The sequence below is a fragment of the Micromonospora sp. NPDC049559 genome (genome assembly GCF_040676675.1).
In the GTDB taxonomy this organism is placed as follows: Bacteria; Actinomycetota; Actinomycetes; order Mycobacteriales; family Micromonosporaceae; genus JBFAPK01.
Window position 1 is genome coordinate 1 of the sequence record NZ_JBFAPK010000010.1, and the last position, 114,532, is coordinate 114,532.

Here is a 114,532-nt window from a genome sequence, read left to right on the forward strand (position 1 = left end):
CGAGCCGGAGAAGATCTTGTCGGTGATCGACGCCCGGTCGATCGACAGCGAGATCGCCTGACGCAGCTTCGCGTTCTGGAAGCGCTTGTCGTAGAACGGGAAGGCGATCAGCGCGGTGGTCGGCACCGGGGTGTTCTTGGCCCGGTCGCCCAGGTCGGTCTTCCACTTGTCCCCGGCCAGCGCCGAGACCGGCACCTGCTTCATGAAGTCCAGGTTGCCCGAGACCAGGTCCTGGTAGGCGGCACCGTCGTCCTGGTAGATCTTGACGGTGGCGTCCTTGAACTTGACCTTGTCGTCCAGGGTGTAGTCGTCGAAGCGGGTCAGCTTGACCTCGACGTTGTCCTGCCACGACACGAACTTGACCGGGCCGTTGCCGATCGGGTGCTTGCCGAAGTCGTCCGGCTTCTGGGTGAAGAAGGCGTCCGGCAGCGGCATGAACGCGCTGTAGCCCAGCTTCACCGGGAAGATCGAGAACGGCGCGCCGAGGGTGACCTCGAAGGTCCAGTCGTCGATGACCTTCAGGCCGGACATCGTCTTCGACTTCGGCTCCGGGGCCTTCTGCGGGCCGTCCGGGCCGTCCGGGTCGGAGGTGTTGACGTCCGAGAAGCCCTGGATGTCGCTGAAGAAGCTCGCGCCCTGGACACCGTTCGGCGAGTACGCGTCGTAGTTCCAGGCGTCGACGAAGTTCTTGGCCTTCACGACCGTACCGTCGTGGAACTTCGTGTTCTGCTTGATCTTGATGGTGTAGACCTTGGAGTCGGCCGTGGTGATCGACTCGGCCAGGGCGTTCTTGGGAGCACCACCGTCGTTCGGGTAGCTGACCAGCCCGGTCCACAGGAAGTCGATGATCTGGCCGCCACCGGTCTCGGTGGTGTTGGCCGGGACGAGGCCGACCTCCGGCTGCGTGCCGTAGATGGTGATGGCGCCGTTGGTGTCGCCGCCGGACGACTCGTTGTCGCCGCCAGAGCTGCAGCCTGCCGCGACGAGCGCGCAGGCCGCGCCCAGCGCGACAGCGCTCGCACGCTTCGAGACTCTCATTACCGGGGGTCCTCCTCTTCCATGACCAGTCAAAGCCGTGCCGCCAACGCACCCGGCACCGCGCCGGCGTCCGCCGGTGCGGCGAGCCTGGACCGCGTGCTTGGGCATTGGATCGCCCCGCAGGGCAGCTCACGCGAGGGAGTGAGATGACTGCCACTGTGGCACCGACACGACCTTGAGGTGAAGGTGCCGTTATCAAGCCGTTAGAGCGTGTCGGGGTTGGTCAGTGTTGAACCCGGTTCGGGGCCCGAGCGGGCAGATTCGGCGAAGAAGCCGGTGATTACGGTGATCGTAGATATTTTTCGGCTTCGACGAGTTGGCGCGGAGCGTACGGAATGACCGAGCCGTCCGGCGGTCAGCGCCGGCCGCCGCGGCGCCGCAACGTCCGCTCGTAGTCCTGGAAGCGCGCCTTGGCGATCGTCGAGCGGTCCTCCGAGCGCAGCACGATCCCCTCCGCCGGACCGGGTTCGCCGTCGAGGGCGACCGTGGTGCGCGGCAGGCGCTCGCCGAGCAACGCGTGCATCTTCTCGATCTCGGTCGGCAGCTCCGCGGCCTCCAGTGTGGCCAGGCGTGGCACCCACTCCAGCCCGTGCACGGCCGCGGACTTCAGCAGGTCGTACTCGCCGAGGAAGCGCTGGCCGCCGCCGTCGCGCCAGGCCGAGATCCGCTCCGGTGGGGCCGCCAGCAGGTCGGCGTAGTCCTCGATCACCGCGACGTCGAAGAGGCGCCAGCCCACCCGCTGGCTGGCGGTGTAGTGCTTGGACGCGGCCGTGACCCGGCCACCGTACAGCTCGACGTAGTGCACCCGGATCACGTCCCGCCCGGCCGGCGCGAGCCGCTCGGCGACCGGCCGCAACGCCGCCACGATGCCGAGGGCCGGGTTGCCGATCAGGTCGCCCCGGGCGTACAGCAGTTCCTCCCGGCTGCCCAGCAGCCAGCTGCCGTCGGGCAGCGAGATGATCCGCGCGTTGGTGCCGTCGACCTTCTCGGTCAGGAAGACCCGACCCCGGAAGGGCACGCACTCGTCGAGCAGCCCGCCGTTGCGGGGGTCGAGCGCGTGGTAGGTCGGGATCGACGGGTACTTCGTCATCGAGTTGACGGCGCGCAGGTCGGCGGTACGGATGTCGAAGTCGCCCATGTCGTCCCTCCCGTGGGTGTCGGACCAGGATCCTGCCCGGCGGCCGATCCGGCGGGCAACCGGTATCCGAACGGTCCGGGTCGTCGATTCCCGTCGGTGGTAGTGTTCGGCGGACTTCGATCATCAGTCACCGCCGTCGCGCCCACCCGCCGGCCCGTACCGCCGTCGCCGGACCCCGGTCGCACCGGCCCGTGGCGCCCCGCCGACCGCCGTGCCGAGCAAGGAGCATCGATTGTCCCCCTCCCCGTCGCAGCTCTTCGCGGAGTTGACCACGTCCGAGCGGCCCGCCGCCGCCGAGGTCGTCATGGGACGGGCCGTGGTGCTCGGCGCCAGCATGGCTGGGCTGATGGCCGCCCGGGTGCTCAGCGACCACGCCGACGAGGTGCTCGTCGTCGAGCGCGACGAGTCCGAGGCGGACGGCGGGCCCCGGCCGGGCGTGCCGCAGGGGAGCCAGGTGCACGCGCTCCTCTCCGCCGGCCAGGTGCAGCTGGAACGCTGGTTTCCCGGCTTCGGCGAGCAGGCCGTCGCCGCGGGCGCCCCGGAGAAGCTGACCGCCCCGCCGAAGATGTTCATCAACGGGCAGCTGCGCACCGCCCCGCTGCTCCATCCGCCGAAGCCGGCGCTGATCACCACCCGGCCGTTCCTGGAGGCGCTGGTACGCCGGCTGACGCTGGCCCTGCCGAACGTACGGCTGGTGCACGGCCGCGCCGACGGGCTGGTCTTCGACGGCGACCGGGTCACCGGGGCCCGGTACGTCCCGACGGGCGGCGCGGAGCCGGTGACCGTACCGGCGGATCTGGTGGTCGACGGGATGGGCCGGTCCAGCCGGCTGAGCGACTGGCTGGAGGAGAACGGTTGGCCCCGACCGCCGATGCGGCGGATGCCGATCAAGCTGAACTACGCGACGGCGCTGTACGAGCGGGACGAGAACGTCAGCCGCGCCTCGGTGGTGATCTCGCAGGTCACGCCGGCGAAGGACCGGGTGGCCCGGATCGGCGGGATCAACTCGGTCGAGGACAACCGCTGGATCATGCTGGTCGCCGGGTACGACGACGACCGGCCGACCCGGGACGTCGAGGACTTCAAGGCCCGGTGCCGGGACCACTTCCCGACGGAGTTCGGGGAGATCGCGCAGCACGGCCGGATGATCGGGGACGTGGTCACGTACCACCAGGCCGACAGCCGGCGGCGCGACTTCGACCGGCTCGACCGGCTGCCCGCCGGGCTGGTCGCCGCCGGGGACGCGGTCGCGTCGTTCAACCCGATCTACGGGCAGGGGATGACCTCCGCGATGCTGCACGCGTCCTGCCTCTCGGCGTACCTGCGGTCCGGCCCGTCCCCACTGGACGGGCCGGCCTGGGCCTACTTCCGGCTGGTACGGGTGATCGTGGACGCCGCCTGGCAACTCTCCACCTTCGCCGACATCGCGCTGCCGCACGTCGACGGTCCCTACCCGCGCGGCTACCGGGTGACCAAGTGGTTCAGCGACCAGATGTTCCGGGCGTCGATGACGGACCCGGTGGTCAACCACGCGCTGAACCAGGTGGTCACCATGATCGAGCACCCGAGCAGCCTGGCCCGGCCCGGTCTGCTGCTGCGCGCCATCCGGCTCAACCTGTCCCGTCGAAACTGACCGACCCCGGTTCCCGTACGGCTCAGGCGTCCGCCGGCGGCGCGCCGGATCTCCCAGCCACGCCGGCGGCGCGCCGGATCTCCCAGCCACGCCGGCGGCGCGCCGGAGCGGCCCGACACCGCTACCGGGTCGCGGGCCGCATCCTGGCGTCGCCGGCTACCAGCCGCGAGCCCGCCACTCGGGCAGCGCCGGGCGCTCGGCGCCGAGCGTCGAGTCCTTCCCGTGGCCCGGGTAGAACCACGTCTCGTCCGGCAGCCGGTCGAAGAGCTTGTGCTCCACATCGTCGATCAACGAGGTGAACCGGAGCGGGTCCTTGTCGGTGTTGCCGACCCCGCCCGGGAAGAGGCTGTCGCCAGTCCAGAGGTGCGGCGCGCCGGACGGGTCGCGGTAGAGCAGGGCGATCGAACCGGGGGTGTGCCCGACGATGTGGATGACCTCCAGGGCGCAGTCGCCGACCCGTACCGTGTCGCCGTCGATCAGGGTTTCGGAGGCGACGGGCAGGCCGCCGGCGTCCGCCGTGTGCGCCAGGGACTGCGCGCCGGTGGCCGCGAGGACCTCCTCCAGCGCCACCCAGTGGTCCATGTGCTGGTGGGTGGTGACGACGGCGGTGAGCCCGCCGTCGCCGATCAGCTCCAGCAGCCGGGGTGCCTCGTTGGCCGCGTCGATGAGCAGCTGCTGGCCGGTGGAGCGGCAGCGCAGCAGGTAGGCGTTGTTCTCCATCGGCCCCACCGAGACCTTGGTGATGGTGAGGGCGGGCAGCTCCCGTACGTCGGGCGGGCCGCCGGTGGAGACGTCTCCGGTGTAGGTCACGTTCACCTCTAGATCCAGTTGGGAGGGATCGGCAGGGGCCCGTCCGGGGTCACGGCGAGGCCGTCGCCGTCACCGCGCCCGGTGAGCCAGCCGGCCAGCGCGTACGCCGGTCCGGTGACGGTGGGCGCGTCCGTGGCCGCGCCGAGGGTGAACCGGTGACCCGGCTCGGTGGCGACGACCACGACGGCCGGGCCGTCGGGGCGGCCGGCGAGGTCCGTGGCCACCTCGTGCAGGAGCCGGAGGCTGAAGGCGTCCGGCCAGTCCGCGACGCGGTAGCCGGCGGCGAGGTCGACGTGGTGCACCTCGATCTCGCGCAGCCGTCCCCAGACCAGCGTGGCGGCGAGCAGGTCTCGCGTGCGGCCGGTCACGGTGACCGCCCACGCCTCGGCCGGCATCATCGCCACGGCGTGGGCGAACCGCTCGGCCGCCGCGCGCAGGTCCGCGAGCTGCTCGCCGGGCGGGCGGGCCGCGCCCGCCTCGATGTCCGCCGCCCGGGCGGCCTCGCTGGGGTACGCCGGGATGGGCTCGCCGGTACGCGCCGCGGTCAGCAGGTTCACGTAGCTGTCGGCGTTGCGGGCCAGGTGGGCGAGCACGTGCCCACGGCTCCAGCCGGGCAGCAGCGACGGCTCGGCGAGCGCCGCCTCGTCCAGGCCGGCGGCGGTCCGCAACAGCCGGTCGGCGGCCCGTTCCAACTCCGGCATCAGGAGCAGGGGATCGACCGTCACGTTCTGCACCCTAACGGGCCGGAGCGGTCCGGGCGCGCCGGAAATCGCTTTCGGTGCGTCGGCGCGCCCCCTACCGTCGGTGTCGACGCGTCACCGGGTGCAGGACGGAGGTGGGGTTCATGCCGGTCGCCGTACTCGTGTTCACCAGTTCCGGTTCCTACTCCCGTCAGGGGTGACCAATGTTCGAGCAGACCGCCGGCGTCCAGACCAGCGCCGGCGCCCAGAGCCCCGCCCGTGCCGACCTCGTCGCGCTCGGCTGGGACGACACCTTCGCCGCCGAGGCGGCCCGGTGGCGTGATCCGACGCTCGTGGCGGCCCGGGTGCTCCGGGCCGACCGGGGCGTCTGCACGGTGCTCGCCGCCACCGGCACCGTACGGGCCAGCCTGGCCGGCGCCGTCCTCGCGGCCACCGGCGACCCGGTCAACCTGCCCTGCGCGGGCGACTGGGTACTCGTCCGGCGCTGGCCGGACGAGCGCAGCACCGTCGAGGTCGTCCTGCCCAGGCGTACCGCCATCGTCCGGCGTACCGCCGACAAGGACTCCTCGGGTCAGGTGCTGGCCGCCAACTGCGACACCGCCGCCGTGATCGAACCGATGCACCCGGCCCCGGACGTGGCCCGGATCGAACGGCTGCTGGCGCTCGCCTGGGAGTCCGGCGCCCGTCCGCTGGTCGTCCTCACCAAGTGCGACCTGGCGCCGGACCCGGCGGCCGTGGTGGCCCAGCTCGCCGAGGTGGCGCCCGGTGTCGAGGTACTGCCGGTGAGCGCGCAGCGCGGGGACGGGCTCGCGGCGCTGCGCCCCCGGGTCGGCCCGGGGCGGACCCTGGCGCTGCTCGGCCCCTCGGGCGCGGGCAAGTCGACCCTGGTCAACGCGCTGGCCGGGGCCACGGTGATGGCCACCCAGCAGATCCGCCGGGTGGACGGCAAGGGCCGGCACACCACCACCTACCGGGCGTTGGTCCCGATTCCGGGCGGTGGGGCGGTGCTGGACACCCCCGGGGTACGCGCCGTCGGGCTGCTGGACGCCGCCGCCGGTCTGGACCGGGCCTTCGCCGAGGTGACGGCGCTGGTCCGCCGGTGCCGCTTCGCCGACTGCGGGCACGCGGCCGAGCCGGGCTGCGCGGTACGGGCCGCGCTGGAGGACGGCACGCTGGCACCGCGACGCTGGGAGAGCTGGCAGCGGCTGCAACGCGAGGTCGCGGTGGAGACCGGGCGGCGGGACGCGCGGCTGGCGTCCGTCGACCGGCGGCACCTAGCGCGCCGATCTAGGGCAAATCGTCGTTAGTTGATCTCCGATCACGAAGATTTGCCCTAGATCGGCGTGCGGAGCTGTGGGAATGGCCGGGCGCGCGAAAGTGTCGTACCCCGGGGCTATCGTTGCCGGGGCGCTTCTCGTGTGCCGGATGCGACGGCCGAAGTGCGCCCGACAAGCGGACATACCCTTACTTTCTTCACCCGGGAGTGCACCCACAGTGGCCGACCGACTGATCATCCGCGGCGCGCGCGAGCACAACCTCCGCGACGTCAATCTCGACCTGCCGCGGGACGCGATGATCGTCTTCACCGGGCTCTCGGGTTCCGGCAAGTCCAGCCTCGCGTTCGACACGATCTTCGCAGAGGGGCAGCGGCGGTACGTCGAGTCGCTCTCCTCCTACGCCCGCCAGTTCCTGGGGCAGATGGACAAGCCCGACGTCGACTTCATCGAGGGGCTCAGCCCCGCCGTCTCGATCGACCAGAAGTCCACCTCCCGCAACCCGCGCTCGACCGTGGGGACGATCACGGAGGTCTACGACTACCTCCGGCTCCTCTTCGCCCGCGTCGGCGAGCCGCACTGCCCGGTCTGCGGCGAGCGGATCTCCAAGCAGAGCCCGCAGCAGATCGTCGACCGCGTCCTGGCGATGGAGGAGGGCATCCGCTTCATGGTGCTCGCCCCGGTCATCCGCGGCCGCAAGGGGGAGTACGTCGACCTCTTCGCCGAGCTGCAGTCCAAGGGTTACGCGCGGGCCCGGGTGGACGGGACGGTCCACCCGCTGACCGAGCCGCCGAAGCTCAAGAAGCAGGAGAAGCACACCATCGAGGTGGTGGTCGACCGGCTCACCGTGAAGCCGAGCAGCAAGCAGCGGCTCACCGACTCGGTCGAGTCCGCGCTGGCGCTCTCCGGCGGGCTGGTCCTGCTCGACTTCGTCGACCTGCCCGAGGACGACCCGAACCGCGAGCGGCGCTACTCCGAGAACCTGGCCTGCCCGAACGACCACCCGCTGGCGATCGAGGACCTGGAGCCGCGGGTCTTCTCCTTCAACGCCCCGTACGGCGCCTGCCCCGAGTGCACCGGCCTCGGCACCAAGAAGGAGGTCGACCCGGAACTGGTCGTACCGGACGTGGAGCGCACCCTGCGCGAGGGGGCGATCCAGCCCTGGTCCGGCGGCCACACGCTGGAGTACTTCCTGCGGCTGCTGGAGGCGCTGGGCGAGGCCGAGCACTTCGACCTGGACACGCCGTGGCGGGCGCTGCCCGCGCGGGCGCAGAAGACGATCCTGCACGGCTCCGGCGACCAGGTGCACGTGCGGTACCGCAACAAGTACGGCCGCGAGCGCTCCTACTACACCGGCTTCGAGGGCGTGGTGCAGTGGATCGAGCGGCGGCACAACGACACCGAGTCGGAGTGGTCCCGGGAGAAGTACGAGGGCTACATGCGGGACGTGCCCTGCGCGGCCTGCGGCGGCGCCCGGCTCAAGCCCGAGGTGCTGGCGGTGACGCTGGCCGGCCGCAGCATCGCCGAGGTCTGCGCCCTCTCCGTGGGCGAGTGCGCCGAGCTGCTCGGCTCGATGACGCTCACCGACCGGCAGAAGATGATCGCCGAGCGGGTACTCAAGGAGATCAACGCTCGGCTGCGGTTCCTGGTCGACGTCGGGCTGGACTACCTCTCGCTCGACCGGCCCGCCGGTACGCTCTCCGGCGGCGAGGCGCAGCGGATCCGGCTGGCCACCCAGATCGGCTCCGGCCTGGTCGGCGTCCTCTACGTGCTCGACGAGCCCTCGATCGGCCTGCACCAGCGGGACAACCACCGCCTGATCCAGACCCTGGTCCGGCTCCGGGGCCTGGGCAACACGCTGATCGTGGTCGAGCACGACGAGGACACCATCCGTACCGCCGACTGGATCGTCGACATCGGGCCGGGCGCGGGCGAGCACGGTGGCCGGATCGTGCACAGCGGCTCCGTGGCCGACCTGCTCGCCAACACCGAGTCGCTCACCGGGGACTACCTCGCCGGGCGCCGCTCGATCGTCACGCCCGCGCAGCGCCGGCCGCAGACGCCGGGCCGGGAACTGGTGGTCCAGGGCGCGCGGGAGCACAACCTGCGCAACCTGACCGTGAGCTTCCCGCTCGGCCAGCTCATCGCGGTCACCGGGGTCAGCGGCTCCGGCAAGTCGACCCTGGTCAATGACATCCTCTACACCGTGCTCGCGAACCAGATCAACGGCGCCCGGCTGGTGCCGGGGCGGCACACCCGGATCACCGGGCTGGAGCACGTGGACAAGGTGGTCGGCGTGGACCAGTCGCCGATCGGGCGTACCCCGCGGTCCAACCCCGCCACGTACACCGGCGTCTGGGACCACGTCCGCAAGCTCTTCGCCGAGACGACCGAGGCGAAGGTACGCGGGTACGGGCCGGGCCGGTTCTCGTTCAACGTCAAGGGCGGCCGGTGCGAGGCGTGCAGTGGCGACGGCACCATCAAGATCGAGATGAACTTCCTGCCGGACGTCTACGTCCCCTGCGAGGTCTGCAAGGGCGCCCGGTACAACCGGGAGACCCTTGAGGTGCACTACAAGGGCAAGACCGTCTCCGACGTGCTGGAGATGCCGATCGAGGAGGCGGCCGAGTTCTTCTCGGCCATCCCGGCGATCCACCGGCACCTCAAGACCCTGGTCGACGTGGGCCTCGGCTACGTACGGCTCGGGCAGCCGGCGCCGACGCTGAGCGGCGGCGAGGCGCAGCGCGTCAAGCTCGCCTCCGAGCTGCAGAAGCGCTCGACCGGCCGGACCGTGTACGTGCTCGACGAGCCGACCACCGGCCTGCATTTCGAGGACATCCGCAAGCTGATCGGCGTACTGTCCAACCTTGTCGACAAGGGCAACACGGTGATCGTGATCGAGCACAACCTCGACGTGATCAAGACCGCGGACTGGCTGATCGACATGGGCCCCGAGGGCGGGCACCGGGGCGGGACCGTGCTCGCCGCCGGTACGCCGGAGGAGCTGGCGGAGGTTCCGGAGAGCCACACCGGCCAGTACCTGCGACCCGTGCTCGGGCTCGAGGGCGAGGGGACGGGGGCGGCCGCCGCCACCGCCCGGGCGGCGAAGGCGAACGGCGGGAACGCCAAGGCGGGCGGCGCGAAGGCGTCGGCCACCGGGGGCCGGAGCCGGGCGACCCGGCGTACCCCGGCCAAGTCGGCCTGACCGCGGCCGGCCGCGTCGGGAAGCCGGCGGCGGCCGTGACCGGCCGCGCTGAACGCCTGTGGCGGCCGTGACCGGCCGCACGCTGGGCCGACCGGTGACGGCCGGCGCGGTGAACCGCGTGTCACAGTGATGCGTGTTTCTGGGTACGGCCGTCTCCGACCAGGCGAGCGGCACGCGATCAGGAAGGCTAGGGCATGAGTGACGATCAGGTGGTGACCGGGCTCGGTGGGCAGAGCCGCCGCGCGCTGCTGGCCGGCGCGGGTGCGGTGGGTGTCTCCGTCGTGCTGTCGGCGTGCGGTACCGACGGCTCCGGCGACGGCACCGCCGCCCCCGAGGGCGGCGACACCACCACCGGCGGCGCCCAGCCGGGCGGTGGGGACGTCCTCGCCAAGACGGCGGACATCCCGGTCGGCGGCGGCGCGATCTTCGCCGCCAAGGGCGTCGTGGTGACCCAGCCGACCGCCGGTGACTTCAAGGGCTTCAGCGCCATCTGCACCCACCAGGGCTGCCCCGTGGCGAGTGTCGACGGCGGCACGATCAACTGCACCTGCCATGGCAGCAAGTTCTCCATCGCCGACGGTTCGGTGAAGACCGGTCCGGCCACCAAGCCGCTGGCCGCCAAGAACGTCTCCGTCGAGGGCGACAACATCACGCTCGCCTGACCCACCCCTCCTCGTCGATCTAGGGCAAATCCGCGTTAGTTGATCTCCAATCACGCGGATTTGCCCTAGATCGCGGAGGGGCGCGGTGGGGCGCGCGGTGCGCGGCGCGGCGCGTGGCCGGGCGCGGCGGGCTGCGGGATCTTGACAGGGGTACGGACTAGGCTGGTTTTCGTGGCAGACCCCTCGACCTACCGTCCGGCACCCGGCACGATCCCGGACGCACCCGGGGTCTACCGCTTCCGGGATCCCACCGGCCGGGTGATCTACGTCGGCAAGGCGAAGAGCCTGCGCAGCCGCCTCAACTCCTACTTCGCCGACCCCTGGTCGCTGCACGAGCGCACCCGGCAGATGGTCACCACGGCCGCCTCGGTCGATTGGATCATCGTCGGCACCGAGGTCGAGGCGCTGCAGCAGGAATACACCTGGATCAAGCAGTACGACCCCCGCTTCAACGTCCGCTACCGGGACGACAAGTCGTACCCGTACCTCGCGGTCACCCTCGACGAGGAGTTCCCCCGGCTACAGGTGATGCGCGGCGCCAAGCGCAAGGGGGTGCGCTACTTCGGGCCGTACTCGCACGCCTGGGCGATCCGGGAGACGCTCGACCTGCTGCTGCGGGTCTTCCCGGCCCGGACCTGCTCCGCCGGGGTCTTCAAGCGTGCCGGCCAGGTCGGCCGGCCATGCCTGCTCGGCTACATCGGCAAGTGCTCGGCGCCCTGCGTCGGCAGCGTCTCGGCCGAGCGGCACCGCGAGATCGTCGACGGCTTCTGCGACTTCATGGCGGGCCGCACCGACACGATGGTGCGCAAGCTCGAACGGGAGATGACCGAGGCCAGCGAGCAGCTGGAGTTCGAGCGGGCGGCCCGGCTCCGGGACGACATCGCCGCGCTGCGCCGGGCCATGGAGAAGCAGACCGTCGTCTTCGGCGACGGTACCGACGCCGACGTGGTCGCATTCGCCGAGGACCCGCTGGAGGCGGCGGTCCAGGTCTTCCACGTCCGCGACGGACGGGTACGCGGCCAGCGGGGCTGGGTGGTGGAGAAGGTCGAGGACCTGACCACGGGCGACCTGGTGCACCACTTCTGCACCCAGGTCTACGGCGGTGAGCAGGGCGAGACCGACGTGCCCCGGGAACTGCTGGTGCCGGCTCTGCCGGCGGACGCCGACGCGCTCGCCGACTGGCTCTCGCAGCACCGCGGCGGGCGGGTCACCCTGCGGGTGCCGCAGCGCGGCGACAAGAAGGCACTGCTGGAGACGGTGGCGCGCAACGCCGCCGAGTCGCTGACCCGGCACAAGCTGCGCCGGGCGGGCGACCTGACCACCCGGGGCAAGGCGCTCGACGAGATCGCCGAGGCGCTCGGCATGCAGACCGCCCCGCTGCGCATCGAGTGCTACGACGTCTCGCAGATCCAGGGCACCGACGTGGTGGCGAGCATGGTCGTCTTCGAGGACGGGCTGCCGCGCAAGAGCGAGTACCGCCGCTTCGCCATCCGGGGCGCCACCGACGACCTATCCGCGCTCTCCGAGGTGCTGCGCCGCCGGTTCGCCCGCTACCTGGACGCGGCGGCGAACTCCCGGGGCGAGTTGGAGAGCCCGGGCGTGGCCGGCGACTACTTCACCACGGAGGCCGGCGGACTGGGCCAGGAGACGGTCGGGCTGGGCGAGCCGCCATCGGCCGACGTCGACGAGCCGGCGGGACTCGACGAGCCAACCGGACTGGGCGAGCCGGCGGGACTGGTCGGACCGGCGGGCCTGGGCGAGTTGGCGGACCCGGGCGGCAAGGCCGGCGGACCGGCGGCCGGGGCTGTCCCGCCGGACGACACCTCCCGTCCGGGCATCGACCCGACCACCGGCCGGCCGCGCCGGTTCGCGTACCCGCCGCAGCTCGTGGTCGTCGACGGCGGTCAGCCGCAGGTCGCCGCAGCGGCCGCCGTACTGGCCGACCTCGGCATCACCGACGTGGCGCTCTGCGGTCTGGCCAAGCGGCTGGAGGAGGTCTGGCTGCCGGACGACGAGTTCCCGGTGATCCTGCCGCGCGCCTCCGAGGGGCTCTACCTGTTGCAGCGGCTGCGCGACGAGGCCCACCGCTTCGCCATCACCTTCCACCGCCAGCGCCGCTCGAAGCGGATGACCGCCTCCGGGCTGGACTCGGTACCGGGGCTGGGGGAGGTGCGCCGCAAGGCGCTGCTGCGCCACTTCGGCTCGCTCAAGCGGCTCTCGTCGGCGAGCGCCGAGGAGATCATGGAGGTGCCCGGGGTGGGGCGCCGTACCGCCGAGGCGATCATCGCGGCGCTGCGCGGCGACGAGGCGACCGTCCCGGGGGTGGTGGCCGGTGACGACGCGGCGGCCCGGCCGGCGGACGAGCCACCGGCCGGGCCGTAGCGGACGCCGGGACCGCGGGGCCGTAGCGGGCGCCGGGATCGCCGGGCCGTAGCGGACGCCGGGCCCCGGCCGGGATCGCCCGGCCGGCCGGTCTCAGGCGGCGCCGTAGAGCACCGACGGGTCGAGCGCCAGAGCGCCCTTGAGCTGCTGGCCGCCCTCGTCCACGAGCACCTCCAACGCGCCCTGCTCGATGCCGTCGAACGCCCTGCGGGCCACCTCGGCCGGCGTGCTCTTCGGCTCGCTCCGGTGCGCGACCATCTCGGTGTCGGTCCAGCCCGGGTGCAGGCTGGTCACGCCGACGCCCCGCGGGGCCAGCTCCACGCGCAGCGAGTTGGTCAGCATCCAGGAGGCCGCGCGGGTCGCGGAGTACGAGCTGTAGTCCGGGAGCGCCAGCCAGGAGAGCACCGAGTTGACGTTGAGCAGGTGCCCCTTGTTCGCCACCAGGATCGGCGCGAACGCCCGGGTGACCTGGAGCGTCCCGAAGTAGTTGACCTCCATCTCGCGGCGGATCCTGTCCAGGTCGTCGGTCAGCACCTCGCCGCCGAGGTGGACGCCGGCGTTGTTGACCAGGATGTCCACGTCGCCGGCCCGGGCCGCCGCGGCGGCCACCGAGTCCGGATCCGTGATCTCCAGCGCCAGGGGCACGGCGCCCGGGACGCTGACGCTCTTCGGGTCGCGGGCGGCGGCGTACACCTTGCGGGCGCCGCGCGCCAGCGCCTCCTCGACCAGGGCCTTGCCGATGCCACGGTTGCCGCCGGTGACCAGCACGACGCTGTTTTCGATCTTCATTCGGGCACTCCAAAGGTTGGAAACCGATCGGTTTCCACACAGCGTAAACCGATCGGTTTCCGATGCCAAATGCCGGGGGTACGCTTCTCCGTATGACCACGATCGAGAAGGCCGGGCCACGGGAGCGGCTGCTCCGGGCGGCCGGCGAGCTCTTCTACCGGGAGGGCATCACCGCCACGGGCGTCGAACGGCTCTGCCAGGTGGCGGGCGTCTCGAAGCGGTCGATGTACCAGCTCTTCGAGACCAAGGACGAGCTGGTCGCGCAGGCCCTGGAGCGGTTCGGGCCGGTGACCCTCGCCGCCCACCTCCCGGACGAGGCGGCGCCGCTCACCCCGCGCGAGCGCATCCTGTACCTCTTCGAGCGGTGGGATGCCTCGGCCGGGGACCCGGAGTTCTACGGCTGCCCCTGCGTCAACACGGCGACCGAGCTGAAGGACGCCACCCACCCGGCGGCCCTGGTGGCCCGCCGGAACAAGCGGGAGCTGATCGACTTCTTCGCGCGACAGGCCACCCTCGGCGGCGCGCGCGATCCGGAGACGCTGGCGCAGCAGCTCACCGTCGTCTTCGACGGCGTGGCCGCCCGGACGCTGGTCGAGGGGGCCGGGGTCGCGGGGCTCGGCGTCGCCACCGCCGCCGCGCTGCTGGACGCCGGCGGGCTGCGGGCCGGGTAGGGCAAGCCGCCAGCCGGCCGGGCTCGGCGCCGCCGTCCCGACCGGCGGGGGCCGGATAGAGTACGACTCCGGCCGCGGCGCGTTCGACGGTTCGGTGCCCGACCTCGGCCGACGGGGGCGGGGGCGTCACAATTGGTCGGGCCGTCCGGGGGGACGGCGACCGATGTACGGGTGGCGGCGCGTGGGGGGAACGGGATGACCGAGCGGGGCGACGTGACAGCCGAGCGGGCCGAGCTGCCCGGGCCGGGTGTCACGACGACGGGACCGGGTGCCACGACGATCGGGCCGCGGGCCGGGGAGATCCGACCGGAGGCCGGGGAGGTCGGCGGCGGCGGGGTGCCGGCGGCTCCGGGTGGGCATGGCGAGGCGCCCCGGGAGGCCCTCGGGAGTGACCCGAGCCGGTCGGACACGACCCTGGTGGTGGTCACCGGGGTCTCCGGCGGCGGGCGCAGCACGGTGGCCCGGGCGCTGGAGAACGTCGGCTTCTACGTGGTGGACAACCTGCCCCAGGCGCTCATGCTGGACATGGCCGAGCTGGCCTTCAAGGCCGGCGGCGCGGCCCGGAACACGGCGATGGTGCTGGACGTGCGCAGCCGTGCCTTCTCCACCGACCTCGCCGGGGCGATCCGGGCGCTCAAGGAGCGGGGATTCCAGCCGCGGGTGGTCTTCGTCGACGCCGACGACGAGGTGCTGATCCGGCGGTTCGAGAGCGTACGGCGCTCGCACCCGCTGCAGGGCGACGGCCGGCTCGCCGACGGCATCGCGGTCGAACGCGGCCTGCTGGAGGAGGCGCGGGACCAGGCAGACGTGATCATCGACACCAGCCACCTGAACGTCAACCAGCTCCGCAGCCGGGTCGAGGAGCTCTTCGGCGGCGAGGACGCGCGGCGGCTACGGGTCACCGTGCTCTCGTTCGGCTTCAAGTATGGTTTACCGCCTGATGCTGATTTCGTGCTCGACGCCCGCTTCCTGCCCAACCCGTACTGGGTGCCTGAGCTGCGTGAACACACCGGCCGCGAAGAGGCGGTCAGCCGGTACGTGCTCGGTCAGGAGGGTGCGGTGACCTTCGTGGAGACGTACACCCGGCTGATCAACGCGACCTCGCCGGGCTTCGAGCGCGAGGGCAAGCGGTACCTGACCGTCGCGGTCGGCTGCACCGGCGGCAAGCACCGCAGCGTGGCCATCGCCGAGGAGTTGGCGAGCCGACTGCGCCAGGTGCGGCTCTCGGCGCACGCACAGCACCGCGACCTGGGGCGGGAATGACGCCGACGCGGGTGGTCGCCTTCGGCGGCGGACACGGCCTCTCCGCCTCCCTGCGGGCGCTGCGCCGCTGCGCACCCGAACTCGACCTGGAGATCACGGCCGTGGTCACCGTCGGGGACGACGGCGGATCCAGCGGCCGGCTGCGCGCCGAACGGGACGCGCTGCCCCCCGGCGACCTGCGCCAGGCGCTGGTGGCGCTGGCCGGTGACCACCCCGCCACCCGCCGCAGCGCGAAGCTCTTCCAGCACCGCTTCAGCGAGGTCGCCGCCGGCGCCGACGACGGCGGTGGGCTGGCCGGCCACGCGGTCGGCAACCTGGTGCTCTGCGGGCTGATGGAACTGCTCGGCGACCCGGTGGCCGCCCTCGACCACGCCGGGGCCATGCTCGGCGCGGTCGGTCGGGTGCTGCCGATGTCCTGCGAGCCGGTCGGGATCGAGGCGCAGGTCCGGGGCGTGGACCCGCGCCGCCCGGACGAGCTGCGGACGGTACGCGGCCAGCACCAGGTGGCGGTGACGCAGGGACGGGTGGAGTCGCTGCGACTCACCCCGGGCCGCCCACCGGCCTGCCCCGAGGCCGTGGCCGCGGTACGCGAGGCGGACTGGCTGATCTTCGGTCCGGGCAGCTGGTACACCAGCGTCATCCCGCACCTGCTCGTACCGGAGTTGGCCGACGCGATCGTCGCCAGCCCGGCCCGGCGACTGGTCACCCTGAACCTCGCCGCCGAGAAGGAGACGCTCGGCCTCTCGGTCGCCGACCACCTGGCGGCGCTCGCCTGGTACCTGCCGGAGCTGAAGGTGGATCTGGTCCTGGCCGACGGGAAGGCGGTAGGTGACCCCGAACCCGTCGCCCGTGCGGCAGAATCGCTGGGTGCGCGTCTCGTTCTCGCCCCGGTGGCCGTTGTGGACGGCACGCCCCGGCACGATCCGGCCGCGTTGGGAAGCGCGCTGGTGCCTGTCCTGGGCGCCGATCGTTAAGCACGTACGGATGAACAACGGCGACATGCCGGTACCGGCCGGTGAGGTGGCGACACAATGGCGATGACGGCTGCGGTCAAGGACGAGCTGAGCCGGGTTGACGTACCCAAGCCCTGCTGCCGTCGGGCGGAGATGGCCGCCCTGCTGCGCTTCGCGGGCGGGTTGCACATCGTCTCCGGCCGGGTGGTGGTCGAGGCGGAGCTGGACACCGGGGCGGTCGCCCGTCGGCTGCGCCGCGAGATCGCGGAGGTGTACGGCTACCCGAGCGAGATTCACGTGCTCGCCTCGGGCGGGCTGCGCAAGGGCAGCCACTACATCGTCCGGGTGGTCAAGGACGGCGAGGCGCTGGCCCGTCAGACCGGGCTGCTCGACGTACGTGGGCGCCCGGTGCGCGGCCTGCCGCCGCACGTCGTGGCCGCCAACGTCTGCTGCGCGGTCTCCGCCTGGCGCGGCGCCTTCATGGCGCACGGGTCGCTGACCGAGCCGGGCCGGTCCTGCGCCCTGGAGGTGACCTGTCCCGGACCGGAGTCGGCGCTGGCGCTGGTCGGCGCGGCCCGCCGGATCGGCATCACGGCCAAGTTCCGCGAGGTACGCGGCGTCGACCGGGTGGTGGTCAAGGACGGCGACGCGATCGCCGCGCTGCTCACCCGGATGGGCGCGCACTCCAGTGTGCTCGCCTGGGAGGAGCGGCGGGTACGCCGCGAGGTGCGCGCCACGGCCAACCGGCTGGCCAACTTCGACGACGCGAACCTGCGCCGCTCGGCGCGGGCGGCGGTGGCCGCGGCGGCCCGGGTCACCCGGGCGCTGGAGATCCTCGCCGACGACGCCCCGGGCCACCTGACCTCGGCCGGCCGGCTCCGGCTGGAACATCGGCAGGCGTCGCTGGAGGAGCTGGGTGCGCTGGCCGATCCGCCGCTGACCAAGGACGCCATCGCCGGCCGGATCCGGCGGCTGCTGGCCCTGGCCGACAAGCGCGCTCGCGACCTGGGCATTCCCGACACCGAGGCCGCGGTCACCCCGGACATGCTGGCCGTCTGACCGGTGACCGCCAGGTAAACCCCCGTACGGGATTGCGCCCCGCCGCACCGCGGCGCGGCCGGCTCGGATAAGGTCGCAGCGTACGGCGACGGGGCCGGCACGTCGGTTCTCCTCGCCGTGCATACCGCCTCGGGCGGTCGGTCCACGGACCGTGGCGGGGTGGCCGAGACCTATCAACGACCGGCTCCAACGGTCGGCGCCACATCAACGCCGGCCTCGGGCTGACGCCGGCGGACCAGAAGGCGAGGAGATGGGCCTGTGACCATCCGGGTTGGCATCAACGGCTTCGGCCGGATCGGCCGCAACTTCTTCCGAGCGGTGCTCGCGTCGGGCGCCGACATCGAACTGGTTGCCGCGAACGACCTGACCGACAACGCGACGCTGGCGCACCTGCTGCGGTACGACAGCATCCTCGGCCGCCTCCCGCAGGAGGCCAAGGCGACCGCGGACGAGGTCAGCGTCGGCGGGCAGACCTTCAAGGTGTTCAGCGAGAAGGACCCGGGCAAGCTGCCCTGGGGCGACCTCGGCGTGGACGTCGTGGTCGAGTCCACCGGCTTCTTCACCGACGGCACCAAGGCCCGCGCGCACCTCGACGCCGGGGCCAAGAAGGTCATCATCTCGGCGCCGGCCAAGAACGACGACGTCACCGTCGTGATGGGCGTCAACCACGACTCGTACGACCCGGCGAAGCACTCGATCATCTCGAACGCCTCGTGCACCACGAACTGCCTGGCCCCGCTGGCCAAGGTGCTGCACGACGCGTTCGGTGTCGAGCGGGGTCTGATGACCACCGTGCACGCCTACACGCAGGACCAGAACCTGCAGGACGGCCCGCACAAGGACCTGCGCCGGGCCCGCGCCGCCGCGATCAACGTGGTACCGACCTCGACCGGTGCGGCCAAGGCGATCGGCCTGGTCCTGCCGGAGCTCAACGGCAAGCTCGACGGCTACGCGCTGCGGGTGCCGATCCCGACCGGCTCGGCCACCGACCTCACCGTCGACCTGGCCCGGGAGGCCTCGATCGACGAGATCAACGCCGCCTACAAGGCTGCCGCGGACGGCCCGCTCAAGGGCATCCTGACCTACACCGAGGAGCCGATCGTCTCCTCCGACATCGTCACCGACCCGGCCTCCTGCATCTACGACGCGGGCCTGACCAAGGTCAACGGCAAGCAGGCCAAGGTCGTCGGCTGGTACGACAACGAGTGGGGTTACTCCAACCGCCTCGTCGACCTCGTCAAGCTGGTGGGTTCCTCGCTGTGAGCATCCGTACCCTCGACGATCTTCTCGCCGAGGGGGTTTCGGGTCGGCGCGTGCTGGTGCGCGCCGACCTGAACGTCCCCCTCGACAAGGAGACGGGTGCGATCACCGACGACGGTCGCATCCGCGCCGTGCTGCCGACGCTGGGCGCGCTCCGGGACGCCGGGGCCGCGCTGGTCGTCTGCTCCCACCTCGGTCGCCCGAAGGGCGCGCCGGACCCGAAGTACAGCCTGGCGCCGGTCGCCGCCCGGCTCGGCGAGCTGCTCGGCGCCCCGGTGACCTTCGCGGAGGACACGGTCGGCGACTCCGCCCGCGCCGCGGTCGACGCGGTCGCGCCGGGCGGGGTGGTGCTGCTGGAGAACCTGCGGTTCAACCCGGGCGAGACCAGCAAGGACGAGGCCGAGCGGGGCGAGTTCGCCGACCGGCTGGCCGCCTTCGGCGAGGCGTACGTGGACGACGCGTTCGGCGCCGTGCACCGCAAGCACGCCAGCGTCTACGACGTGGCGGCGCGCCTGCCCCGGTTCGCCGGCCGGCTGGTGCTGCGCGAGGTCGAGGTGCTCGCGAAGCTGCGGCACGAGCCGGAGCGCCCGTACGTGGTGGTGCTCGGTGGTTCCAAGGTCTCCGACAAGCTCGCCGTGATCGAGGCGCTGCTGCCGACCGTGGACCGGCTGCTGATCGGCGGCGGCATGTGCTTCACCTTCCTCAAGGCACAGGGCCACGAGGTCGGCAAGTCGCTGCTCGAAGAGGAGATGCTCGACACCTGCCGCGACCTGCTGGCGCGCTCGGCCGGCCGGATCGTGCTGCCGGTGGACGTGGTGGCGGCCACCGCCTTCGCCGCCGACGCCGACCATGAGACGGTCGCGGTGGACGCGATCCCGGCCGACCGGCTCGGCCTGGACGTCGGCCCGGCCACCGTCGCGGCGTTCGCGCAGGAGATCAGCGGCGCCCGTACCGTCTTCTGGAACGGTCCGATGGGCGTCTTCGAGCTGGCCCCGTTCGCCGCCGGTACGCGCGGCGTCGCCGAGGCGATCACCAAGGTCGACGGCTTCACGGTCGTCGGCGGCGGTGACTCGGCCGCGGCGGTACGGGCGCTCGGCCTCGACGAGTCGTCGTTCGGGCACATCTCCACCGGCGGGGGAGCCTCGCTGGAGTACCTGGAGGGCAAGGCCCTCCCCGGCGTCGTCGCCCTGGAGAACTGATGGCTGCCGCTCCCGCCCGCCGGCCGCTGATGGCCGGCAACTGGAAGATGAACCTCAACCACCTGGAAGCCATCGCGCTGGTCCAGAAGTTGGCGTTCAGCCTCAACGAGCAGCAGCTCACCGACGTCGAGACGGTGGTGCTGCCGCCCTTCACCGACCTGCGCAGCGTGCAGACGCTGATCGACGGCGACAAGCTGCTGATCGGGTACGGCGCGCAGGACCTCTCGCCGTACCAGTCGGGTGCCTACACCGGTGACATCTCCGGTGCGATGCTCGCGAAGCTGGGCTGCCAGTACGTGGTGGTCGGCCACTCCGAGCGGCGGGCCTACCACCACGAGGACGACGCGGTGGTCAACCTCAAGGTGGCCGCCGCGCTGGCCAACGAGATCACCCCGATTCTCTGCGTCGGCGAGGGCCTGGAGATCCGCGAGGAGGAGCGCCACGTACAGTTCTGCTGCGAGCAGCTGGACGCGGCACTGCGCGGCTTCACGGCGGAGCAGGTAACCAAGATCGTGATCGCGTACGAGCCGGTCTGGGCGATCGGCACCGGCAAGACCGCGACGCCGGAGAACGCCCAGGAGGTCTGCGGGGCGGTGCGCCGGCGCATCGCCGAGACGTACGACCAGGAGACGGCCGAACGCGTCCGGATCCTGTACGGCGGCTCGGTGAAGGCCGCGAACATCGCCTCGATCATGGCCCAGCCGGACGTGGACGGCGGGTTGGTCGGCGGGGCGAGCCTGGACGGCGAGGAGTTCGCGCAAATCTGCCGCTTCCCGGAGCACATCAGCCGCTGACGCTCGCTATCCTTGACGGGCCCGCCTGCCGGTCGGTGCCCGCCGCGTCATCGCAAGAGCGCGGGCGAGGATCGCAACGAGAGGAAAGACCCTTACCATGCCGATCGCGTTCGCGTACACGTTGATCGTGTTGCTGATCATCACCAGCGCGCTGCTCACCCTGCTGATCCTGCTCCACCGGGGCAAGGGCGGCGGTCTGTCGAGCATGTTCGGCGGCGGCGTCAGCTCCAGCCTCGCCGGTTCCTCCGTGGCGGAGAAGAACCTGGACCGCTACACGGTCCTGGTGGGGATCGTCTGGTTCGCCTGCATCGTCGGCCTGGGCCTCTGGCTCCGGCTGGGGCTCAACAGCGGATCCTGACAAACCGCCACAACCAGCACGAAAACCTGCGCGCGGTCCACTCCCGGACCGCGCGCAGCCGTGTACCCGGAGCCGATCGTCGTTCCCGACGATCCGTCTGTGATCGGCGCCCCTGGTCCACACGAATACAGAGAAAGAGTGGCCTCACTGACCCACGCCGCCCGCGAGGGCACTCTTTCTCCGAAATTGTGTGGATCAATAGGCCGGTCGGGTTCGGGGCGGCGGGCCGGCCGCCCCGAACCCCCGAGATCAGACCCCGTCCGCCCGAGGCTCCGTGAGCCCGCCGGCCGCGTCCCGGTCCAGCAGCCAGAGGGTACGGCGGGTGCCGTGCACCCGGGCCGCGGGCAGCCCCGAGGCGGTCCCGTCGGCCAGCGCCTTCCCGGCCGCCTCCGACTTGTCCGTGCCGGCGGCGACCAGCCAGACCTCGTGGGCCGTGTTGATGGTCGGCAGGGTCAGCGTGAGCCGCACGGGCGGCGGCTTCGGACTGTCCCGTACCGCGCTGACGGGGGCCGTCCAGTCCAGGGCCGGGTGCCCGGGGAAGAGCGAGGCGACGTGGCCGTCCTCGCCCACCCCGAGCATCAGCACGTCGAAGCGGGGCAGGCCGGTGCCGCCCGTGCCGGCGGCGGCGAGCGCGGCGGCGTACCGGCGGCCGGCCGCCTCCGGGTCGTCGCCGTCCGGGCCGTCCGAGGCCGGCATCGGGTGCACCCGGTCCGGGTCGAGCGGCAGCCGGTCCAGCAGCGCCTCCCGGACCTGGGTCTCGTTGCGGTCCGGGTGCCCGGCCGGCAGGAACCGCTCGTCGCCCCACCAGAGGTCGACCCGGGACCAGTCGACCGCGTCCCGGGCCGGCAGCTGCGCCACCGCCCGGTAGACGGCCGCCGCGACCCGGCCACCGGTGAGCACCAGCCGCGCCTGCCCGTGCTCGGCCTGCGCGTCGACCAGCCGGACCAGCAGCCGGGCGGCCACGGCCTCGATGAGCAGTGGCCGGTCCGGGTGTACGACCGTGAGCGCGCCGGTCATGCCGGGGTGGCGCTGGTGCCGGAGTGGGCGGTGACGCCCGCCTCGGCCCGCTGCGCGGTGGCCGGGTCCTTCCAGATGTGCACCCGCCGTCCGGGCCGTCCCTCCAGCCCGCGTACGCCGGTCACGGCGCTGAGCGCCTCGGCGTAGATCTGGTCGGCGTCGAGGCGGCGCAGCTCCTCGGCCAGCTCGTCGCCGAGCGGGCGGCGTACCAGCGGCAGCTGCCGGTCGGTCTGGCCGGAGCGCTCGAAGGTGGCCGTGCCGTTCTCCCGGGTCAGCACCAGCTCGTCGCCGTTGGCGCAGCTCAGCCGCACCGAGCGCAGCCGCGGGTACTCGGTGGTCTCCTCCCAGGCCGGCCTGATCCCCAGCCGGGCGCCCAGCCAGCCGCTCATCAGCGCGGCCGTCGGGTCGTGCCGGGGCGCCACGACCGTGGCCGCGGTGACCCGCGCCTCGGTCGTGTCGAAGGCCCCCGCCACGAGCGTGCGCCACGGGGTGATCCGGGTCCAGGCCAGGTCGGTGTCGCCCGGGGCGTAGTCGACCGCGCGCTGCCGCAGCGCGTCGACCGGGTTGGTCGACTGGGCGGCGTCGGTGATCCGCCGGTCGGCGACCACGCCGAGGAAATCGTTCGCGATCTGCTCCGGCGGCTCGCCGTGCCACCAGGTCACCACCGGCACGTCCGGTACCAGCAGCGGCATGACCACGGACTCGGCGTGCAGGGCGAGGCGGCCGTACATCCGCATCACCACCGCCTCGCACGGGCCGAGCCGGCCGCCGACGACGATCTCGGCGTCCAGCCGGTTCTGTTCGCGCTCGACGTCGGAGCGGACGACCACCAGCAGGCGGCAGGGGTGTGCCGCCGCGGCGATGGTCGCCGCCGCCTCCGCCTCACGGACCCGTTTCTCGTCGACCACCACGATGAGCGTGAGCGCCATGCCGCTGGCCACCCCGCCCGCGCTCCGCCTCTCGGCGGCCAGCGCCTTCACCACCTCGTTGCCGGTGGTGTCCCACAGCCCGATCACTGGAGCCTCCTGGTCCGTCCGCCGGCCGGGGTGCCGGTCCGGCGGCGATTGCGTTCCTGCTCGGCGCGGTACGGCCCGCCCGCCCGGGGACCGGCCGGGTCGGCGGTCGCGCCACCCATGCGCGCCGCCGCGACGGCGGGCGGGGCCGTCTCCGCCCCGCCCGCGCCGGTCGGCCGGGCGCCGCTCATGCCCGTCGCCATGCCCGCCCCTCGCGGGCGAGCATCTCGTCGGCCTCCCGCGGACCCCACTCGCCGGCCCGGTACGGCTTCGGCTTGGTGCCGCGCCACGCGGCCTCCAGCGGGTCCACCACCTGCCAGCTCTGCTCGACCTCGGCGGCGTCCGGGAAGAGCGTACGGTCGCCGATCAGCACGTCCAGCACGAGCCGCTCGTACGCCTCGGGGCTGGACTCGGTGAACGCCTCGCCGTACTGGAAGTCCATCGCGATGTCGCGGACCTCCATCGTGGTGCCCGGCACCTTGGAGCCGAACTTGAGCACCACGCCCTCGTCGGGCTGCACCCGGATGACGAGCTGGTTGTTGCCGAGCATCTCCATGTCGGCCTGGTTGAACGGCAGGTGCGGCGCCTTCTTGAACATGATGGCGACCTCGGTGACCCGCCGCGGCAGCCGCTTGCCGGCCCGGATGTAGAAGGGCACCCCGGCCCAGCGGCGGTTCTGGATGCCCAGCCGCACGGCCACGTACGTCTCGGTGGTGGAGTCCTGGGGGACGCCCTCCTCCTCGAGGTAGCCGACGGCCCGCTCGCCGCCGACCCAGCCGGGCAGGTACTGCCCGCGTACGGTCCCCTCGGCGACGTCCTGCGGGATGGTGATCGCCCGGAGCACCTTCAGCTTCTCCGCCCGGATCTCGCTGGCGTCGAAGCTGGTCGGCTCCTCCATGGCGACCAGGGCGAGCAGCTGTAGCAGGTGGTTCTGCAGCACGTCCCGGGCGGCCCCGGCGGCGTCGTAGAAGCCGGCCCGGGAGCCGATGCCGACGTCCTCCGCCATGGTGATCTGCACCGAGTCGACGTAGCGGGAGTTCCACAGCGGCTCGAACAGGTTGTTGGCGAAGCGCAGGGCCAGGATGTTCTGGACCGTCTCCTTGCCCAGGTAGTGGTCGATGCGGAAGACGTCGTCGCGGGTGAAGACGTCGTCGACCAGGTCGTTGAGGGCCTTGGCCGACTGCAGGTCCGAGCCGAACGGCTTCTCGACCACGACCCGCCGCCACCCGCCGGACTTCTCGTTGTCCGACATGCCGGTCCGGGAGAGCTGCTTGAGCACCACCGGGAAGGCCGCCGGGGGGATGGAGAAGTAGAAGGCGGCGTTGCCGGCGATGCCGTGCGACTCGCGCAGCTCGTCGAGGGTCTGGGCGAGGGTGTCGAAGGCGGCGTCGTCGTCGAACGACCCGCCGACGAACTTCATGTTGCCGGCGAGCCGGGCCCACACCTCCTCCCGCCACGGGGTACGCGCGTAGCGGCGCGCGGCGTCGTGCGCCAGGGACTCGAAGTCGCCGTCACCCCAGTCCCGGCGGGCGAAGCCGAGCACCACGAACCCCGGGGGGAGCAGGCCGCGGTTGGCCAGGTCGTAGACGGCCGGGATCAGTTTCTTGCGGGCCAGGTCGCCGGTGACCCCGAAGATCACCAGAGCGCAGGGCTCCGGGATCCGGGGCAGCCGGCGGTCCTGCGGGTCGCGCAGCGGGTTGACGGCGCTGCTTCCGTGCAGCGAATCATCCCCGCCGGGTCGCTCTGTCGTACGCTGACTCATCCTCAACTCCGCAGGTTACGAACCGTGTCGAGCAGCTGTGCCAGGCCGGCCGCGCGATCGGTGAGATGCAGGCGTACCACCGGACGCTCGCGCCCGGCCAGCGCCTGCCGGTCCCCGGCGGCCTGGGCCGCCTGGAGCTCCCCGAAGCTATACGGCTTGCCCGGCACCGGCAGGTCCTCGCGGACCGCGCCGGTGATCTGCAGGTACGAGCCGACCTGGGGGCCGCCCTTGTGGTACTGCCCGGTCGAGTGCAGGAACCGGGGTCCCCAGCCGAAGGTGACCGGCCGCCCGGAGGCCGCCGCGAACGCCGGGCGGACCTGCGCGGCGTCGGCGTCGGCGAAGCGGTCCAGGTACGCCATGACGGCCAGGTACCCGTCCGAGCCCAGCCCGTCGAGCAGCCAGCGCAGTACGCCGGCCAGGTCGCCCGGGGCGCCGGCCGGGGCGTAGACCTCGATCGCGCCGTCGGTGAACGCCGGCGCCTCGGCGGGCGGCCCCGAGGCCAGGATCCGGTTGGTGTTCTCCTTGGACTCGGTGACGTTCGGCTGGTTGAACGGGTCGATGCCGAGCACCGCCCCGGCCACCGCGGTCGCGTACTCCCAGGTCAGGAACTGCGCGCCGAGCGGGCCGTTGACGGCCAGGTCGGGCGCGGCACCGCCGCCGGGCACCGTACCGGCCGGCAGCGCGCCGCCGTAGGTGACCGAGAGCACGTCCGGCCCGGTCGCGCCGGGGCTGCCGGGCGCCTCCACGACGACGGGCAGGATGCCGATCCCGCTCTTGCCGGTCGACTCGGCGATGAGCTGCTCGGCCCAGTCGCCGAGACCGTCGATGCCGGTACCGTCGGAGATCAGCGCGACCTTGTCCCGGCCGGTGGTGGCGGCGGTGCCGAGCGCGGCGCCGAGCGCCAGGCCCGGGTTGTTCTCGTCGCGCGCCAGCGCGGCGGCGAGCTCCTCCGCCTCGTCCAGCAGGTTCGCCACCTCGACGCCGGCGAGCGCCGCCGGCACCAGCCCGAACGCGGTGAGCGCCGAGTAGCGCCCGCCCACGGCCGGGTCGGCGAGCACCACGAAGGCGCCCATCTCGTTGGCGGTCGCCTCCAGCGGCGAGCCCGGGTCGGTGACGATCACGAAGTGCCGGCCGGCCTCGGCCTCGGTCAGGCCGGCGTCGAGGAACGCCTGCAGGTAGGCGCGCCGGTGGCTGTCGGTCTCCACGGTGGAGCCGGACTTGCTGGAGACGACCACGACGGTGCGCTCCAGCCGGTCGCCGAGGGCCGCGCGGACCTGGCCGGGGTCGGTGGTGTCCAGCACGGTCAGCGGCCTGCCCAGCGTACGGGTGATCACCTCGGGGGCCAGCGACGAGCCGCCCATGCCGGCGAGCACGACGTGGTCGAGGTCGCCCAGCTCGGCCTTGAGCTCGGCGAGCTGGGGGAGGAGTTCGCGGCTGCGGCGGAAGGTGTCCACCCAGCCGAGCCGGATCTTCGCCTCCTCCTCGGCGTCCGGGCCCCACAGCGTGGGGTCCTTCTCGGCGAGGCGGGCCGGCAGCCCGTCGCTCACCAGCGCGGCGCGGGTCGAGGCCGGGGCCGAGCGGTCCACCGCGTCGGCGCCGTAGACGGCCAGCCCGGCCGCGGCGTCGCAGGGGCCGTCGAGCAGGTCGCTCATGCGTTGCCTCCCGCGCGCTGCGCGGCCTCGGCGTTGGCCCCGGCGGCCTGGTTGGGCCGGCCGGCACCGGCCGCCGCGGCCTCCAGCGACTTGCGTACGCCGTCGAGCAGCTCGGTCCAGCTCGCCTCGAACTTCTGCACGCCCTCGCGCTCCAGGGTCTCGATCACGTCGTCGAACTCGACGCCCTGGGCCGCCAGGCCGGCGAAGACCTGCCGCGCGTCGTCGTACGCGCCGGTGATCGTGTCGCCCGGGGTCTCGCCGTGGTCGGCGAAGGCGTTGATCACCGCCTCCGGCATGGTGTTGACCGTACCGGGGGCGATCAACTCCTCGACGTAGATCACGTCGCGGTAGTCGGGGTTCTTGGTCGAGGTCGACGCCCAGAGCGGGCGCTGCGGGTGGGCGCCGGCGTCGGCCAGGGCCTGCCAGCGCGCCGAGGAGAAGACCTCGGTGTACCGCTCGTACGCCAGCCGCGCGTTGGCGACAGCGGCCTTGCCGCGCAGCGCCTTCGCCTCGGTGGTGCCGATCTTCTCAAGCCGCTTGTCGACCTCGGTGTCGACCCGGGAGACGAAGAACGAGGCGACCGACCCGATCTTGCTCAGGTCGTGCCCGTTCGCCTTCGCCTGTTCCAGGCCGGCCAGGAACGCCTCCATCACCTGCGAGTACCGGTCCAGCCCGAAGATCAGGGTCACGTTGACGCTGATCCCCTCGGCCAGCGCCGCGGTGATGGCCGGCAGCCCGGCCTCGGTCGCCGGGATCTTGATGTAGAGGTTCGGCCGGTCGATCAGCCACCAGAGGGCCTTCGCCTCGGCCACCGTCTTCTCGGTCTCGTACGCCAGCCGCGGGTCGACCTCGATGGAGACCCGCCCGTCGACCCCGCCGCTCGCGTCGTACGCCGGGCGCATCACGTCGCAGGCCCAGCGCACGTCGTACGTGGTCGCCATGCGGACGGCCTCCTCCACGGTGACCCCGCGCAAGGCCAGGTCCCGCAGCTGCCAGTTGTACTCGTCCGCGTCGCTGAGCGCCTTCGCGAAGATGGTGGGGTTGGTGGTCACCCCGACCAGGTGCTTCTCCCGGCGGAGCTGGTCCAGCCCACCCGAGGTGAGCCGGGTCCGAGAAAGATCGTCGAGCCACACCGCCACGCCGGCGGCGCTGAGTTCACCCAACCTGTCTGTCATGTGCTGACCTTCCCTCAGTTGCCGGTGGTGGAACCAGTGATCTCGCCGACGCGGGCCAGCGACGCGTGCGCCGCCGCCACGATCCGGTCGGGCGTGAAACCGAACTGCTCGAAGAGCACGGTGTGCGGGGCGCTCGCCCCGTAGTGCTCCAGGCTGACGCACTCGCCGAGGTCGCCGACGAGGTCGCGCCAGGACATCGCGATGCCGGCCTCGACGCTGACCCGGGCCTTGACGTCGCGGGGCAGCACCGACTCCCGGTACGCCGCGTCCTGCTCCCGGAACCACTCCTGGCAGGGCATCGAGACGACCCGGGTGGGGGTGCCCTCGGCCTCCAGGCGCTCCCGGGCGCTCAGGCAGAGCTGCACCTCGGAGCCGGTACCGATGAGGATCACCTGCGGCTGGGCGGTGGACGCCTCGGCCAGCACGTACCCGCCCCGGGCCACCCCGTCGGCCGGGGCCAGAACGTCCCGGTCGAAGGTCGGCAGGGCCTGGCGGCTGAGCGCCAGCGCGGTCGGGCGGTTGGTGTGGGTGAGCGCCTGCCGCCACGCCCAGGCGGTCTCGTTGGCGTCGGCGGGGCGTACCACGTCGAGGCCGGGGATGGCCCGCAGCGCGGTGAGGTGCTCGACCGGCTGGTGGGTCGGGCCGTCCTCGCCGAGGCCGATCGAGTCGTGCGTCCAGACGTAGGTCACCGGCAGCTTCATCAGCGCGGCGAGCCGGACCGAGGGGCGCATGTAGTCGCTGAAGACCAGGAAGGTGCCGCCGTACGGGCGGGTGCCGCCGTGCAGGGCGATGCCGTTGAGGATCGCGCCCATGGCGTGCTCGCGGATGCCGAAGTGCAGGTTGCGGCCGTACTCGTGGCCCGGGAACGCCTTGGTGGCGTACTCGGACGGGATGAAGGACGGCTCGCCCTCCATCGTGGTGTTGTTGCTCTCGGCCAGGTCGGCCGAGCCGCCCCACAGCTCGGGCAGGACGGGCGCGAGGGCCTGCAGCACCTTGCCGGAGGCGGCCCGGGTGGCGATGCCCTTGGCGTCGGCGGGGAACTGCGGCAGTGCGTCGGTCCAGCCGGCCGGCAGCGTACGGGTGGCGAGCCGGTCGTGCAGCTCCTTGCGCTCCGGGTTGGCCTTCGCCCAGGCGTCGTACCGGGTCTGCCACTCGGCGTGCGCCGTCCGGCCGCGCTCCAGCACCTCACGGGCGTGCGCCAGGACCTTGTCGTCGACCGCGAAGCTCTGCCCGGGGTCGAAGCCGAGCAGCTCCTTGGTGGCGGCGACCTCGTCGGCGCCGAGCGCCGAGCCGTGGATCTTGCCGGTGTTCTTCTTGGTCGGCGCCGGCCAACCGATGATCGTGCGCAGCGCGATGAACGAGGGGCGGCCGGTCTCGGCCTTGGCGGCCAGCAGCGCGTCGTGCAGCGCCTGGACGTCCTCCTTGTAGTGACCCTCGTCGGCGTCGCCGGCGCGCCAGTCCACGGTCTGCACGTGCCAGCCGTAGGCGGCGTAGCGGGCGACCACGTCCTCGCTCTTGGCGATGCGGGTGTCGTCCTCGATCGAGATCTCGTTGTCGTCGTAGATCACCGTGAGGTTGCCGAGCCGCTGGTGGGCCGCGAGCGAACTCGCCTCGTGGCTGATCCCCTCCTCGATGTCGCCGTCGGAGGCGATGCACCAGACGTGGTGGTCGAAGACGGACTCACCCGCGGCGGCGTCCGGGTCCAGCAGGCCGCGCTCGCGCCGCGCCGCCATCGCCATGCCGACCGCGTTGCCCAGGCCCTGGCCGAGCGGGCCGGTGGTGGTCTCGACCCCGGCGGTGTGGCCGTGCTCGGGGTGGCCGGGGGTGAGCGAGTCCCACTGCCGCAGCGACTTCAGGTCGCTCAGGCCGAGCCCGTAACCGGAGAGGTAGAGCTGGATGTAGAGCGTCAGGCTGGAGTGGCCGGCGGAGAGGACGAAGCGGTCCCGGCCGGTCCAGTCCGGATCGGCCGGGTCGTGTCGCATGACCCGGTTGAAAAGCAGGTACGCGGCGGGGGCGAGGCTCATCGCGGTACCGGGATGGCCGTTGCCGGATTTCTCCACGGCGTCCATCGCCAGTACCCGGACGGTGTCGACGGCCCGGCGGTCGAGGTCGGACCAGGTCAGTGAGTCTTGCGTGGGTCGATTGTCTGCCACGATGGTTTGTGCTCCTCGCAGGTGGGCGGAACCCTCAGTGATGACCCTAGCGACCCGTTCTAAACGTCTGCCTGCGGATCGTGCACGCGGAGGTCCCCCGACTGCCCCGTACGTGTGACCACGGGCACCGTTGACGGGTCGCCCGGGCAGCGCATTTGACACCGCGTAGGCTGTCGGACGGCGCGCTGGCCCGAATTCGGTTGCCGGCCTTCGATCTCCTGCCCCATGGTGGAAGGTGGCACTACGTGAGCATGATCACCGAGCGTCCCGCCGCCTCTGCCACTGCGACGACGCCGGTGGTGGAGGCGGGTGCCGCGACGGCTGCCCGGCGTGACGTCGGGTCGGTGGTCCGGGCCTACGTGGCGCTGACCAAGCCGCGCATCGTCGAGCTGCTGCTGGTCACGACGGTACCGGCGATGATGCTCGCGGACCGCGGCCTGCCGTCGCTGTGGCTGATGGCCGTGGTGCTGGTCGGCGGCTCGCTCGCCGCCGGTGCCGCCAACGCCCTGAACTGCTACATCGACCGCGACATCGACCAGCTGATGCGCCGTACGAAGCGGCGCCCGCTGCCCACGCACACGGTGGCGCCGCGCTCGGCGCTGGTCTTCGGGCTGGCGCTGGCCGTGGTCTCCACCGCCCTGATGGCGGTCTTCACGAACTGGCTGGCGACCGCGCTGACCCTGGCGGCGATCGCCTACTACGACCTCGTCTACACCCTGTGGCTCAAGCGGACCACGCCGCAGAACACGTTCTGGGGCGGGGCCTGCGGCGCGGCGCCGGTGCTGATCGGCTGGGCCGCGGTGACCGGGTCGCTGGCCCCGGCGGCCTGGGCGCTCTTCGCGGTCGTCTTCTTCTGGCAGATGCCGCACTTCTACGCGCTGGCCATCAAGTACAAGGTCGACTACGCGCGGGCGAACATCCCGATGCTGCCGGTGGTGGCCTCGGTGCGCCGGGTCAACGCGGAGATCCTGCTCTTCTCCTGGCTGACCGTGCTCTCCTCGCTGGCGGCCTGGCCGCTGGTCGGGTCGATCTACGGGCTCACCGCGCTGGTGCTCGGGGTGCTCTTCCTCCGCGAGGCGCACCGGCTCTGCCGGCGGGCCGTCCGGGGCGAGCCGATGCAGCCGATGCGGCTCTTCCACTGGTCCACGACGTACCTGACCATCCTCTTCGCGGCGGTCGCGCTGGACGCGCTGGTCTGACGTTTTCGCCGGCTTCCTTCCCTGCTGTCCGCTTCGCCCTGAAAACGCCGATAATTCATAATCTGTCGGCACCTGGCTCTCCTGGCCGGCTCAGGAAGCATTTGTTCTGGTGTCATACGGGGATGGATCAGGACGATCTGGTGCAAACTTCCCGTCCTGCGGATTAAACGCGCAGGTAATGACCATCACAAATAGTCGACACATCGCGCTCACGTGAACCCAGTTCTGCTTACGCTTCGCGCTATGGCAGATGGTTCCGATACAACGCTGACGAGCGAAGAGACCGCGTCGAGCCCGGCCCCGAGCGGGCTGGTTTCGGGGATCAAGTCGTTTGCCGCCGGCCACGGCGGGGCGAAGGCGGTCATCGAGTACGTCGGCAAGCGGGGTGCGCGAATCGTTCTCGTCGGTGCGGACGGCGCCTGGGCCGACCAGTTCGCCGACGGTACCGACGTCGCGCGGCTGGCCTGTGCCAAAGCGGGGGTTGCCGTAGAAAACGAATGGGAGCGCGAGTTGATGGACCAGATGCGTCCGAACAACGACCTGTGGCGGTCGATGTCCCGACGCTCGCTGGCCCGATGAATTGATGACCGATAATCCGACCGCGGCCCGGGGGAAACCCCGGGTCGCTTTCGTCACCTGTGCGGAACTGCCCGACCTCGACCCCGACGACCGGCTGCTGCTGGCGCCCCTGGCCGCCCGCGGGGTCCGGGTGGATCCGCTGGCGTGGGACGCGCCGGACGTCGACTGGGCCGCCTACCGGCTGGCGGTGCTCCGCTCGCCGTGGGACTACGCGCCGCGCCGGGACGCCTTCGTCGCCTGGACCCGTACCGTGCCCCGGCTGGCCAACCCGGGCCCGGTGGTCGAGTGGAACACCGACAAGCGCTACCTGCGGGAGTTGGCCGGGGCGGGCGTGCCCGCCGTACCGACCGAGTGGGTGGCGCCGGGGGAGTCCTGGGCACCCCCGGCCGGCGGCGAGTACGTGGTCAAGCCGGCCGTGAGCGCCGGCAGCAAGGACACCGGCCGGTACGACCTGGCCGACTCCGGGCACCGCCGGCTCGCCGCCGAGCACGTCGCCCGGCTCCAGGCCGCCGGCCGGCTCGTCATGGTGCAGCCGTACCTGACGGCCGTGGACAGCGCCGGGGAGACCGCCCTGATCTTCCTGGCCGGGCCGGACGGGCTGGGGTACAGCCACGCGATCCGCAAGGGTCCGATGCTCACCGGGCCGGACACCGGCGAGGAGGGGCTCTACCGGATCGAAAAGATCACCGAGCGGGCGCCGACCCGGGCCGAACGCGACCTGGCCGAGCGGGCGCTCGCGGCGGTACCGGGCGGCACCGACCACCTGCTCTACGCCCGGGTGGACCTGCTGCCCGGCCCGCACGGCGCGCCGGTGCTGATCGAGCTGGAGCTGACCGAGCCGTCGCTCTTCCTCGGGTACGCCGAGGGGGCCGCCGAACGCCTCGCCGACGCGATCGTCTCGTCGATCTAGGGCAAATCGCGGTGATTGGAGATCAGCTAACGGGGATTTGCCCTAGATCGACGGGGGTCGGGGTGGCGGTGGCCGGGGCCGGGGCGGGCGGGGTGGCCTGGAGCGGGATGCGGGCGGGGCGGGTCCGGGCGAGGACCGCGAGGGTGGCGAGCCAGACCAGGCAGGCGCCGACCATGTGTGCCCCGACCAGGATCTCCGGCAGGTGGGTGAAGTACTGCACGAAGCCGATCAGCCCCTGGCCCAGCTCCACCGCGACCAGCACCGCCGCGGCGCGGGCCGCCGCGGTGGCGCCCACCGCGCGCAGCGCGAACCAGAGCGCCACCGAGAGGCCGATCAGCAGGAAGACGACGTCGGCGTGCACCTGGGCGATGGTCTCGGGGTCCAGGCCGTTGCGGTGGGCGTCCACGTCGCCGGCGTGCGGGCCGCTGCCGGTCACGAAGGTGCCGAGCACCAGGACCAGCGCGCTGACCGCCGTGGTGAGCCAGACGAGCGCCGGGAGCGGGGCCGGTACGAGCCCGGCGGGCTCCGGCGGGGCGGTCCGCCACCAGAAGGCGTACGCCGCGGCGATGACGCCCATCGAGGCGAGGAAGTGCAGCCCCACGACCCAGGGGTTCAGGTTCGTCAGCACGGTGATGCCGCCGATCACGGCCTGGGCGACGATGCCGAGGAACGGCGCGAGGGCGAGCACGATCAGTGAGCGCCGCAGGGGCCGGCGGCCCAGCGCCGCGACGAAGGCGGCCACCGCGATCAACCCGATCACGAAGAAGAGCATCCGGTTGCCGAACTCGATCGCCCCGTGGATGCCCATGGCCGAGTTTGTGACGTACGACTCGTCGGTGCAGCGGGGCCAGGTCGGGCAGCCGAGGCCGGAGTCGGTCAGCCGTACGGCGCCGCCGGTGCCGACGACCGCCACGTTGGCCACCACGGAGGCGAACGCCAGCCAGCGTAGTGGCAGTTTGCTGGGAATTTCGGCGATTCGGCGCACGTCGGCCATGGTACGCGGCAGGGTGATCATGATTACTGGGGGTACGTTTGCGGTCCCTGAGCGAAATACGTAACGTGGGCGTGGTGAAAAACATGGCGGTGCTCTCCGAGCCCCAGGCGGCGGCCGACCCGGCCGCCTGCGCCGCCATGTCCGCCGCCGGCGCGTCGGCCCCGGGCGCGGCCGGGACCTCGGCGGCCGGGGCCGCGGGGGGCGCGGACCGGGGGACCCGCGACCGGGTGACCCAGCTGCTGCTGGAGCGCGGCGCCGCCACGGCCGCCCAGCTCGGCGCGGAGTTGGGGCTCAGCCCGGCCGCCATCCGCCGGCACCTCGACGCGATGCTCGCCGAGGGCGACGTCGTGGCCCGCGACCAGGTCGTACGCGGCCACCGGCGGCGCGGACGCCCGGCCAAGGTCTTCGTGCTCACCGAGTCGGCCAAGCTCCGCTGCGGCACCCACACCTACGACGGCATGGCCACGGCCGCGCTGCGCTGGATCGCCCGGCACGGCGGCCCGCGGGCGGTGGGCGACTTCGCCGCCGAGCAGGTGGCGGCGCTGGAGGCGCGCTGCCGGGCCGCGATGGAGGGCGCCGGCGACGACCCGCTCGCCCGGGCGGAGGCGCTCGCCTCGGCGCTGACCAGCGAGGGTTACGCTGCCAACGCGTCCACGATCGCCTCCGGCGGCCAGCTGTGCCAGCACCACTGCCCGGTGGCGCAGGTGGCCGCGGAGTTTCCCCAGCTGTGCGAGGCCGAGACGGAGGTCATCTCCCGCCTGATCGGCACCCACGTGCAGCGCCTGGCCACCATCGCGCACGGCGATGGCGTCTGCACCACCCACATCCCCGCCCAGCAGGGACCCGCCGCGGTCGCGGCGGCCACGCCCGCCGGCGCGGCGAGACCCACGACCGGTAAGACAGTCAACCCTGTGAGGACAGATAGATGACCGAGCAGATCGTCCAGCCCACCACCCAGGAGGAGCACCTCGCCGCCCTGGGCCGCTACGAATACGGCTGGGCCGACTCCGACGTCGCCGGCGCGGCCGCGCAGCGTGGCCTCAACGAGGCGGTGGTGCGCGACATCTCCGCCAAGAAGAACGAGCCGGCCTGGATGCTCGACCTGCGCCTCAAGGGCCTGCGCCTGTTCGGCCGCAAGCCGATGCCGGCCTGGGGCGCCGACCTCAGCGGGATCGACTTCGACAACATCAAGTACTTCGTCCGCTCCACCGAGAAGCAGGCGGCGAGCTGGGACGAGCTGCCCGAGGACATCAAGAACACCTACGACAAGCTGGGCATCCCGGAGGCCGAGAAGCAGCGGCTGATCGCCGGTGTCGCCGCCCAGTACGAGTCCGAGGTGGTCTACCACAAGATCCGCGAGGACCTCGAGGAGCAGGGCGTCGTCTTCCTCGACACCGACACCGCGCTGAAGGAGCACGAGGAGCTCTTCAAGGAGTACTTCGGCACCGTCATCCCGGTCGGGGACAACAAGTTCGCCGCGCTCAACACGGCCGTCTGGTCCGGTGGCTCGTTCATCTACGTGCCGAAGGGCGTGCACGTGGAGATCCCGTTGCAGGCCTACTTCCGGATCAACACGGAGAACATGGGCCAGTTCGAGCGGACTCTGATCATCGTCGACGAGGGCGCGTACGTGCACTACGTCGAGGGCTGCACCGCGCCGATCTACTCCTCCGACTCGCTGCACAGCGCGGTCGTCGAGATCATCGTCAAGAAGAACGCGCGCTGCCGCTACACCACCATCCAGAACTGGTCCAACAACGTCTACAACCTGGTGACCAAGCGCGCCGTCTGCCACGAGGGCGCGACGATGGAGTGGATCGACGGCAACATCGGCTCCAAGGTGACCATGAAGTACCCGGCGGTCTACATGGTCGGCGAGCACGCCAAGGGCGAGGTGCTCTCGGTCGCCATGGCCGGCGAGGGCCAGCACCAGGACGCCGGCGCCAAGATGGTGCACGCGGCGCCGCACACCTCCAGCACGATCGTCTCCAAGTCGATCGCCCGGGGCGGTGGGCGTACCTCGTACCGGGGCCTGGTGCAGGTGCTGGAGGGCTCGCACCACAGCAAGTCGACGGTCAAGTGCGACGCGCTGCTGGTGGACACGATCTCCCGGTCGGACACCTACCCGTACGTCGACATCCGCGAGGACGACGTGGCGATGGGGCACGAGGCCACCGTCTCCAAGGTGAGCGAGGACCAGCTCTTCTACCTGATGAGCCGGGGCCTGAGCGAGGACGAGGCGATGGCGATGATCGTCCGGGGCTTCATCGAGCCGATCGCCAAGGAGCTCCCGATGGAGTACGCCCTGGAGCTCAACCGCCTGATCGAGCTGCAGATGGAGGGCGCGGTCGGCTGACGCAGCCGCCGCCGCGCTCCCGTCGTCGTTTCCCTCGCGAGACAAGACCAAGGAAGAGATGACTACCGAAGCCTTCGCGCCGTCCTCGGCGCCGAGCCTGACCAAGGCGCAGGCCCTGCGCTCGTACGACGCCGCCGACTTCCCGGCCCCGACCGGGCTGGAGGAGGAGTGGCGGTTCACGCCGCTCAAGCGCCTGCGGCCGCTGCTCGACGGCGCCGCGACCGACGAGTCGGCGCACTGGCCGGCGTGGGACGGCTCGCCGCTGCCCGACGGGGTGACCGTCGAGCGGATCCTCGGCGACGACGCCCGCAAGGGCTCGGTGCTGGTCCCGTTCGACCGGATCAGCGCCACCGCCCACGGCCGGTCCGAGGGCATGCTGCTGCTGCGGGTCGACCGCGGCGCGGCGGTGGCGGAGCCGGTCCGGCTCACCCTGCGCGGCGGGCCGGCCGACGTACCGGTCTACGGGCACACCTTCGTCGAGGTCGGTGAGCTGGCCGAGGCGGTGCTCGTACTGGAGCAGACCGGCACCGCGCTGCTGGCCGACAACGTCGAGGTGGCGGTCGGCGACGGCGCCCGGCTGACCCTGGTCACGGTGGCCGACTGGGCGCCCGACGCGGTGCAGGCCCAGCACGTCAAGTTCCGGCTGGGGCGCGACGCCCGGGTCGTGCACGTGCAGGTGGCGCTCGGCGGCGGGCTGGTGCGCCAGTTCACCAGCGTCGACTACACCGGGCGCGGCGGCGAGGCCGAGCTGTACGGGCTCTACTTCGCCGACGCCGGCCAGCACCTGGAGCACCGGCAGCTGGTCGACCACTCGGTGCCGGACTGCCGCAGCTACGTCGGCTACCGGGGGGCGCTCCAGGGCGCCGACGCGCACACGGTCTGGGTCGGCGACGTGCTGATCCGCGCCGAGGCGACCGGCACCGACACGTACGAGATCAACCGGAACCTGGTGCTGACCGACGGGGCGCGGGCGGACTCGGTACCGAACCTGGAGATCGAGACCGGCGAGGTGGCCGGGGCCGGGCACGCGAGCGCGACCGGCCGCTTCGACGACGAGCAGCTCTTCTACCTGATGGCCCGGGGTATCCCGGAGGCCGAGGCGCGCAAGCTGGTGGTCCGGGGCTTCTTCGCCGAGCTGCTGAACAAGATCCCGGTCGAGGAGCTGCGCGACCGCCTCGGCGAGGCGATCGAGGAGCGGCTGGCCCGGGGCGAGGCCGCGACGGTCGCCGACGAGGTGCCGGCGGCGCGGGTGGGCGCCTGATGATCAGAATCTGCTCCGCCGAGGAGGTGGCGAAGGGCACCGCCATCAGCGCCGAGGTCGACGGTACGCCCGTCGCCATCGTGCACGCCGAGGACGACAACTTCTACGCCGTGTACGACGAGTGCTCGCATGCCGAGGTCCCGCTCTCCGAGGGCGAGGTGGACGGCTGCACGCTGGAGTGCTGGTTGCACGGCTCCCGCTTCGACCTGCGTACCGGCGAGCCGACCGGCCTGCCCGCCACCGAACCCGTACCCGTCTACCCCGTCGAGATCCGCGACGGCGACATCTACCTGAGCCTGACGCCGAGTAATGGAGTTACCCCATCATGAGCACCCTGGAGATCCGCAACCTGCAGGTGTCGGTCAAGCTGCCCGAGGGACAGCTCAAGCCGATCCTCGCCGGGGTCGACCTGACCGTGAACTCGGGCGAGACCCACGCCATCATGGGGCCGAACGGGTCGGGCAAGTCGACGCTGGCGTACTCGATCGCCGGTCACCCGAAGTACGAGATCACCGGTGGGTCGGTGACGTTGGACGGCGAGGACGTGCTCTCCATGACCGTGGACGAGCGGGCCCGCGCCGGCCTCTTCCTGGCCATGCAGTACCCGGTCGAGGTGCCGGGCGTCTCGGTCGCCAACTTCCTGCGTACCGCCAAGACCGCCGTCGACGGCGAGGCGCCGAAGCTGCGTACCTGGGCCGGTGAGCTGCGCGGCGCGATGGAGCGGCTCCAGATGGACCCGTCGTTCGCCCAGCGCAACGTCAACGAGGGCTTCTCCGGCGGTGAGAAGAAGCGGCACGAGATCGTGCAGCTCGAACTGCTCAAGCCCAAGGTGGCGATCCTCGACGAGACCGACTCCGGCCTCGACATCGACGCGCTGCGGGTGGTGAGCGAGGGCGTCAACCGGGTCGCGGCCGAAGGCCAGACCGGGCTGCTGCTGATCACGCACTACACCCGCATCCTGCGCTACATCAAGCCGCACTTCGTGCACGTCTTCGTGGGCGGCCGGATCGTCGAGGAGGGCGGCCCGGAGCTGGCCGAGAAGCTCGAAGCCGAGGGCTACGAGCGGTACGTGGCCGCGGCGGCCGGCGCGACCGGCGCCTGATCCGAAGAGAAGAGGCGGCCAGAGATGACCACCATCGCGATTCCCGAGGGCATGCCGCAGTACGACGACGTGCCCCGCTTCGACGTGGCGAAGGTGCGCGCCGACTTCCCGATCCTGGACCGGGAGGTCAACGGCCACCCGCTGGTCTACCTGGACAGCGCCAACACCTCCCAGAAGCCGCGGCAGGTGCTCGACGTGCTGGTCGAGCACTACGAGCGGCACAACGCGAACGTGGCCCGCTCGGTGCACACGCTGGGCACCGAGTCGACCGAGGCGTACGAGGGCGCGCGGGCGAAGGTGGCCGCCTTCGTCAACGCGCCCAGCCCGGACGAGGTGGTCTTCACCAAGAACTCCACCGAGGCGATCAACCTGGTCGCGTACGCGTTCTCGAACGCCACCGCGATCGGCGGGGATCCGCGGTTCCGGCTCGGCCCGGGTGACGAGATCGTCATCTCCGAGATGGAGCACCACTCGAACGTGGTGCCCTGGCAGCTGCTCTGCCAGCGCACCGGGGCGACGCTGCGCTGGTTCAACGTCACCGACAACGGGCGGCTCGACGAGTCGAACCTGGAGGAGCTGGTCAACGAGCGCACCAAGCTCGTCTCGCTGGTGCACATGTCGAACATCCTCGGTACGGTCAACGCCACCTCGCGGATCACCGAGCGGGCGCGCCAGGTCGGCGCGCTGGTGCTCTGGGACTGCTCGCAGTCGGTGCCGCACCTGCCGGTGGACGTGGTCGACCTGGACGCCGACTTCATCGCCTTCACCGGGCACAAGATGTGCGGGCCGACCGGCATCGGGGTGCTCTGGGGCCGGGCCGAGCTGCTGGAGGCGATGCCGCCGGTGCTCGGCGGCGGGTCGATGATCGAGACGGTGACCATGCAGGGCTCGACGTTCGCGCCCCCGCCGGCCCGGTTCGAGGCGGGTACCCCGCCGATCGCCGAGGCGATCGCGCTCGGCGCGGCCGTGGACTACCTCACCGGCATCGGGATGCGGGCCATCCAGTGGCACGAGAAGGAGATCACCACGTACGCCCTGGAGGCGCTCGGTACGGTGCCGGGGCTGCGGATCTACGGTCCGCCGGTACCGGTCGGCCGGGGCGGGACGATCTCCTTCGGGCTCGACGGCGTGCACCCGCACGACGTGGGCCAGATCCTCGACTCGCTGGGCGTGCAGGTGCGCGTCGGCCACCACTGCGCGCGTCCGGTCTGCGTCCGCTTCGGCACGCCGGCGATGACCCGGGCCTCCTTCTACCTCTACACCACTACCGAAGAGGTCGACGCGCTCGTGCGCGGCCTCGACCAGGTGCGGAAGGTGTTCGGCTGATGCAGATCGACCAGCTCTACCAGGAGATCATCCTGGACCACTACAAGCACCCGCACGGGCGAGGGCTGCGCCCGGCCGACGACGACGGCCAGCGGGTCGCCGAGGCGCACCACGTCAACCCGACCTGCGGCGACGAGGTCACCGTGCGGGTCGCGGTGGACGAGGGCGTGCTCGCCGACATCTCGTACGACGGGATGGGGTGTTCGATCAGCCAGGCGTCGGCCAGCGTGCTGCACGAGCTGCTGCGCGGACGGGACGGCGAGTCGGCGTTCGCGGTGCACGAGGCGTTCGTCGAGCTGATGTCCGGGCGTGGCCAGGTCACCCCGGACGAGGACGTGCTGGGCGACGGGGTGGCGTTCGCCGGGGTGGCCCGGTACCCGGCCCGGGTGAAGTGTGCGCTGCTGCCGTGGATGGCGTTCAAGGACGCCGCGGTGCGCGCCGGTGTGGGCGTGAGCCCGGAGGTGAAGGCATCATGAGTACCGAAGAGACCGCGACCGCGCCGGCCGGCCCGAGCAAGGCCACCATCGCCGACATCGAGGAGGCGATGAAGGACGTCGTCGACCCGGAGCTGGGCATCAACGTCGTCGATCTCGGGCTGATCTACGGCGTGCACGTGGACGACGAGAACGTGGCGACCCTCGACATGACGCTGACCTCGGCGGCCTGCCCGCTGACCGACGTCATCGAGGACCAGGCCCGCACCGCCCTGACCACCGGTCCGGGCGGCGGCCTGGTCAACGACATCCGGATCAACTGGGTGTGGCTGCCGCCGTGGGGGCCCGACAAGATCACTGACGAGGGCCGCGACCAGCTCCGGTCGCTGGGCTTCAACGTCTGAGCGCGAGCTTCGACGTCTGAACGCGATCCGCTCCGGTCCGGTCGACCCGCGTCGGCCGGACCGGAGCTGGTGATCGTCCGCCGCCCGGGGCTCACCGGGCGTACAGCTCGAACTCCCAGAGCGAGAAGCCGTACGAGCTGCCCCTGGTCAGCCCCTGCATCCGGGCGTACCGGGCGGTGGTGACGGGGAAGTCCGCCACGTCCGTGCCGCCGTCGCCGGCCGTGGTCGACCAGACCGTACGCCAGCTCGCGCCGTCGTCCGAGACGTCGATCCGGTACGACCGCGCGTACGCCGTCTCCCAGGCCAGCACCGCCCGCCCGACGGGCCGTACCGAGCCGAGGTCCACGGTGATCGACTGGTTGTCCGACCAGGAGCTGGCCCACCGGGTGTCCCGGCGGCCGTCGACGGCCCGCGCCGCCTCGTTGCCGGACTGGTTGCTGGAGGCGCTCACCGGCCGCCCCGCCGCCAGGTTCGACACGTCGTCGCCGCGCCGGGCCGGGAACGAGACCACCTGCTGATAGGTGGGGCGGTTCTGCCAGGCGATGGTGGCGTGCCGGATCCCGCCGAGCGGGGACTGGACGATCGCGTCGGCGCACCACTGGTCCCCGGCCGCGCAGTTGTCGTCGCCGGGGTAGACCTGGGTGGCGGGCTGGGCCGTGGCGGCGCGCAGCGCGTCCAGCAGCAGTGCCCGGCAGGCAGCCAGGCTCCCCTCGCCGCAGTACGTGCGCCCGAGGCCGCCCGCCACCGGCTCGCCGAGCACCGCCCGCAGGTCCTTGTCGACCCAGCCCCACCAGCCGTACTGGAAGGACGAGCCCTTGTGCGACTGGGCCTCGTTCGCCGAGGTCGGCAGCGAGGAGAGGTCGCCGCGCTGGTGCCCGGAGGGCGACTCGTTGACCTGCAGCGTGTCGACCAGCGCCTGGTACAGCCCGTCGCCCAGCGGCGCCTTGAACTGGGCGCGGACCAGCAGCGGCCACCACGCGTCGAAGATGCGGATCGCCTCGGCGTGCTGGTACGTCCGGCTGCCGCTGGCGGTCTCCACCCGCAGCGCCCCGGCCTGCCGCCACGCCCGTAGCCTGCCGATGGCGTCGCGGAGCCCGGCGTCGGTGACCGGCTGGCTCTCCAGCACCCGCAGCAGCTCGTCGAGGACCTCGACGCCGCGCAGGTCGGTCAGCCCGGCCCGCTGCACGAGGCTGGTCAGCGTCGCCCGGTCGAGCTTCTGCCCGGCCTGCACGGCCGCCCGCAGCGGCTTGTCGAGCAGGTCGCCCCGGTGCACCGCGCCGAAGCTGAAGTTGCCGTCGGCCGCGCCGAAGTCCTTGGCCTGCTTGTTGTTCCAGCTGACGTAGTAGTCCTGGTTCACCGAGTTCGGGTGGGCGGCGGCCGGGGCGTACTCGGCCCGGTTGGTCTCCGGCTGGTAGCCCTGCCACTCGTACGCGGGCTCGGCCTTCGTCGGCAGGTTCGGGTTCGCCCCGGCCGGGCGGATCGGGTTGAGCCCGGAGTTGAAGTACGCGGACTCGGTGGAGTTGACGTAGAACCAGTTGAACGCGTACTCGACCTGGTTCGCGGCGTCGAGGAACGCGGCGGCGCTGCCCATCGCGGCCGGGTCGTTGAAGAGCTGGAAGCCGATGGCCGAGTCCGCCTCGTGTCGGTACGTCGAGCGGAGCTGCGCGAAGGCGTACGGCCGCCCGCCGACCGTGCCGCGCCAGGCGACCAGGCCCAGCCTGGTACGCCACGCGACGATCCGGTACGACCCGGCCGGCGTGCCGTCGGCGGTGGTCGGCTTCCAGGAGTTGACGTGGGACAGCTCCTCCATCGCCAGGCACTGCCCACGGTAGAGGTACCGGTTGCTGGCCAGGGTGGGTGCGCTGCCGTCGGTGGTGCAGAGCGGCAGCGCGTAGGTGTCGGTGATGTCGTGGGTGGAGGAGGTGGCGCTCCAGGCGTAGTCGCGTCCCCGCCCGAGCAGCACGTACAGGTTCACCCCGGCGAACGCCGCTCCGCGGGCGCTGATCCCCGGACCCTGCAACTCCTGCACCATCAGCAGCTGCGGGGCGAAGTAGCCGGTCTGCGGCCCGAAGACCGCGACCGGGTGCCCGGTGGCGGAGTGCGCGGCGGAGACGACGGCCGCGTTCGACATGCCCCGGTTGGCCGGCGTGATGGTCAGCCCGGCCAGCGCGGCGGCCAGCTCCGACCCGCCGCCAGCGGCGCCCGGCGCGGCCGGACCCGTGCCGCCGGCCGCCGCGGCGGTGCTGGCGGCCGAACCGGTCTGGTCGGTGACCACCGGCTCCACCCGGGCGCTGCCGGCGTCCGGCAGCACCACGCTCGGCGCGTCGGCGGCGGCCGAGCCGTACGGGAAGCTCTGCCCGTCGTGCAGGGTCAGCACCGCCTCGGGGTCGTTCTGGCCCCGGAACGCCGCCCAGATTCGGTCGCCCTCGACCGTGCCGTACCGCGCCCGGGCCGCGATGCGGACCAGCGCGGACTGCATCTCGTTGCCCCCGCCCCCGCCGAACAGCCCGCCGACCACCCCGGCGATGGCGATCAGGTCGGTCAGCTGGAACGGTTCCGGCCCGCCGGCGTTGGTGATCGCGTCGAGGTGGCCGGTGAGCACGTACTCGCCGGGGCAGTTGCGCCGGGCCATGCAGTCCCGGATGTACGCGTTGATGCCGGCGATGTACTCCTGCACGTCGGCGTAGAGCTGCTCGCCCCGCGCACCCCGCTGGCGCAGCGCCTGCACCTGGGCCTGAAGGTCCGACTCCAGGTACGGCGAGTTGCGCCAGACGCTCTGCTCCAGCGCCCGGTTGCCCGGGGCGCCGCCGGCGAAGGAGGTCAGCGTGCCGCGCCCGACGTGGCGCAGCAGGTCCATGGTGAAGAGCCGGTCCTCGGCGCCCACGTAGCCCGCGCCGTACATCGTGCCGCCCCGGGTGGTGCCGGTGACGTGCGGAATCCCGGTGGCCCGGTCGCGGACCACGGTGACGTCCGAGCGGGGGGAGTAGGTGCGCTCGGCCTGGCCCGGCGGCACGCCGAACGACGCGTCGTTGAAGAACGCGCCGATCTGGTCCTCGCGCAGCCCGGCGTAGCCGTAGACCAGGTTCGCGTACCGGCCGAGCTGGTCGCCCGAGTGCGCCGGCAGGACGCCCAGCGCCTGGTTGGCGAGGATCTCGACGAGGGTCGCGTTGCCGTTCTGCCCGGGCGGCAGGATGTCGGCGCACTCGCCGAGGCAGTAGTCCTCCGCGGCGAACGTACCGGCGGCGGAGGCGCCCGCCCGGACCGGCGGTGCGGGCCAGGCGACGAGGACGAGGGCCGCGGCGGTGACGGCGGCGGTCGCCCCGGCCGCGAGACGCCGGAGGCCGAGGGCGGGCCGGGACGGGAGCGCACCGCGCCGGAAGAGGCCACGCCGGGCGGGGACGGGTCGAGACATCTGCTCCTCCGGACGGTTGGGGGTGACCGGTACATGAGGAACTCTCGGTTAACGGATGGTAATTGCTCATCGACGAGCTTGAAAAGAGCCGCCGCCGCTGCGGCCGGTCCGGTTCGAGCGGCCCGCCGCGCCGCCGCCCCGCCGCGCCCCCGCCGCCGCCCCGCCGCGCTGGCCGGTACCGTCGGGCCATGAACAGCCGACCCGCGGCCGGCGGCGGCCGGTGGGTGGACGTCGACCCGACCCGCCTGACCCGCTGGATCGACAACTTCGCCACCCGGCACGGCGCGCCCCGGGTCGCCGTCGAGCCGTACGGGCCACTGCTCGTCGCCCCCGACGGCGCCACGGCCCAGCTGCACGCCCCGCCGGGCGCGCCCCCCGCCGACGACCTGCCCGCGTTCCTGGCCAACGCCGCCGCGTACCGCCGGATCGGCCTGCTGCTGGCGCGCAAGAACGCGGTCGCGGTCGGCATCGCCGAGGGCCCCGAACTGGTGACCTCCAAGGTGGAGACCAGCTACGTGCAGGGGCGTACGGCCGCCGGCGGCTGGTCGCAGCAGCGCTTCGCCCGCCGCCGCGAGAACCAGGCCAAGGCGGCGCTCTCCGACGCGGGGGAGCTGGTCGTCCGGCTGCTGCTGCCCGAGGCCGGCACGTTCGCGGCCGTGGTGACCGGCGGCGACCGGCGCGCGATCGACACGATCCTCGCCGACCGGCGGTTGGCCCCGCTGACCCGGCTGCGGGCCGAGCGCCTGCTGGACGTGCCCGAGCCGCGCCGGGCCGTACTGGTCGAGGCGGTCGCCGCCGCCCGCGCCGTGCGCGTCCTGGTCCGCGACCCGCTGCCCGCGGCGCCGTCCCCCGACGACCCCGCCGCGCCCGGCCGGTAGGCCGCCCGGCCCCTCGCGTGTTCACCGGCTCGGGTCCTGGGTGCTCGCCGGCCCGGCGATCCGGCCCTCCCTGGGATGCTCGCCGGCCCGGGTCCTCAGCCGCCCGGGCGCTCGATCCGCCCCGCCGCGCCGAGGGAGAGCGTCCGGAGGTGGTCGAGCACGGCGATCTCGCCGTGCCCGGAGGCGGCGTCGACGAAGGCCGGTACCGCCCGGCGCAGCTGCCCGTTGTCGGGCGCGAGCCGGTGTACCGGCGTCACCGCGACGACCGGCGGCGTCGTGCCCGCCTGCCCGTGGGCGGCCAGCTTGTGGTGCCCGTCGAGCAGGTACCCGACGAAGCCGCCGGGCGGGAAGAGCGCGACCACCGCGGGCCGGCGACCCCGGGCGATCAGGTCGCGGTAGTGCGCCACCCGGTCGCGGTCCCGGGGCGGCCACTCGTCCGTCGCCACCAGGGCGATCTCCTCGTCCGGCCCGCCCCAGTAGGGGTCGAAGTACCAGACGCGGTGGCCCGGCCGCCGGAACCCGACCGGGTACGCCCCGTGCGGCTCCCGCACGGTCAGCAGGTACCGCCCGGCGCGCAGCAGCCGCAGCAGCGGTCCGAGTACGGCCGGCAGTGCGGGGTCCGCGCCGCCGTGCCGTACCAGGTCGTCCAGCTCGGCCGAGCCGGTCCACTCCGCGAGCGCCTTCACCTCGGCGGAGCCCTGCGCGCCGGCCCGTACGAACAACCAGGAGTAGTTCGCCGGATCGCCGTCCAGCAGCACCGGCTCGCCGGCGAGCGAGAGCATGCCGGCGACGTCGTCGCCGACCAGCTCGATCATGCCGGCGCCGTCCGGCACGTCGACGGTGACGGCCGGCGGTTCAGGCCGTCGCCGGATCGGTCGTCTCCCGCCCACCACGCCTCCGCCCGCCCGGTCGCGGCGCCCGACGGTGGCCGGCCGCCCGTGCCCCGCCAGGCTACCGGCCGACCGCCTACCGCCCGCCCCGGCCGACCGCCCGGCTACCGCTCGGACCGGCCGGCTGTCGCCCGGCCCTCGACCGTCGGCCGGCTACCGCCCGACCGCGTCAGAGCGCGTTGCCGAAGGTGTCGCAGGACTTCGGGTCGCCGCTGTCGTAGCCGCGCCGGAACCACTGCTGCCGCTGCTCGGAGGTGCCGTGGGTGAACTGCGACTCGTCCACCCGGCCGCCGGACTTCTTCTGGATGGTGTCGTCCCCGATCGCCGCGGCGGTGTCCAGCCCCTCCTGGATGTCCCGGTCGGTGATGCTCTTGAAGATCTTCTGTCCCTTGGCGTCCGAGGTGCCGGTCGCGTTGCGGGCCCAGGCGCCCGCGTAGCAGTCGGCCTGCAGTTCGAGCCGGACGGAGAGCTGGTTGGCGTTGTCCGGGTCGCGCTGCTGCTGGCGGCGCATCTGCGCCTCGGTGCCGACCAGGTCCTGCACGTGGTGCCCGTACTCGTGCGCCAACACGTACGGCTGGGCGAACTCGCCGGGTGCGCCGAACTCGTCGGCGAGCTGCTGGTAGAAGGTCAGGTCGATGTAGACGTGGTCGTCCTCCGGGCAGTAGAACGGCCCCACCCCGGAGTCGGCCTGCCCGCAGCCGGTGCTGACCGCCTGGCTGAACAGCACGGTGTCCGCCTCCCGGTACGGCTTGCCGAAGTGCTGCGGCATCGCCTGCTGCCAGTACGCCTGGATGGAGTTGACGTAGAGGGTGTTGCGGCAGTCGAGCTTGCGCAGCGCGTCGTCGGCCGAGCACTCCCGCTCGATGGAGGTGTTGTCCCCCTGCTGGCCACCGCCGTCGCCACCGGTCATGGCGTTGAGGCCGAACCCGCCGCCGACCAGCGCCACCAGTACGGCGATGGCGAGCCCGACCAGGCCCCCGCCGCCGATCGGCAGACCGAATCCGCCGCCCCCACCGGACCCACGCCGGTCCTCCACCTGACTGGTGTCGATCTGCGCGTCCTCGTTGAGCTCCATCACGACCCCGATCGCCGATTCGTCCCTGTCTTGTCCCGTCTGTCGCCGGATGACGTCCGGACGGTGTTTCCGGTACCCCATGATCTTGATTGGTAATCCGGCTGACCGGGTGCCCGTATGCTCGGTACTATGGACGGCGTGAAGCTCTGCGAAGGCTGAACCGCCGCAGCCGACGGGAAGGTTCGACCCCGTCGGCTCGTTTTTGTGCCTGAGTCAGCCTTCGACCCCGAGAGCGAGTTCCCTTAGATGATCACCGCCACTGGCCTGGAATTGCGGGCGGGTGCCCGGATCCTGCTGTCCGACACCACGCTGCGGGTCCAGCCCGGCGACCGGATCGGCCTGGTCGGGCGCAACGGCGCCGGCAAGACCACGACGCTGAAGGTGCTGGCCGGCGAGGGCCAGCCCTACGCCGGCGAGATCGACCGGCGTAGCGCCATCGGCTACCTGCCGCAGGACCCGCGCACCGGCGACCTGGAGGTCACCGGGCGCGACCGGGTGCTCTCCGCGCGCGGCCTCGACGTGCTGATGGCGCAGATGAAGGAGCTGGAGGCCAAGCTGGCGGAGGGTGGCGACAACGAGCGCCTGGTCCGCCGGTACGGGGCGCTGGAGGACCAGTTCGCCTCGCTCGGCGGGTACGCCGCCGAGGCCGAGGCCGCCCGGATCTGCGCCAACCTCGGCCTGCCCGAGCGTGCCCTCGCGCAGACGATCGGCACCCTCTCCGGCGGCCAGCGCCGCCGGATCGAGCTGGCCCGGATCCTGTTCCGCGACGCCGGCGAGAACGGTGGCGGCATCCTGCTGCTCGACGAGCCGACCAACCACCTCGACGCCGACTCGATCACCTGGCTGCGGGGCTTCCTGGCGAACCACAAGGGCGGCCTGATCGTGATCTCCCACGACGCGTCGCTGTTGGAGGCCGTGGTCAACAAGGTCTGGTTCCTGGACGCCACCCGCTCGGTGGTGGACGTCTACAACCTGGGCTGGAAGGCGTACCTGGAGGCGCGGGAGACCGACGAGCGGCGTCGCCGCCGGGAGCGGGCCAACGCCGAGAAGAAGGCCGGCGCACTGATGGCGCAGGCGGACAAGATGCGGGCCAAGGCGACCAAGACCGTCGCCGCGCAGAACATGGCCCGCCGGGCCGAGAAGCTGCTCTCCGGCCTGGAGGAGGTGCGCGTCGCCGACCGGGTGGCGAAGGTGCGCTTCCCCACCCCGGCGCCGTGCGGCAAGACCCCGCTCACCGCCAGCGGCCTGTCCAAGTCGTACGGGTCCCTGGAGATCTTCGCCGACGTCGACGTGGCGGTGGACCGGGGCTCCCGGGTGGCGATCCTCGGGCTGAACGGCGCCGGCAAGACCACCCTGCTGCGGATCCTCGGCGGCCTGCTGCCCGCCGACACCGGCGAGGTACGCCCGGGTCACGGGCTGCGGCTCGGCTACTACGCCCAGGAGCACGAGACCCTCGAAGTGGACCGGACGATCCTGGAGCACATGCGCAGCGCGGCGCCGGATCAGACCGACACCGACCTTCGCAAGATCCTCGGCGCGTTCCTCTTCTCCGGCGAGGACGTCGACAAGCCCGCCGGGGTGCTCTCCGGTGGCGAGAAGACCCGGCTGGCGCTGGCCACCCTGGTCTGTTCGGGCGCGAACGTGCTGCTGCTCGACGAACCGACGAACAACCTCGACCCGGTCAGCCGCGAGCAGGTGCTCGACGCCATCGCCCGCTACCCGGGCGCCATCGTCCTGGTCACCCACGACCCGGGCGCGGTGCAGGCCCTCAAGCCCGACCGGGCCATCCTGCTGCCCGACGGCGACGAGGACGCCTGGAGCGACGACCTGCTCGAACTGGTCGAGCTGGCCTGAGCCGGGGCGCCGCCACGGCCCCGCAGCAACGGTCCGAGGAAGTCGCCGCGCCCGTGGGTCGTCGACCACCGTCGGCACCGGGAACCGCCCTCGGGCGGTCACCGGGGCGACGGCGGCCGGCCGGACCGGGTCGGTGCCGGGCGGGCGCGCCCCGACGAGGCTGGTCGCCACGGGACCGTACGCACCAGCGCACGTCGGCGCCGCCGTACCGGTGGCTACCCGCGGCGACAATCCGCCCCGGTCGCGGCGGTCCGGTCCGGGCGGAGATGAACGGCCCCGCCAGCGCGATGATGGCGTCGATTTCGGTACCGGCAAAGACGATTGCCGCTGCGACAACGTTGCCAAGCCGGCCCGGCTTCCGGGGCCCAGTACGCTGCGGTTCCGGACGGTTGGAAGTGTGGTCTACAGTGGGAGTTTTTCGCGCACCTTTGCGCAATCACCTATCGGGAAATTGACAATGCTGTGCGTGTCGGTTGGCGAAGAGTTGATATCTGGCGCATGATCGTTCGAGGCGGTCTAATAGGTGGGACCGTATCGAACCGCACAGCTGGGACGTGAGGAATCAACATGGCAGCCACCGGCACAGCCACCAGCACCGAGAAGGGTCGCCGGATCGTCGGAGCCGAGCGCCAGACGCTCGCGAAAGACCTGGTCAAGCGCTACACGTCCGGCGAGAGCATTCGTGCCCTGGCGGCCTCGACCGGCCGTTCCTACGGGTTCATCCACCGGGTGCTCACGGAGTCCGGCGTACAGCTGCGCCAGCGCGGCGGTGCGCGCCGCCGCAAGAAGGCGTGAGGGACTCATTCGCCACGGCCGTACCCGCCCGATACCGGGACTTCCGGTGACCACGGACGGCGGTGTGCGGCTGGATTGCACGGGGCCGGTGGCAACTGTCACGTTGTCCCGGCCCGACGTGCTCAATGCGCAGACGCCGGCGATGTGGCGGGCCTTGCGCGAGTTCTCCCGCGACCTGCCCGCGGAGGTGCGGGTCGTGGTGGTACGCGGCGCGGGACGGGCCTTCTCGGCCGGTCTGGACCGGTCGATCGCGACCGGGTCCGGCCCCGACACGTTCGGTGAGCTGACCGCGCTCGCGCCCGAGGAGGCCGCCGCGCGCATCGCGGAGTTCCAGGAGGCGTTCACCTGGCTGCACCGGCCGGACCTGATCTCGGTCGCGGCGGTGCAGGGGCACGCCATCGGGGCCGGCTTCCAACTCGCGCTCGCCTGCGACCTCCGGGTACTGGCCGAGGACGCCAGTCTCTCGATGGCCGAGGTGACACTGGGGCTGGTGCCCGACCTGGCCGGCACGAAGCGCCTCGTCGACCTGGTCGGCTACGCCCGCGCGCTGGAGATCTGCGTCACCGGGCGGCGCCTGGACGCCGCCGAGGCGCACCGGCTCGGGCTCGCCACGCTCGTCGTACCCCCAAACCAGCTCGACGACGCGGTGCGCGACCTGACCGGGGCAGTGCTCGCCGGGGACCGCAATGCCGTGATCGAGATCAAGGCGTTGCTGGCCGGCGCGGCCGGCCGGTCGGCGGCCGACCAGCAGCGGGCCGAGCGAGAGGCGCAGACCCGGCGGCTGCGCGACCTCGCGGGCGTCGGCGAATAGCCCCTCCCGGGGCGGTCGGACGGGTCCGGGCTGGCCGTCGACGCCGACCGGTAAGGAGCATTCGGGGAACAAGACAGTTACCTCGCGAGTTGTCGTAGGCGTCGGAGAGACTGGTCGTCGACCAGTGGTCCCGTGCGCCGCGGTGGCGGCGGATCGGTAGATCAGGTCCGAGCCCGCCGCGCGGCGGTGTAGACCGGACGAAAACGGCACGGAGGTGGCGGGTGACCAACCCGATGGCCGGCGGTATGGCCAGCTGGAGCATGCTGCGCTCGATGCGCAGCCGCGACGACGTCAAGGGTCGCCGGGTCAGCCGGGCCACGGCCAACCGCATCGTCGCGTTCGCCCGCCCGTATCGGCGCGACATCGTGGTCTTCCTGATCACCGTGGTCCTCTCGGCCGTGATCGGCGTCGCCACGCCGGTGCTCGCCGGTGACGTGGTCAACGCGATCAGCCGGGGCGGCAACTCGGCCGGGGCCGTCGTGGTCCGGCTGGCACTGCTGATCGCGGCGCTGGCGGTCGTCGACGCGCTCTTCTCGCTGGCCCAGCGGTGGTACTCGGCGCGGATCGGGGAGGGGATCATCCTCGACCTGCGGACCAGGGTCTACGACCACGTGCAGCGCATGCCGCTGCAGTTCTTCACCCGGACCCAGACCGGCGCGCTGGTGAGCCGCCTCAACAACGACGTGCTCGGCGCCCAGCGGGCCTTCACCTCCACCCTCTCCGGGGTGGTCAGCAACGTCATCCAGCTGGTCCTCACCGCGGCGGTGATGTTCAGCCTCTCCTGGCAGATCACCGTGCTGTCGCTGATCCTGCTGCCGATCTTCATCATCCCGGCCCGCCGCGTCGGGCGCCGGCTCGCCGAGATCACCCGTGAGTCGTACGACCTGGACGCGAAGATGAACGCGACCATGACCGAGCGGTTCAACGTGGCCGGGGCGCTGCTGGTCAAGCTCTTCGGCCGGCCCGACGTCGAGGCGCGGCGCTTCGGCGAGCGGGCCGAGCGGGTCCGCGACATCGGCATCCAGTCCGCGATGTTCTCGCGTACGTTCTTCGTGGCGATGCTGCTGGTCGCCTCCCTGGCCCAGGCGCTCACGTACGGGCTGGGCGGCTGGCTGGCCGTGCGCGGCGCCGTCAGCGCCGGTACCGTCGTCACCCTCGCGCTGCTGCTCACCCGCCTCTACGGGCCGCTCACCGCGCTCTCCAACGTCCGCGTCGACGTGATGAGCGCGCTGGTCTCCTTCGACCGGGTCTTCGAGGTGCTCGACCTCACCCCGTCCATCGCCGAGAAGCCGGACGCCGTACCGGTGCCGCGCGGCTCGGGCCGGCTGGAGTTCCGCGACGTGCGGTTCCGCTACCCGAGCGCGGCCGAGGTCTCGCTCGCCTCGCTGGAGGATGTGGCCACGCTGGACCGCACCGCCCCCGAGCCCGTGCTGCGCGGCGTCTCCTTCGCGGTCGAGCCCGGCCAGATGGTGGCGCTGGTCGGACCGTCCGGTGCCGGCAAGTCCACCACCTCGATGCTGATCTCCCGGATCTACGACGTCACCGACGGCGCCGTGCTGGTCGGCGGGGTGGACGTCCGCGACGCCACCCTCGACTCGCTGCGCGACGAGATCGGCGTGGTCACCCAGGACTCGCACTTGTTCCACGAGACCATCGCCGAGAACCTGCGCTACGCCAAGCCGGACGCCACCGACGACGAACTCTGGGCGGCCCTGCGCGGCGCCCAGGTGGCCGACCTCGTCGAGGCGCTGCCCGACGGGTTGCAGACCGTGGTCGGCGAGCGCGGCTACCGCTTCTCCGGCGGCGAGAAGCAGCGCATCGCCATCGCCCGGCTGCTGCTCAAGGCCCCGTCCATCGTGATCCTCGACGAGGCGACCGCGCACCTGGACTCCGAGTCCGAGGCCGCCGTGCAGCGGGCGCTCTCGGTCGCCCTCGCGGGGCGTACGGCCCTGGTCATCGCGCACCGCCTCTCCACCGTGCGGGACGCCGACCAGATCCTGGTGCTCGACGGCGGGCGGATCGTGGAGCGGGGACGGCACGAGGAACTCGTGGCGGTCGGTGGCCTCTACGCCGAGCTGTACCGCACCCAGTTCGCGGTCGCCGACTCGCCGGCCCCGTACGCCGACGCGACCGGCCCCGAGCCGGTGGTCACCACCCTGCCGCTGCGCGACTACGTCGCCGACGACGCCCTGCCGCCGGCCCCCGCCCCGAACTGAGCGGGTGCCCGAGCAGGCCCGCCAGCCTTCGCGGCGACACCCGCCGAGCCCGCCGGCGGCTCAGGGCGCGTCCGGTACCGCCGCCGCGGCCCGCAGCTCGGCGAAGGCCGCCGCCAGCGTGTCCGGCGTGTAGTGGGCGTTGAGGCCGCTCGGGTTCGGCAGCACCCACACCCGCGCGGGCCCGAGCCGCTCCGGCTGCCGGCCGAAGCCGGCCTTCGGCCGCGCGAACGCGATCCGGTACGCGGTCACCCCGACCACCGCCACCCAGCTCGGGCGGTACCGCTCGGCCTTCTCCGCCAGCACCCGCGCCCCGGCCACCAGCTCGGCCGCGGTGAGCTCGTCGGCCCGCGCGGTGGCCCGCTCGACCAGGTTGGTGATCCCCAGGCCGTACCGGAGCAGTTCCTCCTGCTCCTCCGGCGGCACCTGCCGGGGCGTGAAGCCGCCGCGGTGCAGCGCCGGCCAGAAGCGGTTGCCGGGGCGGGCGAAGTGCCGTCCGGTCGCGCCCGAGTAGAGGCCCGGGTTGATCCCACAGAAGAGCACCCGCAACCCCGGCGCGATCAGGTCCGGGATCGTCGTTCCGGCCGCCGCCGCCACCTGGTCCCGGGTCGGTCGCACGGTCCGACCCTACCCAGCCCTCGGCGTACGCCGGCACCGGCCGGCGCGCGCCCGCCTCCCTGGGCGGCGCGAGCGGGAGCGCCGAGCACGGGCGGGTCTGTCTTCGCGCGTGGCGCGAGCGGGCTCAGAGCGCGCGCAGCGCGCCGCCGTCGACCGGCAGGGTCAGGCCGGTCAGGTAGCTCGCGGCCGGCGAGAGGACGAACGCGGCGACCCGCCCGAACTCGGCCGGATCGCCCAGCCGCCCCAGCGGGATCAGCGCCTCGGCCTGGGCCCGGGCCCGCTCCGGGTCGCCCGAGGCGGCGAACAGCTCCCGGTTCCGGTCGGTGAGGATCCGGCCCGGCAGCAGCCCGACGAACCGTACGCCCCGCGGGCCGAACTCGTCGGACATGTCCTTGGCCACTCCGACCAGGCCGGGGCGCAGCCCGTTGGAGATGCCGAGCCCCGTCAGCGGGGAACGGGCCGAGGAGGAGAGCACCAGGGCGATCGCGCCGCCCTCCGGCAGCGCCGCGGCGACCGTACGGGCGAGCCGCACCGAGCCCAGGAAGACCGTCTCGAACGACTCGCGCCACTGCTCGTCGCTGACCTGCGCGGCGGTGCCCAGCGGCGGCCCGCCGACCGAGACGAGCGCGCCGTCGAGCCGCCCGAACCGGTCCCGGGCCAGGTCGACCAGGCGCTGGGCCGTCTCCGGCCGGGCCAGGTCGGCCGGTACGCCGATCGCCCGCTCCGGACCGCCGAGCCGCGCCGCGGCCGACTCGACCCGCTCCGCGTCGCGCGCGGAGAGCACCACCCGGGCGCCCTCGGCCACCAGCGCCTCGGCGGTGGCGAAACCCAGCCCGCGGGAGGCTCCGGTCAGGACGAAGACGCGATCGGCGAGTCCGAGATCCATGAGCAGAGATCTTGCCGTACCCGATGGTCGGCCGCTACCCGCGGTCGGCGCCGAGCAGCCACACCCGGCCGGCGACCTGGACCGCGTACGCCCGGCCCACCCGTCGTACGGCCGGCAGCCGGCGCGGGCGGGGCGGCCGGTTCCCGTCGTAACGCCAGCGGACCTCGCGGAGCGCGAGTTCCCGCGCGGCCGGCACCGGCAGCGGTCCGCGCGCCGCGAGCGACCGGGCCAGGTCCCACCCGTCGCGAAGCGAGCCCCCCGTCGGCCGGCGCGCGGCCCACTCGGCGAAGGTGCCGCCCCAGTCGGGGCCGAGGCCGGCGGCGAGCAGCGGCCAGTGCCGGGCCACGTCGCCGGCCCGCTTGCGCAGCAACGCCTGCCGGGCCGCGCCGACCAGCCGGTCGTCGAAGCCCTCCGGTACGGCGGCGCCGGCCACCAGCGCCGCCACCAGTTCCGCCTGTCGGCTCGCGTAGCTCATGTGATCGACGGGTGGCCGGCGGCGGTGGCGATGGCGTCCAGTTCGGCCCGGAGCGCCGCGGCGGGCGGGTAGTGGCCGTCGCGTTCGAGCAGGACCGACGGCGGGCGGTGCCGGGCGGAGAGCTCCCCAAGCAGGTCGAGCACCGCGGGCGGTACCGGGTCGGTGTGCGTGTCGTGGTAGAGGCCGCCGTGCTCGGCGCCGCCCGCAACGTGCACGTAGGCGATCCGCTCCAGCGGCAGCCGGTCCAGCAGGTCGAGCGGGTCGCCGCCACGGTTGCGGGCGTTGGCGAAGACGTTGGCGACGTCCAGGAGCAGCAGCGCCTCGCTGCGCTCCAGGATCTCGGTGAGGAACTGCGCCTCGTCCAGCTCGTCGTCCGGCCAGTCGAAGAGCGCCGCGATCGGTTCGAGCGCGATGGGCACGCCCAGCGCCGCCCGGGTACGGCCGACGTTGGCGACGACCGCGTCGACCGCCTCCCGGGTGCGCGGGATCGGCAGCAGGTGCCCGGCCTCCAGCCCGCCCGCCCGGACGAAGGCGATGTGCTCGCTGACCAGCGGCGCGTCGAGCGCCTCGGCCACCCGGGCGAGGTGGGCGACGCGTTCCGGCTCGACGGGATCGGCGCCGCCGAGGGAGAGCCGCACCCCGTGCGGTACGACCGCCACGCCGCGCCCGCGCAGCTCGGCGAGCGGCGCGGGTACCGGACCCTCGGCGGTCAGCGTCTCGGCGACGACCTCGACGAACCGTATGCCGGGCAGGTCGGCGACGAAGCCCGAGATCTCGGGGCGCCAACCGATGCCGACCCCGTAACCGGGAACCTCCGCCGGTGGTCGGGGTTCCGTACGCTCAGCCACCGCAGCCACCACCGCAGCCGCCGCCACCGCAGCCACCACCACCGCCGCCGCACGAGCTGCCGGCGCCGCAGCCGCCGCCGCTGGAACCGCCGCCGGAGCCGCCGGCCGCAACGGAACCGTAGACCATGCCGGTCGGCACCTCGGCCTCCTCCGCGAAGGCCGGGTCGAAGGCCCAGAGCACGGCACCGCCGAAGAGCGCGACGCCCATGGCGGCGGCCACCGGACCGTACGTCTGGTAGGCCGGGTTGACGGCGGGGGAGAGGTGCGGGTTCCGGTTGCGCAGGGTCCGGATCGCGGCGCGGGCCGCCCGGGTGTGTCGCGGCACCACCGCGAACAGGACCACGGCGAGCACCGAGTTGAGGATGATCAGGAAAATGAGGCCGACGACCGGCTTGTCGTTGGCGAGCCCGGCCGCGAGCCGCAGCAGCCCGAGCCCGTCGAGCGCGAACATGAGCAGCGGCAGGTACCGCGCCTGCCGGCGGTGTGCGGCGGTGGGGACGAGCCGGGCCCGCTCCAGCCCTTCGCGCAGCCGGGTGAGGGCGGCGGCCACCGACGGTTCCGAGGCCAGGGCGCCGGGCCGGACGCCGTTCCCGGCGGCGCCGTAGACCGCCCGGTCCAGCGGCGTCCCGTCCTCGGGGAGCGTTCCGGAGACGGCCAGGGTGCGGTCCGGGGAGACGGTCACGGCCCCGGCGCCGCGCAGCCCGCCGAGCGAGGTGTAGAGGGCCAGTCGCTCGCCGCCGTTGAGGTAGGCGACCTGTTGCGGACCCAGCTCCTCCGGCCGGCGCGAGCGGCCGGCGAAGAGGTACGCGCGGTGCGCCACCGCGGCCAGCAGCAGTACGCAGACGGCCGCGAAATAGAAGGCGAGGAAGGCGGGCCCCGAGATGCCCCAGGTGTCGTCCGCTGCCGCGATCACCATCATGGTTGGCTCCTGTCCACAGCACCGATGCGGGCGGACCTCATTGTGGGACAGCGACGCCAGTCACCGCCGCCCCGCCGCAAGCGGCGGCCGTCGGCGGCGACGGTCGGTTCGGGCCGTCAGCGGCGGTGGTCGGCCCGCGCCGTCAGGGGCGCCGGTCAGCGCTTGGCGGCGGGGCGGCGTACCGCCTCCTCGACCAGGTCGAGCACCGGACCGAGGTCGCCCGCCGGGCGGCCCATCGCCAGGTGCAGCACGAGGCCGTCGTAGGCCAGCTCCAGGAACTGGGCGAGCACGTCGATCGGTACGTCGTCGCGGAGCACCCCGGCGTCGCGCTGGCGGATCAGGCGTTCCCGGGTCGCCTCGGCGATGGCGGCCGAGCGTTGGGCCCACCGCTGGGCGAAGGCGGGATCGGTGCGCAGCCGCCGAGAGACCTCGAGCTGGCTGCCGAGCCAGCCGGCGGTGTCCGGCGACATCGCCCGGTCGAGCAGGTCCCGCATCACCTGGACCAGGCCGTTGCGGGCGACGGTCTCGACCATCGCCACGGCGTCGTCCTCGGCGACGGCGAGGAAGAGCGAGTCCTTGTCGCGGAAGTGGTGGAAGATGGCGCCCCGGGAGAGCCCGGTCGCCTGCTCCAGCCGCCGCACCGTGGCACCCTCGTAGCCGTGGCGGGCGAAGCAGGCCCGCGCCGCGCCGAGGATCTCCTGTCGGCGGGCTTCGAGCTGGTCCTGGCTTACTCTGGGCACTGATCAATCGTCCCAGGTACGGCCACGAGCTGCAAACCGTACGTACGGCTTGGTTCCGCACCGACCCGGCGGCCCGGTTTAGGATCACCCGGTGACGCAGCCCCCCGCCACCGCCCCGGACTCCCCGCTCACCGTCGCCGCCGTACAGGCCCGGCCGGTCCCCGGGGACGTCGCCGGTAACGCGGCCACCGGCGCCGGACTCGTCGGCCGGGCGACCGCCGCCGGCGCCACCCTCGTCGTGCTGCCGGAGCTGTTCCTCTCCGCGTACCACCCGCCGGCCCTGCGGGCCGATCCGGCCGGTACCGCCGTGGCCGCCGACGAGGCCGGCCGGGTCGACGACGCGCGGCTGGACCCGCTGCGCGCCGTCGCCCGCGAGCAGCGCGCCGTCGTGGTGCTCGGTGCGGCGGTACGCCATGCCGACGGCCGCCTGGCGTGCGGCGCGCTCGTGGTCGGGCGCACCGGCGAGGTGACCGCCGCCTACGACAAGCAGCACCTCTGGGGCCCGGACGAGAACGAGCTGTTCACGCCGGGCCGGCAGGGCGGCACGCTGGTGCTGGACGGCTGGCGGCTCGGCCTGGGCGTCTGCTACGACGGCTGCTTTCCGGAGCACGGGCGCGCCGCCGCCGTGGACGGGGCGCACGCGTACCTCTGCCCGAGCGGCTACCTGGCGGGCTCGGAGCACCGCCGCGACCTCTACTACCGCGCCCGTGCCCTGGACAACACCATGTACGTCGTCTTCGCCAACTCCGTCGACGGCGCGGACCCGTGGCGGTTCAACGGCGGCGCGGCGATCTGGGACCCGGAGGGTCGGACGCTGGAGCAGGCGCCCGACACCGGTACGGCCGTGGTGACGGCGGTGCTCGACCCGGCCGAGTTGACCCGGGTCCGCTCCGCGCACAGCATGCTCGCCGACCGGCGGGCCGACCAGGGCGGGCGGCGGTACGTGTCGGTGGCCGGGTAGCCGCGGGCGGCGGTACGTGTCGGTGGTGGGGTGGCCACGGGCGGCGATGGTGAACGACGCGTGAAATGTGACGGCCGCCAAGCGCGTCCGTGACAGCGCCCGGGAAGCTCGCTATTATTGCGATCGATGTTGTCGATAACGGGAACCACACCGTTTCGGCGAATATTAATCGGGATCGGCCGACCACGTCTCATTGTTTCATTTATGAACGATGGGGCGGCGTCGGCCGTTACGCGGGGAGGCGCGTTCGATGGCGGAAACTCCGGAAAAGTGGGAAGCGCCGGCTCGGGGGCAGAAGATACTTCTCCTGCTCTCCACGGACGCCGACACGGTGGAATGGTGCCGGATCGCGGAGGCCTACACCAAAACCCTCTTCTCCGACGTCCAGGCCGTCTACTGGGAGGTCGGGACCCCGTTCCCGGACGAGGTCGAGCAGTGGGAGGGTGACTGGATCCTCTCCTTCCGGGGCGACCTCATCGTGCCCGAACGGGTCTACTCCCGGGCCCGCAAGGGCGCGATCAACATCCACCCCTCCCCGCCCTGGTTCCGGGGCCTGGGCGGCCAGTACTACGCCATCTACGAGCGGCACGAGCGGTACGGCTCGACCTGCCACCACATGGCGAAGTCGGTCGACTCCGGCGACATCATCGACGTCCGGTACTTCCCCATCGCGCCGGGCGAGACCGTCACCTCGCTGCGCCACCACGTCGGGGCGGTCTCGCTCGTGCAGTACCTCGACCTCGTGGCGAACTACATCGCGCTGGACAAGCCGCTGCCCAAATCGGACGAGCAGTGGGGCGACAGGCTCTACACCTCCGCGCAACTGCGCACCTGGCTGGCCGAGAAGCGGGTCAGCGATCCGGAAAACAACTGCTTCAAATGACGGCATCGGGTGAATATGTGATCTTCGCGGCGAGTTTCGCGGCCTCGGCGGCGTCGCCGGGGCCGGAAATCGCCGCGATTCTCGGAAGGTCGCTGTCGAAAGGGCTGCGTGGCTGCGCGCCGCTCACCGTCGGCATCATCGTCGGAAAACTGACGATGCTGACCGCGGCCATCGTCGGGATCGCGGCCCTCGTCGCCACGCTCGGTCCGATTTTCACCGTGGTGCAGTACGTCGGCGCCGCGTACCTGCTCTATCTCGGAATACGGAAGTGGCGGCGCGCGAAGAACGCCGCGGCGGAGGGCGCCGTACCCGAGCGGGGCGGCGTCGGGACACAGATGGCCCTCGGGCTGGGGCTGACCCTGTCGAACCCCATCGCGATCGCGTTCTACCTCGCGCTGCTGCCCGGGGTCGTGGACGTCGCGCGCATCACCGTCGGCACGTACCTGATCCTGGTCGCCATCATCGTCGCGGTCATGCTCGTCACCGTGACCGTGTACGGCGTGATCGCCGAGGTCGCCCGCCGGATCTTCACGGGGAGCCGGGCCAAGGTCTGGATGGACCGGCTCTCCGGTTCGATGTTCGTCGCCGCCGGGCTCTGGGTGGCGCTGCGCCCGCTGCTGTGAGCGAGCCCGGCCGGGCGCACGTCCGGCCGGGCTTCGGATTCGAGCCCGGCCGGCGGATGCGTCCGGCCGGGCTCAGGCCCGTACGGAGGCCGGGAGGCAGGCGCGGACCACGTCGGCGAACCGGTCCACCATCTCGGCGATCTCCGACTCGGTGGCGATGAACGGCGGGGCGAACAGGACGTGGTTGCCCACCACCCCGTCCACCGTGCCCGAACCCGGGTAGATCAGCAGCCCGCGCCGCAGCGCCTCCCGCTTCAACGCGGCGGTGAGCTGGTCGCCGCCGGTGCTCGGCGCTCGCGTAGCCCGGTCGGTCACGAACTCCACGCCGACGAAGAGCCCCCGCCCCCGGATGTCGCCGACGACCTCCTCGCCGGCCAGCGCGGCGGCCAACTCCTCGCGGAGCTGCGCCCCCCGGGCCAGCACGTTGCCCAGCAGGTCGTCGTCGACGATGGTGCGCTGCACCTCCAGCGCTACGGCGCAGGCGAACGGGTGGTTGACGTGGGTCTGCCCGTTGCGCAGCACCCCGGAACCCCGTTCGAGCGCCGCGTGGATCTCATCCGAGACCACGATCGCCGAGATCGGCTGGTAACCGGCCGCCAGCCCCTTGCCGACCGCCACGATGTCCGGGACGATGCCGTCCTCCAGGTAGGCGTACGGCAGCCCGGTGCGGCCCATGCCCGCCATCACCTCGTCGAGGATCAGCAGTACGCCGTACCGGTCGCACACCTGTCTGACCTTGCGGAAGTAGCCCGGCACCGGCGGGACCGCCCCGCTGGTCGAGCCGACCACCGTCTCGGCGAGGAAGCCCGCGACGTTCTCCTTGCCGAGCAGCAGGATCCGTTCCTCCAACTCGGTGGCGAGCCGGTCGGCGTACTGCTCGGCGGACTCGTCGTCCCGCTGGTCCCGGTACGCGTAGCAGGGCGCGACGAACTCGGCCGGACCGAGCATCGGCTCGAAGATCGAGCGGCGCTGGGCGTTGCCGGAGACGGCCAGCGTGCCGAGGGTGCTGCCGTGGTAGTTCTGCCGCCGGGCGATGAAGGTCGATCGGCTGCCCTCGCCGCGTTCCCAGTGGTACTGGTACGCCACCTTGAGCGCCAGCTCGATCGCCTCGGAACCGCCCGAGAGGAACTGCGCCTTGCCCGCCCCGCCGTACGAGGCGACCAGCGTGTCCGCGAGCTCCTCGGCCGCGGCGGTGGTGTAGCTGCCCGCGTGCGCCCAGGCGAGCTGGCGTGCGTACCGCTCCATCGCCGCCACGATCCGGGGGTGGCAGTGGCCGAGGCTGGAGACGGCGACCCCGCCGCAGGTGTCCAGGTACCGGTTGCCGTCCTCGTCGATCAGCCAGACCCCTTCCCCGCCGGCCGCCCGGATCGGGTTCCTGCCGATGTTCTTGTAGATCACGTTGGACATGCGGACCTCTTTCGTCGTCGGTCAGGCTGGTCGGTGGCGCGGCGGGGCCGGCCACGCCCCGGTCAGGCCGGTCGATGGCCGCCGCGCGGGCCGGGTACGGCACCCAGGTCCCAGGCGGAGGCGGAGCGGTGGAACCGCCGGCCGAACCGGGACGACCCGGTCAGCCGCCGGAACCAGGAGACGGGCACCAGTACGGTGACGAACAGCAGTGCTGCGAGCAGCCTCATCGGACGCTCTCCCTCGAAGTGGTGGTCGCGGTACGTCGGGCGGCGGGCGGCCGCCGGGGCCGGTACGCGTCGCTCAGTCGAGCGGGATCTGCTCCCGCCAGTCGACGGCCTCGGCGTACTCGGGCTGGTCCTCCTTGCGCAGCACGAACGAGCCGAGTACCAGGACGTCCATGCCGGTGCGCATGAAGCAGCGGTACGCCTCCTCGGGTGTGCGCACGATCGGCTCGCCCCGGACGTTGAAGGACGTGTTGACCAGCACCGGGCAGCCCGTCCTGGCCTTGAAGCTGCGCAGCAGGCGCGCGAAGGCGGGATTGTCGTCCTCGGTCACGGTCTGCACCCGGGCCGACAGGTCGACGTGGGTGATCGCCGGAAGCTCCGAACGTACCTCGTTGATGCTGCCCAGGCCGGTGTTCGGCCCGCCGTGGCGGATCCCCTCGGCCCGGATGTGCTCGGCGACCTCCGAGACCACCAGCATGTACGGGCTCTGCGCGCCGAGGTCGAAGTAGTCGCCCGCGTCCTCGGCGAGCACGGCGGGCGCGAAGGGGCGGAAGGACTCGCGGAATTTGATCTTGAGGTTCATCCGTTTCTGCATCTCGGTGTCGCGCGGGTCGCCGAGGATCGAGCGCGCGCCGAGCGCCCGGGGACCGAACTCCATGCGTCCCTGGAACCAGCCGATGACCGCCCCGTCGGCCAGGTGCCGGCTCGTCTCGTCGAAGACCGCGTCCCCGTCGAAGCGCTTGAAGACGTACCCGTTCTCGACGAGGAACGTCTCGATCTCCTCGTCCGGGTAGCTCGGCCCGAGCAGCGCCCCGCGCATGGCGTCCCGGCCGGTGGCCAGGTGCGGCCGGCCCGCGACGCGTACCGAGTGGTCGAGCGCGGCGCCGAGCGAGCAGCCGGCGTCGCCCGCCGCCGGCTGGATCCAGAGCGCGTCGACCAGGCCGGAACGGCTCAGCACGCCGTTGGCGACGCAGTTGAGCGCCACCCCGCCGGCGAGGCAGAGCCGCCGCTCGCCGGTGCCGCGTACGGCCGCCCGGGCCAACCCCAGCACCGCCTCCTCGGTGACCTTCTGCACCGAGGCGGCGAGGTCGCACTGGCGTTGGGTCAGCGGGGTCTCCGGGCGGCGGATCGGCCCGCCGAAGAGCTCCTCGAACGCCCGGCCCACCATCCGGCGGCCCTTGACGTACTCGAAGTAGCGCAGGTCGAGCGTGAACGAGCCGTCGTCCCGCAGGTTGACGAGCTTCTCCCGGATGAGGTCCGCGTAGACCGGCCGCCCGTAGGGGGCGAGCCCCATCAGCTTGTACTCCCCGGAGTCCACCTTGAAGCCGCAGTAATAGGTGAAGGCGGAGTAGAGCATGCCCAGCGAGTGCGGGTACGAGATCGAGTCGACCAACTCCAGCGAGCTGCCGCGGCCGTGCCAGATGGTGGTGGTCTGCCACTCGCCGACACCGTCGATGGTGACCACGGCGGCGCTCTCGAAGGGCGAGGGGAAGAACGCCGACGCGGCGTGCGAGCGGTGGTGCCGCGACGCGGTCGCCGCCGGTGCCCGGCCGCGTCCGAGCGCGGCCAGCTCGTCGTCCACCCGGGTGAGCACGTCGCGCTTCCAGCGCAGCCACTCGGGCAGCACGGCCGAGAACGGGACGAGGCCGCCCGGTCCGGCGCTGGCGAAGGAGGAGAGGACCCGGCCGAACTTCAGCTTCGGGTCCTCGTAGTAGACCACGGCGTCGAGGTCGTCCAGCGCGATCCCGGCGGCGTCGAGGCAGTAGGCGACGGCCTGCCGGGGAAAGCCGGAGTCGTGCCGGATCCGGCTGAACCGCTCCTCCTGCGCGGCGGCGACGGGCGCCCCGTCGGCGACCAGCGCCGCCGCGCTGTCGTGGTAGTACGACGAGATTCCGAGCGTGTACGACGGCATCAGGACCCCAACTTCACTGGTACGTGATGGAACAGGGACTCGTCGCCGGTCCGCGGCCGGGCGGCGCGCCAGGGCGACGCGAACCGGTACCCGATCAGCCGCGCCCGCCGACCGGGCAGCGGCGCGAGCGACTCGTAGCCGATCCGCACCCGCCGCCAGACGTCCTCGCGCTCGCTTCCCGTGGAGCGCGCGACCACGCGGGACATGTGGCTGTCGATGGCGTCGGCGGCCCAGGCGGAGTGCCCGGTCGAGACGTTGTCGATGGTGTTGTGGATGTCGACGAACTGCGTGCTGAAGCCGTAGTGCTTGAGGAACCTGCGGGCCGTGCGGTAGCTGCCGCCGACGCCGGAGAGCTCCATGGCCAGGTTCATGCCGAGGATCTCCGGCAGGAACGTCAGCGGCAGCTTGCCGAGGCAGAGCCAGTACACGGGCCGGCGGAAGGAGGCGTCCTCGAAGCGGGGGTCGTACGCGAACTCGCGGCTGCCGGTCGGCGCCAGCTCGATCCCCATGTCCCGCAGCACGTCCCGGTAGATCTTCGGGTGGTTCAGCGGTACCTGGCCGTTGCCCAGCTCGTCCCAGTAGGTCTCGAAGAGCGGGGCGCCGACCTGCGACGAGGCGAGACTCAGCTCGGTGAAGCCCTGCAACCAGGCGCCGTCGATCAGCGTGAGCGGCGCGAGTTGCAGCGTGGAGTCGACGATCTCCTCGCGGCTGGGCAGCCGGTCCGGGTCGTCGTCCGCGAACTCGGCGCCGTGCCGGTCGTGCTGGTCCAGCAGCCACGGGCGCAGCCCCTCGCTGGGCCAGCGCGGCGGCAGCGAGCGGTCCGAGCGGTCCAGCGACAGCTCGGCCTGGGCCAGCCACTTCCGCACGTACCGGATCGCGAACCCGCGGGTCCGCGGGGCGAGCGCCCGCCCCTGCAGCACGAAGTACGCCTCGCGGACGCTCTCCGGCTCCACGCCCTCGGCGCTCGCCGCGTCGGCGGGCGGCGTACCCCCCTCGGGCGGGTCGATGCGCGGACCCCCGAGCGTCCCGGCTCCCCGCGCCGCCGCACCGTCCCCGCCGGCCTCGGGCGCCCCGGCGGGGGTGTGCCCGGCGGCCTCGGGCGCCCCGGACGGGGTGTCGTCGCCATCCCGGCCGGCCTCCGGCAGCCAGTCGATCCAGCGGCTGATGATGGCGACGTCCTCGGGGGAGAAGACCCGGAACATCGGGCCGCGCCAACCGAGCAGACCGTTCACCAGCGCGCTGCGCGCCGAGTTCCCGGGGCGGACCAGCCTGCTGCGCGCCAGCACCGCCAGCAGCGGTGCCGGGTCGTCGACGGCCTGCCTGAGCCAGGACGAGAGGTCCCGGCCGGCGAGCGAGAAGTGGTGGTGGTAGACCGAGCCCTCGCGGGCGCGGGCGCGCAGCAGGTTGGCCATGGCCCGGTCGGGCTCGAAGACCTCCCGGCACCCGTCCGCCAGCACGGCCGTCCACCGCCGCAGCGCCGCCGCCGTCCACGCGGCGCCCCGGACGACCCGCCGCCGGGTCTCGTCGCCGAGCGCGGCGTACTGTTCGGCGACCCAGCGGGAGACCTCCAGCGGCGGTTCGGCACCGGCCTCGGGCGCGGTGCTCAGGTCCAGCCGGTCCCAGTCGATGCCGGCGCGGTCCGCCGCCCGCAGCGCCGACCACCAGGGCAGGCAGCCGATGGAGCGCAGTACCAGGTCGATGCCGGCGATCTCCGGGCCGAGCGCGTCGCTGCGCCGGCTCGCCGCGTAGAGCGCCGCCGCCAGGCTGAACAGCTGGTCCGGTACGGCGCGCTCGCTCGACAACCCGTACGGCTCGACCGCGATCTCGGGTGCGCCGTGCCGCTTGGCCAGCGCGGTGAACTCGTCGTACCGCCAGAAGTGCGCCCGGCCGGCGCCGACGTCGGCGGCGAGCAGCGCCAGCACCCGCAGCTGGACCTCGTCCTCGAAGACGCCGGGTGCGCTGGCGCCCTGGTTCCAGCAGCCGAGGGCCGAGGCCATCGGTGCCGACCCCACGATCAGCGTACGCACCAGCAGGTCGGCGCGGCCGCGCTCACGCGCGGCGTCGAGGCGCTCGCCGAACCACCGGGCCTGTTCGGCCGACCAGGAGACCGCCGTTTCGACGACCGCGGTGAGTTCCGGTTGCGCCCCGGCCGGGTCGCCCGCGGGCGGGGCGAGCGCCGCCATGATGCGCTGCACGTCCCCGAGGGGGAGGAACAGCTCGGGGTTGGTCACATCCCTGAAAATCTTGCGCCACATCGATAGATCCTCTGCACGACCTGTCCTGCGCCGCGGCGGCGGCAGCTTCAGAACATGGGGTAGATGGACGAGTCGGGCTTCTTCTTCGGCCTGCGGCCGAAGATCCGCAGGATGAGGTTCTTGAGGAATTTCATGCTGGGCTCCGATCGGTCGGGCGGGTCAGACGACCTCGAGAAGCTTCCGGGCGACGAAGTCGTGACCGTCGTCGGTGAAGTGGATCCGGTCGACGAACAGCCACTGGTCGTCCCTGAGCGACTCGGACAGGATCGGGCTCATGTTGACGAAGCCGACGCCCATGGCCTTCGCCTGGTCCTCCAGCAACGTCGCGTACTCGGTGCAGATGTCGGGGTCGAGGATGTCGCCGTACTGCTCGCTGAACCGGCCGATCGCGTCGAGCTCGGCGAAGAGCGCCTCCTCCTCGACCGTGCCCCGGGGCCGTACCCACCCCGACAGCGGCTGCAGTACGAAGGTGAGCTTGGCGCCCCAGTCGGCGGCGAGTGCCCGCCATCCGTCGAGGTGCCGGATGGTCAGGTCCGCCGCGTAGCGGAGCTGCTCCGGCAGGCTCGGTACGACCGGCTCGACCCGTTCCGGCTCCCGCTTGCGCAGGATGCTGAGCAGCGGCTTGTTCGTACGGTCGGCGCCGTCGAACGCCTCGTGCCAGCGGGTGTACATGAAGAAGGTGCCGTGCTCCTCCTGCCGGCTCTCCGGCATCCGGGCCAGGCCGAGGTTGTTGAACCCGGAGAAGAGCACGATCTCGTCGACCCGGGGCAGCAGGTGCCGGTACAGGACGAGCAGCAGCAGTTCCTGGGTCGAGTTGAAGCTGCGCCCACCGAAGTTCATCCAGGGCTGTTCGCGTCGGTCGTGGGTGGACATGCGGGAGGCGAGCGTCCAGGCGTCGGAGCTCGCGCCGATGCCGAAGACCGTGGAGCTGCCGGCGATCAGCCGTACGGAGTCGATACCGGCGTGGTCGACCGGTGAGTAGCGGGTCGAGTCGCGATGTGAGTAGCGGAATCCGGCCGAATCGGTATTTACAACAGTCGATCGATATTTGGCCGGATGGAAGTAGATCAGGTTGGGGTGCCAACGGACCAGGCCGCTGTCGGCGAAGCGGTCGGCGTAGGCGGACATTTGCGGGGTCAGGTCAGACCGCGCGGACATGGTGGTTTCCTTTCGGCGCGGATTTTGGCCATTCTGGCCGGCGGTGGCCGGATCGGGGCGGGTGGGCGTGCGGCGCGGGGGTGTTCCGGCGCGGGCACCACGATGTGTCCGCCCGCGCGACCGTCGGCGCGATCGTCGCTCGGCCGGGGCGTTCCGGCCGAGGTGTCACGGCCGGCCGGTGCCAGTGATCTGCGCGGTGGAAATGGCTGGTCAGCTTGGTTGACGACGGTTCGCCTCGACGCCGCGGCGGAGGCTCCCGGTCGGACTGGCCGAACCGGCGGTCCCACCACGGTGTAGGGCGGCGCCGGGCTCGGAGGGTGCTGGTCTGGCGGGTGGACGGTCCGGACGTTGGATCGAAGGGAGTGCTCCATGGCGCATGCCGCACCGACCTGGAAATGAATCGGTAGAGGGTGTCCGGGATGCCGGATATTGGAGCACTGGTATTACGGTGACGGTCCGTAAAAATTGACTATAATGTTTCCCCCGTTTTAACAAGAAACATTTCAAGCTGACCTAAAGAGAGGCTAGCGGAGCTGGCGTCACAGGGTCAAGGTCCCTGATCTATTCGCCGTGATCAATTGCCTTTTGCCGGGTCGCTGCCGGTCCGGGTGACCGTGCCGGTCGGGCGGTACGGGGCCGACCCGCGCCGGCGGGGGCACACTCGTGAGAGCGACCGCGCCGGTCGGGCGGTGTCGGGCCGACCCGCGCGGGCGGGTGCACTCGGCCCGGTTGACCCCGGTCGGGTGGGGGCGCCCCACCGGCGCCGCGTGGCCGCCACCGGCAGGACGAGAGGGCCCTCGGTACGGCGTCCCCGCCGGTGCCGTGCCGTGGCGGTCCGCTCGGGACCGGCGTCCGGGCCCGACCAGCCGCGGCCGAGGTGGCGTGACGCCCGGGTGGCGTGGTTTGTTAACCGGCCGGGGCTGTTCCCAGGTGGTGGAAGTCACGTAGTGTGCGCGAGTGCCGCTGCTGCTCCTCGATCTGGACAACACCCTCCTGGACCGGGCCGGCGCCTTCCGCGCCTGGGCTCTGGAATTCCTGCGGGAGATCGGGGCGCCCGAACGCGACATCGACTGGCTCGTCTCCGTCGACGCCGACGGGCTCACCGACCGGTGGGACATCGCCGACGCCATCCGCGAACGCTACGAGCTGCGTATCCCCTCCATCGACATCGTCGAAGCGCTACACGAGGGGTTGGTCGAGCACACCAAGCTGGATCCGCTGGTCGCCTGCGCGCTGCGCATCGCCGACGACGCCGGCTGGGTACCGGTGGTGGTCAGCAACGGCACCGTACGGCAGGAGGACACCAAGATCAGGCGTACCGGGCTGGACCGGTACGTGGCCGACTGGGTGATCTCGGAGGAGGTCGGGGTCAGCAAACCCAACCCGCGGATATTCGCGCTCGCCGCCGAGCGGGCGCGGATGCGGCTTCGGGGCGCCTGGGTGGTGGGGGACAGCCCCGAGACCGACATCGGCGGTGCCGCCGCCGTCGGCCTGCCCAGCGTCTGGCTGCATCGCGGTCGGCGCTGGATGGAGTCGCGGTTCGCCCCGACCCGGACCGAGGACGGACTGCTCCCGGCGCTCGCCGCCGTACTCGGCGCCTGAGCCGCCCCGCCGGGCACGCCCGGCGCCCGACGGCACGCCCGCCCGCGGAGCCGTCGAGCCGTCACATCCGTTACAGCGCCACGGCCGATCACCGCGTCACGGCGGTCACGACCGTCGGCGCCGTCGCGGCGCGGGAACTGCGACGGGTAGCCGCGACGGGGGAGTGGCGACGGGTAGCCGTGACGCGGGAGCCGTGACGCGGGAGCCGTGACGGCGTAAATCGGTTGACGCGCGGGCGGGCCGGCGCGAGGCTTGCCCGGTCGTACGGAGTCCGGGTTCCACCCGGTCGAGGAGAGGAGGTCGCTGTGGCTGTCGTTGTCCGGCGCTTCGCCCTGCCCTCTTTCTCTTCGACCAAAGGACTTCCGCTGTGCGCGAGCACGACCAGGTACCACCGGCGCGTGGGCGCCGTTCCCGCCGTTTCGACGACGACGACCCGCAGTTCCTGAAGCGGTCGCGGCATGTGACGCCGCGCGCCTTCGACACCAACGCGGACCTCGACCAGCCCGAGACCGGTGACCGCTGGTCCAGCTGGGACCAGGCGGTGCACGGCCCCGAGCCGCGGCCCGACTGGCTGGTCACCGATCTGGCCGCCGTCGACACCGAACTCGGCGTGCTGAAGACCGGCAAGGAGGCCGACGTCCACCTGGTCCGCCGGGGCGTACCCGGGACGGATCGCACCTGCCTGCTCGCGGCGAAGCGCTATCGCGACGCCGACCACCGGCTGTTCCACCGGGACGCCGGTTACCTGGAGGGGCGGCGGGTCCGGCGGTCGCGGGAGAACCGGGCGATGGCGGCCCGGACGTCCTTCGGGCGGCAGGTGATCGCCGGGCAGTGGGCCAGCGCCGAGTTCGCCGCGCTGGCGCAGCTCTGGCAGCTCGGGGTCGAGCTGGGCAGCGTCGCCGTGCCGTATCCGGTGCAGCTGCTCGGGACCGAGCTGATGCTGGAGTTCGTCGGCGACCCGGACGAGGGGCAGGCCGCGCCCCGGCTGGCCCAGCTGCGGCCGGAGCCGGCCGAACTGCGGAACCTCTGGGACCAGCTCGTGGCCGCGCTCGTCGTACTGGCCCGGGCGGGGATGGCGCACGGCGACCTCTCGCCGTACAACCTGCTCGTGCACGGCGACCGCCTGGTCCTCATCGACCTGCCCCAGGTGGTGGACGTGGTGGCGAACCCGCAGGGCCGCGACTTCCTGGCCCGGGACGTGCGCGTGGTCTCAGCCTGGTTCGCCGCGCGCGGGCTATCGGCCGAACTGACCGACCCGACCGAGCTGACCACCCGGCTGCTCGCGGAGGCGGGGGTCCGCTGACCCGGGCGGGCGGCACGGCCGCCGGCGGGTTTCCCCCGCCGGCGGCCCGGTCGGTGGCTACTGGAGGTAGCCCTCCACCTCGCGCTTGCTCCGCACGTGGGCACCGCCCGGGTCGGCGCCGAACTCGCGCGCCGCGCGGCGCTGGCGCAGCAGGTCCCAGCACTGGTCCAGGGACTCCTCCAGCTCCCGCAGCCGGTTGTGCTCCTCGTCGGTGGATATCTCCTTGCTCTGTACCTGCGTACGCAGCTTGTGCTCTTCCTCGACCAGCTCGTTGATCTGAGCCAGGATCGTCTTGTCGTCCATGCCGACGAGCCTGACACACCCGGCCGCGAGCGACGAGTTCCCCGTCGATCTAGGGCAAATCGACGTGATTGGAGATCAACTCACCGGGATTTGCCCTAGATCGACGGGGCCGGTTACTGGAGATACCGCTCGACCTTGGCCGTGTCGCGCGCGCCCGCCGTCTCCGGGTCGCTGCCGGCCTGCCGGGCGGCGCGCCGCCGCCGGAGCAGATCCCAGCACTGGTCCAGGGACTCCTCCAGTTCCCGTAGCCGGCTCCGGTCGTCGTCCGACGAGCCCTGCGTCGACTGGGCCCGGGCCCGGAGCCGGTGCTCCTCGTCGACCAGCTCGGTGATCCGGCTCAGAATCGTGCTGTCGTCCATGTGCCGAGCCTGTCACAGCGCCCGGCCGGCCGGCGGGCCGTTGCCGCAACGGCGGCGCCGCGCCGAACCCTCCCGCCCGAGCGTCGCCCGACGGCGGCGGTCGGAGACGGTGCGGGCCGGACGTACGCGAGCCACGCCGACCGCCGGTCCCGGCCGGACTCCTAGGATCGGACGGAACCCCGCAAACGATCACCGACCGAGGAGACCGATGAGCCTGCGAGAGGAAGCCGCCGCGATCCAGGACGAGCTGGCCGCCCTGCGTCGGGAGCTGCACCAGATTCCCGAGATCGGGCTGTACCTGCCGCTGACCCAGCGCAGGGTGCTCGACGCGCTCGACGGGCTGCCGTTGGAGATCAGCACCGGTACCGGGCTCTCCTCGGTCACCGCGGTGCTCCGGGGCGGCCGTCCCGGGCCGGTGGTGCTGCTCCGGGGCGACATGGACGCCCTGCCGGTCACCGAGCGTACGGGCGCGGAGTTCAGCTCACGCCACGACGGAGTCATGCACGCCTGCGGCCACGACCTGCACACCGCCGGACTGGTCGGGGCCGCCCGACTGCTCGCGGCGCACCGCGAAGAACTCGCCGGGGACGTGGTCTTCATGTTCCAACCGGGCGAGGAGGGGCTCGACGGGGCCGGGCACATGATCGCCGAGGGGGTGCTCGCCGCCGCCGGACGGCCGGTCGACGCGGCGTACGGGCTGCACGTGCTCTCCTCGATGTTCGGCCGAGGCGTCTTCGCGTCCCGTCCGGGCCCGCTGATGGCCGCCTCCGACGGCCTCTTCGTCCGCGTCGTCGGGGCGGGCGGGCACGGCTCCCGGCCGCACACCTCGCTCGACCCGATCCCGGCCGCCTGCGAGATGGTCACCGCGTTGCAGACCATGGTGACCCGCCGGTTCGACGCCTTCGAGCCGGTCGTGCTCACCGTCGGCATGTTCCACGCCGGCACCCGGCGCAACATCATCCCCGACGACGCCTCGTTCGAGGCGACGGTACGCACGTTCTCGGCCGAGATCAGCGACCGCTTCGCGGTGGAGTCGGTACGGCTCTGCGAGGGGATCGCCGCGGCGCACGGCCTGACGGTCGAGGTGCGCTACGACCGGGAGTACCCGGCCACTGTCAACGACGCCGCCGAGCACGAGTTCGCCGCGGCGACGGTGCGGGAGGTCTTCGGCGAGGAGCGGTTCGCGCCGATGACGTACCCGATGACGGGGTCGGAGGACTTCTCCCGGGTACTTGAGCGGGTCCCTGGCGCGTACGTCTTCCTCGGCGCGTGCGCGGGCGACGACCCGGAGCGGGCTCCCTCCAACCACTCGCCCGAGGCCGCCTTCGACGACAGCGTCCTCGCCGACGGCGCCGCGCTGCTGGCCGAACTCGCCGTCCGGCGCCTGGCCCGCGGCTGACGGTGCCTGGCCTGCGGCTGACGGTGCCTGGCCCGCGGCTGACGCCGGGCGCCGGGAGTAGCCGGCGCCGGGGCCCGGCGCGGATGTCCGGAGGGGCCCCGCACCGCCGCTTGCCACGGTGGCGAGGAGCCCCTCCGGGTACGCCCTAGCGCAGCGGCAGGCGGTAGACCCCGCCGGCGCGGGTGCCCGCGAAGAGCCACCGGCCGTCCGGGCTGGCCGCCAGCGCCGTCACCGCCGGGTCGGGCAGGCCGGCGCCGATGTTCGCCCAGCTGCGACCCCCGTCGGTGCTGCGCAGCACGCCCCGGCCGCCCTGCACCAGTCCGGCCGCCGAGAACGTGTTGAGACCGGCGTAGAGGTCGTCACCGACCGCGACGATCTGGCTGACCCGGATCGGCAGCCCCTGCCGGCCGGTACCGAGCTGCCGCGCCTCGGTGAAGGTACGGCCGCCGTCGGTGCTGACCCGCAGCTCGGTGCCGCCCACCACGATCCGGTTCTGCTCGACCCGCAGCGCGGTCACCGGACCGTCGAGCACCTTGACCCGGGTGGCGCCGCCGTCGTCGGAGCGCCAGAGGCCGGCCTGGTCGCCCAGCCACAACCGCCGCGCGTCCCGGGGATCGCCGGCCACCGCCGCGTACCGCGTCTGGTGGTCGATCCGCTTCCAGCTCGCGCCCCCGTCCCGGCTCACCAGCAGCCCCGCGCCGGCCAGGTCGTAGTACGGGATGAAGAGCTGCCGGGCGTCGGCCGGGTGCACCGCCAGCCCCAGCGGGGTGGCGTCGTGCAGCAGCGCCTGGGTGAAGGTGGCCCCGCCGTCCGTGCTGCGCATCAGCCGGGTGCCGAACCAGCCGTTGAGGTAGAGCTTCCAGACGGTACGGGGATCGGACGGCGAGACCTCCAGCCCGCGTACCGACAGCCCGATCATGCCCTCACCGCCGGAGGTACCCCAGTCGAGCCGGTCCGGGTCGCCCGGCAGGGGCACCCGGAACAGGTCGCTCTCCGTACCGACGAGCAGGTTCCCGCCGGTGGTGGCGAGCCGGTTCACCTGCTGCCCCGGCACGCCCAGCCGGGTGAAGGTCTTCGCGTCCGAGGTGGCGTAGACGCCGACGCCCTCCATGCCGAGCAGCACCGTACGGTCGTCGCCGGGCCACTGCGCCAGGTCGTACGTGATCGCGTTGACCGGCTTGGCGACCGGGGTCCAGGTCCGGCCGCCGTCGCGGCTGAGCTGCGTCTGGTCGTACGCGTCGACGAGCAGCGCCCGCCCGGTACCGCTGAGCGCGAAGACGTTCTCCGTGCGCAGCGCCTCAGCCCAGCTCTTCCCGCCGTCGGTGCTGGTCCAGACGGTGCCGTCGCGCTGCCCGACGGCCACCGTGTCACCGGCCACCGCCACGTCCATCAGCCACTGGCCGTAGTCCTGGGCGGCCCGGACCACGCGCGGCGTGCCGCTCAGGCCGTCCCAGCGCCAGAGACCCTCGTCCGTGGACAGGTACAGGTCCTTGCCCGCGAAGGCGACCGCGCTGACGGTACCGGCGAAGGGGGCGGGGGTGGACGTCCACGATCCGCCGCCGTCCCGGCTGGTGTGGAGCTGGTCGCCGGCGACCGCGACCAGCACCCCGCCCGAGGAGTCCTGCGCGAACGCGTCGATGTGCCGGTCGGGGAAGGGCAGCACCCGCCAGCTCGCGCCGGCGTCGTCGCTGCGCAGCACCCGACCCTGGTACGTCGGGTCGGTGCCGCCGTTCACGGCCGCCCAGATCCGGTCGGCCCGCTTCGGGTCGACCGCCACCATCGGTTGCCCGTTGACGGCCGCCACCGGGGTGAGCCGGCGGTACGTCCAGCTGCGGGCGTGGTCGGTGCTGAGCCAGATCCCGGCGGTGTAGGACGGGGCGACCACCAGCCGGTCCGGGTCGGCGGGGGTGGTGCTCACCCTGCCGCCGGTGTCGGTCGGCCCGACGAGCTGCCAACCGCCGCCGGTGCGCGGCTCGGCCACCTCGAACGTGGTGCGCCCGACCAGGGTCGGTCCGGTGGCGGTGGGCACGTTCGCGGTCACCGCGTAGACGCCTGGCGCCGGGGCGGTGATCGGGGCCCGCCACCAGAGGTCGTGGTCGGACCGGAGCGTGACGCGGGTCTGCTCGCCGCGCGGCGAGCGGAGCGTGACCGTGGGGGCGGTCGAGACCGGCTCCACCGTGTGCACGAAGACCTCGCTGCTGCCGTCGCTGGGGTCCGGGGTCACATAGACCTCGGGGGTCCGCACCGCCAGCAGGTACGGCACCCGCAGGGCGGGGCCGCCGCCCGCGGCGGTGGCGGTCAGCCAGCCGGAGACGTCGCCGCTGCCCTGGTCCGGGGCGCCGGCGGTGACGCGTACCGTCACCGTGGCCCGGCCGCCGGCGGGCACGGCGACCCGGTCCGGGGTGATCCGGACGGTACCGGGGCTGCCGGGCGCCGGAGTGGCCGCCAGCCGCAGCCGGGCCGGCCGCCCGCCGTCGTTGCGCAGCGTGACCGTGCGGGTGCCGGTCGCCTCGCCGGTGGCGAGGTCGGCGAGCCCGAACGAGAGCGCGGTCGGCTCGGCGGTCAGCTCCGCGTCGGCCGCCGCGGCCACGTCGAGCCGGCCCGCGCCAGAGACGGTCGGCGCGGTCTCCGGCAGCGCCCGGGCCGATCCGACCAGCGCCGCCCCGACGCGCGGGGCCGTCGCCTCCGGCCGGAGCTGGCGCAGCAGCGCCGCGGCGCCGGCGACGTGCGGGGAGGCCATGCTGGTGCCGCTCATCCGGTACACGCCGGGCGCCCAGAGCGAGGTGGGTACCGAGGAGCGGATCTCCACGCCCGGCGCGACGATCTCGGGCTTGGCGTGCCAGCGCGGGTCGGGGCCGCGCGAGGAGAAGCTGGCGATCCGGTCGGTGGCGTCCTCGCCCGAGATGGTCACCCGCACCCGGCCCGCGTCGAGCCGGGCGCGCAGCTGCTGGTACTGGCCGGCGTCGGTGACGTCCAGGATGACCAGTCGGTCGAACCGCAGGTCGTCGCGGGCGCCGAGGCCCGTGACCGGCGCGGTGGTCAGCTCGTTCGGCGCCGCCGACGCGACCACGCCGGGGTTGTAGCCGACCGCGGCGAGGGCGCCGCGCCGCTCGGCCTCGATGAACGGGTCACCGTCGAGATCACCGCCGCCGTACGGCGTACCGGCGATGAGCAGCACCTTGCCGCGCACGTCACCGGCCCGCTGGAAGTCCTCCGGCGTACCGGCGCCGAGGTCGACCACGTCGCCGGTGACCGGGTTGGCCGGCGGGTTCGCCGAGCTGGCGTTCCGCGCCGCCTGGATCCGCTCCCTGCGCGGTCCGGCCAGGTCGGCGACCGGAACGCGCACGCCGCTGGTCGAGGCGCCGACGGCGATCACCCCGTCGGCGGCGGCCGGGCTGCCGACGGTCCGCTCGCCCGGCCCGCTGTTGCCGGCCGCGGCGACCACCACGACGCCGGACTGGGCCGCCCGGGTCGCGGCCTGGCCGACCGGGTCGGTGCCGTCGCCGTCCCCGCCGAGACTCATGTTGATGACGTCGGCCCGGTACGGGTTCTCCGGGTCCACCGCCGCCTCGATCCCGGCGACGATGTCCTCGGTGGTGCCGTAGCCGTCGGCGTCCAGCACCTTGTACGCGGTGAGCGTCGCGTCCGGGGCGACGCCGGTGACGGCCATCGCGCCGCCCGCGCCGGTACCGGCGATGATGCCCGCCACGTGGGTGCCGTGTCCGTGGTCGTCGGCCGGGTCGGTGTCCTGGTTGACGAAGTCGTACCCGCCGGCCACCTTCCGCCCCGGCCCGAAGCCGCCGCCGAGCGACGGGTGCCGGTAGTCGACGCCGGTGTCGATGACGGCCACCGTGACGCCGGTACCGCGCACCGGGCGCCCGGTCGGGTCCTTGCGCTGCCAGACCTGCGGCGCGCCGATCAGCGGTACGGCGTCCAGCGGCGCGCCGACGCCGGTACCGCCACCCGCACCGGTGTTCGCGGTCGGGACGCTCGCGACGGTGTTCCCGGTCGGGACGTTCGCGTCGCGGACCTGGAACCGCTCGACGTCGTGGACCGCCTTGACGCCCGGCAGCCGGCGCAGCGCGTCGACCTGCCCGGACGGCACCCGCACGGCCATGCCGGGCAGCAGGACGTGGTACGACCGCCGGTGGGTCAGCGCGATCCGGGCGCGCCTGGCCGCCTCGGTCACGCCCCGCTCGGCCCCGTCGACGGCCTCCCGAGCCTGTCGCACCCGGGTGCCGGACTGCGCGTCGACGGTGCCGCGCTCCGGCGCGGCGGCGATGGTCGGGACCGCGTCGAACTCGACGATCACGGTCTCGAGTGGACCGGAGGCGGGCGCGGCCGAGGCCGGCGCTCCGGTGGTCAGGGATGCGGCCAGCAGGGCGGTGCCGGCCGCCGAGGCTGCCCGGGCCCATCTGGAGCGCGTCGGAACGGCGCCCGGTGGGCTGGTCGGATACGACGAGAACATGCCTATGAAGGGAACTGGTCACCTCCGCTTCGGGCAATGGTTGCCAACGTCACGTTGGTGCCGTTGGCACCTCACGGCCAGAATCAGCCGTGGTTTTCGAGACGAACGCCCTGGCGGGTGCCGGTGTCGACGCCGAGGACGAACGGGTGTTGCGGGCGTTGCTGATCCGACCACAGGCGACCGCCGACGAGCTGGTGGCCGAGAGCGGCCAGGCGCTGGCAGCCGTCGCCGCCGCGCTCGACCGGCTCTCCCGGCGCGGCCTGGTGGCCCGCATCGCCGGGGAGCCGGCCCGCTTCACCGCCGCGGATCCGCGTACCGCGCTGGACGCGTTGATCCACCCGGCCGAACAGGCGCTGCGCCGGGCCCGCGACGCGGTCGCCGAGCTGACCGCGCTCTTCCACACCGCGCGGTGGGAACGACCGGCGGGCGGCCCGGTCGAGGTGGTGACGGGGCACGAGGTCGGCCGCGCCTTCGTACGCCTGCAGCAGAGCGCGGTACGGGACGTGCGCGCCTTCGACCGTCCGCCGTACGTGCTCGCCGCCGGCAACCCGGTCGAGCCCGGCATCCTGGCCCGGGGCGTACGCTGGCGCGCCGTCTATCACCCGGACGCGCTGGTCCTCCCGGGGGCGATCAACGAGATCCGTACCCTGGTCGGCCTCGGCGAGCAGGCCCGGGTGCTGGCCGACGTTCCGTTCAAGATGCACCTGGTGGACGAGCGGGTGGCGGTCATCCCGCTGGACCCGGACACGGCGACCGTGCAGGCCGCGCTGGTGCACCCGTCGGCGCTGCTGGACGCGTTGCTGATCGTGTTCGAGTCGTGCTGGGAGCGGGCCACCCCGCTGGACGCCGCGCCGGCCGAGGAACAGATCTCCGACGAGGACCGGCAACTGCTCGCGCTGCTGGCGGCCGGGGTCAAGGACGACGCGATCGGCCGCCAGCTGGGCCTCTCCGTGCGCACGATGCGCCGGCGGATCCGCCGGTTGCTCGACCTGCTCGGCGCGCAGACCCGGTTCCAGGCCGGCATGCAGGCGACGCGCCGCGGCTGGATCTGACCGGGAGCACGCCGCCGTCGCGCCGCGGCAGACCTTGACGAATGTCGATGGTTGACACGGGCGGGGCCGTCTGGTCCCATGGGGAGCAGGAGGAAAGCGCTTTCCCCCTCTCCCCACCCGTACCCCGCCAGCCGTCCCCGCCCGTAGCTCCCTGCCCACCGGCGCCGGTGGCGGCGCCGCGTCCCGGCGTGACCGCCGCACCGGTGGCAGACCCCGTTCCACGCCGAGCCCGCCCGGTCAGCCCGGGCCGACGGTCGGCGCCCACTCCTGGACGGCGCGGCGGAACCGCACCGAGAGGCCGAACCCATGTCCCGAACCACCACCGCGCGCGGCACCCGCGCGCCCCACCGGCACCGGTGGCGGCTGCTCGTCGCCGCCGGCCTCGCCGCCGCGACCGCCGTACCGGCCGGGCCGGCCGCCGGCACCCCGCGCTCCGCCGCGGATCCCGCCCCGGCCCGGGCGTCGGGGGCCGGGCCGGTCGCGGTACGCCCGCCCACCGCGCTGGCCGCGAACCAGCCGGACGGCTTTGCCAGCGTCAACGCGCTCGGCCAGAACGGCACCACCGGCGGCGTCGGCGGTCCGGTGGTGACCGCCACCAACGCCGACGACTTCCTGGAGTACATCGACACCGTCGGACCGCTGGTCATCCAGGTGTCGGGCGTGATCCGGATCAGCAGCAAGCAGGGCGTACGGCCGAACAAGACCATCATCGGCGTCGGCAACGCCGAGATCACCGGTGGCGGGCTGGACTTCTACCGGTCGTACAACGTGATCGTCCGCAACATCAACTTCACCGACGCGGAGGACGACGCCGTCAACGTCGGGCAGAACTCGCACCACCTCTGGATCGACCACAACCGCTTCAGCGGCGCGGTCGACGGTTCGGTCGACATCGTCCGTGGCGCCGACTACGTGACGGTCTCGTGGAACCACTTCGACCGTTCCGACAAGAGCATGGTGATCAGCCACTCCGACGGTGCGGGCTCCACCGACACCGGCCATCTGAAGGTCAGCATCCACCACAACTTCTTCGATCACAGCCGGCAGCGCCACCCCCGGGTACGCTTCGCCGACCCGGTGCACGTCTACAACAACTACTTCCTCGGCAACGAGCTCTACGCCGTCGCCTCGACCGAGAACGCGGGCGTACTGGTGGAGTCCAACTACTTCCAGGACGTGCCGTACCCGGTCTACTCCGCCAGCGGCTACGCCGACAGCGGCCCCGGCCGGGCCGTGCAGCGCGGCAACATCTTCGTCAACTCCGGCACCCCGGAGACCGCCGGTACGGTCGTCGAGCCGCGCACCTACTACGCGTACCAGCTGGACCCGGCCGCGAACGTGCCGTCCCTGGTGCGGGCCGGCGCGGGGGTGGGGCGGATGTAGCCGAGCCCGCGGGCCGTCACACCGCCAGGCCCGCTCGCTAACCTGTCGGCGTGACCGGGGAACTCGACGTCCAACCGTCCCATCCGCTCCCGCCGGTGCCGCTCGGCGCCGACCTGTCCGGCCCGTACGCCGAGTATGCCGCGCTGCGTCAGGCCGCGCCGGTGCACCGGGTGGTCCTGCCCGACGGCGCCACCGCCTGGGTGGTAACCCGCTACGCGGACGTGCGGGCCGCACTGGCCGACCCCCGGCTCTCGATGAACAAGGCGAACGGCAGCGGCGCCTGGAAGGGCTTCTCGCTGCCGGGGGCGCTCGACGCGAACCTGGCCAACATGGACCCGCCGGACCACACCCGGATCCGCCGGCTCGTCTCCCAGGCATTCACTCCGCAGCGGGTGGAGAAGCTGCGGCCCGCCGTGCAGGCCGTGGCGGACGAGCTGGTCGACCGGATGGCTCCGGCGGGTCGCGCCGACCTGGTCGCCGAGTACGCCGTGCCACTGCCGGTGGCCGTCATCTGCGACCTGCTCGGGGTGCCGCAGCGGGACCGGGCCGACCTGCGCGACTGGACCGAGGCGATGACCACGCCGCCGCCGGACGATCCCACGGCGGCGGTGCGGGCCGTGCGGGAACTGGCCGGGTTCATGGTCCGCCTGATCGCCGAGAAGCGCCGGGACCCCGGCGACGACCTGATCTCCGCGATGATCGCGGCCCGGGACGGCGTCGCGGACGACGCCGGTACGTCGGGCGGCACCGGTACGCCGGGCGACCCGGCCACCGCCGCCCGCCCCGCCGACCGGCTCGGCGAGGACGAGCTGACCTCGCTGGCGTTCGTGCTGCTCTTCGCCGGCTACGAGAACTCGGTGCACGCGATCGGCACCGGGCTGCTGGCGCTGCTGCGACACCCGGAGCAGCTCGCCGCGGCCCGTCGCCACGAGGAGCTGCCGGTTCCGGTCGTCGAGGAGCTGCTGCGGTACGAGCCGCCCGGGCCGCTCGCGCTGCGGCGCTTCCCCCTGGTCGACATGGCCATCGGCGGTGTCACCATCCCGGCCCGCGAGACGGTGCTGCTCGGCCTCGCCGCCGCCAACCGCGACCCGGACCGCTTCCCGGACGCCGAGGAGCTGGACGTGGCGCGCCCGGCGAACCCGCACCTGACCCTGGGGCACGGGATCCACTACTGCGTCGGGGCGCCGCTGGCCCGGATGGAACTCCAGATCGCCATCGGTACGCTGCTGCGCCGGTTCCCCGGTCTCGCGCTGGCCGTACCGGCCGAGGAGCTGACCTGGCGCCCGTCGTACCGGAGCCGCGCGCTGCGCGGCCTACCGGTCCGGTTCTAGGTGGGCGCCGGCCGGCCGGCGCCCACGCAGGAAAAACCCCTGCCACCGGGCGGCCGGTGGCAGGGGTCTTTTCCGTGGATCAGCTGTTGAGCATCTTGCGCAGGACGTACTGCAGGATGCCGCCGTGCCGGTAGTAGTCGGCCTCACCGGGGGTGTCGATGCGGACCACCGCGTCGAACTCCACGCCGGTGTCGGTGCCGACCTTCACGGTGCGCGGGATCTCGCCCTCGTTGAGCGCGGTCACCCCGCTGATCGTGAAGGTCTCGGTGCCGGTCAGCCCGAGCGTCTCGGCCGTGGTGTCGGCCGGGAACTGCAGCGGCAGCACCCCCATGCCGATCAGGTTCGACCGGTGGATCCGCTCGTACGACTCGGCGATGACCGCCCGTACGCCGAGCAGCATGGTGCCCTTGGCCGCCCAGTCGCGCGACGAGCCGGAGCCGTACTCCTTGCCGGCCAGGATCACCAGCGGGACGCCGGCGGACTGGTACGCCACGGACGCGTCGTAGATGGTGGTCTGCTCGCCGGTCAGGTGGTTGACCGTGAAGCCGCCCTCCACGCCCGGTACCAGCTGGTTGCGCAGCCGGATGTTGGCGAACGTGCCGCGGATCATCACCTCGTGGTTGCCGCGCCGCGAGCCGTACGAGTTGAACTCGTGCCGGGCCACGCCGTGCTCGGCCAGGTACCTGCCGGCGGGGGAGTCCGCCTTGATCGAGCCGGCCGGGGAGATGTGGTCGGTGGTGACCGAGTCGCCCAGCTTCGCCAGCACCCGTGCCCCGGCGATGTCGCCCACCGGCCGCGGGTCGTGGTCCATGCCCTCGAAGTACGGGGGCTTGCGCACGTACGTCGAGGAGTCCGACCAGGAGAACGTGTCGCCGGTCGGCGTGGGCAGCGACTGCCAGCGCTCGTCACCGGCGAAGACGTCGGCGTAGTCGCGGGTGAACATCTCGCTGGCGATGGCCCCGGCGATGACCTCCTCGATCTCGGCCGGGCTCGGCCAGATGTCGCGCAGGTAGACCGGCTGCCCGTCCGACCCGGTGTCGATCGGCTCGTTGGCCAGGTCGATGTCCATGGTCCCGGCCAGCGCGTACGCCACCACCAGCGGCGGCGACGCCAGGTAGTTCATCTTGACGTCCGGGTTGATCCGCCCCTCGAAGTTGCGGTTGCCGGAGAGGACCGAGACCACCGACAGGTCGTTCTCGTTCACGGCCGCGGAGATCGCCTCCGGCAGCGGGCCCGAGTTGCCGATGCAGGTGGTGCAGCCGTAGCCGACCAGGTGGAAGCCGAGCTTCTCCAGGTACGGCGTGAGGCCGGCCCGCTCGTAGTAGTCCATGACCACCTTCGAGCCGGGCGCCAGCGTGGTCTTCACCCACGGCTTGCGGGACAGCCCGCGCTCGACCGCGTTGCGGGCGAGCAGGGCCGCGCCGATCATGACCTGCGGGTTCGAGGTGTTGGTGCAGGAGGTGATCGCGGCGATCACCACGGCGCCGTGGTCGAGTTCGCACTCGACGCCGTCGTCGGTGGTGAAGCGGATCGGGTTGCTGGCCCGTCCCTTGGCGCCGGTGGCCGCCGAGACCAGCTCGTGCGGCTCGTCGGCCGGGTCGTTGATGTCGTTGGCCGGCGGGTCGCTGGCCGGGAAGGACTCCTCGCTCGCCTCGTCGGCCGGGCCGTGGTGCACCGGGTTGTCCGCCCCGACGTAGTCGATCAGCGCCGAGCGGAACATCGTCTTGGCGTTGCCGAGCGGCACGCGGTCCTGCGGGCGCTTCGGCCCGGCGAGCGACGGCTCGATGGTGGAGAGGTCCAGCTCCAGCCGCTCGGAGTAGTCCGGCTCGGCGTCCGGGTCGTGCCAGAGGCCCTGCTCCTTGGCGTACGCCTCGACGAGCGCGACCTGCTGCTCGGGGCGGCCGGTCAGCCGGAGGTAGCGGACGGTCTCGTCGTCGATGGGGAAGATGGCGACGGTGGAGCCGTACTCGGGCGACATGTTGCCGATGGTGGCCCGGTTGGCCAGCGGTACCGCGCTCACGCCGGGACCGTAGAACTCGACGAACTTGCCGACCACGCCGTGCTTGCGCAGCATCTCGGTGATGGTCAGCACCAGGTCCGTGGCGGTGGTGCCGGCCGGGGCCTCGCCGTGCAGCTTGAAGCCGACGACTCGGGGGATCAGCATGCTGACCGGCTGGCCGAGCATGGCCGCCTCGGCCTCGATGCCGCCGACGCCCCAGCCGAGCACGCCCAGGCCGTTCACCATCGTGGTGTGCGAGTCGGTGCCGACCACCGTGTCCGGGTACGCCTGGCCGTTGCGCTCCATGATCGTACGGGCCAGGTACTCGATGTTGACCTGGTGCACGATGCCGGTGCCGGGCGGGACGACCTTGAACTCGTTGAACGCGGTCTGGCCCCAGCGCAGGAACTGGTAGCGCTCCTTGTTGCGGTCGTACTCCAGCTCGACGTTGCGGACGAAGGCGTCCTCGCGGCCGAACAGGTCGGCGATGACCGAGTGGTCGATGACCAGCTCGGCGGGCGCGAGCGGGTTCACCTTGGTGGGGTCGCCGCCGAGGTCGCGGACCGCCTCGCGCATGGTGGCCAGGTCGACCACGCACGGCACGCCGGTGAAGTCCTGCATCAGGACCCGGGAGGGGGTGAACTGGATCTCCACGCTCGGGTCGGCCGTGGGCTCCCAGCCGCCGAGCGCCCGGATGTGGTCGGCGGTGATGTTGGCGCCGTCCTCGGTGCGGAGCAGGTTCTCCAGCAGGATCTTCAGGCTGTACGGCAGGCGTTCGTGCCCGGCCACCTTACTGATCTTGAAAATCTCGTAGCTCGCGTCTCCGACGCGCAGCTGGCTCTTCGCACCGAAGGTGTCGAGGCTCGCCACGTCGTACTCCTTCACGCTGTTTCTCGTCCCGGCCCGCGCGGTCCGGCCGGGAGGGCGACTGTGCGTAGTCCTGAGCAGTCTTTCGTACGGGTTACCGCACTGCTGACCTTAGGTAAGACTTACCGACTCGGGTCTCCTCTAAAACCGTACGTCCGTCTTGCTATTGGCGCAACTCCGTGCCACGCTCCCAGGCGGGAGGTGGGGACATGATCCATCACGTGCAACTCGCCTGCCCGCGCGGCTCCGAACGGACCCTCGGCGACTACTACGGCGGCCTGCTGGGGATGGCCGAGAAGGCCAAGCCGTCGGCGCTGGCGGGCCGTGGTGGCTGCTGGTTCGAGGCGTACGGGATCGAACTGCACCTCGGCGTCGAGGACGACTTCCGGCCGGCCCGCAAGGCGCACCCCGGCCTGCTCTGGCCGGACCTGGAAGGGCTCGCCGCGCGGCTGGCGGCGGCCGGATATCCGGTGCGCTGGGCCGACGACGAGCTGCCGGGGCTGCGTCGCTTCCACACCGACGACCCGCACGGAAACCGGATCCAGTTCCTGGCACCCCGGCGCTGACATCCCGCGCCCCGGTCCGGACCCGGGCCGCCGGCTCCGCCGGGACCGGCGACGCGCCGATGTTAGGGTGCCGCAGGTGACCGACGCAGACGTACACCTCGCCGCCCAGCCTCGCCTCGACACCGTGGCCACCGGCTTCTTCACCGACGCCCGGCGGCTGCGCACCGACTACGCCGGCATCGCCTGGATCGGCGACCAGCCCGACGGCGAGAGCGGCCTGATGGGCCCGGAGTACCGGCGCCGCACCGTCGACTCGCGACTGTTCCTGCCCGACACCCACTGGTACGACGTCGACGCGCTCGACGACGTCGAGGTCCAGGTCAGCTGCGCGCTGTTGCAGGTGCCGGCCACCTCGCAGAACACCCAGGGCCTGGTCGGCGCCATCGCCGAGCCGGTCGTCGAGTTCTACGAGCACCCGGAGGGCCGGCCGGGCGCCGGGCTCTGCCTGACCATACGCGGGACCATCTTCTCCAACCTCGGGCTCTCGTACCGGGTCACCGTGCTCTGCGCCCCGGAGGCGGTCGTCCAGCGCGGCGACGAGATCCAGGCCGCCGGGCCGGCCGACGAGGAGGCGGAGACCGAGGCGGCCTGAGCCGTCCGGGCTCAGCGACGACGACGAGGGGCCAGCTCGATGAGCTGGCCCCTCGCGAGGTACTGCTGTTCGGTCAGCTGGAGTAGCCGCGGGTGGCGATCCAGTTGGCCATGTCGATGGTGCTCATCCAGTAGGACGAGTTGTTCGGGTTGGCCGGGTCAGCGATCTTCACCGCACGACCGTCGTCGCGGTACCCGACCACGGCCAGGTAGTGGCCACCCTCGTACGAGTGGGTCACCCCGTCGGTGTCGGTCGCGGTGCCGATGATGTTGGCCACCACGGCGCGGTTGTTGTCGATCGCGTTCTTGACGTCAGCCTGGAGCTTGTCCATCTGCGCCGGCTTGGCGGAGCTGTCCGGGATGGCCGTGGTCTTGTAGGCGTGACCGCCGGTCACCTCGTTCAGCACGCGGGTGGTGTCCTCGGCGGAGTTGGTGCCCGCCTCGGTGGTACCCAGCTTCTTCGCCACGTCGTCCTGGCTCAGCTCGTGCCCGTCCGCCGTCAGGGCGATCCGGGTCGACGCCGGGCCACAGTAGTAGAAGTTGGGCTGCGCCTGGTACCTGATGCCCAGCTCCTTGGCCGACGGCTTGCTGTCGTGCCGCTTGTCGTCCTCGTGCTTCTTGTCGTCGTGCTTCTTGCCGTCATCGTGCCGGTCCTGCATGACCACCGACTGGGTGGCCGGGGTGGCCGGAGCGGCCTGCGCGGCCACGGCGGGGCCGGCGACGGCGCCGCCGACGAAGGCCAGACCGGCGAGGCCCAGCGCGCTGCGACGGATGACGGGAGCCTGCGTGATGGCCGGTAGCCACCGACTGAACGTAGTCATGATGGTTGCCTTCCATTCGGGGGTGTCCCGCACCTCTGCACGAGGCGTCCGGGAAATGGATGACGCCCGGCGTGGTGCTGCTCGGGGCGTCGGGGGGATGTAACCGATCCGGTCCGGCCGTCATTCCGGGCTGCGGCCCGGGGCCGGGAGACCGTGCGCCCCGCGTGGGGGTGCTGCGGTGTACCGGGGGATGTAACCAACCCGGCCCGGCCGGCATTCCGCCGGGGGCGGGTCGTGGGAGGTGCCCTCGTCGGGGTCCTCGGTCGTACGCGGCTTACAACGACGGCCGGCCGCCCAGGATTCCGCGATCCGGCCTCGCCAGCCAGTCGATCAAGCCAATTTTCCGGACACCGGCCAACAACCGGGACGGCCCGCCCGGCTCGCGCCGGCAGTCGCCGCCCGCCGAACCGGACACCCCGCCCAGACGGCCACGCCCGGGACACTCGTCGATCTAGGGCAAATCACCGTGAGATGATCTCCAATCATGACGATTTGCCCTAGATCGACGGAGGGATCGCCTCCGCGTACCGTTCGCGCAGGCGTGCCCGGACCTGCTCCGGCGTGTAAGCCCGCCGCCGCCGCTCCGCCCGGGCGATGACCACCCCGGTCGCCGCCACGCCGACGAAGCTCGCCACGCCTATTACCTTCCACCAGCGCATCCGCCTAGGGTAGTGCCCGTGGCGGAGACGAGCATCAGCCTCGATGAGGCCATCGAGCTGACCCGTACCGGTGATGTGTGGGTCTTCCGGGGGCGGAGCATGCCGGACCGGGCGATCCAGTTCACCACGAACAGTCCGGTCAACCACGTCGGCATGTCCGTCGTCCTGGACGACCTGCCGCCGTTGATGTGGCACGCGGAGTTGGGCCGGTCGTTGCCGGACATGTGGTCCGGTACGCACCAGCGCGGCGTGCAGCTGCACGACCTGCGCGACGCCGTGACGGTCTGGGCGCAGCGGTACGGCCAGCGCGCCTGGCTGCGCCAGCTCGAACCGCCGGCGGATCGGGAGATGGAGGACGCGGTGCTGCGTACCGTCGCCCGGTTGGACGGTACGCCGTTTCCGTCCACCGCCCGGCTCGCCTGGCGCTGGTTGCGCGGCCGTACGCCGGACGTGCGCTCCGTGCTCGGTGAGCGGTTCGGCCGGCGCCTCCGGTTCGGCCCCCGCGAGCTGCCCTCGTCCCTCGCGCCGCCCGCTCCACGGCACGCGCCCTCCGACGCGGTTGTGCCCTCCGAGCGGGCTCCGCTCTCCGACGGCGCCGCGTCCTCCGACGGCGCCGCGTCCCCCGACGCGGCTGTGCCCGGCGGTGCGCGGAACGTGCCCGCCGGCGCGACCGCGCAGGACCGCCGACTGGAGACCGCCTACTGCGCCGAGGTCGTCGCCGTCACGTACGAGGCGATGGGGTTGCTGCCCGCCGGCCGCCGGCCGAACTGGTACGACCCGGGCCGCTTCTGGAGCGGCGACGACCTGCCGCTGCTCGCCGGCGCGCGGCTGGGCACCGAGATCGCGGTCCGGCTCCCGTCCCGCTGACCCCCGACGGGCCGGGCCGCGGGAACCCGCCGCCCGGCCCGCACCCCGCGCGGGCCGTCGGCACCGCCCGGCACTCACCCCGGGCGGGCCGTCGTCACCGCCCGGCCCGCTCAGTCGCGAATCAGTCGCGAAGCGGTGCCCGGCTCACTTGGCCGCGAAGCCGTGCAGCAGGCCGTCGACCAGCGTGGAGATCTCGGCGGCGTCCGGTAGCGGGGTGTCGGTGGCCATCCGGATGGCGATGACCCCGGAGAGCAGGTCGGCGAAGACGGCGACGTCCGTGTCGGCCGACAGTTCGCCCCGTTCGACGCTCCGCGCCAGCAGCCGGGTGATCAGCTCCAGGCGGCGGTCCAGGTTGGCCCGGAGCACGTCGGTGAAGAGCGGGTCCCGGCACGCCTCGCCGAGGCACTGGCGGAACAGCACCCGCATCCCCGGGGCGTCGAAGACCCGCATGATCTGCGTCAGGCCGGCGGTGAGGTCGCCGCGCAGCGAGCCCGTGTCGGGCAGGGTGATCTGCCCGACCGTCACCTGCCCGACCGCGTCCAGCAGCAGCTCGCGCTTGGTCGGGTAGCGCCGGAAGACCGTCGTGCGGCCCACGCCGGCGCGCGCGGCGACGTCGTCGAACGTCATGTCGAAGCCGCGTTCGAAGAGCAGCTCGACGAGCGCCTCGCGTACGGCCGTGTCGACGGCCGGGTCCGGCCTGCGGCCGCCGCGGTTGGTACCCATGCCCCTCCTCCGATCGGCGTTGACATTATCAGGTACCCCGAGTACCAATACTCGTAGTACCGGAACTCGAAGTACCGATACTCCGAGTTCCCTTTCGGGCCCGCACCTGCGGGACCCGCAACAACGGCGGGTCGCGCCTGCGGGACCCGCACCAACCGCGGGGAGGCCGTCATGAGTGTTGTCGTCGTCGGAGCCGGGCCCACCGGGCTGATGCTCGCCGGGGACCTGGCCGAGGCCGGGGTGCCCGTCACGATCCTGGAGCGGCGTACCGAGGAGTCCAACCTGACCCGCGCGTTCGCGGTACACGCGCGGACGCTGGAACTGCTCGACCTGCGCGGGCTCGCCGACGAACTCGTGGCGCAGGGCGTGCGGGTGCCCGAGGTGCGCCCGCACCTCAAGGGCACCGAGCTGGTGGTGGACCTGCGCCACCCGGAGAGCCGCTTCCCGTACGTGCTGATGGTCGCCCAGGCCCGCACCGAGGCGCTGCTGGCCCGGCGGGTACGGCGGCTGGGCGTGGAGATCGTCCACGGTGCCGAGGTGACGGGGCTGACCCAGGACGCCGGGGGCGTCACGCTGTCCACCCGGGACGGACGCACCGTACGGGCCGACCACGTGGTCGGGTGCGACGGCGCGCACAGCGCCGTGCGGCGCCTGCTCGGGGTCGGGTTCAGCGGGCGCAGCTACGACACGACCATCCTGCTCGCCGACGTACGCCTGGGCCGCGACCTGCCGCTCGCCATCAACCCCTTCGTCGGCGACGAGGGTACGGCGCTGCTGACCCCGTACGGCGACGGCTGGTACCGGGCGACCGTCTGGGACCGCACCCGGCGGGACGTACCGCTGGACGAGCCGCTCGGCATCGAGGAGGTCCGGGACTCGCTCCGGCGGATCGCGGGGAAGGGCCTGGACGTGGTCGAGCTGCGCTGGTCCACCCGCTTCCTCAGCGAGCGGCGGCAGGCCGACCGGTACCGCGTCGGCCGGGTCTTCCTCGCCGGGGACGCCGCCCACGTCCACTCCCCGCTCGGCGCCATGGGGATGAGCACCGGCATCCAGGACGCCGCGAACCTCTCCTGGAAACTCGCGGCGGCGCACGACGGCTGGGCGCCCCGATGGCTGCTCGACTCCTTCCAGGAGGAGCGGCACCCGGTCGGGCGCGGCACGCTGCGCATCACCGATCTCATGCTGCGCCTGGCGGTGCCGCCCGCGCCGCTGCGGCTGATCCGACCGTACCTCGCGCCGGCGCTGCTGGGCCGCCCGGCGATCGCGCGGACCGTCCGGCTCACCCTCTCCGGGCTCGGCATCGCCTACCCCGTACCCGACGGGACGTCCGGCTCGGCGCTGGCCGGTCGGCGCGTACCGGACCTGGAGCTGACGGTGGACGGCCACCGGCGGCGACTCTACGAGCTGGCCCGGGGCGGCAGGTTCCTGCTGCTGGACCTCTCGACGGACGGTGCCGCCGCGGCGGCCGGCGAGCCGTGGCGGGAGCGGATCGCGGTGGTCCGCGCCGAGGGGACGGCGCCGGAGGGCGCGACCGCGCTGCTGGTCCGCCCCGACGGGTACGTGGCCTTCGGCGCCGACCGCCCCGACACCGCCCAGGTCCGCACCGCCCTGGAGCAGTGGTGCGGCGCCGCCCCGTCGGTCGCGGTCTGACCGCCGGCTCCGCCGCCCGCCGTGCCGCTACCGACGTACGGCGCGCAGCACGGCGTCGCGGATCGTCACCGGTCGCCCCTCGGGGTCCACCGCCCGGCGCTCGGGCGCGCCGGTGGAGATCTCCCACTCGCGCGGATCCAGCACCGCCGCGACCCGCTCGGCCGTGAACATGAGGTCGGGCAGGTTCGGGCGGCCGATCGTGGTCTCCAGGTCCGACGGGTGGTGCCCCACGACCAGCAGCGTCCCGCCCGGCCGTACGGCCGAGGCCAGCCGCCGGTGCAGGGACTCGAGCTCCGGCCGGGGCAGGTGGATGAAGTGCGCCGTCACCAGGTCGAATCCCCGCGGCTGCGGGGTCCAGGTGAGCACGTCGGCGCGCTCCCAGGTGATCCGCTCCGCGATCTCCGTACCGGCCTCGGCGGCGTGTCCGGCCGCGCGCCGCAGCGCGACCCCGGAGACGTCCATCCCGGTGACCCGCCAGCCCCGGCCGGCCAGCCAGATCGCGTCGGCGCCCTCGCCGCAGCCGACGTCGAGCGCGTCGCCGGGCACGAGGTCGCCGGCGGTGGTGACGAGGTGCGGGTTCGGGTTGCCGCTCCAGATCCGGTCCGCGGAACTGTAGCGTTCGTCCCAGAACTCCTCGGTGAACAGCTCGGCGACGTCGATCGCGGGGCCGTGCCCGGGTGCGTGGCTGTGCTCGGTCATGGTGACCACCTCCGCGACCACCCTGCGACCCCGGCGCCGGGTCCGCAAACTTCCTTGCCGAACCGGCAAAAGCCGCCCGCGCCGATCGCCGTCCCGGAGTGTCGCCACCCATCGATACGGTGTGCCGATGGTCGCCAAGCTGCCGCTCGACAGTCCGCACTGGGCCGAACTCTCCGCCTGCTACTCCCGCGAGCGCGCGGTCGAACTGCTCCGGCAGATCGTGGCGAGCGGGCGGCTCGGCGAGCCGTGGCGGGAACTCCAGGACGAGATCCTGCACCAGGGTACCGTCTACGGCACCACCTCGGCGGCGCTGCCGCACCTCGTCGACCTCGCCGCCGGCCTGCCCCCGGAGACGCTGGCGGACTTCTGGGTCGAGGTCGGCTTCCTCGTCACGGCCGGCGCGGGCGACTTCCCGGAGCCGCCGCCCGTACCGGGCCTGCAGGAGGGGCTGACCGAGGCCCTGCGCACCGCCGAGACGCTGGCGCTGCGCGCCTTCCTCGCGCCGCCGCCCGCTTCCGGCGCCGCCGGACCGGTACCGACCGCCGATGCCGCCGGCTCGAGCTACCACGCGTTGGCCTGCGTCGCGCTGGCCGGCCACCGTACCGGCGGCGCCCTGTGGAGCTTCCTGTCGCCGACCGGGGGGTACGTCGGGGTCGCCTGCCCGGGCTGCGAGCAGGACCACGAGGTCGACGGCTTCGCCGATCCGCTGCGGCCACCGGTACCGTTCCCGCCGTTGCCGGAGCCCGTCGGCGCCGCGCGGGACATGCCGGGGTGGGCCGACGTGGCGGCGGCGGTCGAGGCGGCGCGCCGCGCCGAGGTGCTCGGGCCGGGCTGGGACGGGCTGTTCCGGGTGGCCGGGGCGGTCGCGACCGCGGGCGTACCGGCCGGCACGCCCACTCCCGCGGTCTGGTGCCTGGTCGCCGCGATGGTGGCGGTCCGGGGCGCGGCGCCCTGGGCCCGTACGCTGGCGCGCCTCGCCGGTCACTTCCGCTGCGGCGAGTGCGACCGGACGTGGCCGCTGGGCGACCTCGTCGGCGAGGACCTCGACGCGTCCCCGGTCGACGCGAACCGCCTCGACCCGGCGACCGTCGCCGACGACTCCGGCTTCAGACCGGCGCCGGTCGGCCCGCCGGCCACCGCGCCGGCGCCGGGCGTACGACCCTCGTGGCGCGCGCCCCGTGCCGCCGGCCCGGTCGACGCGCTGGCCGCGCTGACGCTGCCCGACGGCCGGCACGTGCTCGCCGCCGCCGGCCCCGACGGGGTGCTGTGGCGCTGGGACCTGGCCGACGGCACCCCGCTGGGCGAGCAGCCGGCCGGCGGGATCGGCCCGGTCTCGGGCCTGGTCCCGGTCCCGCTCCCGGACGGGTCCGTGCTGCTCGCCGGGGCCGACGGCTCGGGCGCTCCCCGCTGGTGGGACGCCGCGACGGGCCGCCCGCTGGCCGCCCCGGCCACCGGCGACGGGGTGCCCGTGCTGTCGGTCGCCGCGGTACCGATGCCGCCCGAGCGCGGCGGTGCCGGCGACACCTGGCTCGGGCGGCTCCGCGACGGCCGTACGGTGCTGGTCACCGGCGACGCGGCGGGCGCGGTGCGGCTGTGGGATCCGGCCACCCGCCGCGAGCTGGGCGAGCTGTTCCGCCGCCCCGGCCAGCCCGTGGTGGGCATGGCGGTGATCGACGTCAGCGACCGGCCCCCGTGGAGCGGCGGGGAGGTGGTCACCGTCCACGGCGACCGCACCGTGGACGTCTGGAGTTCGGCGGCGGTCACCGGCGAGCGCACCGGCATGGCCCCCGACGAGCGGCGGCTCGCCGCCCTCGGTCACGAGCATCTGGTGGCCGCCGCCTGGCCGAGGGGCCTGGCGGGCTACCGCGAGCCGGTGCTGTTGGCGGACCGGAACGGCACCGTCTCGCTCTGGGAGAGCTTCGGGGTACGCCTCGGCGACCCGCTGCCGGCCGATCCCGCGCACGCCGACGTGCGGGCCGTGGCGGCGCTGGCCCGGCCCGGCGGCGGTCTCGTGGTGGCGACGGTGAGCGGCGCGGACCGGAACCTGCGCCTCTGGGAGCCGGCCACCGGCGGCGTACGCCTCGTCCCGCTGGAGGAGGCACCCCGATGCCTGCTCGGGATCGACTCCACCCTGGTCGTCGGCCACGACGCCGGCCTGCTCACCCTCACCCTGGACGACCCGGAGAGCTGACCCGTAGCGCCGGAGTCCGGCGGCGCCGACGCCGCGACCGGCGCCGCGACGCCCGGCGTCCGACAGGGACACTGCCGTGTCCGGACCCGGCACCGACGGTCGGTGGGGCCCGCCGTGCCCGGCGAAGACATCAAGCGTGACGGGCTGAGCCGGGCATGGCGGCCCCCACCCCCACGGCGACCGGCGCGCGAACCGGACCGCAACCAGCGACGGCGCCGCGTTGCGCAACGACCTGCTGTCCGCAGAGCGTCAGTTGCAAGGTCTTGCAGAGGATTTCCGCAAACGCTACCGTGCGGGCCAGTCAGCGACCGAAGGAAGGCCGTCGATGAAGCAGCCCTCGTCCCGCCCGCGCGGCCTCCGCCCCGGCCTCGCCGCACTGCTCGCGTTCGCCCTCGCGGGCGCACCGGTCGTGGCGCCCCGACCCGCCGTGGCCGCCCCGTCCGCCAGCGGCGCCCCGTCCGCAGGCGCCGGCCAGTCCGCCAGCGCCGGCCAGCCCGGCGACACCCTCGCCGAGGCGCTCGGTGCGACACGGTGGAGCCGGACTCCCTCGGCCGCCGCGCTGGCCTCGGCCGGTGCCGACCGCCGCTCCCGGGCCGAGCAGTTCTACTTCGTACTGCCGGACCGGTTCGCCAACGGCGACCCGCGCAACGACCGTGGCCGGCTCCCGGGCGACCGCCTGAGCACCGGGTACGACCCGACGGACAAGGGCTTCTACCACGGCGGCGACATCCAGGGCGTGATCGACCGGCTCGACTACATCCAGGGGCTCGGCACCACCGCGATCTGGCTCGCGCCGCTGTTCAAGAACCGGCCGGTGCAGGGCAGCGGCGCCGACGTCTCCGCCGGCTACCACGGCTACTGGATCACCGACTTCACCGAGATCGACCCGCACTTCGGTACGAAGGAGGACCTGAGGCGCCTGGTCGAGCTGGCCCACCGGCGGGGCATCAAGATTTACTTCGACGTGATCGTGAACCACACGGCCGACGTGATCCGGTACGCCGAGAACCGGTACGACTACGTCGACAAGCAGACCGAGCCGTACCGGGACGCCCAGGGGCGCCCGTTCGAGGACCGCAACTACGCCGACGGCAGCCGGCCGTTCCCGCCGGTCGACGCGAACTCGTTCCCGTACACGCCGGTCTTCCCGACCCAGGCGGACGCGGGCGTCAAGGTGCCGGCCTGGCTCAACGACCCCACCATGTACCACAATCGGGGCGACTCGACCTTCAGCGGTGAGAACAGCGAGTACGGCGACTTCTTCGGCCTCGACGACCTCTGGACCGAACGCCCCGAGGTGGTGCGCGGCATGACCGACATCTACGCCGACTGGGTCACCTCGACCGGCGTCGACGGGTTCCGCATCGACACCGTCAAGCACGCCAACCTGGAGTTCTGGCCCCGCTTCAGCCAGGGCGTCGAGCGCGCCGCCGCGCGCGCCGGCAAGCCCGACTTCTTCATGTTCGGCGAGGTCTACAGCGCCGACCCCGAGTTCGCCTCCACCTACGTGCGCCGCGGCGGGCTGCCCGCGACCCTCGACTTCGCCTTTCAGGAGGCGGCCCGCGGCTACACCGCCGCCGGCGGGTCGGCCCGCGCCCTGGCCGACGTGTACGCCCACGACGACGCGTACGCCGCCCGGGACACCGACGCCGGCCGGCTTCCCACCTTCCTCGGCAACCACGACATGGGGCGGATCGGCTCGTTCATCGCGGGCGGGGGCAGCGACCCGGCCACCCACCTGCGCCGCGACCAGCTCGCCCACGAGCTGATGTTCCTCACCCGGGGCCAGCCGGTGATCTACTCGGGCGACGAGCAGGGCTTCACCGGCCCGGGCGGGGACAAGGACGCCCGGCAGGACATGTTCGCCTCCCGGGTGCCGGACTACCTCGACGACGACCTGCTCGGCACCGACCGTACCCACGCCAGCGACCAGTACGATCCGGCCCACCCGGTCTACCGGACCATCGCCGCCCTCGGCGAGCTGCGCAAGACGCACCCGGCCCTGCGCGACGGGGTGCAGGTGACCCGGTACGCGGACGATGGCCCGGGCGTCTTCGCCTTCTCCCGGATCGACCCGGCCGAGCGGGTCGAGTACGTGGTCGCGGTCAACAACGCCACCACCGCCCGGTCCGTCACCGTCGACACCTGGTCGCCGGGGGCCACCTTCCGGGGCGTCTACGGCACCTCGGGGCGCCCCGCCACGGGTGCCGGCGGTGCGCTCGCGCTGACCGTGCCGCCGCTGGGCGCCGTCGTCTACCGCGCCGACCGGCCGATCCCGGTGCCGTCCGCCGCGCCGGCCATACGCGTCACCGCGCCCGCGCCCGGGGCCCCGGTCGCCACCCAGGCCACCGTCACCGCCCAGGTCACCGGCGACCCGCTGGCCCGGGTCACCGTCGCGGCCCGGGTCGGCGGCGGCAAGTGGACCCTGCTCGGGTCGGCCGACCGGGCGCCGTACCAGGTCCGGCACGACCTGGCCGGGCTCGCCGCGAACACCCCGATCGAGTACCGGGCGGTGGTGCGCGACGGCCGGGGCCGTACCGCCGTCGCCACCTCGACGGCCCGGGTCGGCACGCCACCGCCGACCGGCTCCCCGGACTGGGCGGTGGTGCACTACCAGCGCCCGGCCGGCGGCTACGACGACTGGCACCTCTACGCCTGGGGCGACCTCGACCCGGCGTACCAGACCCCGTGGCCGACCGGGCAGCCCTTCGCCGGCGAGGACTCCTACGGGCGCTTCGCCTGGGTACGGCTGCGGCCGGGGGCGAAATCCGTCGGGTTCCTCGTGGTCGACGGCGCCGGCAACAAGGACGTGGCGGTCGACCGGAGCATCGACGTGACCCGTACCGGCGAGGTCTGGATCAAGCAGGGCGACCCGGCGGTCTACCCGAGCCGGCAGGCCGCCACCGGCGAACCGGACCCGCCGGTGGACGAGAACACCGCGATCCTGCACTACCGGCGGGCCGACGGCGACTACGACGGCTGGGGCCTGCACGTCTGGGACGGCGCGGCCGACCCGACCGAGTGGGCCGACCCGCTGGAGCCCGCCGGACGGGACGCCTTCGGGGTCACCTTCCGGGTCCCGCTGGCGCCCGGCGCCACCGGCCTGAACTACATCGTCCACTCCGGAGACACCAAGGACCTCCCCGACGACCAGCGGCTCGATTTCACCACCGCCGGCCGGGAAGCCTGGCTGCTCGCCGGGGTGCCGAGCCGGTTGCTGCCGGCGACCACCACCGCCGGGGCCGACCTGGACCTCACCAGGCAGCGGGCGCACTGGATCGACCGCGGCACGGTGGCCTGGCTGACCGGGCCCACCGACGGGAAGCGGTACGACCTGGTCAGCGCCCCGGACGGCGGGCTGCGCGTCGTCGACGGCGAGCTGGTCGGCGGGTACGCCGCACTGCCGCTGCGGGCGGGGCGCAACGGGCTCACCGAGGCCCAGCGGGCGCGCTTCCCGCACCTGTGGCGGTACGGGACGTTCGCCCTGGACCCGCGCGACCTGGCCCGGGTGCCCGCCGCCGTACGCGGCCAGCTCGTGGTCACCGAACGCGACCACGAGGGGAAGCTGCTCGCGGCGACCGGGGTGCAGATCCCCGGCGTGCTCGACGACCTGTACCCGGGCGCGACCGCCGCCCGGCTCGGCGCCACCTTCGACCGCGGCCGGCCGAGCCTGGCGGTCTGGGCGCCCACCGCGCACCAGGTCGACCTGGAGCTCTACGACACGCCGGCGGCGACCCCGACCCGTACCGTCGCGATGCGTCGCGACGACGCCACCGGCGTCTGGTCGGTGCGGGGCGAACCGGGCTGGACCGGGCGCTGGTACCGGTACCGGGTGCGGGCGTGGCAGCCGGCCGCGCAGCGCCTGGTCACCGCCTCCGTCACCGACCCGTACTCGGTGGCGCTGGCCCCGGACTCGACGCACAGCCAGCTCGTCGACCTGGCCGACCCGGGGCTGGCCCCGCCCGGCTGGGCCGGGCTGCGCAAACCGGCCGCCGTACCGGCCGGCCGCGCTCAGATCCAGGAGCTGTCGGTGCGGGACTTCTCCGTCGCGGACGCCAGCGTCCCGCCCGAGCGGCGCGGCACGTACCTGGCCTTCACCGACCCGGCGAGCACCGGGATGCGGCACCTGCGCTCGCTCGCCGAGGCCGGGGTCACCCACCTGCACCTGCTGCCGGCCTTCGACTTCGCCACCATCCCGGAGCACCGTGCCGACCAGGCGCGACCCGCCTGCGACCTGGGCGCGCTGCCGCCGGACTCGGACCGGCAGCAGGCCTGCGTCGCGGCCGTCGCGGACCGGGACGGCTACAACTGGGGGTACGACCCGCTGCACTACACGGTGCCGGAGGGCGGGTACGCGGTCGAGCCGGCCGGCGCCGCCCGCACCGGCGAGTTCCGGCGGATGGTGGCCGGGATCAACGGCGCCGGCCTGCGGGTGGTGCTGGACGTGGTCTACAACCACACCTCGGCGTCGGGTGCCGACCCGAGGTCGGTGCTGGACCAGATCGTGCCCGGCTACTACCACCGGCTGCTGGAGGACGGGACCGTCGCCGACTCCACCTGCTGCGCGAACACCGCCCCGGAGCACGCGATGATGGGCAAGCTGGTGGTCGACTCGGTCGTCACCTGGGCGCGGGCGTACAAGGTGGACGGCTTCCGGTTCGACCTGATGGGGCACCACCCGAAGGCGAACATCCTCGCCGTACGGGCGGCGCTGGACCGACTCACGTTCGCCCGCGACGGCGTCGACGGCAAGTCGATCATGATCTACGGGGAGGGCTGGGACTTCGGCGAGGTGGCCGGCGGCGCCCGGTTCGAGCAGGCCACCCAGGCCAACCTGGCCGGCACCGGGATCGGTACCTTCAACGACCGGCTGCGCGACGGCGTACGCGGCGGCGGCCCCTTCGACGCGAACCCCCGGGTGCAGGGCTTCGCCTCCGGCCTCTACACCGACCCCAACGGCGACCCGGTCAACGGCTCGGCCGAGCAGCAGCGCGCCCGGCTGCTGCACCAGCAGGACCTGATCAAGGTGGGGCTCGCCGGCAACCTGGCCGGCTACCGCTTCGTGGCCTCGTCGGGCGAGACGGTGACCGGCGCCGGCGTCGACTACAACGGCGCGCCGGCGGGCTACACCGCCGCGCCGGGGGAGGCGGTGACCTACGTCGACGCGCACGACAACGAGATCCTGTACGACGCGCTGGCGTACAAGCTGCCGGCCGGTACCGCCGCCGCCGACCGGTCCCGGATGCAGGTGCTCGCGCTCGCCACGGTGGTGCTCGGGCAGGGCACCGGCTTCGTGACGGCCGGAACCGAGCGGCTGCGCTCCAAGTCGCTGGACCGTAACTCGTTCAACAGCGGAGACCACTTCAACCAGATCCGCTGGGACTGCGCGGACGGCAACGGCTTCGGCGTCGGGCTGCCGCCCGCCGCGGACAACCAGGACAAGTGGCCGTACGCCCGGCCGCTGCTCGCCGACCCGGCCCTCGTACCGGACTGCGCCACGATCGACCGCACCACCGCCCGGTACGCCGAACTGCTGCGGATCCGCAACTCCTCGCCGCTCTTCGGGCTCGCCACCGCCGACGAAGTGCAGCGCCGGGTGTCGTTCCCGCTCTCCGGCCGCGACGAGACGCCCGGCGTGATCACGATGCGGCTGGACGGGACCGGGCTGGACCCGCGCTGGTCCGCGGTGACCGTGGTCTTCAACGCCACCCCGGCGACCGCCCGGCAGACGGTACCGGGACTGCGCGGCGCCAGGGCCGAGCCGCACCCGGTGCCGCGGACCTCGGCCGACCCGGCACTGCGGGCCGCCTCGTTCGAACCCGGCTCGGGCACCTTCTCGGTACCGGCCCGCAGCGTGGCGGTCTTCGTCCAGCCCCGCTGAGCCGTGGACGCAGCCCCGCTGAGGCGGCCCGGACGGGGCCGCCTCAGCAGGTGCCGGGCGGCGTCGCACCGGGCGGGTGGAACTCCAGGCGCAGCGCGTCGGTGCGGGGGATGACGAACGCGCCTCCCCGCTCGCGGGTCCACCGCTCGGGCAGGAAGACGTACTGGTCACCGGATTGCAGTACGAGCTTCAGCCCGTCGTACCGGTACCGGTAGGCCGCTTCGGGATCGGCGCAGCGCAGCTCCCGCACACCGGGCCCGTCCAGCCGCAGGCTGCGCTGGCTGTAGAGCACGACGGTGGGCTGGCGGGACAACTCCTCGGCGTACCGTCGGGCCTGTGACCTGCCCACCGCCGACGAGTAGTCGGTGGCGGCCCAGAAGAGGCTCAGGGCCACGAGGACGAAGATGCCGGCCCACTCGGTGACCGCCACCCACTCCTGCCGCTGCGGGTGCACGGCGACGTCCCGTGCCGGCCGGCTATCGCGCCAGAGCTGTACCGAATAGCGCACCAGCAGGACGCCCCCGGCGAGGCAGAGCGGCGCGAGCGTCACCGCCCGGTCGAGCACCGTCGGCGTGAAGACGGTCAGCAGGCCGCTCAGGGCGAGGAGCAGCCCGAGGGCCCCGAGCGCCGCGGCGAGCCGGCGTACCAGGTGAGGGTGGGCACCACCGGCGAGGCGAGAGCTGAGTGCGGCGTGCGTCCAGGCCGCCGCCAACGCGACGCAGGCGAGCACGGTCATCGGTACGAAGAGCGCGTCCACGCTGCGCAGGAGGTAGTCGACGGTGTCGAAGCCGAGCAGCGTCGCGTGCACTCCGAAGTAGTCGAAGAACCAGAAGAGCTGCATCCAACCGAAGTAGAACAGCAGCGCGGTCACGAGCGTCGTCGGCGCCACGACCGCGGCCAGAACGCGGGCCAACCGTGGTAGCCCGGGCACACCACCCTCGGTCGGCTCCGCGGGGTCCGTCCCGCTCCCGCTCATCGGAGGCGCCGTCAGGACGTGCCGGTCGGCTGCGGTTCGGTGCTGGCCGCGCTGTCGTCGCCGGTGGTGGCCGTCGCGCAGGGAAGCGTCCCGGTCAGAATCGTCACCGTGCCGCCGCGCTCGACCCGCGACCCGGGTGCCGGGTCGGTGTCGTCGAACTGGCAGGTGGAGAGGATGTCGTTGTCGCCCTGCCGCACCCTGACGCGTACGCAGAGCGTCCCGCCGCACTGCTTCCTGAGGTCGGCCTCCAACCTCTTGCGGACCTCCGTCACGGGCTGACCCTGGCTCTGGGTGATGCGCGGGATGTCCAGCGGAGAGTTGCGCGCCTCGTTCTCGTCGTTCCGGTTGAGCGGGCCGTCGGGCGCCTCGGGCGTCGCCCGGCCGCCGCCCGTCTCCCCGGTCGAGCGGTCCCCGCACCCCGCGCCGCCGATGGCGAGCGTGGCGACCAGCGCGAGCGGAGCGGCCCATCGGATCGTGTCCATACTTGCCTCCCTGGGTGCGCCCAGTGTCGCCCCTCGGTGCGCGATGGCAAGGCGCCCGTCACAATGACGACCGATGGGCCGGGGTCCAGCCGTCCCGCCGGACAGCCGGCCGTCACAAGGGCGCTACGGGCAGGCTGCTCAGTCGTCGAACTCGAACCCGTCCGCCTCCGCCGACGTGATCAGCCGCCGCATGCGCTCGGGGTCGGTCGCCACCGGCTGCATCCGGGTGGACAACTCTTCGAGCGCCGCCCGGTCCGTACCGTGCGCGCAGAACATGCCGCCCTCCGAGTCGTACGAGAACCGCCCGTCGAGCGCCGGCGCCTCCGTACGGACCAGCCACTGGGCGACGCCCTCCCAGAAGTACCCGTTGGGCTCGTGGCCGAGTTCGTCGACCACGTCGTCGACCTCGGTGGAGCCGGCGTTCAGCAGCAGGGAGTACGCGCCCGAGGGGAACTCGTGCAGCCGCAGCGGATTCATGGCACGGAGCCTGGCAGCCGTCGATCCCGGTGGCAAGCACGGAGGCCGCGACTACTCTTGCCGCGTGGTTCCACCGGAACTCGCCCACGCCCTCGATCCGGGCCGGTCGAGACTACGACCGCTGCCCGCCGCGATCGGTGAGCTGTTGGTGTCGCTGCGCGCTCCGGCTCGGCTGGCCGCGCACCTGCGTGCCGTGCACGACGTCGCCTGGCAACTGACCGAGCTGCTCGCCGCCCGCTGTCCGGCTCTCGCCTTCGACCGCGATGCCGTGCGGTACGGCGCCGCCAGCCACGACATCGGCAAGGTCGTCCACGTGCACGAGTTGACCGGCCCGGGGTCCGAACACGAGCTGGCCGGGGAGGCACTGCTGCTCTCACACGGCGTACCGGCGCGGCTGGCCCGTTTCGCGCGCACCCACGCCGTTTGGACCGCTCGGGACACGACGACCGACGACCACCTGGTCAGCCTCGCCGACAAGATCTGGAAGGGGAAACGGGTACCCGACCTCGAAGACCTCGTCGTCGCCGAACTCGCCGCCGCCGGCGCCGTCGAGCGCTGGGAGGCCTTCGCCGAGCTCGACGAGATCCTCGACGAACTCGCCGCCGACGCCGACTACCGGCTCGCCTACCAGGCCCGACATCCCGTCCACCCGCGATCGAGCCGTCCCTCGACCGACCGGTGACGCGCGGCTTCCGAAGATCCTGATCGGTGACGGCATGCTGGACGCGTACGCCGCCATCGGGCTGGGCGAGGTGGCCCCGCAGGCGGTCATCGCGCACGAGTACGGGCACCTCATCCAGGCCGCCGGAAACCTCTTCGGGTCCGACCTGCCCGGACCGGAGGCCAGCCGGCGGCTCGAAATGATGGCGGACAGGTTTCCGCGTATTTCCTGGGCCACGCCCGAGGCGCGGCGCTGACCGGTGGCGGCTGCAGCAGGCCACCCGGGTCTTCTCCAACCTGGGTGACTGCGTCACCACGAGCCCGGCGCACCACGGCACGCCGGAGCAGCGGGCGCGGGCGGCCGGGTGGGGCTACCACCTGGCGCGGGACCTCCACCAGCGGGGACAGGTCCTGCCCAGTCTCGAATTCGCCCGGCTCTTCGACCAGAAGCTGCCCGAGCTGGTCGCCGCGGACCTCGCCTGACCCTCGGCGGCCCGGCCCCGTTCGCGCGGCGGGCGGACCGCCCGCCGCGTCCATGGTGACCATCGACCGAGCGGCCCCCGCTCCGGATGCCGGAGCGGGGGCCGCGACGTCACCGGGGGGACGCGGAGACCCGATCCGTCCCGGTCGTGGTCCGATCGGCTCAGAACTCCGAGCGACCGTCCCTCGTCCGCCGGATGGGCAGCGACCAGATGCCGCGACCGTGGGTCGCGACGTAGAGCTTGTCGTCCGGGCCGACCTTCACCTGAAGCACGGCCGTGCTCGGCAGGTTACGACCGAGTACCGCCCAGTCGCGGTGACCCGGCGCCCGGTAGAGCAGCCCGAGGTCGGTACCGAGCACGAGCCCGCCGCCGGCGAGCAGCTTCACCGAGTTGGCCGGCACGTCCGGCAGGTTCGCCGAGATGTCGGTCCAGTGCGTGCCGCCGTCGCGGGACTCGAAGACGTGCCCGATCCCGGCGCCGGGGCCCTCGGTGAACTTGCGGGAGAACCCGTTGACCGCCACGTAGACGTGCTGGGCGTTCGCCGGGTCGACGTCGAATCCGGCCACGTACCGGTTCGGCACCGTACCGTCGACGGGCAGGTTCAGCTCGTGCCAGCCGGTACCGTCGGCCTTGCCGACCGCGATGCCGCGCGCGAAGCCCTGGTTGTTGCAGGGGCCGCACCAACCGGCGTAGATGGTCCCGCCGGAGGCCGCGACCGCCGTGGCCGTGCGCTCCTCGCCCAGGTCGTAGGCGCTGGTCCACTCGTCACCGGAGCGGATCGCGAAGCCGTGGGTCTGCACCCAGACGTGCCGTCCACCGGCGACCCAGGTGTCGGGGCGCGTGGCGTCGACGGTGAGCGGGGCGATGAAGCGGGCCTCGCCGGTGTCGGCGTCCGGCGGCGCCACGTCGTAGGTGCTCACCCTGCTCGGGTCGGTGGTCCAGGAACCGTCGTTGACCGCGCAGTTGTTGGTGACCGACACGGCGAGGTAGACGTACTCGGCGGCGATGTCGCAGCCGTTGTCGGGGTCGGCGATGGTGTCGCCGCCGTCGCCGCCGAAGTTGGACCCCATCGCCCGGTCGCCGGGGCGCAGGATCGACTGCCCGTTGTCCTGGAGGCCGCCGGTGACCGCCACGCCGTGCCGGCCGTCCCGGCCGACGCCGACCGAGTAGTACTGGAGCGTGTCGATGGTGCCGTCGTTGAGGCTGGTCCAGTCCTTGGCGTGCCCGTCGGCGTCGGCGACCCCGTCGACCGGGCGCCGGTAGATGCCGCCGTCGTTGCCGACGTACACCGACGTCTTGCCGTGGTAGGTCCCGATGGCGACCGAGTGCTGGTCGGAGTGGGTGGTGGGGTTGCAGTCACCCGTCTGCCTGGCCGGGTCGATGTCCCAGCAGGGGAAGCTGAAGTTCCAGTACGGGCCCGGCGTGGTCCAGTGGGCGCCGCCGTCCTTCGTCTCGTACACCTCTTCGAGGCCGGCGTAGACGTGCTCGGGGTTGGCCGGGTCGACCTGGAGGAACTGGTTGTACCAGGCCTGGATGCCCGGCATGTAGCCCGGATCGGTCAGCGCGGAGCCCGACGCGGCGAGCTGGTGGTAGTCCGCGATCTGCGTCCACGGGCCGAACGGCGAGCCGGAGCGCGACACGTAGAAGCCCTGCAACGCGCTGTCCGGGTTGGTGTTGAGCTGGGTGGGGGACTGGTCGATCGCGTAGTACCGGGATCCGTCGGCGGAGCGGGCGAAGGTCACGTTACCGACGTCCGCCGCGTCGCTGGGAAGGTCGCCGAGGTCGGTGACCCGGATCCACCGGCCGCCCGTCTTGGCGTAGAAGCCGTTGTACGCGTCGCCGCTGCGCCAGCCGACCGCGAGCAGGACCCGGCTCGGGTCCTTCGGGTCGATCGCGATGTCGTTGGTGATGTTCTTGTACGGCGCGTCCGGGTCGTCGGCCTCGGTACCGCCGGGCAGGAAGTCGGGGTTCGGGGCGAATTCCAGCTTCCACGGTCCGGCCCGGGTCACGATCGAGTGGGTGAAGACGCCGCGGTTCGTGGCCGCCCAGACCGTGTCGCCGGCGAAGCGCAGCGCGTTGATGGTGGTCGACTCCAGCTCGGTACCGCCGACGCGGTCGCCCGGCGAGAACGTCCCGTGCGCCGGGTCGGTCAGCAGGTACACGCCGGTACCGACGAACGAGGTGGCGCCGGTGTTGGCCTCGCCGGTGGCGTACCAGAGCCGGCCCTTGGCGTCGAGCTGCAGGTCGCCGCTGGAGAGGGTGGGCAGACCGTCGGCGATCGACTCCCATCGGCCGCCCCCGGTACGCGAGCGGAACACACCGCCGTCCGCACCGCCGGCGTACACGTTCCCGGCGTCGTCGGCGGCGATCGCGGTGATCCGGCCGGTGACGTAGCCCGAGCCACCCGACGAGTTGGAGCTGATGTCGCGGTACCGCGGGTCGTCCGAGTCGTACGGCAACCCGGTCACGTGGGTGAGGTCGCCCCCGACCCGCGGCAGCGACCGGAACTGCGCCCAGGCCGCCGAGTACGCGCCCGGCGCGACGATGCCCGGGGCCAGCCGCGCCTCGGCGTACTGCTGGGCCGACTCCATCGAGTTCTCGGCCTCGTCCTCCTCGTCCTCGCCGGGCTCGCCCGGTTCGGCGAAGGTGCGCAGCCGCCCGGAGCCGAGCCGGTTGACCCGGTCCCGGCCGGCCTGCACCAGCAGGTTGTAGTGCGACGGTCGCGGCTTGGCGTTCGGCGCCGCGACGGCCTGCGCGCCGCTCACCCCCAACGCGACGATCGACAGGACGCTGACGGCGAGCGATCGCCGTCTGGTATGCCTCATCTGGCTCCTCCGACGTGGAACGGAACCGCGCACCCGGAGCGGCGCGCGGGTGGACCGTTGATCATTCTGATCCCGATCGCCCTGATCGGACAGTCCAGCCAGGTGAGGAAGCGCCCGCGCGGGGCCCGACGTCACCGGTCGCGGGCGCGCGGTGCGACGGCGGTACGACGGGGGCGTGACGAGGGTGCGACGGCGGTGCGGTGCCGCCCGGGAGTCGCTCCGGGAGCGCGACCGCGAGGTCGTACCGGCGGGTGGGCCCGGCGTGCCGGTGCGGGGCCGGCACGCTCAGGCGACGGGGCGCCCAGACGCCCAGACGCCCGGGCGCTCGAGCGGTCGAGCGGTCAGGCGGTCCGGGGGTGCCCCCGGTAGGTGCCGAACGACCAGTGGTTGCCCTCCGGGTCGCGGACGATGAACTCGCGGGAGCCGTAGTCGGTGTCCTGCGGCTCCTGGACGACCTGGGCGCCGGCCGCGACGGCGCGGGCGTAGAGCGCGTCCGGGTCGTCGGTCACCGCGTACGCGCCGAAGGTGCCCGGCCGGAGCGGAAACCGGCGGGCCGGATCGTCGCGCTCGCTGCCGAGCATGATCCCGCCGCCGGCCGGCCAGGCCAGCTCGGCGTGGTCGACCCGGTCGCCCTCGCCGTGCACGGCCGTCTCGGTGAACCCGAAGGCCGCGACGAGGAACCGGATCAGCGCCCGGGCGTCGCGGGCGCGCAGGGCGGGCCATACCTGTGGTGCTGGTGTCGAATCGGTCATGGCCCCGAGTCTGGCAACGCCGGGGCGGGCCCGGCTTGGACGTACCGGAACTCCTCCCACAGCCAGCGGCTCGGCGGGCAGCCGGCGAGGGACCGGAACTCGCGGGCCAGGTGGGCCTGGTCGTAGTAGCCGCAGCCGGCCGCGAGATCGGCCAGCGCGAGATCGGGTCCGGTGCCGGCACGCCGTTGCAGCCGGCGGCGGGCGCGGTCGAAGCGGACCACCCGGGCCACCGCCTTCGGGCTCAGGCCGATCTCGACGTCGAAGCGCCGGCCCAGGTACCGCGGGCTCCAACCGACCTCGCGGGCCAGTTCGGCGACCGGAGCGGCACCGCCGCCGGCCAGCAGCCGCCGCCAGGCGTGCGCCACCTCGGGCCGGGGTGGTGTGGCCGCCGCCGCCCGGGGCGCGAGGAACCGGTCCAGCAGCGCGAAGCGCTCCGGCCAACCGCCGGCGGCGAGCAGCCGCTCGTGCAGCTCCCGCCCGGACGCCCCGAACACCTCGGCGGCGTCCACGTCGAGGCCGGCGAGTTCCCCGGCGGGCAGGCCGAGCAGCGCCCGCGCGCCCAGCGGCGAGAGGGCGAGCTGGATGCCGGACTGCCGCCCCGGATGGGTGATCAGCGCGGGTGCCGTGTGCAGCCCGCCGACGAGGGTCGCGTACCGCCCCGGCGGCGTGCGGGGGTCGGGGTGGGCGGCCACCTCCAGCGGCTCGTCCAGCGTGAAGATCAACGTCAGGTACGGCGAGGGCAGGCCCCGGTGCCGCCCGGGCGCGAGCCCGACCTGCCGGTACCCGGTGTACCGCGCCACCAGGGGCCGCAGCGGCGGCGCCGGGCGGTGCTCGACGAACTCCGAGACTGACACTTCGGTCACGCCAGCGCCTCAGCCGGCCGCTGTCCGGGGTCCGACGGCCCGCGCGCACAACCGGGCAACGTGCTCCGAAAACCCACCCCGACACGGTAACCGCCCGACTCCCCGCTGGGCGCCGCGGAAAGTGCCCAGGTCACCCCGCGCACCGATCCCCGTCCGGGTTCGCCGGGCGTATCGGAGTCACCCCGGTGCAAGAGAAGGTGGGGCCACCGTACCCCGCGCGGACCTCAAGCCTGACGGGCCGCGCGGGGTACGGTGGCCCCCACCCAGGGAGCGGGTACGGGCCCGAGACAGCAACCAGCGACTCAGCCAGGCAGGCGCGCACCGGCCGACCGCTGCGCCGCCAACCACGACTCCACGTCGTCGGCGGTCCGGGGCAGCCCCGCCGACAGGTTGACCGCGCCGGTCGCGGTGACCAGCACGTCGTCCTCGATCCGGATGCCGATGCCGCGCAGCTCCTCCGGTACGAGGTCGTCCTCGGGCTGGAAGTAGAGCCCCGGCTCGACGGTGAGCACGTACCCCTCGCCGAGCGTGCCGTCGCGGTACTTCTCCTTGCGGGCGCGGGCGCAGTCGTGCACGTCGAGGCCGAGCATGTGCCCGAAGCCGTGCAGCGTCCAGCGGCGGTAGACGGTCGACTCCGGGTCCATCGCCTCGTCCACGCTGACCGGCAGGAGGCCCAGCTCCGACAGGCCCTCGGCGAGCACCCGCATGCAGGTCAGGTGTACGTCCCGGAAGGCGACGCCCGGCTTGATGAAGTCGATGCCGGCCTGCTGCGAGGCGTGGACGATGTCGTAGACCTGCCGCTGGAGCGGGCTGAACGTGCCCGAGACCGGCAGCACCCGGGTGACGTCGGCGGTGTAGAGCTGCCGCCCCTCCACGCCCATGTCCATCAGCAGCAGCTCGCCCGGGCGGGTGGTGCCGTTGTTGTGGATCCAGTGCAGGATCGTGGCGTGCTCGCCGGCGCCGACGATCGAGCTGTAACCGACGTCGTTGCCGTCGTGCCGGGCCCGCAGCCCGAAGACGCCCTCCAGCAGCCGCTCGGAGACCGGCCGGTCGGCCGGCAGGATCCGTGCGACGTCCTCGAAGCCCCGGACCGTGGCGTCGATCGCCTCCTGGAGCTGGGCGATCTCCCACTCGTCCTTGACCAGCTTCAGCTCGCTGATCGTCTCGGCCAGCTCCCGGTCCCGGACGCCCGAGCGCTCCGGGTCGTACGGCCGCACCGAGAGGTCGACCAGCTCGTCGAAGCCGCGCAGCACCCGGGTGCGCCCCGGCGCGAGGTCCGCCAGCGCGGCCGGCAGGTCGTCCAGCGGAGCGGTCTCCACGCCCAACTCGGTCGCCTTCTCGGTGAGCGTGTGCCGGCGCCCCACCCACAGCTCGCCGTGGCGGCTGCGGAAGAACTCGTCGCTCTCCCGGGACGACCGGGGCCGCATGTAGAGCACGGCGTCGTGGCCGGACCCGCTCGGCCGCAGCACCAGCACGCTGTCCGGATCGTGGTCGCCGGTCAGGTACACGAAGTCACTACCGGGACGGAAGCGGTAGGCGGTGTCGTTGGCGCGTACCCGCTCGGGCCCGGTGGGGATCACCAGCGTCTCGCCCGGGAAGGCCGCGGAGAGCGCGGCCCGGCGCTTGGCGTGGTTCGGCACCTCCGGGCGGGGGCCCACGGGCAGGGTGCTGTCCCGCCAGCCCTCCCGCATGAAGGCCAGGAATTTCTCCGGGAAGTCGGGGTCGTGCGACTCGGTCCCCTTGTCCTGGACCGCCGTCTCGTCCGGTTTCTCACCCATGATCCGCTCCTCCCGCGCGTCCCGTCATCGTCGCCGACCGTACCGCGCTGCCTGGCCCGGACGTAGCAGCGGTGCCGGCACGTGCCGACGGCGCGCGTGGAAAGATGACGGCCATGTGCGGAATCCTGGCCTTCTTCAGTGCGCGCGGCGACGCCGGCGCGTACCGCGAGGCGATCGCTGGCGCGTTGGAAAGCCTGCACCACCGGGGGCCGGACGAGACAGGGGTCGAGCTGATCACCGACGCCTCGGGCCGGTACGCGGACGGCGTTTTCGGGCACAAGCGCCTTTCGATCATCGACGTGGCGCACAGCCACGAACCCCTTTCGTACGCCGACGGCCGGTACCTGTTGACCTTCAACGGCGAGATCTACAACTACATCGAGCTGCGCGAGGAGCTGATCCGGGACTTCGGCGCCCAGTTCGCCACCCAGGGGGACGGCGAGGTCATCGTCGCCGGCTTCCACTACTGGGGCGAGCAGGTGCTCAACCGGCTGCGCGGCATGTTCGCCTTCGTCATCTGGGACCGGCAGGAGCGGCGGGCCTTCGGCGCCCGGGACTACTTCGGCATCAAGCCGCTGCACTACCTGGAGACCCCCGACGGGGTCTACCTCTCCTCGGAGAAGAAGGCGCTGCTGCCGTTCGCGCCGGCCGCCCACGCGGGCGACGCCGGGGTGAACACGGCCAGCCTGTCGCACTACCTGACGCTGCAGTACGTGCCCGAGCCGGGCACCCTGCACCAGGGGATCAACCGGGTCGGCTCGGGTGAGTACCTCACCTGGAGCCCGGGCGGCCGGATCGAGGTGCGCCGCTGGTACCGGCCGGTGTTCCGGCCCACCCCGGCGGACGACCCGCAGAAGCTGTACGACCGGATCCGCGAGACGCTGCGCGAGAGCGTACGGATGCACATGCGCTCCGACGTCCCGGTCGGCTCGTTCCTCTCCAGCGGGATCGACTCCACCGCCGTGGTGGCCCTGGCCCGCGAGTTCAACCCGAACATCCTGACCTTCACGGTCGGGTACGACGTGCCGGGCTACTCGGAGATCGACGTGGCCCAGGAGTCGGCGCGGCACCTCCAGGTGACCACGATCCCCACGAAGATCACGCCGCAGGACATGATGCAGGCGCTGCCAAAGATCGTCTGGCACCTGGACGACCCGGTCGCCGACCCGGCCCTGGTGCCGCTCTACTTCGTCGCCAAGAAGGCCGCCGAGCACGTCACGGTGGTCCTCTCCGGCGAGGGCGCGGACGAGTTCTTCGGCGGGTACACGATCTACCGCGAGCCGCTGTCGCTGGAGTCGGTGAACAGCCTGCCGGAGACCATGCAGCGGGGCCTGCGGGCGGTGTCGCGGGCGATCCCCCAGGGGGTCAAGGGCAAGAGCTTCCTGGAGCGCGGCACCACCCCGATCGAGCAGCGCTACTACGGCAACGCCCGGATGTTCACCGAGGAGGAGAAGCAGCACCTGCTGCGCCGGTACGACCCCTCGGTGCGCTACACCGACGTGACCGCGCCGATCTACGCCGAGTGCACCGAGCTGGACGACGTCACCAAGATGCAGTACGTCGACCTCTACACCTGGCTGCGCGGCGACATCCTGGTCAAGGCCGACCGGATCTCCATGGCGCACTCGCTGGAGGTGCGGGTGCCGTTCCTCGACCGCGAGGTCTTCGACGTGGCGTCGATCGTGCCGGTGGACCTGAAGCTCCCGCCGCGCTCCGACGCGACCAAGTTCGCGATGCGCCAGGCGCTCCAGGGCGTCGTACCGCCGGCCATCGTCAACCGGCGCAAGCTCGGCTTCCCCACCCCGACCCGGGTCTGGCTGCGCGGCGACATGTACGAGTGGGCCCGGCACATCTTCGCCACCAGCGGGGCGGGCGAGCTGCTCGACCTGTCGTACGCGATGCGCCTGCTCGACGAGCACAAGCGCGAGGAGGCCGACCACTCGCGCAAGGTCTGGACCGTGCTCGTCTTCTGCATCTGGCACGCGATCTTCGTGGAGCGCTCGCTCGACCCGGGGATCGAGCGCAACCAGTCCGCGCTGCTCACCAAGCCGGTGGTCGGCTCGATGGTGCGCTGACCGGCACGCCGACGGGGCCCCTCGCCGCGCCCGCCCGGGCGACGGTGAGGGGCCCCTTCCACACCGGTCAACCAGCGGTCACGGGCTGGTGCAGGCCACCGTCGGAGCGGTGTTCGTACCGGTCGTGCTCGCGTTGAAGCCGAACGTCGTGCTGCCGTTCGGCGCCAACGTACCGTTGTAGCTCGCGCTGCGGACCGTCACGCTCGATCCGCTCTGGGTGTACGAGCCGTTCCAGAGCGTGCCGATGCTCTGCCCGCTCGGCCAGGTCCAGCTGGCGGTCCACCCGTTGATCGACGCGCTGCCCCGGTTCGTGATCGTCACCTCGCCCTGGAAACCGCCGGACCAGGAGTTGACCACCCGGTAGCTGGCCGCGCAGCCGGTGGTGCCCGGCGGCGTGGTCGGCGGGTTGCCCGGCGGGGTCGTCGGCGGGTTGCCGGGCGGGGTGGTCGGCGGCGTGGTGGGCGGGTTGCCGCCGGAACCGATGCCGGTCACCTCGCCGTTGCCGCCGTCGAAGACCACGTCCGAGCAGCCGAAGAAGTTCTCCTGGCTGTCCGAGCGGACCCAGCGCGAGTAGATGATGTGCCGGCCGCTCTTGCCGGTGGGCAGCCGACCGCTGAAGTAGTAGTGGCCCTCGTTGGTGCCGACCGCGCCCTGCTGCGGCGGGTTGGTCACCGTGAGGAACGGCTCCTCCAGGTCGCTCCAGGCCAGCGCGCGGGTCGGGCTCCAGCTGTCCTTCGTCACGTAGAAGTAGAAGGTGCCGGGGTGGTGGGCCCAGTTGCTGTACCAGAACTCCATGCTGGCACCGGCCGTGAGGTGGGTCAGCGGCCAGTCGTTACGGGCCAGGTTGTAGCCGCTGAAGCTGGGGTTGCCCCCGCTGCACAGCTGCCCGTCGGGGATGAAGCCGGTGGTCCGGCCGCCCGCGTCCGAGCGCAGCACGCTGAACCAGTTGTAGAGCGAGTTCGCCCCGCTCTGGCCGACGGCGGCCGAGCAGGCCGGGTTGTTGGGGCGGATCTCACCGGTCGCGCTGAGCCCGTCCTTCCAGCACAGATAGGTGCGGCTGCCCGGCTTCATCGCGGCACCGTGGGCCAGTGCCTGCTCCGAGGTCGTCACCGCCAACGCGCCGGCGGCCAGCGCGGCCACGGCACCGAGCACCGCGACCCTGCGTAGAAGTTTCACCGAAATCTCCTCACTGGAGCTGTCGCGGCGCCGGCGCGGGAGGCCGGTTCCGCGGATGACGAGCGGATCCGCGCCCGGGTCCGGTACCGGCGTGCCGGTCCGGCGAGCGGGGCGGTGGATGGGTACCTCGGCCGCCGCGGGCGTCGTCGGGGTACCGGCGGATCGACGATCGGAGGCGCCGGCCGGTCGGAGCCCGCCCGCCGGGTACCCGTCGATCGGGGCATCGCGGGAAACGGATGCGGTCGATCGGGGGCTCGGGGTGCGGCGAACTGCGACGTCTGGTACTCGGACGTCCGATGCTCGGACGCGCGGTGCTCCGGCGTTCGATGCTCGGACGTGCGATGCTCCGACGTCTCGTGCTCCGGCGTGCGGTGCTCCGGCGTCTCGTGATCCCTACGGCCGGCGCCGCGCGGCGTGCGGTCGTACCCGGGCGTGTGCCCTCGCGTGGCTCCCTGGCGGCACCCGGCACAGCGCGTCAGCCCCCGCGCTGAACTCGATAGGCGTATCGCACCACGGAACCGAGCGCGGCGCAATAGGGAAAGGTCGATACGGTGACATGTGATCGGGCAGCTGGGCGCGCCGCGTCAGTCGAGGCCGGATCGGGTAGCCGGGTGCGCCGCGTCAGTCGCGGCCGGTGAGTTCGGCGTACCCCCGGCGCACGGCGGGCAACGCGGTCTCCGGTCCGAACGGAGCGCGGGCGGCCACCCGCTCCGGCGGCGCCCCGTCGGCGTGCCCCTCGCGGATCAACCAGGCCAGCGAGGTGAGCTGTTCGTGCTGGGCCCGCGCCTGCGCCTCGTCCATCACGGCGCCGTGACCGGGTACGACCGCGGTGGCCGGAGTGGCCAGCCGCAGCAGCTCGGCCACGGTCTCGGGCCACTCCACCGGGTAGCCGTCGTCGAACGACGGCGGGGCGCCCTGCTCCAGCAGGTCGCCGGCGACCAGCACGTCCGCGTCCGGTACGTGCACCACCAGGTCGCCCTCGGTGTGGCCCCGCCCGAAGTGGCGCAGCGCGACCGACCGGCCACCGAGATCCAGGGTGGTCTCCAGGCGCACCACGTGGGTGGGCGCCAGGATCGTGGTACGCGCCAGCTCGGCGGCGAGTTCGCGGTCCCGGGGCAGCATCTCGTCGTGCGCCAGCCGGCGCACGTCCCCCGGGCGCTCCCGCAGCAGCGACGCGGTCGTCTCGTGGGCGTAGATCGGGTACGCCGGGTCGGTGGCGAGCGCGGCGTTGCCGAAGCAGTGGTCGAAGTGGTGATGGGTGTTCACGATCGCCCACGGCCGGGAGGTGATGCCCCGTACGGCCGCGCCCAGCTCGGTGGCCTGCCCTGCCGTGGAGAGCGTGTCCACCAGCAACGCGGCGGCGTCGCCGACGATCAGGGTCACGTTGACGTCGAGCACCGGGTGGCGCAGCACGTGTACCCGGTCGGCGACCTCCGTGAAGGCGGCAGTCGTCACGGCTGGCAGCCTACGGCAGCTCGCCGGCGCCCAGGCCGGAACCGGTCGGCCGGACCCGAACCGGTCGGCCGGGCGACGCCGGACCGACCGACCGGGCGACGCCTACCGGTGGACCGGGCGACGCCTAACCGGCCTGCGCGGCCCGGGCCACGAACCGCTGCCGGTCGACCAGGACGCGCTCCACCCGGCCCTCGGCGATCGTCGTGGCGCCGTCGTTGACGGTGGTCTCGAAGACCAGCCGCCGCCCCTCGACCTTGGCCAGCCGCGCCTCGGCGACGACCGTACCGCCGACCGGGGTCGGGGCGGTGTGCTCCAGCTCGACGCGTACGCCGACGGTGGTCATGCCGGCCGGTACCGCGGTCGCGGTGGCCGCGACGGTGGCCGCCTCGGCCAGGGCGAGCACGCGGGGGGTGCCCAGTACGGGTACGTCGCCCGAGCCGACGGCCTGGGCGGTGTCGGAGTCGGTGACGGTCAGCTCCACCCGGGCGGTCAGCCCCGGCACGAGCGGCGGAGTCGGCTGCGTGCTCATCGGGGATGAGCCTAGAGCCGATCCCGCCCGGGCTCGCCGTGATCGCCGCGACACCGCCGCCCGGCGTCCGCCGAGCCGGGCGCACCCCACGCCCGTCCCCCACAGCGCGCCTCACGCCCGCCCCCGCCCGCCCCGCGCCCGCTCCCGCTCTCGGCGGCGCGCCGGCGGGTGCGCCGTTCGTTGCGCGTTGGTGGGTAGTTAACCTGGACGACAATGGCCGTCACCGTAACCGAGCCCGTGCCCGCCACGCCCCCGGAGCCGCCGCCACCGGGCGACCGGCGCCGCCGACTCCTCGCCGTCACCGTCTGGGCGGTGGCGTTCGTCGCCGGCTGGCTGGTCATCGGCCTCCCCACCGACCCGCTGTACGCGTTCGCCTGGCTCTGGACGGCGACCATCGCCTGGCACAGCGACCGTCCCTGGCGCAGCCACCTGCGCTTCGCCCGCGACTGGCTGCCGGTCGTGCTGCTGCTGACCGCGTACAACCTGTCCCGGGGGTTCGCCGACAACGGCGCCACCCCGCACGCGCTGGAACTGGTCGCCGCCGACCACTGGATGTTCGGGTGGGCCACCGGCGGACAGGTACCGACGGTCTGGCTCCAGCAGCACCTCTACGACCCGGTCGCCGTGCACTGGTGGGACGTGCTGGCGAGCTGGGTCTACTTCTCGCACTTCGTGGTGAGCCTGGCCGCCGCCGTGGTGCTCTGGCTGCGCGACCGGGCCCGCTGGGCGGCGTTCATGCGCCGGTGGGCGTTCCTCTCCGCGGCCGGGCTCGTGACGTACTTCCTCTATCCGGCGGCGCCGCCGTGGTGGGCGGCGCAGAACGGTCTGATCGAGGACGTGGTCCGGATCTCGACCCGGGGTTGGAAGGAGTTCGGCATGCACGGCGCCGGCAACCTGCTCAACGCCGGGCAGATCGCCTCGAACCCGGTCGCCGCGATGCCGTCCCTGCACACCGCGTTCGCCCTCTTCGTGGTGCTCTTCTTCCTCGGCTCGACCCGCCGGCGCTGGTGGCCGCTGCTGCTCGCGTACCCGCTGGCGATGACGTTCACGCTGGTCTACTCCGGCGAGCACTACATGATCGACGTGCTGGTCGGCTGGGCGTACGTCGGGCTCACCTACCTGGTGGTCGGCTTGGCCGAGCGCTGGTGGGCGCGGCGGCGGGCCGGTGGCGGTACGGACCCGCTCGACGGGCCCCGGGCCGGTTCGGACGGCGCCGCCGCGCCGACCACCCTGCCGCCGGTGCCCACCGGGCCGGTGCCCCCGGTCAGCGAGCGAGCCGGGCGGCGCGCGCCCGCGCGGTGAGTTCGGCCGCCAGCTCCCACGCCTCGGCCAGGTCGCGGTCCACCGCCGCCGCGCCCGGCGAACCGGCCGTGTCGGCGTGCACGGTGGCCAGCCGCAGCCGCCGCTGGATCGGCCCCTGCACCACCCGTACGCTCTGGATCCGGGCGTACGGCACCACGGAGACCTGCCGGGCGAGCAGCCCGGACCGCACCGCGAAGACCTCCGGGGTGAGCCCCGCGCCGAGCACCGCCCGGGCGAGCGGATGCTTCCAGCGGGCCCGGCGCGGCGGCGCGCCGAACGGCAGCGCCGCGAGATCCACCCCGGGCAGCACCTCCAGCACCACCGCGCGCGCCGTCGACAGGTCCCCGACCGGCAGCAGCCGGTCCGGGCGGTTGCGCCCCTCCTGCTCGGGCCCGCCCGAGTAGCCGGCCACGTCCAGCCGCAGCCGCAGCCAGCCCCGTACCCGCCAGAGCAGCGGCCAGACGGCGGTGACCGCCTGCACCCGGTCCAGCGGTACCGTCTGCGCCCGGGTCTCCAGCAGCCCGTGCCGGGCGCGCAGCGCGGCGGCGTCGCGGGCCAGCCGGAAGTTCCAGTCCTCCAGTACCCGGCGGGCCGGCTGGAGGATCACGCCGGCCATCGCGGTCAGGGTGCTGGCGATCGCGATGAAGCCGTACGACGCCTCGTAGAGGAACTGGGCCACCACGAACGCCAGGCCGAACGGCAGGAAGAGCGCCTGCGGCGTGAGCAGCTGGCTGACGATGAGATCCCGGTTCGACACCGCGTGGAGCGGCCGCTGCGGTACCGCCGCGACCGGCGGCGCCACCACCGGGACGGTACCCGGCTCGACGCCCTCCGGCGCCCGCGCCGCCGCCTCGGCCGGCACCGGGGCGCGGCCGGCCAGTTGCAGCAGCCGGTCCCGCAGCGCGACCGCGTCGGCCACCGAGACGTACGCCAGCGGCGCCTCCGCCTTCCCGCCGCCCACCACCTCCAGCCGCAGCTCGGCGAGGCCGGTGAGCTGCGCCAGCAGCGGCCGGACGACCTCCACCGCCTGCAACCGCTCCAGCGGGATCGCCCGGGTACGCCGCCACAGCAGCCCCTCGTGGATCCGCAGCTCGCGGCCGACGACGTGGTACCCGGTGTTGAACCAACTGATCACGCTGAGCGCGGCGGCGCCCATCAGCAGTACCAGCACCAGCAGGCTGAACCGGCCGAGCCCGACCCGGGAGAGCGTGGACCAGGAGAGCGCCGCGACGATCACCACGAGCGACTTGGCGCTGTGTAGCAGCGGGCTCAGCGGGTGCAACCGCCGCCGCGGCTCCGCCGACACCACCACGCTGCTCGGCTCCATCACAGGCCCTCGGCCCGATCCTCGCCCAGGGCGGTCAGCCGGTCCCGCAGGCGGGCGGCCTCCGCGGGACGCAGCCCCGGCACCCGGGCGTCGCTGGCCGCCGCGGCCGTGTGCAGCTGCACCGTGGCCAGGTTGAAGACGCGCTCCAGCGGACCGGCGCTGACGTCGACGAACTGCATCCGCGCGTACGGGACGATCGACAGCCGCCGGACCAGCAGGCCGTGCCGGACGAGCAGGTCGTTGTCGCGCTCGGCGTACCCCCACGCGCGCACCGCCCGTACGATCGCCGACACCCG

96 protein-coding genes (1 of these 96 cut by a window edge) are annotated in these 114,532 nt (G+C 72.9%); 48 read left to right on the plus strand and 48 right to left on the minus strand.

What is annotated here, in order from left to right; all coding sequences use genetic code 11:
- Window positions 1-1,038 (minus strand): ABC transporter substrate-binding protein (locus AB0J86_RS13830; RefSeq protein ID WP_363856832.1); only part of this gene is annotated, 1,038 nt, incomplete at its 3' end.
- Between the two features lie 355 nt (window positions 1,039-1,393).
- Window positions 1,394-2,176, minus strand: coding sequence for an RNA ligase family protein (locus AB0J86_RS13835; RefSeq protein WP_363856834.1), 783 nt, complete (start codon window positions 2,174-2,176; stop codon window positions 1,394-1,396).
- 232 nt (window positions 2,177-2,408) lie between these two features.
- Here AB0J86_RS13835 and AB0J86_RS13840 point away from each other — a divergent pair, with 232 nt between their 5' ends.
- The gene (locus AB0J86_RS13840) at window positions 2,409-3,809 is read left to right on the plus strand and encodes an FAD-dependent monooxygenase (protein ID WP_363856835.1); all 1,401 of its coding nucleotides are present in this window, start codon (window positions 2,409-2,411) and stop codon (window positions 3,807-3,809) included.
- A 156-nt stretch (window positions 3,810-3,965) separates the two neighbouring features.
- Here the strand turns inward: AB0J86_RS13840 and AB0J86_RS13845 are convergent, their stop codons facing one another.
- Complete coding sequence (locus tag AB0J86_RS13845; protein WP_363856837.1) at window positions 3,966-4,619, minus strand: MBL fold metallo-hydrolase; 654 nt, start codon at window positions 4,617-4,619, stop codon at window positions 3,966-3,968.
- A gap of 8 nt (window positions 4,620-4,627) precedes the next feature.
- A complete protein-coding gene (locus AB0J86_RS13850; protein WP_363856839.1) occupies window positions 4,628-5,344 on the minus strand; it encodes a maleylpyruvate isomerase family mycothiol-dependent enzyme in 717 nt (238 codons plus the stop codon).
- A gap of 179 nt (window positions 5,345-5,523) precedes the next feature.
- Here AB0J86_RS13850 and rsgA point away from each other — a divergent pair, with 179 nt between their 5' ends.
- From rsgA to uvrC, 4 genes are all read left to right on the plus strand, one after another.
- Window positions 5,524-6,627, plus strand: a complete 1,104-nt coding sequence (gene rsgA, locus AB0J86_RS13855) for a ribosome small subunit-dependent GTPase A (protein ID WP_363856841.1) — start codon at window positions 5,524-5,526, stop codon at window positions 6,625-6,627.
- 187 nt (window positions 6,628-6,814) lie between these two features.
- The gene (gene uvrA / locus AB0J86_RS13860) at window positions 6,815-9,799 is read left to right on the plus strand and encodes an excinuclease ABC subunit UvrA (protein ID WP_363856843.1); all 2,985 of its coding nucleotides are present in this window, start codon (window positions 6,815-6,817) and stop codon (window positions 9,797-9,799) included.
- A 194-nt stretch (window positions 9,800-9,993) separates the two neighbouring features.
- A complete protein-coding gene (locus AB0J86_RS13865; protein WP_363856845.1) occupies window positions 9,994-10,461 on the plus strand; it encodes a Rieske (2Fe-2S) protein in 468 nt (155 codons plus the stop codon).
- A 171-nt stretch (window positions 10,462-10,632) separates the two neighbouring features.
- On the plus strand, window positions 10,633-12,843 hold the full coding sequence (gene uvrC / locus AB0J86_RS13870; RefSeq protein WP_363856847.1) for an excinuclease ABC subunit UvrC: 2,211 nt from the start codon (window positions 10,633-10,635) through the stop codon (window positions 12,841-12,843).
- 93 nt (window positions 12,844-12,936) lie between these two features.
- On the opposite strand, the gene AB0J86_RS13875 is transcribed toward uvrC, so the two are convergent.
- Entirely contained in the window at window positions 12,937-13,632 is a 696-nt protein-coding gene (locus tag AB0J86_RS13875; protein ID WP_363856849.1) for an SDR family oxidoreductase, read from the minus strand.
- 92 nt (window positions 13,633-13,724) lie between these two features.
- On the opposite strand from AB0J86_RS13875, the gene AB0J86_RS13880 reads away from it, so the two are divergent.
- From AB0J86_RS13880 to secG, 8 genes are all read left to right on the plus strand, one after another.
- Entirely contained in the window at window positions 13,725-14,303 is a 579-nt protein-coding gene (locus AB0J86_RS13880) for a TetR/AcrR family transcriptional regulator (RefSeq protein WP_363856850.1), read from the plus strand.
- Between the two features lie 195 nt (window positions 14,304-14,498).
- Entirely contained in the window at window positions 14,499-15,566 is a 1,068-nt protein-coding gene (gene rapZ / locus AB0J86_RS13885) for an RNase adapter RapZ (protein WP_363856852.1), read from the plus strand.
- Entirely contained in the window at window positions 15,563-16,540 is a 978-nt protein-coding gene (gene yvcK / locus AB0J86_RS13890; RefSeq protein WP_363856854.1) for a uridine diphosphate-N-acetylglucosamine-binding protein YvcK, read from the plus strand. The genes rapZ and yvcK overlap by 4 nt, the downstream gene beginning before the upstream one ends.
- Window positions 16,541-16,597: 57 nt before the next feature.
- Complete coding sequence (gene whiA, locus AB0J86_RS13895; protein WP_363856856.1) at window positions 16,598-17,578, plus strand: DNA-binding protein WhiA; 981 nt, start codon at window positions 16,598-16,600, stop codon at window positions 17,576-17,578.
- Between the two features lie 258 nt (window positions 17,579-17,836).
- Window positions 17,837-18,841, plus strand: coding sequence for a type I glyceraldehyde-3-phosphate dehydrogenase (gene gap / locus AB0J86_RS13900; RefSeq protein ID WP_363856858.1), 1,005 nt, complete (start codon window positions 17,837-17,839; stop codon window positions 18,839-18,841).
- Window positions 18,838-20,037, plus strand: coding sequence for a phosphoglycerate kinase (locus AB0J86_RS13905; protein WP_363856860.1), 1,200 nt, complete (start codon window positions 18,838-18,840; stop codon window positions 20,035-20,037). The genes gap and AB0J86_RS13905 overlap by 4 nt, the downstream gene beginning before the upstream one ends.
- The gene (gene tpiA / locus AB0J86_RS13910) at window positions 20,037-20,831 is read left to right on the plus strand and encodes a triose-phosphate isomerase (protein ID WP_363856862.1); all 795 of its coding nucleotides are present in this window, start codon (window positions 20,037-20,039) and stop codon (window positions 20,829-20,831) included. Before AB0J86_RS13905 ends, tpiA begins: the two co-directional genes overlap by 1 nt.
- 97 nt (window positions 20,832-20,928) lie before the next feature.
- The gene (gene secG, locus AB0J86_RS13915; RefSeq protein WP_363856864.1) at window positions 20,929-21,189 is read left to right on the plus strand and encodes a preprotein translocase subunit SecG; all 261 of its coding nucleotides are present in this window, start codon (window positions 20,929-20,931) and stop codon (window positions 21,187-21,189) included.
- A gap of 249 nt (window positions 21,190-21,438) precedes the next feature.
- Here secG and pgl read toward each other — a convergent pair whose 3' ends face one another.
- Genes pgl through tkt form a run of 7 tightly spaced genes read right to left on the minus strand, consistent with a single transcriptional unit; the run spans window position 21,439 to window position 29,961 of the window.
- A complete protein-coding gene (gene pgl, locus AB0J86_RS13920; RefSeq protein WP_363856865.1) occupies window positions 21,439-22,206 on the minus strand; it encodes a 6-phosphogluconolactonase in 768 nt (255 codons plus the stop codon).
- Window positions 22,203-23,222 (minus strand): glucose-6-phosphate dehydrogenase assembly protein OpcA, encoded by a 1,020-nt coding sequence (locus tag AB0J86_RS13925; protein ID WP_363856867.1) that lies wholly within the window; start codon window positions 23,220-23,222, stop codon window positions 22,203-22,205. Before AB0J86_RS13925 ends, pgl begins: the two co-directional genes overlap by 4 nt.
- Window positions 23,219-23,422, minus strand: a complete 204-nt coding sequence (locus AB0J86_RS13930) for a hypothetical protein (protein ID WP_363856869.1) — start codon at window positions 23,420-23,422, stop codon at window positions 23,219-23,221. Before AB0J86_RS13930 ends, AB0J86_RS13925 begins: the two co-directional genes overlap by 4 nt.
- Window positions 23,407-24,981 carry a glucose-6-phosphate dehydrogenase gene (gene zwf / locus AB0J86_RS13935; RefSeq protein ID WP_363856871.1) on the minus strand — a complete coding sequence of 525 codons (1,575 nt, stop codon included), beginning with the start codon at window positions 24,979-24,981 and terminating at the stop codon, window positions 23,407-23,409. Before zwf ends, AB0J86_RS13930 begins: the two co-directional genes overlap by 16 nt.
- A gap of 2 nt (window positions 24,982-24,983) precedes the next feature.
- A complete protein-coding gene (locus tag AB0J86_RS13940; RefSeq protein WP_363856873.1) occupies window positions 24,984-26,633 on the minus strand; it encodes a glucose-6-phosphate isomerase in 1,650 nt (549 codons plus the stop codon).
- Window positions 26,630-27,808, minus strand: coding sequence for a transaldolase (tal, locus tag AB0J86_RS13945; RefSeq protein ID WP_363856875.1), 1,179 nt, complete (start codon window positions 27,806-27,808; stop codon window positions 26,630-26,632). The genes AB0J86_RS13940 and tal overlap by 4 nt, the downstream gene beginning before the upstream one ends.
- A 14-nt stretch (window positions 27,809-27,822) precedes the next feature.
- Complete coding sequence (gene tkt / locus AB0J86_RS13950; protein WP_363856877.1) at window positions 27,823-29,961, minus strand: transketolase; 2,139 nt, start codon at window positions 29,959-29,961, stop codon at window positions 27,823-27,825.
- Between the two features lie 245 nt (window positions 29,962-30,206).
- Here tkt and AB0J86_RS13955 point away from each other — a divergent pair, with 245 nt between their 5' ends.
- The 3 genes from AB0J86_RS13955 (at window position 30,207) to AB0J86_RS13965 (ending at window position 32,649) form a co-directional block, all read left to right on the plus strand.
- The gene (locus AB0J86_RS13955; RefSeq protein ID WP_363856878.1) at window positions 30,207-31,160 is read left to right on the plus strand and encodes a heme o synthase; all 954 of its coding nucleotides are present in this window, start codon (window positions 30,207-30,209) and stop codon (window positions 31,158-31,160) included.
- A gap of 243 nt (window positions 31,161-31,403) precedes the next feature.
- Window positions 31,404-31,739, plus strand: coding sequence for a hypothetical protein (locus tag AB0J86_RS13960; protein WP_363856880.1), 336 nt, complete (start codon window positions 31,404-31,406; stop codon window positions 31,737-31,739).
- Window positions 31,740-31,743: 4 nt separating this feature from the next.
- Window positions 31,744-32,649, plus strand: coding sequence for a hypothetical protein (locus tag AB0J86_RS13965; protein ID WP_363856881.1), 906 nt, complete (start codon window positions 31,744-31,746; stop codon window positions 32,647-32,649).
- Window positions 32,650-32,671: 22 nt separating this feature from the next.
- Here the strand turns inward: AB0J86_RS13965 and AB0J86_RS13970 are convergent, their stop codons facing one another.
- Window positions 32,672-33,634: a COX15/CtaA family protein gene (locus AB0J86_RS13970; protein ID WP_363856883.1), complete on the minus strand. Its 963-nt coding sequence runs from the start codon at window positions 33,632-33,634 to the stop codon at window positions 32,672-32,674.
- A 92-nt stretch (window positions 33,635-33,726) separates the two neighbouring features.
- Between AB0J86_RS13970 and AB0J86_RS13975 the strand changes: the two genes are divergently transcribed.
- The 8 genes from AB0J86_RS13975 to AB0J86_RS14010 are packed head-to-tail and all read left to right on the plus strand — an operon-like array spanning window position 33,727 to window position 40,526.
- Window positions 33,727-34,572, plus strand: coding sequence for an ArsR family transcriptional regulator (locus AB0J86_RS13975; protein WP_363857132.1), 846 nt, complete (start codon window positions 33,727-33,729; stop codon window positions 34,570-34,572).
- Window positions 34,569-35,999, plus strand: a complete 1,431-nt coding sequence (gene sufB, locus AB0J86_RS13980; protein WP_363856884.1) for a Fe-S cluster assembly protein SufB — start codon at window positions 34,569-34,571, stop codon at window positions 35,997-35,999. Before AB0J86_RS13975 ends, sufB begins: the two co-directional genes overlap by 4 nt.
- Before the next feature lie 58 nt (window positions 36,000-36,057).
- Window positions 36,058-37,260: a Fe-S cluster assembly protein SufD gene (gene sufD, locus AB0J86_RS13985; protein WP_363856886.1), complete on the plus strand. Its 1,203-nt coding sequence runs from the start codon at window positions 36,058-36,060 to the stop codon at window positions 37,258-37,260.
- Window positions 37,260-37,589 carry a non-heme iron oxygenase ferredoxin subunit gene (locus tag AB0J86_RS13990; RefSeq protein WP_363856887.1) on the plus strand — a complete coding sequence of 110 codons (330 nt, stop codon included), beginning with the start codon at window positions 37,260-37,262 and terminating at the stop codon, window positions 37,587-37,589. Before sufD ends, AB0J86_RS13990 begins: the two co-directional genes overlap by 1 nt.
- On the plus strand, window positions 37,586-38,362 hold the full coding sequence (sufC, locus tag AB0J86_RS13995) for a Fe-S cluster assembly ATPase SufC (protein ID WP_363856889.1): 777 nt from the start codon (window positions 37,586-37,588) through the stop codon (window positions 38,360-38,362). Before AB0J86_RS13990 ends, sufC begins: the two co-directional genes overlap by 4 nt.
- Window positions 38,363-38,386: 24 nt before the next feature.
- Window positions 38,387-39,688 carry a cysteine desulfurase gene (locus AB0J86_RS14000; RefSeq protein ID WP_363856890.1) on the plus strand — a complete coding sequence of 434 codons (1,302 nt, stop codon included), beginning with the start codon at window positions 38,387-38,389 and terminating at the stop codon, window positions 39,686-39,688.
- Entirely contained in the window at window positions 39,688-40,164 is a 477-nt protein-coding gene (sufU, locus tag AB0J86_RS14005) for a Fe-S cluster assembly sulfur transfer protein SufU (protein ID WP_363856892.1), read from the plus strand. Before AB0J86_RS14000 ends, sufU begins: the two co-directional genes overlap by 1 nt.
- Window positions 40,161-40,526 (plus strand): metal-sulfur cluster assembly factor, encoded by a 366-nt coding sequence (locus tag AB0J86_RS14010; RefSeq protein ID WP_363856894.1) that lies wholly within the window; start codon window positions 40,161-40,163, stop codon window positions 40,524-40,526. Before sufU ends, AB0J86_RS14010 begins: the two co-directional genes overlap by 4 nt.
- A 91-nt stretch (window positions 40,527-40,617) precedes the next feature.
- On the opposite strand, the gene AB0J86_RS14015 is transcribed toward AB0J86_RS14010, so the two are convergent.
- The gene (locus tag AB0J86_RS14015; protein ID WP_363856896.1) at window positions 40,618-43,938 is read right to left on the minus strand and encodes a penicillin acylase family protein; all 3,321 of its coding nucleotides are present in this window, start codon (window positions 43,936-43,938) and stop codon (window positions 40,618-40,620) included.
- Window positions 43,939-44,126: 188 nt separating this feature from the next.
- Between AB0J86_RS14015 and AB0J86_RS14020 the strand changes: the two genes are divergently transcribed.
- A complete protein-coding gene (locus AB0J86_RS14020) occupies window positions 44,127-44,816 on the plus strand; it encodes an acVLRF1 family peptidyl-tRNA hydrolase (protein ID WP_363856898.1) in 690 nt (229 codons plus the stop codon).
- Between the two features lie 95 nt (window positions 44,817-44,911).
- Here the strand turns inward: AB0J86_RS14020 and AB0J86_RS14025 are convergent, their stop codons facing one another.
- A complete protein-coding gene (locus tag AB0J86_RS14025) occupies window positions 44,912-45,706 on the minus strand; it encodes a hypothetical protein (protein WP_363856899.1) in 795 nt (264 codons plus the stop codon).
- A gap of 169 nt (window positions 45,707-45,875) precedes the next feature.
- Complete coding sequence (locus AB0J86_RS14030; RefSeq protein ID WP_363856901.1) at window positions 45,876-46,781, minus strand: neutral zinc metallopeptidase; 906 nt, start codon at window positions 46,779-46,781, stop codon at window positions 45,876-45,878.
- Window positions 46,782-47,027: 246 nt separating this feature from the next.
- On the opposite strand from AB0J86_RS14030, the gene AB0J86_RS14035 reads away from it, so the two are divergent.
- The 4 genes from AB0J86_RS14035 to AB0J86_RS14050 all read left to right on the plus strand — a co-directional run bounded on the left by AB0J86_RS14035 (window position 47,028) and on the right by AB0J86_RS14050 (window position 52,457).
- Entirely contained in the window at window positions 47,028-48,635 is a 1,608-nt protein-coding gene (locus tag AB0J86_RS14035; protein WP_363856903.1) for an ABC-F family ATP-binding cassette domain-containing protein, read from the plus strand.
- Between the two features lie 567 nt (window positions 48,636-49,202).
- Window positions 49,203-49,430: a helix-turn-helix domain-containing protein gene (locus tag AB0J86_RS14040; RefSeq protein ID WP_007462679.1), complete on the plus strand. Its 228-nt coding sequence runs from the start codon at window positions 49,203-49,205 to the stop codon at window positions 49,428-49,430.
- Between the two features lie 46 nt (window positions 49,431-49,476).
- Complete coding sequence (locus tag AB0J86_RS14045) at window positions 49,477-50,241, plus strand: enoyl-CoA hydratase/isomerase family protein (RefSeq protein ID WP_363856905.1); 765 nt, start codon at window positions 49,477-49,479, stop codon at window positions 50,239-50,241.
- A gap of 233 nt (window positions 50,242-50,474) precedes the next feature.
- A complete protein-coding gene (locus AB0J86_RS14050; RefSeq protein ID WP_363857134.1) occupies window positions 50,475-52,457 on the plus strand; it encodes an ABC transporter ATP-binding protein in 1,983 nt (660 codons plus the stop codon).
- 60 nt (window positions 52,458-52,517) lie between these two features.
- On the opposite strand, the gene mug is transcribed toward AB0J86_RS14050, so the two are convergent.
- From mug to AB0J86_RS14080, 6 genes are all read right to left on the minus strand, one after another.
- Window positions 52,518-53,072: a G/U mismatch-specific DNA glycosylase gene (mug, locus tag AB0J86_RS14055; RefSeq protein WP_363856907.1), complete on the minus strand. Its 555-nt coding sequence runs from the start codon at window positions 53,070-53,072 to the stop codon at window positions 52,518-52,520.
- A 124-nt stretch (window positions 53,073-53,196) separates the two neighbouring features.
- Window positions 53,197-53,958: an SDR family oxidoreductase gene (locus tag AB0J86_RS14060; RefSeq protein ID WP_363856909.1), complete on the minus strand. Its 762-nt coding sequence runs from the start codon at window positions 53,956-53,958 to the stop codon at window positions 53,197-53,199.
- Between the two features lie 34 nt (window positions 53,959-53,992).
- Window positions 53,993-54,433 carry a hypothetical protein gene (locus AB0J86_RS14065; RefSeq protein WP_363856911.1) on the minus strand — a complete coding sequence of 147 codons (441 nt, stop codon included), beginning with the start codon at window positions 54,431-54,433 and terminating at the stop codon, window positions 53,993-53,995.
- Complete coding sequence (locus tag AB0J86_RS14070; protein ID WP_363856913.1) at window positions 54,430-55,281, minus strand: DUF692 domain-containing protein; 852 nt, start codon at window positions 55,279-55,281, stop codon at window positions 54,430-54,432. The genes AB0J86_RS14065 and AB0J86_RS14070 overlap by 4 nt, the downstream gene beginning before the upstream one ends.
- On the minus strand, window positions 55,274-56,200 hold the full coding sequence (locus AB0J86_RS14075; RefSeq protein WP_363856914.1) for a TIGR04222 domain-containing membrane protein: 927 nt from the start codon (window positions 56,198-56,200) through the stop codon (window positions 55,274-55,276). The genes AB0J86_RS14070 and AB0J86_RS14075 overlap by 8 nt, the downstream gene beginning before the upstream one ends.
- Window positions 56,201-56,355: 155 nt before the next feature.
- On the minus strand, window positions 56,356-56,940 hold the full coding sequence (locus AB0J86_RS14080; RefSeq protein WP_363856916.1) for a helix-turn-helix domain-containing protein: 585 nt from the start codon (window positions 56,938-56,940) through the stop codon (window positions 56,356-56,358).
- A gap of 91 nt (window positions 56,941-57,031) precedes the next feature.
- Here AB0J86_RS14080 and AB0J86_RS14085 point away from each other — a divergent pair, with 91 nt between their 5' ends.
- Window positions 57,032-57,901: a carbon-nitrogen hydrolase family protein gene (locus AB0J86_RS14085; RefSeq protein WP_363856918.1), complete on the plus strand. Its 870-nt coding sequence runs from the start codon at window positions 57,032-57,034 to the stop codon at window positions 57,899-57,901.
- Window positions 57,902-58,151: 250 nt separating this feature from the next.
- A complete protein-coding gene (locus AB0J86_RS14090) occupies window positions 58,152-58,784 on the plus strand; it encodes a formyltransferase family protein (protein ID WP_363856920.1) in 633 nt (210 codons plus the stop codon).
- Here the strand turns inward: AB0J86_RS14090 and AB0J86_RS14095 are convergent.
- The gene (locus AB0J86_RS14095) at window positions 58,777-58,956 is read right to left on the minus strand and encodes a hypothetical protein (RefSeq protein WP_363857150.1); all 180 of its coding nucleotides are present in this window, start codon (window positions 58,954-58,956) and stop codon (window positions 58,777-58,779) included. The genes AB0J86_RS14090 and AB0J86_RS14095 overlap by 8 nt on opposite strands.
- Between AB0J86_RS14095 and AB0J86_RS14100 the strand changes: the two genes are divergently transcribed.
- Complete coding sequence (locus AB0J86_RS14100) at window positions 58,889-59,407, plus strand: LysE family translocator (protein WP_363857136.1); 519 nt, start codon at window positions 58,889-58,891, stop codon at window positions 59,405-59,407. The two genes, AB0J86_RS14095 and AB0J86_RS14100, sit on opposite strands and share 68 nt — an antisense overlap.
- 72 nt (window positions 59,408-59,479) lie before the next feature.
- Here AB0J86_RS14100 and AB0J86_RS14105 read toward each other — a convergent pair whose 3' ends face one another.
- The 5 genes from AB0J86_RS14105 to AB0J86_RS14125 all read right to left on the minus strand — a co-directional run bounded on the left by AB0J86_RS14105 (window position 59,480) and on the right by AB0J86_RS14125 (window position 66,363).
- Window positions 59,480-60,814 carry an aspartate aminotransferase family protein gene (locus AB0J86_RS14105; protein ID WP_363856922.1) on the minus strand — a complete coding sequence of 445 codons (1,335 nt, stop codon included), beginning with the start codon at window positions 60,812-60,814 and terminating at the stop codon, window positions 59,480-59,482.
- Between the two features lie 62 nt (window positions 60,815-60,876).
- Window positions 60,877-61,041, minus strand: coding sequence for a hypothetical protein (locus AB0J86_RS14110; RefSeq protein WP_363856924.1), 165 nt, complete (start codon window positions 61,039-61,041; stop codon window positions 60,877-60,879).
- Window positions 61,042-61,114: 73 nt separating this feature from the next.
- On the minus strand, window positions 61,115-62,950 hold the full coding sequence (locus AB0J86_RS14115) for a carbamoyltransferase (protein WP_363856926.1): 1,836 nt from the start codon (window positions 62,948-62,950) through the stop codon (window positions 61,115-61,117).
- A complete protein-coding gene (locus AB0J86_RS14120; protein ID WP_363856927.1) occupies window positions 62,950-65,205 on the minus strand; it encodes an iron-containing redox enzyme family protein in 2,256 nt (751 codons plus the stop codon). The genes AB0J86_RS14115 and AB0J86_RS14120 overlap by 1 nt, the downstream gene beginning before the upstream one ends.
- Before the next feature lie 159 nt (window positions 65,206-65,364).
- Window positions 65,365-66,363 carry an Inducer of phenazine A gene (locus AB0J86_RS14125; RefSeq protein ID WP_363856929.1) on the minus strand — a complete coding sequence of 333 codons (999 nt, stop codon included), beginning with the start codon at window positions 66,361-66,363 and terminating at the stop codon, window positions 65,365-65,367.
- A gap of 957 nt (window positions 66,364-67,320) precedes the next feature.
- Here AB0J86_RS14125 and AB0J86_RS14130 point away from each other — a divergent pair.
- Together AB0J86_RS14130 and AB0J86_RS14135 are read left to right on the plus strand one after the other, a co-directional pair.
- Window positions 67,321-67,965 (plus strand): HAD family hydrolase, encoded by a 645-nt coding sequence (locus AB0J86_RS14130; RefSeq protein WP_363856931.1) that lies wholly within the window; start codon window positions 67,321-67,323, stop codon window positions 67,963-67,965.
- Window positions 67,966-68,332: 367 nt separating this feature from the next.
- Complete coding sequence (locus tag AB0J86_RS14135) at window positions 68,333-69,268, plus strand: RIO1 family regulatory kinase/ATPase (protein ID WP_363856933.1); 936 nt, start codon at window positions 68,333-68,335, stop codon at window positions 69,266-69,268.
- A gap of 57 nt (window positions 69,269-69,325) precedes the next feature.
- Here the strand turns inward: AB0J86_RS14135 and AB0J86_RS14140 are convergent, their stop codons facing one another.
- Both AB0J86_RS14140 and AB0J86_RS14145 read right to left on the minus strand, forming a co-directional pair.
- Window positions 69,326-69,571, minus strand: coding sequence for a DUF2630 family protein (locus tag AB0J86_RS14140; protein ID WP_363856935.1), 246 nt, complete (start codon window positions 69,569-69,571; stop codon window positions 69,326-69,328).
- A 113-nt stretch (window positions 69,572-69,684) separates the two neighbouring features.
- Window positions 69,685-69,930: a DUF2630 family protein gene (locus AB0J86_RS14145; RefSeq protein ID WP_363856937.1), complete on the minus strand. Its 246-nt coding sequence runs from the start codon at window positions 69,928-69,930 to the stop codon at window positions 69,685-69,687.
- A gap of 208 nt (window positions 69,931-70,138) precedes the next feature.
- Here AB0J86_RS14145 and AB0J86_RS14150 point away from each other — a divergent pair, with 208 nt between their 5' ends.
- The gene (locus AB0J86_RS14150; RefSeq protein ID WP_363856939.1) at window positions 70,139-71,329 is read left to right on the plus strand and encodes a M20 family metallopeptidase; all 1,191 of its coding nucleotides are present in this window, start codon (window positions 70,139-70,141) and stop codon (window positions 71,327-71,329) included.
- 145 nt (window positions 71,330-71,474) lie between these two features.
- Here the strand turns inward: AB0J86_RS14150 and AB0J86_RS14155 are convergent, their stop codons facing one another.
- The gene (locus tag AB0J86_RS14155; RefSeq protein ID WP_363856941.1) at window positions 71,475-75,641 is read right to left on the minus strand and encodes a S8 family serine peptidase; all 4,167 of its coding nucleotides are present in this window, start codon (window positions 75,639-75,641) and stop codon (window positions 71,475-71,477) included.
- Between the two features lie 245 nt (window positions 75,642-75,886).
- Between AB0J86_RS14155 and AB0J86_RS14160 the strand changes: the two genes are divergently transcribed.
- The 3 genes from AB0J86_RS14160 to AB0J86_RS14170 all read left to right on the plus strand — a co-directional run bounded on the left by AB0J86_RS14160 (window position 75,887) and on the right by AB0J86_RS14170 (window position 79,563).
- Window positions 75,887-76,849 (plus strand): helix-turn-helix domain-containing protein, encoded by a 963-nt coding sequence (locus tag AB0J86_RS14160; protein ID WP_363856943.1) that lies wholly within the window; start codon window positions 75,887-75,889, stop codon window positions 76,847-76,849.
- A 306-nt stretch (window positions 76,850-77,155) separates the two neighbouring features.
- Entirely contained in the window at window positions 77,156-78,232 is a 1,077-nt protein-coding gene (locus AB0J86_RS14165) for a pectate lyase (RefSeq protein ID WP_363856945.1), read from the plus strand.
- A 50-nt stretch (window positions 78,233-78,282) separates the two neighbouring features.
- Window positions 78,283-79,563: a cytochrome P450 gene (locus AB0J86_RS14170; RefSeq protein ID WP_363856947.1), complete on the plus strand. Its 1,281-nt coding sequence runs from the start codon at window positions 78,283-78,285 to the stop codon at window positions 79,561-79,563.
- Window positions 79,564-79,642: 79 nt separating this feature from the next.
- Here AB0J86_RS14170 and AB0J86_RS14175 read toward each other — a convergent pair whose 3' ends face one another.
- Window positions 79,643-82,447 (minus strand): aconitate hydratase, encoded by a 2,805-nt coding sequence (locus AB0J86_RS14175; protein WP_363856949.1) that lies wholly within the window; start codon window positions 82,445-82,447, stop codon window positions 79,643-79,645.
- Between the two features lie 191 nt (window positions 82,448-82,638).
- On the opposite strand from AB0J86_RS14175, the gene AB0J86_RS14180 reads away from it, so the two are divergent.
- Together AB0J86_RS14180 and AB0J86_RS14185 are read left to right on the plus strand one after the other, a co-directional pair.
- Window positions 82,639-82,995 carry a glyoxalase gene (locus AB0J86_RS14180; RefSeq protein ID WP_363856951.1) on the plus strand — a complete coding sequence of 119 codons (357 nt, stop codon included), beginning with the start codon at window positions 82,639-82,641 and terminating at the stop codon, window positions 82,993-82,995.
- Between the two features lie 76 nt (window positions 82,996-83,071).
- On the plus strand, window positions 83,072-83,587 hold the full coding sequence (locus AB0J86_RS14185) for a hypothetical protein (RefSeq protein WP_363856953.1): 516 nt from the start codon (window positions 83,072-83,074) through the stop codon (window positions 83,585-83,587).
- Window positions 83,588-83,660: 73 nt separating this feature from the next.
- Here AB0J86_RS14185 and AB0J86_RS14190 read toward each other — a convergent pair whose 3' ends face one another.
- Both AB0J86_RS14190 and AB0J86_RS14195 read right to left on the minus strand, forming a co-directional pair.
- A complete protein-coding gene (locus AB0J86_RS14190) occupies window positions 83,661-84,407 on the minus strand; it encodes a C39 family peptidase (protein ID WP_363856955.1) in 747 nt (248 codons plus the stop codon).
- A gap of 497 nt (window positions 84,408-84,904) precedes the next feature.
- Window positions 84,905-85,066, minus strand: coding sequence for a hypothetical protein (locus AB0J86_RS14195; RefSeq protein ID WP_363856957.1), 162 nt, complete (start codon window positions 85,064-85,066; stop codon window positions 84,905-84,907).
- Window positions 85,067-85,084: 18 nt separating this feature from the next.
- Between AB0J86_RS14195 and AB0J86_RS14200 the strand changes: the two genes are divergently transcribed.
- Window positions 85,085-85,933, plus strand: a complete 849-nt coding sequence (locus AB0J86_RS14200) for a hypothetical protein (RefSeq protein ID WP_363856959.1) — start codon at window positions 85,085-85,087, stop codon at window positions 85,931-85,933.
- A gap of 144 nt (window positions 85,934-86,077) precedes the next feature.
- Here AB0J86_RS14200 and AB0J86_RS14205 read toward each other — a convergent pair whose 3' ends face one another.
- Entirely contained in the window at window positions 86,078-86,656 is a 579-nt protein-coding gene (locus AB0J86_RS14205; RefSeq protein WP_363856961.1) for a TetR/AcrR family transcriptional regulator, read from the minus strand.
- Window positions 86,657-86,827: 171 nt separating this feature from the next.
- Here AB0J86_RS14205 and AB0J86_RS14210 point away from each other — a divergent pair, with 171 nt between their 5' ends.
- The gene (locus tag AB0J86_RS14210) at window positions 86,828-88,306 is read left to right on the plus strand and encodes an FAD-dependent oxidoreductase (protein WP_363856963.1); all 1,479 of its coding nucleotides are present in this window, start codon (window positions 86,828-86,830) and stop codon (window positions 88,304-88,306) included.
- A gap of 27 nt (window positions 88,307-88,333) precedes the next feature.
- Here the strand turns inward: AB0J86_RS14210 and AB0J86_RS14215 are convergent, their stop codons facing one another.
- Window positions 88,334-89,005 carry a methyltransferase domain-containing protein gene (locus tag AB0J86_RS14215; protein WP_363856965.1) on the minus strand — a complete coding sequence of 224 codons (672 nt, stop codon included), beginning with the start codon at window positions 89,003-89,005 and terminating at the stop codon, window positions 88,334-88,336.
- 127 nt (window positions 89,006-89,132) lie between these two features.
- On the opposite strand from AB0J86_RS14215, the gene AB0J86_RS14220 reads away from it, so the two are divergent.
- Both AB0J86_RS14220 and pulA read left to right on the plus strand, forming a co-directional pair.
- Window positions 89,133-91,196, plus strand: a complete 2,064-nt coding sequence (locus AB0J86_RS14220) for a WD40 repeat domain-containing protein (RefSeq protein ID WP_363856967.1) — start codon at window positions 89,133-89,135, stop codon at window positions 91,194-91,196.
- A gap of 325 nt (window positions 91,197-91,521) precedes the next feature.
- Entirely contained in the window at window positions 91,522-97,077 is a 5,556-nt protein-coding gene (gene pulA, locus AB0J86_RS14225) for a pullulanase-type alpha-1,6-glucosidase (protein WP_363856969.1), read from the plus strand.
- Between the two features lie 43 nt (window positions 97,078-97,120).
- Here pulA and AB0J86_RS14230 read toward each other — a convergent pair whose 3' ends face one another.
- From AB0J86_RS14230 to AB0J86_RS14240, 3 genes are all read right to left on the minus strand, one after another.
- Window positions 97,121-98,008 carry a hypothetical protein gene (locus AB0J86_RS14230; protein ID WP_363856971.1) on the minus strand — a complete coding sequence of 296 codons (888 nt, stop codon included), beginning with the start codon at window positions 98,006-98,008 and terminating at the stop codon, window positions 97,121-97,123.
- A gap of 56 nt (window positions 98,009-98,064) precedes the next feature.
- On the minus strand, window positions 98,065-98,535 hold the full coding sequence (locus tag AB0J86_RS14235; protein WP_363856973.1) for a PASTA domain-containing protein: 471 nt from the start codon (window positions 98,533-98,535) through the stop codon (window positions 98,065-98,067).
- 138 nt (window positions 98,536-98,673) lie between these two features.
- Window positions 98,674-99,012, minus strand: a complete 339-nt coding sequence (locus tag AB0J86_RS14240; protein ID WP_363856975.1) for an Imm51 family immunity protein — start codon at window positions 99,010-99,012, stop codon at window positions 98,674-98,676.
- A gap of 64 nt (window positions 99,013-99,076) precedes the next feature.
- On the opposite strand from AB0J86_RS14240, the gene AB0J86_RS14245 reads away from it, so the two are divergent.
- Entirely contained in the window at window positions 99,077-99,694 is a 618-nt protein-coding gene (locus tag AB0J86_RS14245; protein WP_363856977.1) for an HD domain-containing protein, read from the plus strand.
- A 34-nt stretch (window positions 99,695-99,728) separates the two neighbouring features.
- Window positions 99,729-99,929 carry a hypothetical protein gene (locus tag AB0J86_RS14250; protein WP_363856979.1) on the plus strand — a complete coding sequence of 67 codons (201 nt, stop codon included), beginning with the start codon at window positions 99,729-99,731 and terminating at the stop codon, window positions 99,927-99,929.
- Between the two features lie 386 nt (window positions 99,930-100,315).
- Here AB0J86_RS14250 and AB0J86_RS14255 read toward each other — a convergent pair whose 3' ends face one another.
- The 4 genes from AB0J86_RS14255 to AB0J86_RS14270 all read right to left on the minus strand — a co-directional run bounded on the left by AB0J86_RS14255 (window position 100,316) and on the right by AB0J86_RS14270 (window position 106,372).
- Window positions 100,316-102,979, minus strand: a complete 2,664-nt coding sequence (locus AB0J86_RS14255; RefSeq protein ID WP_363856981.1) for a glycosyl hydrolase — start codon at window positions 102,977-102,979, stop codon at window positions 100,316-100,318.
- Window positions 102,980-103,320: 341 nt separating this feature from the next.
- Window positions 103,321-103,731, minus strand: coding sequence for a VOC family protein (locus AB0J86_RS14260; protein WP_363856983.1), 411 nt, complete (start codon window positions 103,729-103,731; stop codon window positions 103,321-103,323).
- Window positions 103,728-104,594 (minus strand): helix-turn-helix domain-containing protein, encoded by an 867-nt coding sequence (locus AB0J86_RS14265; protein WP_363856985.1) that lies wholly within the window; start codon window positions 104,592-104,594, stop codon window positions 103,728-103,730. The genes AB0J86_RS14260 and AB0J86_RS14265 overlap by 4 nt, the downstream gene beginning before the upstream one ends.
- 302 nt (window positions 104,595-104,896) lie before the next feature.
- Window positions 104,897-106,372 carry an aminopeptidase P family protein gene (locus AB0J86_RS14270; protein ID WP_363856987.1) on the minus strand — a complete coding sequence of 492 codons (1,476 nt, stop codon included), beginning with the start codon at window positions 106,370-106,372 and terminating at the stop codon, window positions 104,897-104,899.
- Between the two features lie 113 nt (window positions 106,373-106,485).
- Here AB0J86_RS14270 and asnB point away from each other — a divergent pair, with 113 nt between their 5' ends.
- Window positions 106,486-108,447 carry an asparagine synthase (glutamine-hydrolyzing) gene (gene asnB / locus AB0J86_RS14275; protein ID WP_363856989.1) on the plus strand — a complete coding sequence of 654 codons (1,962 nt, stop codon included), beginning with the start codon at window positions 106,486-106,488 and terminating at the stop codon, window positions 108,445-108,447.
- A 78-nt stretch (window positions 108,448-108,525) separates the two neighbouring features.
- On the opposite strand, the gene AB0J86_RS14280 is transcribed toward asnB, so the two are convergent.
- The 3 genes from AB0J86_RS14280 to AB0J86_RS14290 form a co-directional block, all read right to left on the minus strand.
- Window positions 108,526-109,587, minus strand: a complete 1,062-nt coding sequence (locus AB0J86_RS14280; RefSeq protein ID WP_363857138.1) for a lytic polysaccharide monooxygenase — start codon at window positions 109,585-109,587, stop codon at window positions 108,526-108,528.
- 657 nt (window positions 109,588-110,244) lie between these two features.
- The gene (locus AB0J86_RS14285; RefSeq protein WP_363856991.1) at window positions 110,245-111,078 is read right to left on the minus strand and encodes an MBL fold metallo-hydrolase; all 834 of its coding nucleotides are present in this window, start codon (window positions 111,076-111,078) and stop codon (window positions 110,245-110,247) included.
- Window positions 111,079-111,202: 124 nt separating this feature from the next.
- Window positions 111,203-111,607, minus strand: coding sequence for a hotdog domain-containing protein (locus AB0J86_RS14290; protein ID WP_363856993.1), 405 nt, complete (start codon window positions 111,605-111,607; stop codon window positions 111,203-111,205).
- 213 nt (window positions 111,608-111,820) lie between these two features.
- On the opposite strand from AB0J86_RS14290, the gene AB0J86_RS14295 reads away from it, so the two are divergent.
- Window positions 111,821-112,909, plus strand: a complete 1,089-nt coding sequence (locus AB0J86_RS14295) for a phosphatase PAP2 family protein (protein ID WP_363856995.1) — start codon at window positions 111,821-111,823, stop codon at window positions 112,907-112,909.
- Here AB0J86_RS14295 and AB0J86_RS14300 read toward each other — a convergent pair.
- Together AB0J86_RS14300 and AB0J86_RS14305 are read right to left on the minus strand one after the other, a co-directional pair.
- A complete protein-coding gene (locus AB0J86_RS14300; RefSeq protein ID WP_363856997.1) occupies window positions 112,872-114,236 on the minus strand; it encodes a PH domain-containing protein in 1,365 nt (454 codons plus the stop codon). The genes AB0J86_RS14295 and AB0J86_RS14300 overlap by 38 nt on opposite strands.
- A protein-coding gene (locus AB0J86_RS14305) for a PH domain-containing protein (RefSeq protein ID WP_363857140.1) crosses the window boundary here: on the minus strand, window positions 114,236-114,532 show its 3' portion. The gene runs 192 nt beyond the window's last position; the window shows 297 of its 489 coding nt (coding positions 193-489); the start codon falls outside the window, past its right edge; it ends in the stop codon at window positions 114,236-114,238. Before AB0J86_RS14305 ends, AB0J86_RS14300 begins: the two co-directional genes overlap by 1 nt.

Coding starts and splice junctions, on each gene's coding strand:
- AB0J86_RS13835 (WP_363856834.1), bottom strand. CDS start 2,176: ATGGGCGACTTCGACATCCGTACCGCCGACCTGCGCGCCGTCAACTCG.
- rsgA (WP_363856841.1), top strand. CDS start 5,524: ATGTTCGAGCAGACCGCCGGCGTCCAGACCAGCGCCGGCGCCCAGAGC.
- AB0J86_RS13865 (WP_363856845.1), top strand. CDS start 9,994: ATGAGTGACGATCAGGTGGTGACCGGGCTCGGTGGGCAGAGCCGCCGC.
- AB0J86_RS13875 (WP_363856849.1), bottom strand. CDS start 13,632: ATGAAGATCGAAAACAGCGTCGTGCTGGTCACCGGCGGCAACCGTGGC.
- AB0J86_RS13880 (WP_363856850.1), top strand. CDS start 13,725: ATGACCACGATCGAGAAGGCCGGGCCACGGGAGCGGCTGCTCCGGGCG.
- rapZ (WP_363856852.1), top strand. CDS start 14,499: ATGACCGAGCGGGGCGACGTGACAGCCGAGCGGGCCGAGCTGCCCGGG.
- yvcK (WP_363856854.1), top strand. CDS start 15,563: ATGACGCCGACGCGGGTGGTCGCCTTCGGCGGCGGACACGGCCTCTCC.
- whiA (WP_363856856.1), top strand. CDS start 16,598: ATGGCGATGACGGCTGCGGTCAAGGACGAGCTGAGCCGGGTTGACGTA.
- tpiA (WP_363856862.1), top strand. CDS start 20,037: ATGGCTGCCGCTCCCGCCCGCCGGCCGCTGATGGCCGGCAACTGGAAG.
- secG (WP_363856864.1), top strand. CDS start 20,929: ATGCCGATCGCGTTCGCGTACACGTTGATCGTGTTGCTGATCATCACC.
- pgl (WP_363856865.1), bottom strand. CDS start 22,206: ATGACCGGCGCGCTCACGGTCGTACACCCGGACCGGCCACTGCTCATC.
- AB0J86_RS13930 (WP_363856869.1), bottom strand. CDS start 23,422: ATGGCGACGGGCATGAGCGGCGCCCGGCCGACCGGCGCGGGCGGGGCG.
- zwf (WP_363856871.1), bottom strand. CDS start 24,981: ATGAGTCAGCGTACGACAGAGCGACCCGGCGGGGATGATTCGCTGCAC.
- AB0J86_RS13940 (WP_363856873.1), bottom strand. CDS start 26,633: ATGAGCGACCTGCTCGACGGCCCCTGCGACGCCGCGGCCGGGCTGGCC.
- tal (WP_363856875.1), bottom strand. CDS start 27,808: ATGACAGACAGGTTGGGTGAACTCAGCGCCGCCGGCGTGGCGGTGTGG.
- AB0J86_RS13960 (WP_363856880.1), top strand. CDS start 31,404: ATGGCAGATGGTTCCGATACAACGCTGACGAGCGAAGAGACCGCGTCG.
- AB0J86_RS13965 (WP_363856881.1), top strand. CDS start 31,744: ATGACCGATAATCCGACCGCGGCCCGGGGGAAACCCCGGGTCGCTTTC.
- AB0J86_RS13975 (WP_363857132.1), top strand. CDS start 33,727: ATGGCGGTGCTCTCCGAGCCCCAGGCGGCGGCCGACCCGGCCGCCTGC.
- sufB (WP_363856884.1), top strand. CDS start 34,569: ATGACCGAGCAGATCGTCCAGCCCACCACCCAGGAGGAGCACCTCGCC.
- sufD (WP_363856886.1), top strand. CDS start 36,058: ATGACTACCGAAGCCTTCGCGCCGTCCTCGGCGCCGAGCCTGACCAAG.
- AB0J86_RS13990 (WP_363856887.1), top strand. CDS start 37,260: ATGATCAGAATCTGCTCCGCCGAGGAGGTGGCGAAGGGCACCGCCATC.
- sufC (WP_363856889.1), top strand. CDS start 37,586: ATGAGCACCCTGGAGATCCGCAACCTGCAGGTGTCGGTCAAGCTGCCC.
- AB0J86_RS14000 (WP_363856890.1), top strand. CDS start 38,387: ATGACCACCATCGCGATTCCCGAGGGCATGCCGCAGTACGACGACGTG.
- sufU (WP_363856892.1), top strand. CDS start 39,688: ATGCAGATCGACCAGCTCTACCAGGAGATCATCCTGGACCACTACAAG.
- AB0J86_RS14010 (WP_363856894.1), top strand. CDS start 40,161: ATGAGTACCGAAGAGACCGCGACCGCGCCGGCCGGCCCGAGCAAGGCC.
- AB0J86_RS14015 (WP_363856896.1), bottom strand. CDS start 43,938: ATGTCTCGACCCGTCCCCGCCCGGCGTGGCCTCTTCCGGCGCGGTGCG.
- AB0J86_RS14020 (WP_363856898.1), top strand. CDS start 44,127: ATGAACAGCCGACCCGCGGCCGGCGGCGGCCGGTGGGTGGACGTCGAC.
- AB0J86_RS14030 (WP_363856901.1), bottom strand. CDS start 46,781: ATGGAGCTCAACGAGGACGCGCAGATCGACACCAGTCAGGTGGAGGAC.
- AB0J86_RS14035 (WP_363856903.1), top strand. CDS start 47,028: ATGATCACCGCCACTGGCCTGGAATTGCGGGCGGGTGCCCGGATCCTG.
- AB0J86_RS14040 (WP_007462679.1), top strand. CDS start 49,203: ATGGCAGCCACCGGCACAGCCACCAGCACCGAGAAGGGTCGCCGGATC.
- AB0J86_RS14050 (WP_363857134.1), top strand. CDS start 50,475: ATGGCCGGCGGTATGGCCAGCTGGAGCATGCTGCGCTCGATGCGCAGC.
- AB0J86_RS14060 (WP_363856909.1), bottom strand. CDS start 53,958: ATGGATCTCGGACTCGCCGATCGCGTCTTCGTCCTGACCGGAGCCTCC.
- AB0J86_RS14065 (WP_363856911.1), bottom strand. CDS start 54,433: ATGAGCTACGCGAGCCGACAGGCGGAACTGGTGGCGGCGCTGGTGGCC.
- AB0J86_RS14075 (WP_363856914.1), bottom strand. CDS start 56,200: ATGATGGTGATCGCGGCAGCGGACGACACCTGGGGCATCTCGGGGCCC.
- AB0J86_RS14090 (WP_363856920.1), top strand. CDS start 58,152: ATGGCGGAAACTCCGGAAAAGTGGGAAGCGCCGGCTCGGGGGCAGAAG.
- AB0J86_RS14095 (WP_363857150.1), bottom strand. CDS start 58,956: ATGGCCGCGGTCAGCATCGTCAGTTTTCCGACGATGATGCCGACGGTG.
- AB0J86_RS14105 (WP_363856922.1), bottom strand. CDS start 60,814: ATGTCCAACGTGATCTACAAGAACATCGGCAGGAACCCGATCCGGGCG.
- AB0J86_RS14110 (WP_363856924.1), bottom strand. CDS start 61,041: ATGAGGCTGCTCGCAGCACTGCTGTTCGTCACCGTACTGGTGCCCGTC.
- AB0J86_RS14115 (WP_363856926.1), bottom strand. CDS start 62,950: ATGCCGTCGTACACGCTCGGAATCTCGTCGTACTACCACGACAGCGCG.
- AB0J86_RS14120 (WP_363856927.1), bottom strand. CDS start 65,205: ATGTGGCGCAAGATTTTCAGGGATGTGACCAACCCCGAGCTGTTCCTC.
- AB0J86_RS14125 (WP_363856929.1), bottom strand. CDS start 66,363: ATGTCCGCGCGGTCTGACCTGACCCCGCAAATGTCCGCCTACGCCGAC.
- AB0J86_RS14140 (WP_363856935.1), bottom strand. CDS start 69,571: ATGGACGACAAGACGATCCTGGCTCAGATCAACGAGCTGGTCGAGGAA.
- AB0J86_RS14145 (WP_363856937.1), bottom strand. CDS start 69,930: ATGGACGACAGCACGATTCTGAGCCGGATCACCGAGCTGGTCGACGAG.
- AB0J86_RS14150 (WP_363856939.1), top strand. CDS start 70,139: ATGAGCCTGCGAGAGGAAGCCGCCGCGATCCAGGACGAGCTGGCCGCC.
- AB0J86_RS14165 (WP_363856945.1), top strand. CDS start 77,156: ATGTCCCGAACCACCACCGCGCGCGGCACCCGCGCGCCCCACCGGCAC.
- AB0J86_RS14180 (WP_363856951.1), top strand. CDS start 82,639: ATGATCCATCACGTGCAACTCGCCTGCCCGCGCGGCTCCGAACGGACC.
- AB0J86_RS14190 (WP_363856955.1), bottom strand. CDS start 84,407: ATGACTACGTTCAGTCGGTGGCTACCGGCCATCACGCAGGCTCCCGTC.
- AB0J86_RS14195 (WP_363856957.1), bottom strand. CDS start 85,066: ATGCGCTGGTGGAAGGTAATAGGCGTGGCGAGCTTCGTCGGCGTGGCG.
- AB0J86_RS14205 (WP_363856961.1), bottom strand. CDS start 86,656: ATGGGTACCAACCGCGGCGGCCGCAGGCCGGACCCGGCCGTCGACACG.
- AB0J86_RS14210 (WP_363856963.1), top strand. CDS start 86,828: ATGAGTGTTGTCGTCGTCGGAGCCGGGCCCACCGGGCTGATGCTCGCC.
- AB0J86_RS14215 (WP_363856965.1), bottom strand. CDS start 89,005: ATGACCGAGCACAGCCACGCACCCGGGCACGGCCCCGCGATCGACGTC.
- AB0J86_RS14220 (WP_363856967.1), top strand. CDS start 89,133: ATGGTCGCCAAGCTGCCGCTCGACAGTCCGCACTGGGCCGAACTCTCC.
- pulA (WP_363856969.1), top strand. CDS start 91,522: ATGAAGCAGCCCTCGTCCCGCCCGCGCGGCCTCCGCCCCGGCCTCGCC.
- AB0J86_RS14235 (WP_363856973.1), bottom strand. CDS start 98,535: ATGGACACGATCCGATGGGCCGCTCCGCTCGCGCTGGTCGCCACGCTC.
- AB0J86_RS14240 (WP_363856975.1), bottom strand. CDS start 99,012: ATGAATCCGCTGCGGCTGCACGAGTTCCCCTCGGGCGCGTACTCCCTG.
- AB0J86_RS14250 (WP_363856979.1), top strand. CDS start 99,729: ATGCTGGACGCGTACGCCGCCATCGGGCTGGGCGAGGTGGCCCCGCAG.
- AB0J86_RS14255 (WP_363856981.1), bottom strand. CDS start 102,979: ATGAGGCATACCAGACGGCGATCGCTCGCCGTCAGCGTCCTGTCGATC.
- AB0J86_RS14260 (WP_363856983.1), bottom strand. CDS start 103,731: ATGACCGATTCGACACCAGCACCACAGGTATGGCCCGCCCTGCGCGCC.
- AB0J86_RS14270 (WP_363856987.1), bottom strand. CDS start 106,372: ATGGGTGAGAAACCGGACGAGACGGCGGTCCAGGACAAGGGGACCGAG.
- asnB (WP_363856989.1), top strand. CDS start 106,486: ATGTGCGGAATCCTGGCCTTCTTCAGTGCGCGCGGCGACGCCGGCGCG.
- AB0J86_RS14290 (WP_363856993.1), bottom strand. CDS start 111,607: ATGAGCACGCAGCCGACTCCGCCGCTCGTGCCGGGGCTGACCGCCCGG.
- AB0J86_RS14295 (WP_363856995.1), top strand. CDS start 111,821: ATGGCCGTCACCGTAACCGAGCCCGTGCCCGCCACGCCCCCGGAGCCG.
- AB0J86_RS14300 (WP_363856997.1), bottom strand. CDS start 114,236: ATGGAGCCGAGCAGCGTGGTGGTGTCGGCGGAGCCGCGGCGGCGGTTG.